The 115,046-nt window shown below is 70.6% G+C and carries 96 protein-coding genes, 1 pseudogene and 1 riboswitch (1 of these 98 running past the window's edge); of the genes and pseudogenes, 55 read left to right on the top strand and 42 right to left on the bottom strand.

The window, feature by feature from the left end:
* Both HV824_RS00485 and HV824_RS00480 read left to right on the top strand, forming a co-directional pair.
* Nucleotides 1-1,232, top strand: partial view of a DUF3526 domain-containing protein gene (locus tag HV824_RS00485; protein WP_176415035.1) — the 3' portion only. The gene continues 184 nt to the left of window position 1, outside the view; only the last 1,232 of its 1,416 coding nucleotides appear in the window; its start codon lies beyond the left edge, outside the window; the stop codon is at nt 1,230-1,232.
* Nucleotides 1,233-1,446: 214 nt separating this feature from the next.
* Nucleotides 1,447-1,929 carry a MerC domain-containing protein gene (locus HV824_RS00480; protein ID WP_176415034.1) on the top strand — a complete coding sequence of 161 codons (483 nt, stop codon included), beginning with the start codon at nt 1,447-1,449 and terminating at the stop codon, nt 1,927-1,929.
* Between the two features lie 32 nt (nt 1,930-1,961).
* Here HV824_RS00480 and HV824_RS00475 read toward each other — a convergent pair whose 3' ends face one another.
* From HV824_RS00475 to HV824_RS00460, 4 genes are all read right to left on the bottom strand, one after another.
* Nucleotides 1,962-4,220, bottom strand: a complete 2,259-nt coding sequence (locus HV824_RS00475) for a di-heme oxidoredictase family protein (RefSeq protein WP_368738000.1) — start codon at nt 4,218-4,220, stop codon at nt 1,962-1,964.
* A 102-nt stretch (nt 4,221-4,322) separates the two neighbouring features.
* Nucleotides 4,323-5,345 (bottom strand): hypothetical protein, encoded by a 1,023-nt coding sequence (locus HV824_RS00470; protein WP_176422411.1) that lies wholly within the window; start codon nt 5,343-5,345, stop codon nt 4,323-4,325.
* Entirely contained in the window at nt 5,336-5,827 is a 492-nt protein-coding gene (locus tag HV824_RS00465; RefSeq protein ID WP_176422410.1) for a hypothetical protein, read from the bottom strand. The genes HV824_RS00470 and HV824_RS00465 overlap by 10 nt, the downstream gene beginning before the upstream one ends.
* A 2-nt stretch (nt 5,828-5,829) precedes the next feature.
* Nucleotides 5,830-8,055, bottom strand: a complete 2,226-nt coding sequence (locus HV824_RS00460; protein ID WP_176415030.1) for a hypothetical protein — start codon at nt 8,053-8,055, stop codon at nt 5,830-5,832.
* A 428-nt stretch (nt 8,056-8,483) separates the two neighbouring features.
* On the opposite strand from HV824_RS00460, the gene HV824_RS00455 reads away from it, so the two are divergent.
* From HV824_RS00455 to HV824_RS00445, 3 genes are read left to right on the top strand one after another with little or no spacing between them, the layout of a single operon-like run.
* A complete protein-coding gene (locus HV824_RS00455) occupies nt 8,484-9,674 on the top strand; it encodes a sensor histidine kinase (RefSeq protein ID WP_176415029.1) in 1,191 nt (396 codons plus the stop codon).
* Nucleotides 9,649-10,362, top strand: coding sequence for a response regulator (locus tag HV824_RS00450; RefSeq protein ID WP_176415028.1), 714 nt, complete (start codon nt 9,649-9,651; stop codon nt 10,360-10,362). Before HV824_RS00455 ends, HV824_RS00450 begins: the two co-directional genes overlap by 26 nt.
* Nucleotides 10,359-11,465 (top strand): sensor histidine kinase, encoded by a 1,107-nt coding sequence (locus tag HV824_RS00445; protein WP_176415027.1) that lies wholly within the window; start codon nt 10,359-10,361, stop codon nt 11,463-11,465. The genes HV824_RS00450 and HV824_RS00445 overlap by 4 nt, the downstream gene beginning before the upstream one ends.
* Before the next feature lie 24 nt (nt 11,466-11,489).
* On the opposite strand, the gene HV824_RS00440 is transcribed toward HV824_RS00445, so the two are convergent.
* From HV824_RS00440 to HV824_RS00415, 6 genes are all read right to left on the bottom strand, one after another.
* Nucleotides 11,490-13,400, bottom strand: coding sequence for a M56 family metallopeptidase (locus tag HV824_RS00440; protein ID WP_217916976.1), 1,911 nt, complete (start codon nt 13,398-13,400; stop codon nt 11,490-11,492).
* Nucleotides 13,400-13,795 carry a BlaI/MecI/CopY family transcriptional regulator gene (locus HV824_RS00435; protein WP_176415025.1) on the bottom strand — a complete coding sequence of 132 codons (396 nt, stop codon included), beginning with the start codon at nt 13,793-13,795 and terminating at the stop codon, nt 13,400-13,402. The genes HV824_RS00440 and HV824_RS00435 overlap by 1 nt, the downstream gene beginning before the upstream one ends.
* An 84-nt stretch (nt 13,796-13,879) precedes the next feature.
* Nucleotides 13,880-15,295: a sigma-54 dependent transcriptional regulator gene (locus tag HV824_RS00430; RefSeq protein ID WP_176415024.1), complete on the bottom strand. Its 1,416-nt coding sequence runs from the start codon at nt 15,293-15,295 to the stop codon at nt 13,880-13,882.
* Between the two features lie 27 nt (nt 15,296-15,322).
* Nucleotides 15,323-15,820: an OsmC family protein gene (locus tag HV824_RS00425; RefSeq protein WP_176415023.1), complete on the bottom strand. Its 498-nt coding sequence runs from the start codon at nt 15,818-15,820 to the stop codon at nt 15,323-15,325.
* A 117-nt stretch (nt 15,821-15,937) separates the two neighbouring features.
* On the bottom strand, nt 15,938-17,329 hold the full coding sequence (locus HV824_RS00420; protein WP_176415022.1) for a DASS family sodium-coupled anion symporter: 1,392 nt from the start codon (nt 17,327-17,329) through the stop codon (nt 15,938-15,940).
* Between the two features lie 71 nt (nt 17,330-17,400).
* Nucleotides 17,401-17,829, bottom strand: coding sequence for a CBS domain-containing protein (locus HV824_RS00415; protein WP_176415021.1), 429 nt, complete (start codon nt 17,827-17,829; stop codon nt 17,401-17,403).
* Nucleotides 17,830-18,048: 219 nt separating this feature from the next.
* A riboswitch (TPP riboswitch) is annotated at nt 18,049-18,156 on the top strand.
* Nucleotides 18,157-18,205: 49 nt separating this feature from the next.
* Here HV824_RS00415 and thiC point away from each other — a divergent pair.
* Entirely contained in the window at nt 18,206-20,080 is a 1,875-nt protein-coding gene (gene thiC, locus HV824_RS00410) for a phosphomethylpyrimidine synthase ThiC (protein ID WP_176422408.1), read from the top strand.
* Between the two features lie 116 nt (nt 20,081-20,196).
* On the top strand, nt 20,197-20,586 hold the full coding sequence (locus HV824_RS00405) for a DUF4870 domain-containing protein (protein WP_020478852.1): 390 nt from the start codon (nt 20,197-20,199) through the stop codon (nt 20,584-20,586).
* Nucleotides 20,587-20,669: 83 nt separating this feature from the next.
* Here HV824_RS00405 and moaA read toward each other — a convergent pair whose 3' ends face one another.
* The 3 genes from moaA to thiO form a co-directional block, all read right to left on the bottom strand.
* Nucleotides 20,670-21,674, bottom strand: coding sequence for a GTP 3',8-cyclase MoaA (moaA, locus tag HV824_RS00400; RefSeq protein ID WP_176422407.1), 1,005 nt, complete (start codon nt 21,672-21,674; stop codon nt 20,670-20,672).
* 15 nt (nt 21,675-21,689) lie between these two features.
* On the bottom strand, nt 21,690-22,925 hold the full coding sequence (locus tag HV824_RS00395; RefSeq protein ID WP_163786561.1) for an HD-GYP domain-containing protein: 1,236 nt from the start codon (nt 22,923-22,925) through the stop codon (nt 21,690-21,692).
* 177 nt (nt 22,926-23,102) lie between these two features.
* The gene (thiO, locus tag HV824_RS00390; RefSeq protein ID WP_176415018.1) at nt 23,103-24,221 is read right to left on the bottom strand and encodes a glycine oxidase ThiO; all 1,119 of its coding nucleotides are present in this window, start codon (nt 24,219-24,221) and stop codon (nt 23,103-23,105) included.
* A 300-nt stretch (nt 24,222-24,521) separates the two neighbouring features.
* Here thiO and hisG point away from each other — a divergent pair, with 300 nt between their 5' ends.
* From hisG to HV824_RS00340, 10 genes are all read left to right on the top strand, one after another.
* A complete protein-coding gene (gene hisG / locus HV824_RS00385; protein ID WP_176422406.1) occupies nt 24,522-25,382 on the top strand; it encodes an ATP phosphoribosyltransferase in 861 nt (286 codons plus the stop codon).
* Complete coding sequence (gene hisD, locus HV824_RS00380) at nt 25,382-26,692, top strand: histidinol dehydrogenase (RefSeq protein ID WP_176415016.1); 1,311 nt, start codon at nt 25,382-25,384, stop codon at nt 26,690-26,692. Before hisG ends, hisD begins: the two co-directional genes overlap by 1 nt.
* The gene (locus HV824_RS00375) at nt 26,689-27,726 is read left to right on the top strand and encodes a histidinol-phosphate transaminase (RefSeq protein WP_176422405.1); all 1,038 of its coding nucleotides are present in this window, start codon (nt 26,689-26,691) and stop codon (nt 27,724-27,726) included. The genes hisD and HV824_RS00375 overlap by 4 nt, the downstream gene beginning before the upstream one ends.
* Nucleotides 27,723-28,316 carry an imidazole glycerol phosphate synthase subunit HisH gene (gene hisH, locus HV824_RS00370; protein WP_176415014.1) on the top strand — a complete coding sequence of 198 codons (594 nt, stop codon included), beginning with the start codon at nt 27,723-27,725 and terminating at the stop codon, nt 28,314-28,316. Before HV824_RS00375 ends, hisH begins: the two co-directional genes overlap by 4 nt.
* Complete coding sequence (locus HV824_RS00365; RefSeq protein ID WP_176415013.1) at nt 28,313-29,029, top strand: HisA/HisF-related TIM barrel protein; 717 nt, start codon at nt 28,313-28,315, stop codon at nt 29,027-29,029. Before hisH ends, HV824_RS00365 begins: the two co-directional genes overlap by 4 nt.
* Nucleotides 29,026-29,562 carry an imidazoleglycerol-phosphate dehydratase gene (locus tag HV824_RS00360; protein WP_176415012.1) on the top strand — a complete coding sequence of 179 codons (537 nt, stop codon included), beginning with the start codon at nt 29,026-29,028 and terminating at the stop codon, nt 29,560-29,562. The genes HV824_RS00365 and HV824_RS00360 overlap by 4 nt, the downstream gene beginning before the upstream one ends.
* Entirely contained in the window at nt 29,559-30,323 is a 765-nt protein-coding gene (hisF, locus tag HV824_RS00355; RefSeq protein ID WP_368737999.1) for an imidazole glycerol phosphate synthase subunit HisF, read from the top strand. The genes HV824_RS00360 and hisF overlap by 4 nt, the downstream gene beginning before the upstream one ends.
* On the top strand, nt 30,320-31,099 hold the full coding sequence (gene hisN / locus HV824_RS00350) for a histidinol-phosphatase (protein ID WP_176415010.1): 780 nt from the start codon (nt 30,320-30,322) through the stop codon (nt 31,097-31,099). Before hisF ends, hisN begins: the two co-directional genes overlap by 4 nt.
* Entirely contained in the window at nt 31,099-31,707 is a 609-nt protein-coding gene (hisIE, locus tag HV824_RS00345; RefSeq protein WP_176415009.1) for a bifunctional phosphoribosyl-AMP cyclohydrolase/phosphoribosyl-ATP diphosphatase HisIE, read from the top strand. The genes hisN and hisIE overlap by 1 nt, the downstream gene beginning before the upstream one ends.
* A 267-nt stretch (nt 31,708-31,974) precedes the next feature.
* Nucleotides 31,975-32,424 carry a DofB protein gene (locus HV824_RS00340; RefSeq protein WP_176415008.1) on the top strand — a complete coding sequence of 150 codons (450 nt, stop codon included), beginning with the start codon at nt 31,975-31,977 and terminating at the stop codon, nt 32,422-32,424.
* A 14-nt stretch (nt 32,425-32,438) separates the two neighbouring features.
* Here the strand turns inward: HV824_RS00340 and HV824_RS00335 are convergent, their stop codons facing one another.
* Nucleotides 32,439-33,575 carry a hypothetical protein gene (locus HV824_RS00335; protein WP_368737998.1) on the bottom strand — a complete coding sequence of 379 codons (1,137 nt, stop codon included), beginning with the start codon at nt 33,573-33,575 and terminating at the stop codon, nt 32,439-32,441.
* An 80-nt stretch (nt 33,576-33,655) separates the two neighbouring features.
* Here HV824_RS00335 and lpdA point away from each other — a divergent pair, with 80 nt between their 5' ends.
* The 5 genes from lpdA to lipB all read left to right on the top strand — a co-directional run bounded on the left by lpdA (nt 33,656) and on the right by lipB (nt 40,198).
* The gene (gene lpdA, locus HV824_RS00330; protein WP_176422402.1) at nt 33,656-35,053 is read left to right on the top strand and encodes a dihydrolipoyl dehydrogenase; all 1,398 of its coding nucleotides are present in this window, start codon (nt 33,656-33,658) and stop codon (nt 35,051-35,053) included.
* Between the two features lie 257 nt (nt 35,054-35,310).
* Entirely contained in the window at nt 35,311-36,240 is a 930-nt protein-coding gene (gene lipA, locus HV824_RS00325; RefSeq protein WP_176415005.1) for a lipoyl synthase, read from the top strand.
* Between the two features lie 60 nt (nt 36,241-36,300).
* A complete protein-coding gene (locus HV824_RS00320; RefSeq protein ID WP_176422401.1) occupies nt 36,301-37,557 on the top strand; it encodes a dihydrolipoamide acetyltransferase family protein in 1,257 nt (418 codons plus the stop codon).
* 137 nt (nt 37,558-37,694) lie between these two features.
* Nucleotides 37,695-39,128, top strand: coding sequence for a ClpX C4-type zinc finger protein (locus HV824_RS00315; RefSeq protein ID WP_255207627.1), 1,434 nt, complete (start codon nt 37,695-37,697; stop codon nt 39,126-39,128).
* Nucleotides 39,125-40,198, top strand: a complete 1,074-nt coding sequence (lipB, locus tag HV824_RS00310) for a lipoyl(octanoyl) transferase LipB (RefSeq protein ID WP_176415002.1) — start codon at nt 39,125-39,127, stop codon at nt 40,196-40,198. The genes HV824_RS00315 and lipB overlap by 4 nt, the downstream gene beginning before the upstream one ends.
* Here the strand turns inward: lipB and HV824_RS00305 are convergent.
* The 3 genes from HV824_RS00305 to glp all read right to left on the bottom strand — a co-directional run bounded on the left by HV824_RS00305 (nt 40,188) and on the right by glp (nt 43,095).
* Complete coding sequence (locus HV824_RS00305) at nt 40,188-41,021, bottom strand: MBL fold metallo-hydrolase (RefSeq protein WP_176415001.1); 834 nt, start codon at nt 41,019-41,021, stop codon at nt 40,188-40,190. The two genes, lipB and HV824_RS00305, sit on opposite strands and share 11 nt — an antisense overlap.
* A 49-nt stretch (nt 41,022-41,070) precedes the next feature.
* Nucleotides 41,071-41,745 carry a GTP cyclohydrolase II gene (ribA, locus tag HV824_RS00300; RefSeq protein WP_176415000.1) on the bottom strand — a complete coding sequence of 225 codons (675 nt, stop codon included), beginning with the start codon at nt 41,743-41,745 and terminating at the stop codon, nt 41,071-41,073.
* 117 nt (nt 41,746-41,862) lie between these two features.
* Nucleotides 41,863-43,095, bottom strand: coding sequence for a gephyrin-like molybdotransferase Glp (gene glp / locus HV824_RS00295; protein ID WP_176414999.1), 1,233 nt, complete (start codon nt 43,093-43,095; stop codon nt 41,863-41,865).
* Between the two features lie 195 nt (nt 43,096-43,290).
* Here glp and HV824_RS00290 point away from each other — a divergent pair, with 195 nt between their 5' ends.
* The 3 genes from HV824_RS00290 (at nt 43,291) to HV824_RS00280 (ending at nt 48,596) form a co-directional block, all read left to right on the top strand.
* Nucleotides 43,291-44,700: a protease inhibitor I42 family protein gene (locus tag HV824_RS00290; protein WP_176422400.1), complete on the top strand. Its 1,410-nt coding sequence runs from the start codon at nt 43,291-43,293 to the stop codon at nt 44,698-44,700.
* 112 nt (nt 44,701-44,812) lie between these two features.
* Nucleotides 44,813-48,328 (top strand): ribonuclease R, encoded by a 3,516-nt coding sequence (rnr, locus tag HV824_RS00285; RefSeq protein ID WP_176422399.1) that lies wholly within the window; start codon nt 44,813-44,815, stop codon nt 48,326-48,328.
* A gap of 49 nt (nt 48,329-48,377) precedes the next feature.
* Nucleotides 48,378-48,596, top strand: coding sequence for a DUF3185 family protein (locus HV824_RS00280; protein ID WP_163777026.1), 219 nt, complete (start codon nt 48,378-48,380; stop codon nt 48,594-48,596).
* Nucleotides 48,597-48,727: 131 nt separating this feature from the next.
* Here the strand turns inward: HV824_RS00280 and fghA are convergent, their stop codons facing one another.
* From fghA to HV824_RS00255, 5 genes are all read right to left on the bottom strand, one after another.
* Nucleotides 48,728-49,579: an S-formylglutathione hydrolase gene (fghA, locus tag HV824_RS00275; RefSeq protein WP_163777028.1), complete on the bottom strand. Its 852-nt coding sequence runs from the start codon at nt 49,577-49,579 to the stop codon at nt 48,728-48,730.
* Complete coding sequence (locus HV824_RS00270; protein ID WP_176414996.1) at nt 49,576-50,688, bottom strand: S-(hydroxymethyl)glutathione dehydrogenase/class III alcohol dehydrogenase; 1,113 nt, start codon at nt 50,686-50,688, stop codon at nt 49,576-49,578. The genes fghA and HV824_RS00270 overlap by 4 nt, the downstream gene beginning before the upstream one ends.
* Nucleotides 50,689-50,847: 159 nt before the next feature.
* Nucleotides 50,848-51,633 carry a tetratricopeptide repeat protein gene (locus HV824_RS00265; protein WP_176414995.1) on the bottom strand — a complete coding sequence of 262 codons (786 nt, stop codon included), beginning with the start codon at nt 51,631-51,633 and terminating at the stop codon, nt 50,848-50,850.
* Between the two features lie 148 nt (nt 51,634-51,781).
* Nucleotides 51,782-52,945, bottom strand: coding sequence for a metallophosphoesterase (locus HV824_RS00260; RefSeq protein WP_176422446.1), 1,164 nt, complete (start codon nt 52,943-52,945; stop codon nt 51,782-51,784).
* Nucleotides 52,946-53,118: 173 nt separating this feature from the next.
* Nucleotides 53,119-53,640 (bottom strand): hypothetical protein, encoded by a 522-nt coding sequence (locus tag HV824_RS00255; protein WP_176422398.1) that lies wholly within the window; start codon nt 53,638-53,640, stop codon nt 53,119-53,121.
* 159 nt (nt 53,641-53,799) lie between these two features.
* Between HV824_RS00255 and HV824_RS00250 the strand changes: the two genes are divergently transcribed.
* Nucleotides 53,800-55,119, top strand: coding sequence for a DUF4105 domain-containing protein (locus HV824_RS00250; RefSeq protein WP_176414993.1), 1,320 nt, complete (start codon nt 53,800-53,802; stop codon nt 55,117-55,119).
* Here the strand turns inward: HV824_RS00250 and HV824_RS00245 are convergent.
* Entirely contained in the window at nt 55,097-56,428 is a 1,332-nt protein-coding gene (locus HV824_RS00245; protein ID WP_176422397.1) for a sensor histidine kinase KdpD, read from the bottom strand. The two genes, HV824_RS00250 and HV824_RS00245, sit on opposite strands and share 23 nt — an antisense overlap.
* Before the next feature lie 19 nt (nt 56,429-56,447).
* Here HV824_RS00245 and HV824_RS00240 point away from each other — a divergent pair, with 19 nt between their 5' ends.
* A complete protein-coding gene (locus HV824_RS00240) occupies nt 56,448-57,002 on the top strand; it encodes a response regulator (RefSeq protein WP_368670801.1) in 555 nt (184 codons plus the stop codon).
* Between the two features lie 9 nt (nt 57,003-57,011).
* Here the strand turns inward: HV824_RS00240 and HV824_RS00235 are convergent, their stop codons facing one another.
* From HV824_RS00235 to HV824_RS00215, 5 genes are all read right to left on the bottom strand, one after another.
* A complete protein-coding gene (locus HV824_RS00235; RefSeq protein ID WP_176422396.1) occupies nt 57,012-57,569 on the bottom strand; it encodes a type 1 glutamine amidotransferase domain-containing protein in 558 nt (185 codons plus the stop codon).
* A gap of 144 nt (nt 57,570-57,713) precedes the next feature.
* Complete coding sequence (locus HV824_RS00230) at nt 57,714-58,919, bottom strand: ABC transporter permease (RefSeq protein WP_176414989.1); 1,206 nt, start codon at nt 58,917-58,919, stop codon at nt 57,714-57,716.
* Between the two features lie 27 nt (nt 58,920-58,946).
* Nucleotides 58,947-60,395, bottom strand: a complete 1,449-nt coding sequence (locus tag HV824_RS37915) for an efflux RND transporter periplasmic adaptor subunit (protein WP_176414988.1) — start codon at nt 60,393-60,395, stop codon at nt 58,947-58,949.
* Between the two features lie 45 nt (nt 60,396-60,440).
* On the bottom strand, nt 60,441-61,187 hold the full coding sequence (locus HV824_RS00220) for an ABC transporter ATP-binding protein (protein WP_368670800.1): 747 nt from the start codon (nt 61,185-61,187) through the stop codon (nt 60,441-60,443).
* Nucleotides 61,184-62,479 (bottom strand): TolC family protein, encoded by a 1,296-nt coding sequence (locus HV824_RS00215; protein WP_176415242.1) that lies wholly within the window; start codon nt 62,477-62,479, stop codon nt 61,184-61,186. The genes HV824_RS00220 and HV824_RS00215 overlap by 4 nt, the downstream gene beginning before the upstream one ends.
* Nucleotides 62,480-63,017: 538 nt before the next feature.
* On the opposite strand from HV824_RS00215, the gene HV824_RS37910 reads away from it, so the two are divergent.
* Together HV824_RS37910 and HV824_RS00205 are read left to right on the top strand one after the other, a co-directional pair.
* Nucleotides 63,018-64,259: an ATP-binding protein gene (locus HV824_RS37910; RefSeq protein ID WP_163777087.1), complete on the top strand. Its 1,242-nt coding sequence runs from the start codon at nt 63,018-63,020 to the stop codon at nt 64,257-64,259.
* A gap of 3 nt (nt 64,260-64,262) precedes the next feature.
* Nucleotides 64,263-65,615, top strand: a complete 1,353-nt coding sequence (locus HV824_RS00205) for a sigma-54 dependent transcriptional regulator (RefSeq protein WP_176422395.1) — start codon at nt 64,263-64,265, stop codon at nt 65,613-65,615.
* A 64-nt stretch (nt 65,616-65,679) separates the two neighbouring features.
* Here the strand turns inward: HV824_RS00205 and HV824_RS00200 are convergent, their stop codons facing one another.
* On the bottom strand, nt 65,680-66,273 hold the full coding sequence (locus tag HV824_RS00200) for a hypothetical protein (RefSeq protein ID WP_176414986.1): 594 nt from the start codon (nt 66,271-66,273) through the stop codon (nt 65,680-65,682).
* A 31-nt stretch (nt 66,274-66,304) separates the two neighbouring features.
* Here HV824_RS00200 and HV824_RS00195 point away from each other — a divergent pair, with 31 nt between their 5' ends.
* Nucleotides 66,305-66,841 (top strand): M48 family metallopeptidase, encoded by a 537-nt coding sequence (locus HV824_RS00195; protein ID WP_176414985.1) that lies wholly within the window; start codon nt 66,305-66,307, stop codon nt 66,839-66,841.
* A 103-nt stretch (nt 66,842-66,944) separates the two neighbouring features.
* Here the strand turns inward: HV824_RS00195 and HV824_RS00190 are convergent, their stop codons facing one another.
* Nucleotides 66,945-69,350, bottom strand: a complete 2,406-nt coding sequence (locus HV824_RS00190) for an endonuclease MutS2 (protein WP_176415241.1) — start codon at nt 69,348-69,350, stop codon at nt 66,945-66,947.
* Nucleotides 69,351-69,425: 75 nt separating this feature from the next.
* On the opposite strand from HV824_RS00190, the gene HV824_RS00185 reads away from it, so the two are divergent.
* From HV824_RS00185 to nadD, 5 genes are all read left to right on the top strand, one after another.
* Nucleotides 69,426-70,154, top strand: coding sequence for a tetratricopeptide repeat protein (locus HV824_RS00185; RefSeq protein WP_176414984.1), 729 nt, complete (start codon nt 69,426-69,428; stop codon nt 70,152-70,154).
* A gap of 68 nt (nt 70,155-70,222) precedes the next feature.
* Nucleotides 70,223-71,539 carry an adenylate/guanylate cyclase domain-containing protein gene (locus HV824_RS00180; protein WP_176422394.1) on the top strand — a complete coding sequence of 439 codons (1,317 nt, stop codon included), beginning with the start codon at nt 70,223-70,225 and terminating at the stop codon, nt 71,537-71,539.
* Nucleotides 71,539-72,759, top strand: coding sequence for an exo-beta-N-acetylmuramidase NamZ domain-containing protein (locus tag HV824_RS00175; RefSeq protein ID WP_176422393.1), 1,221 nt, complete (start codon nt 71,539-71,541; stop codon nt 72,757-72,759). Before HV824_RS00180 ends, HV824_RS00175 begins: the two co-directional genes overlap by 1 nt.
* Before the next feature lie 3 nt (nt 72,760-72,762).
* Nucleotides 72,763-73,434 (top strand): hypothetical protein, encoded by a 672-nt coding sequence (locus tag HV824_RS00170; protein ID WP_176414981.1) that lies wholly within the window; start codon nt 72,763-72,765, stop codon nt 73,432-73,434.
* A gap of 1 nt (nt 73,435) precedes the next feature.
* Nucleotides 73,436-74,008, top strand: a complete 573-nt coding sequence (gene nadD, locus HV824_RS00165) for a nicotinate (nicotinamide) nucleotide adenylyltransferase (protein WP_176414980.1) — start codon at nt 73,436-73,438, stop codon at nt 74,006-74,008.
* Between the two features lie 12 nt (nt 74,009-74,020).
* Here nadD and HV824_RS00160 read toward each other — a convergent pair whose 3' ends face one another.
* Complete coding sequence (locus HV824_RS00160) at nt 74,021-77,083, bottom strand: hypothetical protein (RefSeq protein WP_217916971.1); 3,063 nt, start codon at nt 77,081-77,083, stop codon at nt 74,021-74,023.
* 89 nt (nt 77,084-77,172) lie between these two features.
* On the opposite strand from HV824_RS00160, the gene HV824_RS00155 reads away from it, so the two are divergent.
* The gene (locus HV824_RS00155) at nt 77,173-78,498 is read left to right on the top strand and encodes a hypothetical protein (protein WP_176422391.1); all 1,326 of its coding nucleotides are present in this window, start codon (nt 77,173-77,175) and stop codon (nt 78,496-78,498) included.
* Here the strand turns inward: HV824_RS00155 and HV824_RS00150 are convergent.
* Together HV824_RS00150 and HV824_RS00145 are read right to left on the bottom strand one after the other, a co-directional pair.
* Complete coding sequence (locus tag HV824_RS00150) at nt 78,482-79,297, bottom strand: Rossmann-like and DUF2520 domain-containing protein (RefSeq protein WP_176422390.1); 816 nt, start codon at nt 79,295-79,297, stop codon at nt 78,482-78,484. The two genes, HV824_RS00155 and HV824_RS00150, sit on opposite strands and share 17 nt — an antisense overlap.
* A gap of 50 nt (nt 79,298-79,347) precedes the next feature.
* Complete coding sequence (locus tag HV824_RS00145; protein WP_176422389.1) at nt 79,348-81,852, bottom strand: AAA family ATPase; 2,505 nt, start codon at nt 81,850-81,852, stop codon at nt 79,348-79,350.
* A gap of 172 nt (nt 81,853-82,024) precedes the next feature.
* Here HV824_RS00145 and HV824_RS00140 point away from each other — a divergent pair, with 172 nt between their 5' ends.
* The 8 genes from HV824_RS00140 to HV824_RS00105 all read left to right on the top strand — a co-directional run bounded on the left by HV824_RS00140 (nt 82,025) and on the right by HV824_RS00105 (nt 91,638).
* Nucleotides 82,025-82,777 carry a YIP1 family protein gene (locus HV824_RS00140; RefSeq protein WP_255207625.1) on the top strand — a complete coding sequence of 251 codons (753 nt, stop codon included), beginning with the start codon at nt 82,025-82,027 and terminating at the stop codon, nt 82,775-82,777.
* Entirely contained in the window at nt 82,774-84,120 is a 1,347-nt protein-coding gene (locus HV824_RS00135) for a TolC family protein (protein ID WP_176422388.1), read from the top strand. Before HV824_RS00140 ends, HV824_RS00135 begins: the two co-directional genes overlap by 4 nt.
* Nucleotides 84,117-85,376, top strand: coding sequence for an efflux RND transporter periplasmic adaptor subunit (locus tag HV824_RS00130; RefSeq protein ID WP_176414973.1), 1,260 nt, complete (start codon nt 84,117-84,119; stop codon nt 85,374-85,376). Before HV824_RS00135 ends, HV824_RS00130 begins: the two co-directional genes overlap by 4 nt.
* Complete coding sequence (locus HV824_RS00125) at nt 85,373-86,125, top strand: ABC transporter ATP-binding protein (RefSeq protein ID WP_176414972.1); 753 nt, start codon at nt 85,373-85,375, stop codon at nt 86,123-86,125. The genes HV824_RS00130 and HV824_RS00125 overlap by 4 nt, the downstream gene beginning before the upstream one ends.
* Entirely contained in the window at nt 86,122-87,360 is a 1,239-nt protein-coding gene (locus tag HV824_RS00120; RefSeq protein WP_176414971.1) for an ABC transporter permease, read from the top strand. Before HV824_RS00125 ends, HV824_RS00120 begins: the two co-directional genes overlap by 4 nt.
* A gap of 4 nt (nt 87,361-87,364) precedes the next feature.
* Nucleotides 87,365-88,597 (top strand): ABC transporter permease, encoded by a 1,233-nt coding sequence (locus HV824_RS00115; RefSeq protein ID WP_176414970.1) that lies wholly within the window; start codon nt 87,365-87,367, stop codon nt 88,595-88,597.
* 50 nt (nt 88,598-88,647) lie between these two features.
* Nucleotides 88,648-89,640 carry a cysteine synthase A gene (locus tag HV824_RS00110; protein WP_176422387.1) on the top strand — a complete coding sequence of 331 codons (993 nt, stop codon included), beginning with the start codon at nt 88,648-88,650 and terminating at the stop codon, nt 89,638-89,640.
* A 222-nt stretch (nt 89,641-89,862) separates the two neighbouring features.
* Complete coding sequence (locus HV824_RS00105; RefSeq protein ID WP_255207624.1) at nt 89,863-91,638, top strand: choice-of-anchor X domain-containing protein; 1,776 nt, start codon at nt 89,863-89,865, stop codon at nt 91,636-91,638.
* 63 nt (nt 91,639-91,701) lie between these two features.
* Here the strand turns inward: HV824_RS00105 and HV824_RS00100 are convergent, their stop codons facing one another.
* Together HV824_RS00100 and HV824_RS00095 are read right to left on the bottom strand one after the other, a co-directional pair.
* A complete protein-coding gene (locus HV824_RS00100; protein WP_176414967.1) occupies nt 91,702-92,271 on the bottom strand; it encodes a DUF4123 domain-containing protein in 570 nt (189 codons plus the stop codon).
* Nucleotides 92,268-92,801 carry a hypothetical protein gene (locus tag HV824_RS00095; RefSeq protein ID WP_176422385.1) on the bottom strand — a complete coding sequence of 178 codons (534 nt, stop codon included), beginning with the start codon at nt 92,799-92,801 and terminating at the stop codon, nt 92,268-92,270. Before HV824_RS00095 ends, HV824_RS00100 begins: the two co-directional genes overlap by 4 nt.
* A 176-nt stretch (nt 92,802-92,977) precedes the next feature.
* Between HV824_RS00095 and HV824_RS00090 the strand changes: the two genes are divergently transcribed.
* Both HV824_RS00090 and HV824_RS00085 read left to right on the top strand, forming a co-directional pair.
* Nucleotides 92,978-94,303, top strand: a complete 1,326-nt coding sequence (locus tag HV824_RS00090; RefSeq protein WP_176414965.1) for a hypothetical protein — start codon at nt 92,978-92,980, stop codon at nt 94,301-94,303.
* Between the two features lie 7 nt (nt 94,304-94,310).
* Complete coding sequence (locus tag HV824_RS00085; RefSeq protein WP_176422384.1) at nt 94,311-95,489, top strand: hypothetical protein; 1,179 nt, start codon at nt 94,311-94,313, stop codon at nt 95,487-95,489.
* On the opposite strand, the gene HV824_RS00080 is transcribed toward HV824_RS00085, so the two are convergent.
* The 4 genes from HV824_RS00080 to HV824_RS00065 all read right to left on the bottom strand — a co-directional run bounded on the left by HV824_RS00080 (nt 95,477) and on the right by HV824_RS00065 (nt 99,961).
* Nucleotides 95,477-97,117, bottom strand: coding sequence for a HAMP domain-containing sensor histidine kinase (locus tag HV824_RS00080; protein ID WP_176414963.1), 1,641 nt, complete (start codon nt 97,115-97,117; stop codon nt 95,477-95,479). The genes HV824_RS00085 and HV824_RS00080 overlap by 13 nt on opposite strands.
* The gene (locus HV824_RS00075) at nt 97,086-97,784 is read right to left on the bottom strand and encodes a response regulator transcription factor (protein WP_176414962.1); all 699 of its coding nucleotides are present in this window, start codon (nt 97,782-97,784) and stop codon (nt 97,086-97,088) included. The genes HV824_RS00080 and HV824_RS00075 overlap by 32 nt, the downstream gene beginning before the upstream one ends.
* Before the next feature lie 298 nt (nt 97,785-98,082).
* The gene (locus tag HV824_RS00070; RefSeq protein WP_255207623.1) at nt 98,083-98,916 is read right to left on the bottom strand and encodes a hypothetical protein; all 834 of its coding nucleotides are present in this window, start codon (nt 98,914-98,916) and stop codon (nt 98,083-98,085) included.
* Nucleotides 98,917-99,145: 229 nt separating this feature from the next.
* Nucleotides 99,146-99,961, bottom strand: coding sequence for a GNAT family N-acetyltransferase (locus tag HV824_RS00065; RefSeq protein ID WP_176414960.1), 816 nt, complete (start codon nt 99,959-99,961; stop codon nt 99,146-99,148).
* A 116-nt stretch (nt 99,962-100,077) separates the two neighbouring features.
* Between HV824_RS00065 and HV824_RS00060 the strand changes: the two genes are divergently transcribed.
* Together HV824_RS00060 and udk are read left to right on the top strand one after the other, a co-directional pair.
* The gene (locus tag HV824_RS00060) at nt 100,078-101,730 is read left to right on the top strand and encodes a DUF692 family multinuclear iron-containing protein (RefSeq protein WP_217916969.1); all 1,653 of its coding nucleotides are present in this window, start codon (nt 100,078-100,080) and stop codon (nt 101,728-101,730) included.
* A 68-nt stretch (nt 101,731-101,798) separates the two neighbouring features.
* A complete protein-coding gene (udk, locus tag HV824_RS00055; protein WP_176414958.1) occupies nt 101,799-102,434 on the top strand; it encodes a uridine kinase in 636 nt (211 codons plus the stop codon).
* On the opposite strand, the gene HV824_RS00050 is transcribed toward udk, so the two are convergent.
* Entirely contained in the window at nt 102,435-103,466 is a 1,032-nt protein-coding gene (locus tag HV824_RS00050; RefSeq protein WP_176422382.1) for an alpha/beta fold hydrolase, read from the bottom strand. It abuts the gene before it with no gap.
* 51 nt (nt 103,467-103,517) lie between these two features.
* Here HV824_RS00050 and HV824_RS00045 point away from each other — a divergent pair, with 51 nt between their 5' ends.
* A complete protein-coding gene (locus tag HV824_RS00045) occupies nt 103,518-104,432 on the top strand; it encodes a hypothetical protein (RefSeq protein ID WP_176414956.1) in 915 nt (304 codons plus the stop codon).
* 13 nt (nt 104,433-104,445) lie between these two features.
* Here HV824_RS00045 and HV824_RS00040 read toward each other — a convergent pair whose 3' ends face one another.
* Nucleotides 104,446-106,644, bottom strand: coding sequence for a PQQ-binding-like beta-propeller repeat protein (locus HV824_RS00040; protein WP_176422381.1), 2,199 nt, complete (start codon nt 106,642-106,644; stop codon nt 104,446-104,448).
* Nucleotides 106,645-106,742: 98 nt separating this feature from the next.
* Between HV824_RS00040 and HV824_RS00035 the strand changes: the two genes are divergently transcribed.
* From HV824_RS00035 to HV824_RS00010, 6 genes are all read left to right on the top strand, one after another.
* Entirely contained in the window at nt 106,743-109,532 is a 2,790-nt protein-coding gene (locus HV824_RS00035; RefSeq protein WP_176422380.1) for an HTH domain-containing protein, read from the top strand.
* Between the two features lie 66 nt (nt 109,533-109,598).
* Nucleotides 109,599-110,516 carry a HEAT repeat domain-containing protein gene (locus HV824_RS00030; RefSeq protein WP_176422379.1) on the top strand — a complete coding sequence of 306 codons (918 nt, stop codon included), beginning with the start codon at nt 109,599-109,601 and terminating at the stop codon, nt 110,514-110,516.
* Complete coding sequence (locus HV824_RS00025; RefSeq protein WP_176422378.1) at nt 110,494-111,129, top strand: hypothetical protein; 636 nt, start codon at nt 110,494-110,496, stop codon at nt 111,127-111,129. The genes HV824_RS00030 and HV824_RS00025 overlap by 23 nt, the downstream gene beginning before the upstream one ends.
* A gap of 30 nt (nt 111,130-111,159) precedes the next feature.
* Nucleotides 111,160-112,164 carry a biotin--[acetyl-CoA-carboxylase] ligase gene (locus tag HV824_RS00020; RefSeq protein ID WP_176414951.1) on the top strand — a complete coding sequence of 335 codons (1,005 nt, stop codon included), beginning with the start codon at nt 111,160-111,162 and terminating at the stop codon, nt 112,162-112,164.
* Between the two features lie 13 nt (nt 112,165-112,177).
* A complete protein-coding gene (locus tag HV824_RS00015) occupies nt 112,178-112,948 on the top strand; it encodes a type III pantothenate kinase (protein WP_176414950.1) in 771 nt (256 codons plus the stop codon).
* Complete coding sequence (locus HV824_RS00010) at nt 112,945-114,078, top strand: hypothetical protein (protein WP_163785807.1); 1,134 nt, start codon at nt 112,945-112,947, stop codon at nt 114,076-114,078. Before HV824_RS00015 ends, HV824_RS00010 begins: the two co-directional genes overlap by 4 nt.
* Before the next feature lie 52 nt (nt 114,079-114,130).
* Here HV824_RS00010 and HV824_RS00005 read toward each other — a convergent pair.
* Nucleotides 114,131-115,046, bottom strand: a pseudogene (locus HV824_RS00005) (hypothetical protein); the annotation flags it as partial.

Here is a 115,046-nt window from a genome sequence, read left to right as displayed (position 1 = left end):
AGGCGGCGGAGGCCTTGCGCCAGGGACGTGGGCCGGCGCTGCCGCCCTGGAAGAGCCCCGCCATGCCGGTGCCGGTAGGCAACACGCTCGTCCAGCCCGAAGCCCTGCTGCCTCCGGGGCCGCTGGGGGCCTTCACCGTGGGGCAGATGGACCTGTTGCCGTCCGCCTACCAGGTGTCGCTCCAGGGGCGCCTCACGGACTTCGCGCGTGACACGCTGGAGCACCCGGTGCACCTGGCGACTGGAACGTTGGACCTGTCGTTCGTGCTGCTCTACCTGCTGCCCTTGTTCGCGCTCGCGTTCTCCTTCGACCTGGTGTCGCGTGAGCGAGAGGACGGAACGCTTCGGCTGGTGCTCGTGCAGGCCACGGGCCTTCGCGGCTGGGCGCTGCGAAGGCTCGCGGTGCGCGCGGGTGTCCTGCTGGGCCTGTGCGTGCTGGCGGGCGTCGTCGGCTACGCGCTGACGGGCGGGGCAGGGGGCGTGGGTCGGCTGGCGGGCTGGCTGACGCTGGTGGTCGGCTACGGCGCCTTCTGGTTCGCGCTGGCGCTGGCCGTGAATGCGCGGGCCCTGAGCTCCGCCACCAACGCGCTGGTGCTCGTGGGGGCGTGGCTGGTGCTGGTGGTCGTGGTGCCCGCGGTGGCGCAGCTGGGCGTCAGTGGACTGTACCCGGTGCCGTCCCGCGTGGCGCTGGTGGGGGCCACGCGCGAGGCGTCCCTGGAGGCGCAGAAGCGCGGCAGTGAGGTGCTGTCCGCCTACTTCGAGGACCATCCGGAGCTGGCGCCCAAGGGGGCCAGGGCGGAGGGGTACTGGCCCACGGCGCTGGCCGTGCAGGACGAGGCGGCTCGGGCGACCGCGCCCGTGGTGGCGGCCTTTCAGTCACAGCTGGAGCGGCAGCAGAATGCGCTGGGTGTGCTGCGCTTCCTGTCTCCCGCGCTGGCTTTCCAGCAGGCGCTCCAGGACGTGGCGGGCACGGGGGGCTCACGGCACGAGCACTTCTTGCGGCAGGTCGACCACTTCCACACCAGGTGGCGTGAGGCACTGCTTCCTCGCGTCTTCTCGGGCGCCACCTTGGGGGCCGCGGAGCATGCGCGGCTGCCGCGATTCGCATATGTCGAGCAGCCTGGCACCGACGTCGTAGCCCAGGTGGCGCTGGGGTTGCTCGCGCTCGTGCTGCCGACGCTGCTGACGTTGGGGCTGGGCCTGGCCTGGTTGGGACGGCCCCGCATCGCTTGAGCGTGTGGCGGGCGTCGTCAGGAGGTCAGCGCGGTTCGCGGCCCGCGAGGAGGGACTCCTCGCGGGCCGTTGCCGTGTGTGGGCGCTCTTCACGCCTCTTCGCTGCGGAACGTCCGCGCGCTGACCCGCCGCGCACGGGCACGTGTGTCGCGGGATTGTCGACCAACTCGGCTCCGGAATTCACCGGGGCCACCTTCTCCCTGGAATGACCGTGATGCGCTCCTCCTCTTCCTCCGTCCCTGATGCGGCCTGCGACTGCGCTCATCACCGAGGGCAAGCCGCTACCGACCCGACCGAGCCCGTGAAGGTGCCGGGAGGCCGCTGGTCGATGCTGGTGCCGTTGCTGGCGTGTGCGCTGTGCCCCACCTGCCTGGCGGCCTACGCGCAGGTGCTGTCGTTCCTCGGCGTGGGGCTGTCGCTGACGGAGTCCGCGCACCAGGTGATGCTCGTCGTGGCCGTCACCGTGTCATTGGCCGTGAGTGGCTGGCGGTCGCGGCGGCTGCGGCGGGTGGGCCCGCTGCTGGTGACTGCCGCGGGGTGCTCGCTCCTGGTGCTGGGGCATGCACTGGAAGAGGACCCGGTGCTGACTTGGAGCGGGGTGGTGGTGTTGCTCGCGGGGGGCCTGTGGGAGCGCCGTGTCTGGCGCCAGCTCTTCACCCGCGGTTCCGCTTCCGAACGCCCCGCCGTCCAGCCCTGAGCGGGCGGGACGGCGGGGCTCCGGAACGGCACTCAGAGCGTCTGGAGGAACGCGAGCAGGGCGTCTCGCTCCGGCGCCGAGAGGGCTTCGTAGGCGCGCCGTGAGGACTCCGCCTCGCCGCCATGCAGGGTGATGGCGCTGGCCACGGTGCTGGCGGCGCCGTCGTGGAGGTAGGGCGCCGTCTGGGCAAGGCCCCACAGCGGCGGGGTGCGCAGCTCGTTCACCTTGGCCTCCCCGTCCTCCACGCCCCGGCGTCCGTCGCGCATCACGTCATGCAGGAGCAGGTCGCTGAAGAGGCGGACGTCGCGGCCATCCGTCGTCGGGAAGGCGGGGACATGACACTTCGCGCAGCCCACGTCATGGAACAGCGCGAGGCCCGCGTCGTCCAGGTCCGGTCGGGCACTGGTGCGAGGCGGAGGCGCCAGCGAGGCCAGATAGAAGGTGAGGGTTTCAATGGTGGGCAGCCCCACCTCCGGGTCCGCGACGTCGTCGTCATCCCGCGCGGTGCCGAAGGTGCGCCCTGGCTCGTCGACCAGCGTCAGTCCCAGCTCGTTGCTGAGCGCGTCGCGAACGAACTCGTGCACGGTGGGCACATTGGCCTTCCAGCCGAAGCGCCCCAGCCGGCCGTCGGCCAGGCGATGGGCCCGGCCGCGAATCCCGTCGCCGTCGACGTCATCGGGGTCTTCGTTGGCGAGGATGCGCGCCGCGGGGATGAGCTCGATGAGCCCCAGGCCCAGCACAGAGGGCGTCTGACGTCGCTCGAAGAAGTTGCTGCGCGGGTCCAACGGCGGCCGAGCGTCCACCGCGCCGTGCCGGTGCGCCATGGTGCCGGCCATGGGGTAGACGAAGGTGCCGTCCACGAAGATGCCCTGGCGCGTGACATCCAGGTCCAGGCCTCCCGCGCCCCCCGGCACCGGGTCGAAGTGACAGGCACGGCATGAGTCGCCATTGAAGTGGGGGCCCACGCCTTCGCGGAGGCCGAAGTCCCGGTCGAACAGGTGCTGGCCCTGGCGGAAGCGCTCCTGGTCCCGCGCGTTGAGCGCGGCCGCGGGCCCCCCCCAGTCGCCGGTGGGAGGCACCGGCGCGTCTTGCGGCAACATGCCATCGCTGCGTTGTTCACGCCCGCCCAGGGACTCCAGGAAGTGGATGACGCGCGCCTGCTCCGCGTGGCTCAGGGCGACGTAGGCGTCCCGCGAGCGTTGGCCTTCACCCCCGTGGAGACGGATGGCCTCGTCCAGGTCATCCGCGCGGCCGTCGTGCAGGTAGGGGCCCGCGGCGGCGATGCCCCACAGCGGCTGGGTCCGGAACTCCGAGCCACCCGCCAGCTTCATCACGATGCCGTCGTCCAGCGCCGGCCCCATGTCGTGCAGGAGCAGGTCACTGTAGAGCGGGATGAGCCCACGAGGTCCCTCCAACGCGGGCACGTGGCAGGCATCGCAGCGAAGCTGGGTAAAGAGCTGCTGCCCGGCCACCGACGCTGGCGTGGGCGCGTCCGGCCGAGGCGCCGCCGTGAGCATGGAGAAGGACACCAGGTCGAACAGCTCCTGCTCGCTCATCTCCGGATCTGTCACCCCGTCATCATCCACGGTGGGCTCGTCGGGGGCCGCCGCCTGGGCCTGGCGCACCGTGCGCAGGCCGTCCGCGCGCCGACTGGCGCCAGGCAGTCCATCCAGCGCGCTGGGCACCGGAAGGCGTGCCTTGGCTTCCTCCGACAGGGGGTTGGAGGTGAGGCCCATGTGGTTGAAGACAGGGCCACGGATGAAGCCCTCGATGGACACCGTCTGCGACTTCCGGCCGAAGCGCCCGACGAAGCCGCGGTCGTAGTTGGGCCGGCCGCTGATGCCGTCGCCGTCCGAGTCGTCAGGGTCCGCGTTGCGCAGGATGACCTCGTCGGGAATCTCCGCCAGCAGGCCCACGCCAAAGAAGGGGATGGGGTTGCGGGTGGCCAGGGTGTTGGTGGCGTCGTCTGTGGGACGGCGCACGCCCTCCAGCGTGAAGTGTGGCTGCACGCCATTGACGCCGGTGGGGACGAAGGAGCCATCCGGCAGTGTCTGGCCCACCAACAAGAAGTTGCGGTACCGGCCAGCGCCGCCACCGACCACGGGCTTCTCGTGGCAGTTCACGCAGCTCGCCACGTTGAAGGAGGGGCCCAGGCCTTCCTCCGGCGTGAAGCGGCGCAGCATCACCTGGCGTCCCCGCTCGAAGCTCTCCCGTTGCTCCGGCGTCGCGAAGGGAATCACGTCCCCCAGGGCGCCGAAGATGTCTGGGGCAATCCGGGGTTCTTGGGGCACGGGTGTCTCCGAGGCCGTGGGCGAGCACCCCACGAGTCCCAGTGCGCAACCCAGCCCACGCATCCAGCGTGTCATCTTTGTCATCGTCGTTGTCTCGGGTGATTACTCGTTGGGACCCAGCGGCCGGGTCCAGGCAAGGCCCTGGTACGCATCCGCCAACGCGCCCAGATTGCCGCCCACGGCGGTCAGGTTTCCGGACGCGTCGCCGAACACACTGTGGAAGGTGAGCCGCGTGGTGGCGGGCACGGGGTGGGCGGTGAGCGTGTCCACGTCCAGCACCGCCAGCGTCCCTTCGATGCCCACCACGTGCGCCACGGAGGGCGTGCGCATCCACACCCCATTGAGGCCGGGCAGCGGTGCCAGCTCGCGGGAGGTCCAGGCCTGGCCATCCCATCGGGCCACGACGCCGTTGCTGCGTCCGCCCACGACGATGACTCGCTCCCGCCCGGCGCCCCAGACGGAGATGAGGTCGTCGCTGATGCCCACGAAGTGCTCGGTCCAGGCCGTGCCGTCCCAGTGCAGGACGGCGCCCTTCTGGCCCACGACCCAGACGTCATCGTGCGCGCTGCCCCAGACCTTGTAGAAGGCGTCCACGCGGTCACGCTGGAGCGGCGGCACCTGCACCCCCGTCCACTCGCGACCGTCGAAGTGGAGCAGGGTGGCGTCGCCCGCCTGGCGGCCGCGACCGCCGACCGCCCAGAGGTCATCCGGCGCGGCGCCCCAGATGCCCCAGAGGTCCTGGTCCGTGGGCACCGGCACGCGCCGCCACTGCACGCCATCACCGTGCAGCACCGTGCCTTCATTGCCCACCACCCAGACGTCGTCCGGGCCGAAGCCGTGGCTCCAGTTGAGCAGCGGTACCGCTTCGGTGAATGACACCAGTGCCCAGCCGTCGGCGCGCCGCTGGTACATGGCTCCCTGGTCGAAGCGCCCCCCCACGGCGAGCAGCGGGCCGCCGGGGGGCGCGGAGACGTTCATCAGCCAGCCCGCGTCCGTCGCGTCGAACGCGGGTGTCCAGCCCGCGGGCGCGTCCGGTTCCGGAGTGGGCGCGGGCTCGCCACAGCCGGTGGCGAGCGCCCACCACAAGGCGGCCCCCATGAGGCCAGACAGGCGCTTCACGGGCATGCGTCTGGCCCCCACTGAACGACGCCCTCCCGGGAGGCGGTCGCGGACTGGCCGCCCGCGTCCTCCAGCCGCGCCTCCAGGGTGACGCGCTCCCCCAGCGCCTCGGAGGGCTCCGGGACGACGAGCAGCAGGCCGGAGAGCATCGCGGGGCGCTGCTCCGTCGCGGGCTCGAACGGCAGGCGCAACTGGTAGGGCAGCGACACCCGCTGGCCATCCGACTGACGCGTGAGCGACAGCGACACCGTGGCGGTGAGGGGCTCCAGGCTCCAGGCCTGGAGCGACACGAAGACGTGCTGGCTGCCCTGACACCCGCGCTGCAGCCGCAGCGTGTCACCGGGCTGCACGGGAGCGTATTGGCCCGGCCGCCCGACGCCAACGGCCACGCGCGGAGTCCTCTCCGCAGGGGGCTCCTCGGCGGGGCCGCTCTCTCCGCCGCAGCCCGCGAGCCACGCCGCCGTGGTGACGCACAAGAGGCGCGGCATCCTCACGGCGCCGCCTGGGGCCGCGCCAGGTAGACGCCGTGGTCGGAGAGGAGCGCGATGTCCTGCTCACCCACCGCCACCGACTGCGGGAAGTAGAGCGTCGCCTCGCGGAAGGCCACCCGCTGCCCGGGGCCGATGCCCCCGCTGCGCACGGGATTGCCCAGCCACGTGGACACCGTGCCCGCCTCCAGATTCACCGACCGGATGACGTGGTTGCCGCTGTCGGCGACGTAGAGGCGCGTGCCCGCCGCGTTCAACGCGACTCCGGAAGGCCCCTTGAAGAGGGCCTCCGCCACGGTGCCGTCCACCACGCCCGTGGTCCGGTCCTGCCCGGCGACGGTCGTCACCTCGCCGGTGGCCAGGGTGATGGAGCGCAGTGTCTGGGCGGTGGCGTCGGCCACGTAGAGGCGGCCAGCCGCCGCGTCCAGCGCGAGGCCCGCCGGCTCCCGGAAGCGCGCGGCGGCGCCCACGCCGTCCACGGTGCCTTGCTCGCCCGCCGCACCGGCCAGCGTCGTCACCCCGCCCGTGGCCGTGGTGATGGCGCGCACGGTGCCGTTTCCCGAGTCCGCGACGTACAACGTGAGGCCATCCGGTGACAGCGCGAGGTGCTGCGGGCTGGAGAAGCGCGCGGCGGAACCTTCGCCGTCGGTGGCGCCGGCCTCGTCCGCCGCTCCCGCCAGCGTGCGCACGGTCCGGGTTTGCAGGTCGATGGCGCGCACGGTGTGAGCGCCCATGTCCGCGACGTAGAGCCGCTGCGTGGCCGCGTGCCAGGCGAGCCCCACCGGATAGCTCAGCGTCGCCGTCTCCCCGGGGCCGTCCACGCCGCCGGACGTCCTGGGCCTGCCCACCAGGGTCCGCGTCTCCCCAGTGGCGAACGCCACGGCGCGCACCGTGTGGTTGTACGTGTCGGCGACGAACCAGGCGCCGTCCCCCGCGACGATGGCGGAGGGGCTGTCGAAGCGGGCCTGGCTACCCGGGCCATCGGCGCTGCCGGACGGCTGCGCGGCGCCCGCGAGCGTCGTCATCTCCAGCGTGACCAGGTCCAGCCGGCGCAAGGCGTTGGCGTCGCGGTCGTTGTAATAGAGGATGCCGCGCGCGGCGTCGAGCAGCGGCGGACCGAAGGCGATGCCCAGCCGCACCGCTTCACCGATGCCATCCACCGGGCGCACGTCGTCCGCGTTGCCAAGCAGGGTGGTGGTGCTCCCATCCGCCAAGGCCACGCGCCGCAGCAGCCCGTCCCAACCGGTGATGTACAGGAAGGAGGCGTCGCCCGTCAGCGACTGGGGTGTGTCGAAGCGCGCCGCGGCCCCTACGCCGTCCTGTGCCCCAGCCTCTCCCGCGGTGCCCGCCAGGGTGGCGACGTCGAACGTCGTCAGGTCGACCCGGCGCACCGTATGGTTGAAGGTGTCCGCCACGTAGAGGTTGGTGCCCACGCGGACGATGCCGCCCAGGCCGCTGAAGCGCGCCGCCGCGCCGCGCGCATCCACGCTCTGCTCCGCGCCGGTGTAGCGGGTCCCCGCCACGGTGCTCACCCGCCGGCTGGCCAGGTCCAGTGTCCGGAGCACGCGGTTGGTGCGGTCCGCGATGTAGAGCGTGGCGCCGTCCTCGGAGATGGCCAGGCTGTGGAGGAGCGAGCCCAGTCGCGCCTCGTCACCCACGCCGTCCACGTTCCCCGGTGAGTCCGGGCTGCCGGCGAGCGTCGACACCTGCGCGTCCGGCAAGGAAATCTTGCGGAGGGTGGGGCCATCCGCCAGGTACAGGGCGCTGCCGTCCGGGGCGTAGGCCAGCGCGCGCGGACTCTTGAAGCGTGCCTCAGTGCCCGTGCCGTCCACGGCGCCCATCTGCTGCACGCGACCCGCCAGCGTCACGACGTCGCCCGTGGTGGTGTCGATACGCCGCAGCAGGTTGTTGAACGTGTCCGCCACGTAGACGAACGCGCCGTCCGGCGTCAGCACCGCTCCCGCCGGGCCGCTGAAGCGCGCCGCCGTCCCCAGGCCGTCCACGAAGCCCGTGGCCGTGTTTCCCGCCAGCAACTCCAGGGTGTCGCGTGTTTCAACCACGCCGCCGTCTGGCAGCGAGCCTGCGTCCGGTGTCGTCCCCGCGTCCGGTCGAACGCCGGCATCGGGTTCCGCGGGAGTGGACGTGTTGCTGCACGCCGAGCCCAGCAGGAGCAGGGCCGAGGTGAGCGTCCACCGGAAAAGCCACGTCCTCGTGCTTCTGAAATTCATGGTGCCTCGTGGGTGAGGCATTCTGGTTATTGTAATCGTGTTTCATTTGCAACGAAGATGGTGAACTGGAGCGGTGTCGTTCCCGCGCGGAGTCGGGCGACGCGGACAGGAGTTCTCTGTTGTCCGGATTTGCCGTGAGCTCAGGCGCGCGCAAGCCTTGCGCGGAGCGGAGCTGGACGAGGGGGGGGGGCGCGCACAGCTTGCGCGCGTCTTCATGTCTTCCCACGCGCACAGGTACTGGCCTGGGGCTTGCTGAAGAGTTCCCGCCGGGCCGGAATGGCCAGGCTCGCGGTCCAGTTCATGTCCCCGGCGGAGTCCTTGGACTCGCGGGAGGTGACCCCTGGGCGGCGTGCCGAGCCGATACGATGCGGGGGAGGAAGTTCCTGCTCTCAGGCGTTCAGCGCGGATAGGCTCGCACCCCAGGACTCATGGCGGAAACCTTGTTCGAGGAATTGAAGCGGTATGTGGGGTTCAGCTCGGTCGACGAGCAGGCTCTCGTGACCTTGCACGCCACCGCGAAGCCCCACTTCCCGCGCTTCGCTCGCGTCTTCTACGACCGCATCCTGGAGCATGAGAGGGCCCGGCAGGCGCTCGAAGGAGGAGAGAGCCAGGTGGGCCACCTGCGCGGCACCCTGCAGGTGTGGATGGACCAGCTCCTCCGCGGCCCCTGGGACGAGGCCTACTACGCGCTGCGCTGCCGCATTGGCCGCATGCACGTGCGCATCGCGTTGCCACAGCACTACATGTTCGGCGCGATGAACGTCCTGCGGCAGGAGTTCAACAGCCACATCGACGCCACCTACCTGGATCAGCCCGTGGCGCTCCGGGCGGCCCGCTCCGCGTTGGGGAAGATTCTGGACCTGGAGCTGGCCATCATGCTCCACACGTACCGGGAGGACCTGCTGGCGCAGCAGGCGCGCAGCGAGCGGCTGTCGACGTTTGGCCAGCTGGTGGGCTCCATCGGCCACGAGCTGCGCAATCCGCTGGGCGTCATCGAGACGTCGCTCTACATCCTCCGTGGCCGCCCGGGGGCCGTGGACGAGCGCACGACGAAGCACCTGGACCGCATTGGCGACCAGGTGGGCATCGCCAACCGCATCGTCTCCGACCTGCTGGACATGATTCGGGACCGACCCCTGCACTGGCAGGAGGTCTGGCTGGACGAGGTCTGGCAGGAGGCGCTCAAGGCCGTGCAGCGGCCCGACACGGTCACCGTGAGCGCGGAGGGCCTGACCTCATTGCCCGCGGTGCAGGGAGACGCGGGGCAGCTGCGCCAGGTGTTCGTGAACCTGCTCGACAATGCCGTCCAGGCCTTGGAGGAGACGGGCGGGACGGTGTCGCTGTCCGCCGCCACGAGCGAGCCGGGGATGGTGGAGCTGGTGCTGGAGGACTCCGGGCCGGGCGTCAGCGACGTCATCCGCCGCCGCCTCTTCGAGCCGCTGATGACGACGAAGGCGCGCGGCATCGGGCTCGGGCTCCCGCTGGTCAAGCGCATCCTGGAGCGGCATGGGGGGGGCATCGCGTATGCCCCCCGTCCCGGTGCGGGGGCGCGCTTCGTGATTCGGCTTTCCCTCATCGCTTCGGAGGAGACGCGTGCGCCAATACCTCCTGCTGGATGACAACCGGGCGTTCGCGGAGAACCTCGCGGAGATCCTCCGTGACGCCGGGGACGCGGCCACCGTCGTCACCAGCGGCGACGAGGCCGTGCGGCTGGCCCGCACCACGCGCTTCGACGCCCTGCTGACGGACATGCGCATGCCCGGCATGAGCGGCGCGGATGCCGTGCACCACCTCCGCCGCGTGGACCCGGGCCTGGCCGCGGTGGTCATCACCGCGTACCCACGCCAGGACGATTTGGAGACGGCCCGGCGGGAAGGACTGCTCGCGGTGCTGCCCAAGCCCGTGCCCATCCCCACGTTGGTGGAGCTGCTGTCCGGTGCTCGCCGGGATGGGCTGGTGGTGCTGGTGGAGGACGACCCGGCGCTGAGCGACAACCTCGCCGAGCTGCTGCGCGGGCGCGGCTTCTCCTGTGTGACGGCGGCCTCGGTGCTGGACGCGGACCGCATCCTCTGTGTGCGCCCCTTCGCGGCGCTGGTGGACCTGCGCGTTCCCGGTGGGCCGGATGGCGAGGCCCTGCGCCGGCTTCGCGCGCGTTATCCGCGCCTGCCCACGTTCGTCATCACCGCCTATCCCGACGCGGCCCCGCTCGATGGGGCCACAGGCGTCTTCTCCAAACCCTTCGACCCGGGCGCGCTGCTGGAGGTGCTGGAGACGGCGCACGCGGCACGCCCCACCCACGCCTCATGAGCGAGCCCACCCCTCCGTCCCTTCCGTCCGTCCTGGTGGTGGATGACAACGCGGCCTTCCTGGACAACTTGGAGGAGCTGCTCGGGGACGCGGGCTACGCCGTCCGAGGTGCGTCCAGCTGCAAGGCGGCGCACGCGCGGGCCCGCGAGGGCTTCGACGTGGCCCTGGTGGACCTGCGCCTGCCGGACGGAGATGGGACGGCGCTGGCCGCCGAGCTGAAGGCCGCCTCGCCGGACTCGGAGGTGGTGCTGCTCACGGGCTTCGCCACGCTGGAGACGGCGGTGGCCGCGGTGCGGGCGGGCGCGTGTGCATATCTGATGAAGCCGTGCGCGCCGCAGGAGCTGCTGCTGACGTTGGAGCAGGCGATGCGGCAGGTGCGTCTGCACGCGGAGAAGCGCGAGCTGGCACGGCGCGCCCAGGTGACGGAGAAGCTGGCGGCGGTGGGGACGATGACAGCGGGCCTGTCCCACGAGATCCGCAACCCACTGAACGCGGCGGCGCTCCAGCTCTCCGTGCTCGAGCGGCGGCTGCGGCGGCTGCCAGACGGACAGCAGGCGCCCTTGCTGGAGCCCCTGCTGTTGGTGCGTGATGAGATCCGCCGCCTGGACCACGTCCTGGAGGACTTCCTCCAGTTCGCGCGGCCTCGCGAGTTTCGTCCCGCCGCCGTGGATGTGAACGAGCTGCTGCGGCGGGTGGTGGACCTGCTGAGCGGACAGGCCGCGTCCCGCAAGGTGTCGCTGGAGCTCACGCCGCGCGAGGCGCCGGTGTCGTCGGTGGCGGGCGAGGAGGAGCGGCTGCGTCAGGTGCTCATCAACCTGTGCCTCAACGCGCTGGAGGCCACGCCCGCGGGGGGCCGCGTGACGCTGTCCGCGGGGCACGAGGGCGGGCGCGTGTGGCTCACCGTGGACGACAGCGGCCCGGGCGTTCCCCAGGAGGTCCGGGATCGCATCTTCGAGCCCTTCTTCACCACGAAGGCCCAGGGCTCGGGGCTGGGGCTGTCCATCGTCCATGCCATCGTCACGCAGCATGGCGGTTCGCTGGAGGTGGACACGGCGCCCGGTGGGGGCGCCCGCTTCATCCTCCGGCTGCCGCTGGCGGGGTAGGGCCCGTCAGCGGCAGGCGGGACGCTACCGCTGCGCCGTCGGGCTGTGGAACTCGAAGGCGTCGCAGTCGTCGCACGTCCGTGGGGCCGCGGCGCCCACCACGTCGGAGAGGTCGAGCCCCGCGAGCTGTCGGGACTCGCTCGTTCCGCCACCCGGATCCTTCGTGAACCAGATGTCGAAGACGTAGCGCACGGCCACGGGCTTCCCGTTGAGCGTGGCGGGCTCGTAGCGCCAGGTGGAGAGCGTGCGGATGACGCCTTCCTCCAGGCCCCGCAGACCCTGGATGGGCTGGCACTCGGTGACGGAGCCCTGCGCGGTGATGATGCAGCGGGCCACCACCGCGCCCTTGGGGAAGCCCCCGAAGTGGGACTGAATCCCGTAGGCGATGTTGGGGAGGTGGATGCGCTCGCCCGAGAGGAACCGGGGCGGGGTGATGCCGGGTCGGAGCGTCTTGACGGGGGCCGACGCCTTCATGGCCTTGTAGACGGTGTCGAACGCGGACGCCCGTGAAGGAGCGGGCGCGGAGACGACCACCCGGGGCAGCTCGGCGGCGTGTTCATCGGCGTGCGCGGAGGCGGCCTCGGCCAGGGCGGCCTCGGGTGACTCCAGGGGGGCCTCGAGCAGGACGGGCGAGGCCGGCTCCCCGTCGAGCGAGTAGGGCACGCGCGACAGCTCCGTGCGGGCAATCGTCGCCGTGTCCGGGATGAGCAGGGGCGCGGGCTTCGTGGAGCGGGCCCTCGCCGCGGGTGCTCGCTCCGCCTTCGCCGCCGCCTTCGGGCGCTCGACGGGCGCGGGGGCCTGCCGGGCCTGGGCGGAGAAGGTCGCCGGGGCCACGAGCAGGTGGTGCATGGGCAGGGGGCTGGACAGGCGCTGCCTCGTGCCGGGTGTTGCCTCCACGAGGAGGGACGGCGCGTTCACAGGCTCCGTGGCATGGGCCGTCTCCGGCAACTGCGACGACCCCAGGGCCACGGCGAGCACGGCGCTGCCCAGCCCGCTGGCGAGTCGCCAGGACCGGCGCGGCGTCATTCCCTCGGACACGGACAGCAGGCGGCGCACGCGCATCAGCAGCGAGCCGTCGCTGACGCCCAGGGCGGGGTGAGGTGAAGGGGCCAGGCGCAGCTCCTCGATGTGGGCCAGGGCGCGGGCGTAGAGCAGCGCATCTCCACAGCACTGGACGGCCAGGTCATCCGCGCAGTGCTCACGCTCCTCGCGGATGCGGTGGGACAGCCACCAGACGGCCGGGTGGTAGAAGAGGAGCGTTTCGACGAAGGACTGGAGGAGGTTGACCAGGTAGTCGTGGCGCCGGATGTGGGCCAGCTCATGGGCGAGGATGGCCTCCAGCTGCGCGGAGGACAGCCCGGTGAGGGCACCCGCCGGCACCAGGATGAGGGGGCGCCACAGGCCGATGACCATGGGCACGTCGACGCGGGCCGAGGCCAGCAGGCGCACGGTCCGGGAGAGTCGGACGTGGCGCAACGCACGCGTCAGCGCCTCGCGCCAGGGGGCGGAGGGGGCCTGCGTCTCCTGCCGGGCCAGCCGGTGGGTGATGACCCACGCGACCACGGTCCGGGCCGACAGGAGGAAAACACCGCAGCACCAAGCCGGCAGCAGCCAGGGCCGGAGCACCTCCGTCCAGTGCGTCGCCGCCAGGGACGCGGACTCCGTCGTGACCACGGTCAGCATGCTGGGCTGGGCCAGGGAGTCGAAGGCGCCGAACGTCACGGCGCGCGAGGCCTCCGCCAGCGCCTTCAGGAACGTCACCACGGGCAGCACGGCCATGGCCACCAGCCCCAGGCACGCGGTGGCGTAGCGCGTCCGCGCGGCGCGCTGCGGCGTCAGGGCCAGGATACCCGCGACGGCCAGGGCCACCGCCGCGCCCTGCCACAGGAAGCCGAGCAGGGCCTGTTCCAAGGCGTGGAGATAACGCGCGTCCATCACATCCCCCGCTTTTCGTGTGCGTCGAGCAGCCTGCGAATCTCCGCCAGCTCCTCGGCGGAAGCGCGCTTCATGGACAGCGCCTGGGCCACGACCGACGTGGCCGACCCCCCGAAGGCCCGGTCCATCAAGTCGCGCAGGAGGTCGCGCTGGGTGCGCGTCTCGCTGATGGCGGCTTCATAGACATGGGTCCGCTCGCTCTCGTCACGCTGGACGATGCCTTTCTCCGTCATGTTCTGGAGGAGCTTGAGGACCGTGGTGTAGCCGGTGTCCTTGTCCTGGGTGCCGCGGAGCAGCTCGTGCACCTGCCGGACGGTGCTGGGGCCCTGCTTCCAGAGCACACGGAGGATGGCCAGCTCGGCACGCGTCGGCTGCGGGAGGGCGTGGGTGGTCATCTCGCGGAGTATTACGACGGCCGTCGTAAGAGTCAACGACGGCCGTCGTAGATGTCCGGTCCTGGAAGGCCTTGCCCAAAGCCGCTACGACTCCGCGGCCAGGTCATCCGCCTCGTCGGCCAAGGCCTTCAGCGGCGCGCCGCCCGGCGTGCCGTACTCCTTGAGCCGGTACTGAATCTTCCGCACGCTGATGCCCAGCACCTCGGCGGCCCGTGACGTGGAGCCCTGCACCATCTCCAGCGTGCGCAGGATGGCCTCGCGTTCAATCGCCGCCAGCGTGGCGCCCGGGATGAGCGCCCCCGTGGACGTCCCGTGCGGCCGAGGCCCCCGCAGCACGGGCGGCAGGTCATCCGTGCTCAGCTCTTGCTCCTGCGCCAGCACCACCGCGCGCTCGATGGCGTTCTCCAGCTCGCGGATGTTGCCCGGCCAGTCATGGGACAGCAGCGCCTGGAGCGTCCCGGGCGCCAGGCCCCGCACCTGCTTGCCGTACGAATCGCTGTACTTCTCCAGGAAGTGGTTCACCAGCGCGGGGACGTCGCTCTTGCGGTCCCTCAGCGGCGGCAGCGTCACGCTCACCACGTTGAGCCGGTAGTAGAGGTCCTCGCGGAACCGGCCCGCCTTCACCTCGGCCACCAGGTCCCGGTGCGTGGCCGCGACGATGCGCACGTCCACCTTCAGCGTCTGGGTGCCACCCACGCGCTCGAACTCACGCTGCTGGAGCACGCGCAGCAGCTTCACCTGCACGGCGGGGGAGATTTCTCCAATCTCGTCCAGGAACAGCGTGCCGCCGTCCGCCAGCTCGAAGCGGCCCTCCTTCCGGGCCAGCGCCCCGGTGAATGAGCCCTTCTCGTGACCGAACAGCTCGCTCTCCAACAGGTTCTCCGACAGGGCCGCGCAGTGCACCCGGATGAAGGGCTTGTCCTTGCGTGGCGACTCCTGGTGCAGGGCCTGGGCAATCAACTCCTTGCCCGTGCCCGACTCTCCCAGGATGAGCACCGTGGCGCGCGTGCCCGCCGTCCGGCGGATGACGTCGTAGATGCCCTGGAGTTGGGGCGACTCACCGATGATGTCGTGGAAGCGGCGGACGCGCGAGCGCACCTGATCTCTCAGGGCCTCGGCCTCCTGGCGCAGGCTGCGCTTCTCCAGCGCCTTGCCCAGGGTGACGAGCACCTGGTCCGCGTCCAGCGGCTTGAGCAGGAAGTTGTCCGCGCCGGACTTCATGGCCTCCACGGCCGTCTCCACGCTGGCGAACGCCGTCATCATCACGAAGGTGGCGTCGCTGCCCTGCTCGCGCGCCGTCTTCAGCAGCGTGAGGCCGTCCATCTGCGGCATGCGCACGTCGGTGAGCACCACCGCGGGGGAGAACTCGCCGATGCGGACCAGGGCCTCGGCGCCGTTGGCGGCCTCGGCCACATCGTAGCCTTCCTCATTCAGGATGGTGGCAATCGCCCGGCGGGCATTGTCCTCATCGTCGACGACCAGGATGCGTTGTGGGGACATGGGGGAGGTGGAGCCTTTGCTGTCAGGTCAGGATGCGGGGGCCATCGCGGCGGGCACGCTTCGCCCGCTGCTACGAGCGTGCCACGCCTCGACCACCGGTTCGATGCGCGGAGTGATGTTGATGACGGAGCTGGGGAAGCAGTGCGCGGGGAGCTCGGTGAAGATGAGGCGGACGGCCTCCGCGTCGGCCTCGGTGGCCACGGCCACGTGGGGGCGCACGATGAGGTCGGTGAGGTGCGGCGGCCCGTCCACGCCAGACACCACGCGGGCCACCGCGGAGCTTTGGTAGAAGAGCACGCGCACGTCCGCCTCCCGCGCGTGTTCCAGGAACGCCAGCAGGGTGCGCCCCTCCACCGCGCCCACGAGCAGGGCCTCCGGGGACCAGGGGCCCACGGCCACCGCGTCCTGTCCGGTCAGCGGCTGGCCAATGGGCACGGGCGGCGCTCGGTCGCTCGTCAGCACGGCGCCGCGCGCTCCTTGCCAATAGAGGCGCGTTTCGTATTCAGTGATGGTCACGTTCGTCACGAGCTCACCTCCGCCGAAGCCTGAGCAGGCAGTGCCCCTTCAACGCGCATGCCGCGCGACTGCTTCTTCCGGGACGCCGCGTTCGTACCGTGGTGCCGGCCAGGCGGGGAGAGAAACTCATGGCAGTCCAAAGAGGCGCAACACGGCCGGTCCCGAGAGGCTCACCAGCAGACAGCCGCCCAACATCAGGGGAACCCCCAACTTCATCAGCTCTGAGGAGGCCAGGCCTTCGCCCACCGCCATCGCGTTGGGCGGGGTGCTGATGACGAAGGGCATGCCCAGCGAGCATCCCAGGGCCACGAGGACCGGCGTCGACGCGGCGGGATGCAGCTGCGTGGCCAGGGGGATGAGGAGCGCCGCGGTCCCCGTGTTGCTCATCAGCGCGGACAGCACCGCCGCCGCGGCCACCAATATCGCCAGTTGCACCGGCACCGGCCAGCCCGCGAGGTCCGCGCTGGCCAGCGCGCGAGCGATGAGCCCGGAGTGCTCCAGCAGCCGGCCCAGGGCGATGCCGCCGGCGATGAGGAGCAGCGTGGCCCAGTCCAACCGGCCCAGGTCCTCTCGCCTCAGCAGGCCGCTGCCGAAGAGCAGCGCGGTGGCGGCCAGCGCCACCACGGGCGCGGGCACGCCGTGGAGCGGCTCCGTCAGCCAGGCCACCACGCACGCCGCGCTCACCCAGAGCACGCGGCGTCCTGGGCGCGCCAGGGGCACGGGCGCCTCGGTGGGCAGCGTCAGGCTGCCGCCCACGCGGAAGCGCAGCAGCACCAGTCCGAAGCCCACCAGCAGCAGGAGCAGCGTGAGCGGCAGGGCGAAGGACATCCACTTCGCGAAGGTGACTTGCGCATGCCCGGACGCGGCGGATACGGCGAGCGCATTGGGACCGCTGCCCATGGGCGTGGCGATGCCGCCGACGTTGGCGCCCAGGGCCACGCCCAGCAGCAGCGCGGGCCGCAGCGGCGCGCCAGCGGGCATCGCCTGGAGCAGGGGACGCAGCGCGGCCAGCATCATCGCCGCCGCGGCCACGTTGGACATCCACATGGAGAGGAAGGCCACGCCCGCCATCACCCACAGCACCAGCCGCCGCGGCCGTCCACCCGACAGCCGCATCACGTGCCGCGCCACCGAGGCGTCCAGGCCGTGCCGCATGGCGGCCACTTCCAGCGTGAAGCCACCCAGGAACAGGATGAGCACCGGGTCCGCGCACCACGCGAGCACGGACGGCAATTGGTAGGCGCGGTCCAACGGCCCCAGGAGGACGGGCGTGGCGCCCAGCAGCAGCAGCGTGGGCACGAAGGACGGCACCACCTCTGTCAGCCAGAGCACCAGACACGCACCGCCGATGAGCACCGTGCGCGTGGCCACCGGCCCCTCGACGCCGAGGAGCGCCACCAGCGCCACCCCCGCGAGCCCGGCCAGCGCGAACGCATGCCGGGACGCGGAGACGCCGGGGGGAGTCGCGGAGAGGGGCGCCTCGGCGGAGGCCGCTCCGGCCAGGGGAGTGGTGGACATGGGATGGCTGGGGGAGCGCGCGCCAGGCGGAGCGGGGACGTGGGGCCGCCGCTCACGCGCTGGCAGCGACGTCAGGTGTATTCGGCGGCCAGCTCCCGGCGGTCCTGCTCTCCGATGAGGTGCTGGGCGTAGCGGACCAGGTCCGCCTCGGTGAGGAGGCCCTGGAGGACGCCGCCCTCATCCACCACGGGCAGGCAGCCGTACTTGTGATCGAGCATCAGCGTCACCGCCCGGCGCAGCGGCGTGTCCGGACGCACCGTCTGCACGTCGCGCGTCATGATGTCCGCGGCCCAGAGCGGCTGCGCGGCAGGATCCGTGGCGTGGTTTGCGGCGGCGCGCAGCAGGTCTCGGTGGGTGATGAGGCCCACCAGCTTCTCTTGCCGTACCACCGGCAGGTGCCGGATGCGGTGCAGCCGGAGCAGCTCGTCCGCCTTGGCCAGGTTCTGCGTTTCCTTGAGCGTGACGACGTCACGGGTCATCAGCTCTCCGACAATCTGCATGGCGGTGCTCCTGGCGGGTGGAAGACGTCTACCGTCCCTTCTTTACTGCATCTACTGCATCTCTGGGGCCAACCGGTCTACCCCAGGGAACGGTGTTTCCTGGCCTGGGGCCGCGCAAGGTTTGCGTGGAGGCTCGTCGCTCCGCAGACATTGCGCGGTCGACAAGCGCTTGGGCCCGCGGCCGGGTTGAAGCCGGCCTCGCTGTGCGCTAGATGCTCACCCTGTCGCTAGGGGTGCCCCGGAAGGGGCTGAGACGGCCGTGGTTCCGGCCAACCCTTGGAACCTGAACCGGTTCGTACCGGCGGAGGGAAGCGGCCCGGGAGGCTTGCCGCCCTCCGAGCGTCTGCCCGTCCGCCCTCTGAAGAGGAGATGCGTGATGAGCGGAGCGTCCAGAAGCCTGAAGGTCGACGGGAAGGTGCTGGAGGGAGTCAGCCGGGGCCCGCTGCCAGCCTCGCGCAAGGTGTACGTGTCCGGCGTGCTGCACCCGGAGCTGCGCGTGCCCCTGCGCGAAATCAGCCAGACGCCCACGCGCCACGGCCATGGGCCGGACGCGAAGGAGACGGCCAATCCGCCCGTGCACGTCTACGACTCCAGCGGGCCGTACACGGACCCGGCGGCCGAACTCGACCTGCGGCAGGGCCTGCCCGCGCTGCGCGAGTCCTGGATTCTAAGCCGCAACGACACCGAAGCGCTGTCCGGGGTGAGCTCCGAATACGGCCGCGCCCGTGAAGTGGATCCGCGCCTGGCGGGGCTGCGCTTCGCCCACCGCCGCGCGCCGCGCGTGGCGCGGTCCGGTGCCAACGTCACGCAGCTGCACTACGCGCGCAAGGGCATCATCACCCCGGAGATGGAGTACGTGGCGCTGCGGGAGAACCTCCAGGTGGAGGCCGCGCTCGCCGCCCAGCACCCGGGCCAGTCCTGGGGCGCGGCGATTCCGCGCATGATGACGCCCGAGTTCGTTCGAGACGAAATCGCGCGCGGCCGCGCCATCATCCCGGCCAACATCAATCACCCGGAGCTGGAGCCGATGATCATCGGCCGCAACTTCCTGGTGAAGATCAACGCCAACATCGGCAACTCGGCCGTCACGTCTTCCATCGAGGAGGAGGTGGAGAAGATGGTGTGGTCCATCCGCTGGGGCGCGGACACGGTGATGGACCTGTCCACGGGCCGCAACATCCATGAGACGCGCGAGTGGATTCTCCGCAACGCCCCGGTGCCCATCGGCACCGTGCCCATCTACCAGGCGCTGGAGAAGGTGGGCGGCAAGGCGGAGGACCTCACGTGGGAGCTGTACCGCGACACGCTCATCGAGCAGTGCGAGCAGGGCGTGGACTACTTCACCATCCACGCGGGCGTGCTGCTGCGCTACGTGCCGTGGACGGCGAAGCGCCTCACCGGCATCGTCAGCCGCGGCGGCTCCATCATGGCCAAGTGGTGCCTGGCCCACCACCGGGAGAACTTCCTCTACACGCACTTCGAGGAGATCTGCGAAATCATGAAGGCGTACGACGTCAGCTTCAGCCTGGGAGACGGGCTGCGGCCGGGCTCCATCGCGGACGCCAACGACGCGGCGCAGTTCGGCGAGCTGGAGACGCTGGGCGAGCTGACCAAGGTCGCCTGGAAGCACGACGTGCAGGTGATGATTGAAGGCCCGGGCCACGTGCCCATGCACCTCATCCAGGAGAACATGACGAAGCAGCTGGCCGTGTGCGGCGAGGCGCCGTTCTACACGCTGGGGCCGCTCACGACGGACATCGCGCCGGGCTACGACCACTTCACCAGCGGCATCGGCGCGGCGATGATTGGCTGGTTCGGCACGGCGATGCTCTGCTACGTGACGCCCAAGGAGCACCTGGGCCTGCCCGACCGGGACGACGTGAAGGAAGGCGTCATCACGTACAAGATCGCCGCCCACGCCGCGGACCTGGCCAAGGGACATCCAGGGGCCCAGGCCCGGGACAACGCGCTGTCCAAGGCCCGCTTCGAGTTCCGCTGGGAGGACCAGTTCAACCTGTCGCTGGACCCCGAGCGCGCCCGCGCCTTCCACGACGAGACACTGCCGGCGGAGGGCGCGAAGGTGGCCCACTTCTGCTCCATGTGCGGTCCGCAGTTCTGCTCCATGAAGATCACGCAGGAGGTGCGCGACTTCGCGGAGAAGCAGGGCATGAGCGACGACGCCGCGCTCCAGGCCTCGCTCGAGGAGAAGAGCGAGGAATTCAAGAAGGCGGGGAGCCAGTTGTACCGCTAGGCGGGCGACCCGTCAGATCACCTGTCCTGGACGTGACAATCAGCGCGGGTGCGTGTCATGGTGAACCCCAAAGGGCGCGGTGTGCGCGCCCGAGACATCTTTGGAGGGGATTTTCAATGGAGACTCCGCCGCAGGAGCAAATGGGTTCGTTCATCAGTGGCACGCCGATGCCGACCCAGGATGAGAAGACGATGGGCCTGCTCGCTCACATGGGCACCATCCTGGCCAACTTCGTGGGCCTGGGCTTCGCCGTGCCGCTGGTGTTGATGCTGACGAAGGGCAAGGAGTCCTCCTTCGTCCGCGCTCACGCCGTGGAGTCACTGAACTTCCAGATCACGGTGTTCATCGCGGCCTTCGTCAGCGCCATCACCGTGTGCATCGGCATTGGCGCCGTCCTGCTGCCCATCGTCGGCATCGTGGCCATCGTCTTCGCCATCATCGCGGGCCTGAAGGCGAACGAGGGCCAGCTCTACAAGTACCCGGTCAACATCCGACTGGTGAAGTAGCGCGCCGCTTCGGGCCCAGCGGACACGGGCCAGGAACACTCGGGCGGGCCAGGCGCGAAGGCGCGGGCCCGCCCGTCGTTTTTTCAGCCGCCGATGCCCATCATGGACAGCAGCGTGGCGCCGTTGCCGGGCTCGGTGAAGCGGTGGCCCTCCGGCTTGTCGCCCAGCGCCCGGCGGATGGCCACCGCCAGCTCCTCGTCGCTGGCGCCGCCGCGGATGAGCTGGTGCAGCGGCGCCTGCGCCCGGCCGCCCAGGCAGCTGCGCAAGTCGCCGTTGGACGCCACGCGCACGCGGTTGCAGCTGCCGCAGAAGTTCTGGGTGAGCGGGGAGATGAAGCCCACGCGGCCCCCGGGCGCGCGCCAGTAGCGGGCCGGTCCGGCGGCGTCGCCCGTGTCATCGGGCTCGGGCTCCAGCGGCAGGCCCGAGGCCTGGAGCCGCTCCACCAGCTCCGCGGTGGGCACCGGCGTGCCCTGGCCAAAAGGCATCAGCTCGATGAAGCGGGGCGTGATGCCGCGCGCGTGCGCATAGGTGACCAGGGCGGGGGCTTCCGCGTCATTCACGCCGCGCATGACGACGACGTTGAGCTTGAGGGACGCGTAGCCGGCGCCCGCCGCCGCGTCCAGGCCTCGCAGCACCGCGTCGAAATCCCCCTGCTTGGAGATGCGGCGGAACGTCTCCGCCAAGAGGGTGTCCAGGCTCAGGTTGAGCTGGGTGACGCCCGCCTCGCGCAGGGGGAGGGCGAGCCGCTCCAGGTGGCTGGCATTGCTGGTGATGGCCAGGTGCTGGATGCCGGGCACCGCGGAGATGCGCCGGGCGATGTCCAGGATGTCCGGGCGGATCAACGGCTCGCCGCCGGTGAGCCGCACGCGGCGGATGCCCATGCGGGCGAAGACGGAGGTGATGCGCTCCAGCTCCTCGGGGCCCAGCAGATCCCGCTTGCCGCCCCACGAGGCGGGCGAGCAGTAGTTGCACCGGAAGTTGCACCGGTCGGTGATGCTCAGCCGCAGGTACGTCATCCGCCGCCCCTGCGCGTCCAGCAGGGGCGGCGCCAGCACGGAAGGCGGAGGCTGGAGGGTGGGGGCGGTCATCTCATCCAGCCAGGCTCACCCCTTGTTGCCAGCCGCCGAACGAACGACGCCCGGCTTGGGCGCGTCATCGTCGCTGGCGGGGTGGCCGGGCACGGCGGCGTCCACGTCGTCGTCCAGGTCCGTGAGCCGGGCCAGCTCCGCCTCGGCGTCATGGGCGTCCTGCTCGGCCTGTGGGAGCTGGAGCTTCTTCAGCGCCATCTCCTGCTTGATGCGGATCAGCCCTTCCTCGCCAATGTCGAGGAACGCCCGGACGACCTCCGGATCGAACTGCGTGTTGGCGCAGCGTTTGATCTCCTGGATGGCGTTGGTGAACGTCGTCCCCTTGCGGTACGGCCGGTCGCTCGTCATCGCGTCCAGCGTGTCCGCCACGGCGAAGATGCGCGCGCCAATGTGGATTTCGTGCCGCTGGAGGTTGCGCGGATAGCCGGCGCCGTCCCAGCGCTCCTGGTGCGACAGGACGATGGAGGCGGGCGTGTCCAGGAACGGAATGGCCTGGATCATCTGGAAGCCGATGTCCGGGTGCTTGCGCATCTCCAGCCACTCGTCCGGCGTGAGCTTGCCGGGCTTGAGCAGCACCGCGTCCGGCACGCCAATCTTCCCGATGTCGTGCAGCAGCGCGCCGCGTCCAATCTCCTCCATCTCCTTGCCCTGGATGCCCATGCGCTGCGCGATGGCGGACGTGTAGCTGACCACGCGCTGGGAGTGGTCGCTCGTCTCGTGCTCGCGCGCGTCCAGGGCGGCCACCAGGGCCAGCAGCGTGTTCTGGTACGTGTTGGCGATGTCGCGCAGGGCGCTGCGCAGCTCCGCCGTCCTGTCCCGTACCTTGCGCTCCAGCTTCTTCTGGTAGCGCTTGCGGGCCATCTCGATGCGGCGCTTGGCCAGCGCCCGCTCGATGGCCCGGATGAGGTCCGTGAGCTTGGGCGGCTTGAGCAGGTAGTCCACCGCGCCACGGCGCAGGCAGTCCACCGCGGACTCGGTGTCACCGTAGCCCGTGAGCATGATGACAGACGTGTCGGGGAGCCGCTCGCGGAGGTTCTCCAGGAGCCAGAGGCCGTCCTTGCCCGGCATCTTCATGTCGCTGATGACGAGCGGAGTCTCCTCCTCGCCCGCCAGGTCCAGGGCCATCTCGGCCCCGTTGGCGACGACGCAGTTGTAGCCTTCCTCACGCAGCAGGACGGAGATGACGTCGCGTACGGAGTCGTCATCGTCGACGATGAGGATTCGGGGTGGGGCAGGGGGGATGGCTTCCACGGCGAGCGATTCTAGAGGTTTCCGGGTTTCATTGGCCAACGACTACGGGAATTTACCATCGGATCAGGCTCCACGGCTGAGCGAACGGGCGGCCTGGCGAGGGGACGGCCCCTGGCGGCAGGTGGGACAGGCAGTCACAGCGCCCCGTCCGCCCCCGACCCTTCACGTCGGGTGGCCTCAGGTGCGGGGCAGGGTGGGCGCGCGGTCGTACCGGAAGGGGGCCAGGTCCACCGAGGGCCGCTCACCTAGCACGGCCTGTGCGACGAGCTTCGCGGTGATGGGGGCCAGGAGGATGCCGTTGCGGAAGTGGCCCGTGGCCAGGAAGAGGCCGGGGAAGGGGCCTTCGCCCAGGAAGGGTCGCTGGTCCTCCGTCCAAGGTCGGAAGCCCGCCCACGTCTCCGTCACGGGCGCCGAGCCCAGCTCCGGGCACAGCTCCAGGGCCATGTCGAGGATGCGCGCCAGCCCCGCCGCGGTCACCTGCTTGTCGAAGCCCACCAGCTCCATGGTGCTGCCCGCGATGACCCGGCCGTCCGCGCGCGGCACCAGGTAGCCCTTCTCGGACGTGACGACGCGGTCCAGCAGGGGCAGCCGTGTCTGGAATTGAACCATCTGCCCGCGCGCGGGCCGCACCGCTCGGGCGTCCACGCCGGCGCCGTGGACCAGGGCGGACCAGGAGCCCGCGGCCAGCACCACCGCGTCGGCGCGCAGCAGCTCGCCGTCCAGGTCCACGCCCACCGCGCGGCCGCCTTCCCGCACCACGCCGCGCACGTAGCCGCCGCGGAACTCCGCGCCCACCCGGGCGGCGGCCATCGTCAGGGCGCGCACCAGGAGCCGGTTGTCCAGCTGATGGTCATCCGGGAAGTGCGCGGCGCCCACGGCCTTCGCGGACAGGCGTGGCTCCAGCTCGCGGGCCGCGGCGCCGTCGAGCAGCTCGGCCCGCAGGCCCATGCCGCGCTGCCATGCCACCGTGGCGTCCAGGGGGGGCAGGCTGGCCTCGTTGAACGCGACCTTGAGGATGCCGCAGGGCCGGTAGGCCACGTCCACGCCGGACAGCTCACGCAGCTCGGCGGCGAAGGCGGGGTAGAGGCCGCGGCTGCGGAGGCACAGCTCCAGGAAGGGGCCCGGACCGTCGGACTCCATCTGGGGCGCGAGCATCCCCGCCGCCGCGCTGGAGGCCTCCGCGCCTGGAATGGAGCGCTCCAGCACGACGACGCGAACGCCGGCCTGCCGCAGCCGCAGCGCGATGCCGCAGCCCATGATGCCCCCACCCACGATGATGACGTCCGCGACTCGCATGGGCGCTTCCTGCTCGCCCGCGAGGGTGTTTGCAAGCGTCGCGCGGGCTCCACCCCGGGCCCGGTTGACGGCGCGCCGGTTTGTCGTTACTCATACGGCGATGCTCTCCGCGTCCCTTCACCATCACCATGCGCATCATCGGCTCGGCCCCGACGGGACCGTTCGCCATGCGCATGCCTGGGTGAGACGCTAGACGCACCCACCACGGCACCTGCCGCAGCGACCGAAGGCCCGTCCCCCCCAGGACGGGCCTTTTTTCGTTTCCGCGTCGTTGTCTCCTCGCAGTCTTGAAGGTTCCCCATGCTGCTGAAGATTGCTCTGCCCAACAAAGGCCGCCTCTCGGACGAAGTACGGGAGTTGTTCAATGACGCAGGCCTGGAGGTGCGGGCCCGGGGTGAGCGCGCGCTCACCGCGTCCCTGGGCGGAGAGTTCGAGGCCATCTTCGTCCGCGCCCAGGACATCCCGGAGTTCGTGGCGGATGGCGCCGCGCACGCGGGCGTCACCGGTTGGGACCTGGTGTGCGAGTCCGGGCGCGAGCTGGACCTGCTGATGGACCTGGAGTTCGGCAGGTGCCGCCTGGTGGTGGCGGCGCGGGAGGAGGGCGGCTTCGCCTCGCCGGAGGACGTGAAGGAGGGCATGCGGGTCGCGTCCTGCTTCCCCCGGTTGACGCAGGAGTACTTCGCCCGGCGGGGGCAGCGGGTGGCGGTGGTGCCTGTGTCGGGCGCGGCGGAGATCGCGCCCCACCTGGGCATCGCGGACATCGTCGTGGACCTGACGTCCACCGGCTCCACGCTGAAGATGAATGGCCTGCGCGAGGTGGCCACGGTGCTGGAGTCCAGCGCGCGGCTGGTGGCGTGCAAGGGCAATCTGGTGGAAGCGCAGCGGAAGCTGGACGAGCTGAAGCAGGCGCTGGGCTCGGTGCTGGCGGCGCGCGGCAAGCGCTACCTGATGGCCAACGTGCCAAGGGACTCGCTCGTCCGGGTGCGCGAGGTCCTCCCGGGCCTCAACGGCCCCACCGTGGTGAACGTGCTGGACGGCGGCGACTTCGTGGCCGTGCACGCGGTGGTGCCGGCGAAGAGCATCTATCGCACCATCAACGCGCTGAAGGCCCTGGGCTGTGAGGGCATCCTCGTCACCCGCATTGAAAGGTTGATGGCGTGATGGCCGCCCTTGCTTCGTCGACCCTGAGGTACCGCGGTCCTTTGTCCTCGCTCGCTCGGGAGGACTTCCGGCGCCTGCTGGACCGGGCGAGTGGCTCCGATGCCCGCGTCGCGCTGCGCGTGCGGGAGCTCATCGCCCGCGTGCGCGCGGAGGGAGACCAGGCGCTCTTCGAACTCGCGCGGCAGCTCGACCGCGTGGAGCTGACGGCGCTGGAGGTGCCGCGAGACGTCTGTGCCGCGGCGCTCGCCGGATTGGAGCCATCGGTCAGAGACGCGCTGGCCCGGGCGGCTCGCAACATCGCCCTGGCGCACGCGCCGCAGAGGCCACAGTTGGTGGAGGTGGAAACGGAGCCTGGCGTGCTCGTGGGCCGGCGGCCGGATCCGCTGGGCCGCGTGGGGGTGTATGCCCCGGGAGGCCGCGCGGTGTACCCCAGCAGCGTCCTGATGGGCGTGGTGCCCGCGAAGGTGGCGGGCGTGGGTGAGGTCATCGTGTGCTCGCCGCCGGGGCCCGATGGCTTGCCGCACCCCAGCGTGCTGGCGGCGGCATCCCTGGCGGGCGCGGACCGCGTCTTCTCGCTGGGCGGCGCGGGTGCGGTGGCGGCCATGGCCTATGGCACGGAGAGCGTGCCGCGCGTGGACCGCATCGTGGGGCCGGGCAATGCCTACGTGGCCGAGGCCAAGCTGCAGGTGGTGGGCGCGGTGGCGATTGAAGCGCCCGCGGGCCCCAGTGAAATCCTGGTCGTGGCCGACGACACGGCGAACCCGGCCGCGGTGGCGCGAGAGATGTTGGCCCAGGCAGAGCATGATCCGGAGGCGGCCTGCGTCACGCTGGCGCTGGGCGACGCGTTGGCGGACGCCATCGCCGCGGAGGTGGAGCGACAGGCCGAGCGCGCGAGGCGGTGGGAGATTGTCACATCGGCCCTGGGCTCGCGCGGCGCGGTGTTGACGGTGGCGTCCCTGGAGGAAGCCTGGCCCTTCGTGGCGGACTTCGCGCCGGAGCACCTGCTCATCGCCACCGCGACGGCGCAGGACGACCTGGGACGGGTGCGCAACGCGGGCACCGTCTTCCTGGGAGAGCGTTCGTCAGTGGCCTACGGCGACTACATGACGGGCTCCAACCACGTGTTGCCCACGGCGGGGTTGGCGCGGGCCTACTCGGGGCTCAACCTGCTCGACTTCTACCGGTGGACCACCTACCAGCGCGTCACGGCGGCGGCGGCGGCGGCGCTGGCGGAGGACGTGGGGCGGCTGGCTGACAGTGAAGGCCTCTTCGCGCACGCGGACGCCGCGCGCGCCTGGAGGCGGCCATGATTCCCAGGCGGGCTTCGTATCGGGACATTCCGCTGTACGCGCCTTCGAAGCGGCCGTGCCGGGTGGACCTGAGTGACAACACCAACCTCTTTGGTGTGCCGCCCTCCGTGGAGCGGGTGCTTGTCTCCACCGCGTCCCGCGTCCCGCGCTATCCCCCGGGCTACGCGCCGGATCTGCGCCGGGCGCTGGCGGCGTCCATTGGCGCGGCGCCCGACGAGATAACGACGGGCTGCGGCTCGGATGACGTCATCGACTCGGCGCTGCGCGCCTTCCTGGAGCCCGGGGACACGCTGGCGTTCCAGGACCCGACCTTCGTCATGGTGCCGCTGTTCGCCAAGGTGAACGGGCTCAAGGCCGTGCCCGTCCCGCTGAAGCCGGACTTCGACGTGGACGCGGACGCGCTGCTCGCCACGGGGGCGAAGGTCATCTACCTGTGCTCGCCCAACAACCCCACAGGCACCGCGCTGTCGCGGGCGGCGGTGGAGCGTGTCGCCGAGGACGCGCCCGGCATCGTCATCATCGATGAGGCCTATGCGGACTTCGCGCCGGGGAAGGCCTTCCTCGACCTGGCGCGACGGCGGCCGAATGTGCTGGTGACGCGCACCTTCTCCAAGGCCTTTGGGCTGGCGGGGCTGCGGGGGGGGTGGGGCGCCGGCTCGCCCGAGCTGGTGTCGGAGGTCGAGAAGGCTCGCGGGCCCTACAAGCTCACCAGCGTCGCGGAGGCGGTGGCCGTCTCGGTGCTGAACGATGACGCGCAGTGGGTGCGAGCCCGTGCGGAGGAGGCCGTCGCCTGTCGCGAGCGGCTGCGCGGCGCGCTGGTGTCGCTGGGCCTGTCGCCGCTGCCATCGGAGGCCAACTTCCTGATGGTGCCGCTTCCGGGCGCGCTGGCCGTGGCGGAGCGGATGCGGGAGCGGGACGTGAATGTGCGGGCGTTCCAGTCGCTGACGGGCGTGGGCGACGCGCTCCGAGTCGGTGTGGGGCCCTGGCCGTTGATGGAGACAGCGCTGGCGGCGCTGCGGGAGGCGTTGCGATGAGAGTCACCTTGTTCGACTACGGCGCGGGCAACCTCCACTCGCTGGCCAAGGCCCTGGCCACGGTGCCGGGCGCGGAGGTGCGCGTACAGGAGGACCCCTTGCGCGCGCTGGACACCGACGTCCTGGTGCTGCCGGGGGTGGGCGCCTTCGGGGCGGCGGTGGCGCGGCTCGAGCCGGCGCGTGAAGCCATGCGAGCGGCACTGGAGCAGGGCCTGCCGTGCCTGGGCATCTGCCTGGGCATGCAGTTGCTCTTCGAAGGCAGTGACGAAGGCGCGGGCGCCGGCCTGGGCTACTTCGCGGGCCGGGTGACGCGGCTGACGGCGAAGCGCGTGCCAGAGATTGGGTGGAATCAGGTCGACGAAGAACGCACGCTGGCGGGAGCGCGGCTGGACACCGTGTACTACGCGCACAGCTTCGTCTGCCGCGCCGCGGATGCTTCGGTGGTGACGGGGTGGACGACGCACGAGCAGGACCGCTTCCCGGCGGCGGTGCGAAGGGGGAGGGTGGTGGGCGTGCAGTTCCACCCGGAGAAGTCCTCCACGGCGGGCGTGCGCTTCGTCCAGGCTTTCTTGCGGGAGGTGACGTCATGATTGCGATTCCCGCCATCGACCTGCGCGAGGGCGCGTGCGTCCAGCTCGTGGGCGGCTCGTATGCGGCGGAGAAGGTCCGGGTGGAGGACCCGCTGGAGGCGCTGAAGCAATGGCGCAGCCACGGCTTCCGCGCGTTCCATGTCGTGGACCTGGACGCGGCGCTGGGCAAGGGCTCCAACTCGGACGCCATCTTCCAGCTGACGGCCTACGAGCGCGGGCTCACCTTCTCGGTGGGCGGCGGCGTGCGTGATTCCGACCGGGTGGAGGCCGTCCTGGCAGGCGGCGCCGAGTTCGTGGTGGTGGGGACTCGTGCCATCGAAGACGCCGCCTGGCTGGCGGACATCGCGAACCGCTTTCCCGACCGAGTCGTCGTCGCCGCGGACGTGAAGGGGCGCGAGGTGGTGACGCGAGGCTGGACGGCGGGGAGCCACCGCGACATCCGCGAGGTGCTGGCGTCCTTCGAGCCCTTGCCGCTGGGGGGCCTGCTCGTGACGGCGGTCCACAAGGAGGGGCAGCTGTCGGGTGTGGACCTGCCGCTGATGCGGGAGGTGGCGAGCACCAGCCGACACCGCCTGTACGCGTCGGGTGGCGTGACGACGATGGAGGACCTGAGGGCCCTGGCGGAAGCGGGCGCCTACGGGGCCGTCATTGGCATGGCGTTGTACACCGGAAGACTGGATGCGAGCGCAGTCGCTCAGGAGTTCGCGGGATGACCACTGTCATTCGGGAGACGAAGGAGACGCAGGTTCGGGTGGAGTTGTCGCCGGGCAAGGGCGTCACGAACGTGGACACGGGGCTGAAGTTCTTCGACCACATGCTGGCCACCTTCGCGCGCTACGCGGGGTTGGACCTCACGCTGCATGCGCGGGGGGACCTCACGCACCATGTGATGGAGGATGTGGCGATAACCCTGGGCACTGCGGTGCAGCAGGTGATTCCGGCCACGGCCGCGCGCTTCGCCGAGCGCACCATTCCCATGGACGACGCGCTGGTGCAGGCCTGCCTGGATGCAGGGGGACGCTTCTATTACCAGGGCCCGTTGAAGAACCGGCTCTACGAGCACTGGATGCGCTCGTTCAGCGAGCACGCCCGGGTGACGCTGCACCTGCGGGTGCTGCGCGGAAAAGACAGCCACCACGCGACGGAGGCGGCCTTCAAGGCGCTGGGGCTGGCGCTGCGGGATGCCATGGTGGATTCGGGCACGGTGTTCAGCATGAAGGGCGCCGTGTCCCTGGAGGTGAAGTGATGCTCACGCGACGGCTCGTCGTCTGTCTGGACGTGAAGGGCGGACGCGTGGTGAAGGGCGTCCAGTTCGAGGGACTTCGCGACGTGGGTGACCCGGTGGAACTGGCCCGGCGCTACGAAGCGGAGGGCGCGGATGAGGTGACGTTCCTGGACATCTCCGCCAGCGCCGAGGAGCGGGACACGTTGTGGGAGCTGGTGCGGCGCACCGCCGAGCAGCTCTTCATCCCCCTGGCGGTCGGCGGCGGGGTTCGCACGGTGGAGGACGTGGGCCGGGCGCTGCGCGCGGGCGCGGACAAGGTGAGCATCAACTCCGCGGCGGTGGCCAATCCGGCGCTGCTCACCGCCTGCGCGGAGCGCTTCGGCGCACAGTGCGTGGTGGCCAGCATCGACGCGAAGCGAGACGGCGACCGCTGGCGCGTCTACACCCATGGCGGCAGGAGGCCCACGGACCTGGACGCGGTGGCCTGGGCGCGTGAGTGCGTGGCGCGAGGGGCCGGGGAAGTGCTCCTCACCAGCATCGACCGGGATGGCGCGCGGACGGGCTATGACCTGGCGCTGACGCGGGCCGTGTCGGAGGCCGTGGCTGTGCCAGTCATCGCCTCGGGCGGCGCGGGCAGCGCGGCGCACGTCCGGGAGGCGTTCCAGGAGGGCGGCGCTGACGCGGCCTTGGTCGCGGGCATCCTGCACGACGGCCTCACCACGGTGGGGGACATCAAGGCGCTGCTCCGCGAGGGCGGCCTTCACATTCGGAGCGTGGCATGACGGACTCGGGAACCCTGATGCAGGCCGCCGCCGAGGTGGCGCGGCTCGCGGGTGACGTGGCGTTGGGCTTCTTCCGCGGTGGCGTCGCGGTGGACACGAAGTCGGACGGCTCTCCGGTGACGGTGGCGGACCGCACGGCGGAGTCCCGTGCGCGCGAGTGGCTGGAGGCGCGCTTCCCCCAGGACGGCATCCTGGGCGAGGAGTTCGGCGAGACGCGGCCGGGCGCGAAGCGCCGGTGGATTCTGGACCCCATCGACGGGACGAAGACGTTTATCCGCGGTGTCCCGCTGTGGGGCACGCTGGTGGCGCTGGCGGAAGGCGAGCGCATCCTCGTGGGGGCCGCGTACTTCCCCGCGGTGCGTGAGCTGCTGGTGGCGGCGCCGGGGCAGGGCTGCTTCTGGAATGACCGGCGCGCGGCCGTGTCCACGCAGGCGGAGCTGTCCAAGGCGGTGGTGCTGTCCACGGATGCGCGCTTCCCGGTGTACCCGGAGCGCGGGGCCGCCTGGCGCGCGCTCGCGCGGGACGCGGCCGTGGACCGCACCTGGGGGGACTGCTACGGCTACCTGCTGGTGGCCACCGGGCGCGCGGAGGTCATGGTGGATGAGCTGCTGTCCCCCTGGGATGGCGCGGCCTTGCAGCCCATCATCGAGGAAGCTGGCGGTGTGTTCACCGACTGGACGGGCCGGCGGACCGCGTTCGGCGGAAACGGTATCGCCACCAACGCGGCCATGGCACGCGTGGTGCGGGAACGGCTCGGCGCCGTGGAGACACGTTGATGCTCGACCTGGACGCGCTCGACTTCGCGAAGGGCAACGGACTGGTGACGGTCGTCACGCAGGACGCGAGCACGGGTGACGTGTTGATGGTGGCGCATGCCGACCGGGAAGCCCTGGCGCGCACGCTGGCCACCGGAGAGATGCACTACCGGTCGCGCACGCGCGGCCTGTGGCACAAGGGCGCATCCAGTGGAAACGTCCAGCGCGTGGTGGCGCTCCGCGCCGACTGTGACGGTGACGCGGTGCTCGCGCGCGTGGAGAAGGCGGGCCCCGCATGTCACACGGGGACGGAGACCTGCTTCGGGCCTGGCCGCTGGGATGCGCTGAGCGCGTTGGATGACACCCTCGCCCGGCGCGCCGCACCCGTGGACCCGCCCGATGATGCGCCCCCGAGCTACACGCGCCGCCTGCTGGAGGACCGCAACCTGCGCTTGAAGAAGCTGGGCGAGGAGGCCGCGGAGTTGGTGACCGCGTGCGCGGACGCGGATCCATCACGCGCCGCGGAGGAAGCGGCGGACGTGCTCTACCACGTGCTCGTCGCCGTCCGGCCGCTGGGCCTCTCGCTCGACGACGTGAAGGCGGTGCTCGCCAAACGCGCTTCGCGCTGATTCACCTCTCATGTCCGCTTCACGACAATATCCGGCGAATCCTGGAGATGACGCAGGCGTATACGTGTTTTCCCTGAGTGTCGGTGTCGGTGCGGTTGAATTTGTCCGTTTCCGCTGCAGGGCAGGCCCACGGTGCCGGGCGAAATGAAGGCCGGTTCAGGTGTCGCGCACTTCAACGAATGGAGTGTTCCTGCTACAGATCCGACGGCACGGCAGCGTGGCATGCCGGGCGGGTGCCGGTCCGGCGCTCGCCTCACCGGAGGCATCGTGAACGGCCCTACCTACAAAGCGGAGATCATCGACCGAGTCATCTTCTCCCGCTGGGAGAATCCTCCGACCAAGGAGGACGTGACGCTGGTGCTGGCGCAGATGCAGGAAGCGGCGACGCGGCTCAACACGAACCTCATCTACGTGGGGTCGGTGAGCTCGAAGTCGAAGGTTCCCGACGCGAACGAGCGCGCCGTGCTCAACCAGTTCCTCATGGATGCCCGCCGCACCTGCGTGGAGCAGGCGTGGCTCGTCTACGAAGGCACGGACCTGCAGCACAACCTTCAGCGCGTCATCATCTCCGGCGTGCTCATCCTCACGCGCACCTTCGACAACTTCCTGTCGGTCGCGAAGTCGGGTGACTCCATCGTCAAGGACGTGAGCGCGGTGCTGAAGAAGGACGCCGCGCCGCTCTTCACGATGGCCAAGGAGCGCGGCCTCATCGCCTGACGTCGGCGGCGCCTTCAACGGGCGCCGTGGACCTCCAGCTCCTTCAGCTCGGTGTCCACGCGCTCGGGGAAGACGCTCACCGCGTCCACGTCGCGCAGCGGCACCTGGAGCGGGCACTGCTCCCACTGACCCGTGCCGTTGAAGCGGCACACGGTGGGGTTGACGAAGGCGAAGTCCTTCTCCGGGTCCTTCAAGCCCACGCCTTGCGGCGTCCGGACGATGGCCCGCACCGTCCCCGGCCCCGTGGCGCGGACCATCACCGACACGAGCTGCTTCAGCGTGGGCGCGTAGCTCGCGCGCAGCGCGCCGTCCGCCTCCCAGCGCTTGCTCTTGCGCGCCTGTCCTACCGGGACGCCTGTGTTCTCGTCCTGGTCGAACGCCTGGAAGCCGGGCTCGGTGCCTTCAATCCGGTCCGGCTTCATGGCGCTCGTCTCGGGAGGAGTGGGGCCCGCGGCCAGGGCGATCAGCGCGGGCGTGGGCGCCACGAGGTTCGCGGCGGCGGCGCGCAGCAGCGCGTCATCCAGGAGTCCTGCCCGTGAGCAGCGGGGCGCCAGCGCTCCGGCGAGCGCGAGCACGGGTGGCCGCACGGTGAGGCCCGACTGGGCCGCGGGCGCGATCCCCAACTGGACGAGCGAGGCACACGCCCCTCCCAGGCCTGCCCCCGCGTGCTCCAGATTCCATTTCGCGCTCGCGGTGTCGGCATGCGGACCCACCGCGGCGTTCAGCAGGGCCTGTCCCACGGCCTGGGCGCACGAGTTGGCGGCGGGCGGGCAGCGCTCACACAGGCTGGCCAGCAGGCCGCGCAGCGGTGTGGCTTCTCCTTCGGATAAGGGCGAGCGGGCGTCCAGGGCCGCGCCCAGCGCGCAGGCGCGGGCGGGCGGCTGACGGCATGCGTCGAGCTGCTGGCGGGCCTCAGCCAGGGCCCGGGGGGCCTGGGGCGTGCGGAGGGCGCTTTCGAGGGCCCGCTCCAGCGTGCGGCACTCCGGGGTGGAGGCGGGAGCGGGGGCTCCGGCCGGGACGTCACCCGCCTGGGCCGTTCGCGCTGGCCGAGGACCGGGCGCTTCCTCCTGGTGCGTCACACACCACAGGCGTCCGAAGGCGATGAGTGCCACCAACATCAAGAGGAGGGTTCGGAGCGGGAAACGGCGCACGAGCAAACTCCTTGATTCCAACCGGGACCGGGGGTTATCAGCCCCACCGGGTTCCATCCGCAATAATTACGGAGGCGTGCGTGGCTGAGACGTTCGACGTGGTGATCATCGGTTCGGGCCCCGGCGGCTACGTGGGCGCCATCCGCGCGGGTCAGCTGGGCCTGAAGACGGCCATCATCGAGAAGGACAAGCGGCTGGGTGGCACCTGCCTCCATCGCGGCTGCATCCCGACCAAGTCCCTGCTGTGGACCGCGGAGCTGTTCCACCACGTCCGCGAAGCGGCTGACTTCGGCGTTGATGTGAGCAGCCCGGCCATCAACTGGCCCAACGCGATGAAGCACAAGGACAAGATTGTCACCAAGGGTGCCAACGGCATCGACTTCTTGATGAAGAAGAACAAGGTGACGGTGGTGAAGGGCCACGGCCGCATCGCCGGCAAGGGCAAGGTGGAGGTCACCGCCGAGGACGGCTCCAAGCAGGTCCTGGAGGCGAAGAACATCATCATCGCCACGGGCTCGGTGCCCAAGTCCCTGCCCAACGTCCCCGTGGACCACAAGCGGGTGCTGAACAGCGACTCCATCCTGCAGATCGACCGCGTCCCCAAGAGCATCATCGTGCTGGGCGCTGGCGCGGTGGGCTGTGAGTTCGCCTCCGTGTTCAACCACGTGGGCAGCAAGACCGCCATCGTGGAGTACCTGCCCGCGCTGCTCCCCATCGAGGACGCGGACATCTCCAAGGAGCTGGAGAAGATCTTCAAGCGCCGCGGCATCGACGTGCACACCGGCTCCGCGGTGGAGAAGGTGGAGCACACGGCGGACGGCGTGCGCGTCACCATGAAGGTGGGCAACGAGACCAAGACGCTGGAGGCGGAGATCCTCCTGTCGGCGGTGGGCCGCTCGCCCGTCACCGAGGACGTGGGCCTGAACAAGACGAACATCCAGGCCGAGCGCGGCTACATCAAGGTCGACTCGATGCTGCGCACCTCCGAGCCGAACGTCTACGCCGTGGGAGACATCATCCCCACGCCGATGCTGGCGCACATGGCCAGCGCGGAGTGCGTGGTGGCCGTGGAGCACATCGCCGGGAAGAACCCGCAGCCCATCAACTACGACCTGACGCCGTCGGCCACGTACTGCTACCCCGAGGTCGCCTCGGTGGGCCTGACGGAGAAGAAGGCCAAGGAGCGCGGCTACGACGTGAAGGTGGGCATCGCTCCGATGGGCGCCGTGACCAAGGCCGCCATCTCCAACGAGGCCACCGGCATGATCAAGATCGTGTCGGACCGGAAGTACGACGAGGTCCTCGGCGTGCACCTCATCGGGCCGCACGCGACGGAGCTGCTGGCCGAGGCGTGTGTCGCGCTGAAGCTGGAGATCACCACCGAGGAGCTGGCCAACACCATCCACGCGCACCCGACGCTCTCGGAAATCGTGCACGAGGGTGCCGAGGCCACGCTGGGCCACCCGCGCCACTTCTAGGCGGCGGCGCCTCGCTTGAAGTCCCAGGGGCCGTCCCGGTGTGCCGCGGACGGCCCCTCGTATTTCCGGCCCACGCGGCCGCGCGAGGTGACGCTCTCCTGACTGGCCGCCCTCACGGGGGCTCCTGGCCTGTGCCCAGGCGCCGGGGGCATTAGTAGAGAGGCGACAACTGGCGGACGACTGGTGGATGCTGACGCCTTGCGTCAGTGGCTTCCGCTTGAACGTCCTCCGTCCAACCCATAGAAGGCCCGCGATCCATGGCGACTCCCGACCGGTTCCCTCTCCCCCAGGTGACTGAGACCACCCGCAAGCCGGAGTGGCTGAAGGTGCGGCTCCCGCACGGAGAGGGCTACGAGCGGGTCAAGGCCATCGTGAAGCGCACGAAGCTGGCCACGGTGTGCGAAGAGGCCCGCTGCCCGAACATCGCCGAGTGCTGGGGCGGTGGCACCGCCACGGTGATGCTGATGGGCGAGGTGTGCACGCGCGCGTGCCGCTTCTGCCACGTGAAGGTCGGCGCGCCTCCGCCGTTGGATCCAATGGAGCCCATCCATCTGGCCCAGGCGGTGAAGGAGATGGACCTGGAGTACATCGTCGTCACGTCCGTGAACCGGGATGACCGGCCGGACGGCGGCGCCAGCCACTTCGCCTCCGCCATCCGCGAGCTGCGCCGGGAGAGCCCGCGCACCATCGTCGAAGTGCTCATCCCTGACTTCAAGGGCGTGGAGCAGGACCTGACCACCGTGGCGGAGGCCAGGCCCCACGTGGTGGCGCACAACGTGGAGACGGTGGAGCGCCTCACGCCGACGGTGCGAGATCGGCGCGCGAAGTACCACCAGTCCCTGCGCGTGCTGGAGTACCTCAAGCACCGCCCCGAGGGCCTGTACACCAAGACGTCCGTCATGGTGGGCCTGGGGGAGACGGACGCGGAGCTGGAGCAGACGTTCAAGGACCTGCGCGACGTGGGTGTGGACGTGCTGACGCTGGGCCAGTACCTGCAGCCGTCGCAGTACCACCTGCGCGTGGAGCGGTTCGTGACGCCCGCGCAGTTCGAGGCGTACAAGACGCTGGCCGAGTCCTACGGCTTCCTCTACGTGGCCTCCGGTCCGCTGGTGCGGTCCAGCTACCGGGCCGCTGAGTTCTTCATGAAGGGCCTGATGGAGCGCGAGCGGATCGAGCGGCTCGGCTGAGCGGTGACGCTCCGATTCATGGCTTGACCCAACACCCCTGCTTCCCGGAAAGACGACTCCATGGCGATCTTCGAATTCAAGCTCCCCGACCTTGGTGAAGGCGTGATGGAGGGTGAGCTGGTGAAGTGGCACGTGAAGGCGGGGGATTCCGTCAAGGAAGACCAGGTGCTCGCCGAGGTGATGACGGACAAGGCCACCGTCACCGTCCCCGCGCCCAAGGCGGGCCGTGTCGTGAAGACGCACGGCAATGAAGGCGACCTGGCGAAGGTGCACCAGCTCCTCGTCACCCTGGAGGTGGAGGGCGACGCGCCGGCGCAGTCCAGTGGCCATGGCGAGGCCAGCGCGGCTCCCGTGGCCGCGGCGCCCGCGGCGGGTGGCCAGGGCGGTGGGGCGCCCGCCTCGGCGTCCAAGGTGCTGGCCACGCCGGTGACGCGGCGGATGGCCCGCGAGCACGGGCTGGACCTGGCGGCCATCTCCGGCACGGGGCCGCAGGGCCGCGTGACGAAGGCGGACGTGGTGGCGGCGCTGGAGGGGGGCGAGAAGAACGTCGTCGCGGCTCCGGCCGAGCAGAAGGCGCGTCCCGCGGCTCCGCCGGTCAGCTCGGGCGCGGCGGACGAGCGCGTTCCGCTGCGGGGCCTGCGCAAGAAGATCGCCGAGAAGATGGTGCGGTCGAAGTTCACGGCGCCGCACTTCGCCTTCGTCGAGGAAGTGGACGCCACGGAGCTGGTGGCCCTGCGCGCGCGGCTGAACGCGCAGCTGGTGGCGGCCGGTGAGAACACCAAGCTCAACTACCTGCCGTTCATCATCAAGGCGACGGTGGCGGCGCTGAAGAAGTTCCCGCACCTGAATGCGAACTTCGATGAGGCGGCGCAGGAGCTGGTGGTCCGCGGCGAGTTCAACATCGGCATGGCGGCGGCGACGCCGGACGGCCTCACCGTGGCGGTGGTGAAGAACGCGGACCGGCTGACGCTGGCTGACCTGGCGCGTGAGACGGCTCGCCTGGGCGCCGCCGCGCGTGACCGCAAGCTGAAGATGGAGGAGCTGACGGGTGGCACCTTCACCATCAGCTCGCTGGGGCAGAGCGGCGGTCTGTTCGCCACGCCCATCATCAACCACCCCGAAGTGGGCATCCTGGGCGTGCACCGCCTCAAGAAGCGCCCGGCGGTGGTGGGTGACCAGGTCGTCGTCCGCGACATGATGAACCTGTCGCTGTCGTGCGACCACCGCGTCATCGACGGCTCGGTGGCGGCGGACTTCACGTACGAGATCATCAAGTACCTGGAGAAGCCGGACCTGCTGTTCCTGGCCATGGCGTGAGGTGAGCGCCGTGGCAGGTCCACGCCCCCGACGTGAGGGGCGTGGTGGCCCTGGAGCCGGGCCGGGAAGCGCCTGACGCTGGGGCTCGCGTTCAAGGGCCGCGCGCGGGGGCTTCGAGCCGGTTAGGCTCTCTCCGTATGGCCGAGAACCCTCGCGAGCTGATCCGCGCCGCGCAGTCCGCCGAGACACAGGGGGACGTGGCCCGTGCGGTGGAGTGCCTGCAGAAAGCGGCGGAGCTGTACCGTCAGGCGGGCAATCCGTCCCGCGCGTTGCAGCTGCTTCGTCATGCGCAGCGGCTGGACGGCAGCCGCGCGGACATCGCGGATGCGGTGAACCGGCTGGAGTGGATGCCGGAGCCTGTGCTCGCACGGTCGGAAGCGGACACCGACGACGAAGAGGCCTTGCCTGGGGCCGGGCTGGTGCGTTCCCTGGAGTCGGAGTTGCTTCCGGACGTCGGCCACCGGCAGCGGCTCATCGAGGATGCGCTGCGCGAGGCGACCCTGCACGCCGGCGACGACGCGCCTGGCGACGCCGCCCAGGCCTGGGTCATCGAGACTGCGGTCGCGGAGGACGCGCAGCGGCTCGAAGCGCAGCTTGCGCGTGTCGCGGGCGCGGTCGAAGGCGCCGAGGAGTCCTCGCGCCAGACGGATGCCCCGCCTCGGCGTCGCGGAGAGGCCCGGCTCATCGAGCGCGGCCCCACGCGCGCGGATGCGGCGCTCGACGCGTGGTGCTCCTTCTGTTGCCGTCCACGCACGGACACGGGGGACCTGGTCGCGGGGCCCGCGGGCGCGTTCATCTGCAAGCGCTGCCTGAACGAGTCGCAAGCCCTGCTGGGCGACGTCACCCCGGTGCCTCCACTTACGGTGTCGCGGAGGGGCCGTCCCGCGGTGCCCAGCATGGGGCTCGTGGGGCAGGGCGCGACGCAGGCGCTGCTGACGCAGTCGCTTGAGGCCCACGCGCGGACCCTGCTGGTCGTCGGGCCCGAAGGCAGCGGCAAGAGCGCCTGGTTCCAGGAGCTCCAGCGAGAGGGCGTGGGCGTCATCACCCCCGTCGCGGACCTGGACCTGACGACTCAGTCGCGCGCCCTGCTGGTGGAGGACGTGGATCGCCTGGATGCGTCATCCCACGCGGCCCTGCGAGCCTTCCTGGCCCAGGACCGCCGGCCTGTCGTGGTGCTGAGCGCGAGGGGCGTGGGCATGGAGGCTCGGGGCCTCAGCCTTCGCGGGGCCTCACACAGCGTTCCCGTGCCCACCACCGCCGCGCTGACTCAGGCCGTGCGCGGCACCGTGCCCACGGACCTCCTGGAGCATGTGCAGGTGCTCCTGCCGCTCCAGGTGCCGACTCACGCTGAATTCATGGAGATTGCCCGCCAGCGCCTGGCCTCGCGCGAGCCCGCGGTCTCCGCCTCCGAGGACGTGCTCAAGGCGCTGGCCCTGGAGGCCAGCCGCGCGCCGCGCGCGGGCCATGAGCTGCACGCCCTCCTCAACCGGGTGCCCACGGGAGCGTGGAGCCTGACGCCCACCGTGAAGCCCGCGTCCGCGCGGAAGGCACGAAGGAAGCGAACATCATGAACACCATCACCGTCTACCGGCTGGGCCGTGTGGAGTACGAGGACGGGCTCGCGCTGATGCACCTCTTCAGCGAGTCCCGCCGCCAGGGGCTCTGCGGCGACGCGCTGCTCCTCTTGGAGCACCCGCCCATCCTCACCCTGGGCCGGGCCGCGAAGCGCGAGAACATCGTCGCCAGCGACGCGCGGCTGGCGAAGGAGGGCGCGGAGGTCTTCGAGACCAACCGTGGAGGCGACGTCACCTACCATGGCCCCGGCCAACTGGTGGGCTACCCCATCTTCCTGCTGCCGGAGGGCCGGCACGACGTGCGCCGCTACGTGCGCGACGTGGAACGCGCCGTCATGCAGGTGCTGGCCCAGTGGGGCATCACCGCGGGCCCCATCCCCAAGTGGCCCGGTGTCTGGATTGGCGAGGAGGGCGCCGCGGACGCGCGAAAAATCGCCGCCATTGGCGTGCACCTGTCGCGCTGGCTCACCACGCACGGCTTCGCGCTCAACGTGAACACGAACCTGGACCACTTCCAGCTCATCGTCCCGTGTGGCATCCGCGAAGCGGGCGTCACGTCCATGCAGCGCGAGCTGGGCCGCGCACTTCCCATGACGGAGGTGGAGGAGGCCATCGCCAGTAGCTTCTGCACCGTGTTTGACAGCGAGCGCTTGGACGCGCCGCCACCGCTGCGGACGGTGAGCATCGCGGTGGTGAAGGGCCGTGGCCCCGAAGCGCGGGTGCTGCTCGTGCGCCGGCGCCCTGAGCGGGGGGGCTTCTGGCAGGTCCTCACGGGGAGGCTCGAAGCGGGTGAATCGCCCGCGCGGGCCGCCGCGCGGGAGCTGGAGGAGGAGACAGGCCTCCGCGTGCCGCTGGTGGACCTGGACTACCGCCACGCCTTCGCCCTGGGGGAGGTGCTGCCACCTCGACTCGTGGAGGAGAACGGCTTCGCCGCCCACGTGTCGCCGGGCGCGGACGTGCGCCTGAGCGCCGAGCACGACGCCTTCGAGTGGGTCGACGTCCCCACGGCCTTGGAGCGGTTGCCCTTCCGGGGCCTGCGGGAGACGGTGAAGCGCGCTACAGCTTGATGACCAGGGACTCGCGAGCGGCGATGGCGTCGGGGCGGTGCTTGCGCACCTGACGCAGCAGCCGGTCCATGCCCGCGTCATCGCGTGACGGGTCGTGGTGGAAGAGCACCAGCTTCTTCACCTCGGCCTTGTCCGCCGCGTGCACCGCGGCCTGCCAGGTGGAGTGGCCCCAGCCGGTGCGCGCCGGCCCGGTGCGGCCGTGGTACTCGTCCTCGGTGTACATGGCGTCGTAGATGAGGACGTCCGCGTCCTGGGCGAACGCGTAGAAGGCCGCGTCCATGTCGCTGCCATGCTCCAGGTCGGTGGCGTACACCACCGAGCGGCCCTGGCACTCGACGCGGTAGCCCATGTTGCCACCCGGGTGGTTCAGCTCGATGGTGTGCACCGTCGCCGGGCCCAGCCGCAGCGTCTGCGTGGCGGCCAGGTCCGTGTACGTGAGCTGCGCCCGGAACACGCCGTCCGCCGTCACCGGGAAGTACGGCGGCACCATCTGCCCGCTGAGGAGCTGCTTCACCGACTGCCCATGCCGCGCCGGGCCGTAGACAGTCAGGGCGCTCGTGGGCAGGAACATGGGCCCGAAGAAGGGCAGGCCCTGCAGGTGGTCATAGTGGTAGTGCGAGATGAAGATGGAGCCCTTCACCGGCTTCTTCTTCGCCACCAGCGCATTCCCCAGCGCGCGCGCGCCGGTGCCCAGGTCGAAGATGAGCAGCTCGTCCCCGCAGCGGACCTCCACGCAGGGGGTGTTGCCGCCGTAGCGCTTCGTGTGCGCGCCCGGTGAAGGAATGGAGCCGCGCACACCCCAGAAGCGCACCTCGAAGGGCACGCGGGCCTGGTTGCGCGTGACGGTGTTCCGCCGCCGCGCGGGGGGCTTCTCAGCCGGCTTTGGCTTCCGTGTCGTCGTCCTCGGCGAAGAGCTCAATCAGGTGCCCCGTACGCTCGCGCTTCGTCCTCAGGTAGTCGACGTTATGCGGATTGTGCTCGGTCCGGGAAGGGATTCGACGCCGGACGGGAATGCCTTCTTCGACCATGCCCGCGATCTTCAGCGGATTGTTGGTCATCAGGTCCACCGAGCGCACATCCAGGCTCCGCAGCATCTCCGCCGCGATGTCATAGGTGCGCAGGTCGTCCGCGAACCCCAACTGCCGGTTGGCTTCGTAGGTGTCCAGTCCCTTGGACTGCAGCGCGTAGGCCTTGATCTTGTTGCCCAGGCCGATGCCGCGCCCCTCCTGCCGCAGGTACAGCACGACGCCCTGTCCCGACTGGGTGATGAAGTCGAGCGAGCGGTCCAGCTGCTGGCGGCAGTCGCACTTCAGGCTGCCGAAGACCTCGCTCGTGAGGCACTCGGAGTGGATGCGCACCGGGACACCCTCGTGTCCTGAAACCTGTCCGACGACGAGCGCGACGTGCTCCCGCCCGTTGCGCCTGTCCCGGAAGACGATGGTCCGCAGCGAGCCGCGCTCGGTGGGGATGTCCGCCTCCGAGAACCGCTCCAGGTGCTGCGTGGGCTTGCGGGTCGGAAGGACCTGAGGTGAGCGTGTGTCCGACATGTCGAGTCCTCTCCAGATGCGGGCCCCTGTTTGGAGTCCTCAGGTTCTCAAGTCAAGGCGGGCTCGAACTTTCGAACACGAGCCCCTACGAGGATGCTCCACGGCGTCCTTCGTTCCTCAGGCCACCCATGAGAGCGGAAGCAGTTCTACCGCGTCCCCATCCGTCAAGCTGCTGGCTTCCCGGGGGAAGTGCAGCAGATGGGTGGCCGCCGCGGCAGAACGCAGGGCACCGGACGTTTGTGTCGCCAGAGGACGGGCCCACAGGTTGCCTTCTCGCCAGGCAGCCGTGACGCGGACGAAATGCGCCAGACCGGAGGGCTTGGACAGCTTGCCTTCCAGGCGTCCGGCCACGCGTCCGGGCCCCACCTGCGCATGCCCCATCAGCTTGCGCAGGGCCGGGCGCACGAAGAGCTCGAACGTCACCAGGGAAGACGTGGGATTGCCCGGGAGCCCGAAGAAGAGCGTGTCGCCACGACGGCCCACCACCAGCGGCTTTCCCGGCTTGATGGCGACGCGCCAGAAGTGCTGCTCCACGCCCAGCGCGGCCAGCACTTCCTTCACGTAGTCGCGCTCGCCCACGGACACCCCCGCGCTGGTGATGACCACGTCGAACCCGTCCAGCCGGGAGAGGGCGGCCAGCACGGCGTCGCGCGTATCCCGGGCGATGCCCAGCCGCGTGGGAAGGCCGCCCGCGCGGCGGACCGCCAGCGCCAGCGACGGCGCGTTGGTGTCCACGATGCGGCCGTTGGGTGGCTCGTCCGCGTGGCACAGCTCGTCGCCAGTGGAGAGGATGGCCACTCGCGGTGCGCGCGACACGGGCACGATCTGCCGGCTCTGGGCCCAGAGGAGGCCCAGCTCGGGGATGCCCAGCGGCGTGCCGCATGCCAGCAGCAGCTGCCCCTCCCGAGCGTCCTCGCCCCGGGGCCGCACGAACTGTCCCGGCCCCACCGCTTCGAGCACGTCGACCTGATCCGCGCCGCCCTGGCCCACGGGCCGCGTCCGCTCCCGCATCACCACCGCATCCGCGCCCGCGGGGAGGGGAGCGCCCGTCATGATGCGGGCGCACACCCCGGGGAGCAGCGCCTGATGGCCCACCGCGCCCGCGTAGAGGGTCTCCCCGACGTCGAGCCGGACGGGCAGGGGACCCGCCAGGTCCGCGCTGCTCACCGCGTAGCCGTCCATGGCTGAGTTGTCCCAGGGAGGGAGCGTACGCTGCGCCGTCACGTCCTCGGCGAGCACTCGCCCCAGGGCGTCATCCAGCGGCAGCCATTCGCTGGGAAGGGGCGCGCACAGGGCCAGGATCCGCGACCGGGCTTCTTCTTCCGGCAGCAATGTGGCGGAGTCGTTCATGCCCGGCTTATAGCCATGCCGTGGCCCTGTGGCTTCGATGCGTTCGCGAACAAAGTCCGTGAGATAATCAAGTGTTAGTTTGACAGTCTACCTGATCATCGTTACAAGCAGCGGTGATCGCGAGGCTTGCCTGCCCTCTGGGTAGGTCCGCCAACCCGTTGAAAGGACACGGGAACTCTAAAGGAGACTGCGTCGATGGCCAAGCCCAAGTCCGGGGCCAAGAAGACGACTCCCGCTGGCAAGGCTGGCGCAAAGCCCGCTGCGAAGAAGGACTCCGCTGCCCGGCTGGATCTGATCAAGAACGCCTCCAAGCGGGCGGCGAAGGCGGCGACGAAATTGGCGAAAGCGGCATCGGACGTAACGAAGGGGGCCAAGAGCGCGGCGAAGAAGGCCGTGCAGGAGAAGGCCACCGCGAAGAAGGCCGCGCCCGCCGGGAAGACGGCCTCGGCCGCCAAGGCGGCGCCACCAGCCGCGAAGGCCCCGAAGGCACCTCCTGCGAAGGCACCTCCGGCGAAGGCGTCTCCCGCGAAGGCGTCTCCCGCGGCGAAGTCCGCCGCGGGTGCCAAGACGGGGAAGGCGAGCGCGGTGCCCGCCGCCCCGCCAGTGGAGAGCCCCCGTCCTCGCGCCACCAAGCTCCCACCCCCGGGCGAGCCGCTCACCAAGCGTGAGATGGAGCAGCTTCTGACGGCCGGCGAAGGCCGCGGCGTCACGGGCGAGGGCAGCCTCAAGGGTCGCTTGGTGGTCACCAACGACATGCCGCACCTGGTGGTCGTCGGGCGCGACAAGCGCGAGCTGACCTTCCTCCTCCAGGGCCCGGATCAGGAAGTGCTCCCGGCCTACCTGGACCACAAGGTCTCCGTCAGCGGGCTGATCCGCAAGACGACCAACCACGCTGGCGTGGTGGACGTGCGCAAGTACTCGGCCAAGAAGCCAGACGCGGAGGTGGTGGAAGCCACCCCGGTGGAGACGGAAGCGCGGCTGCGCTACCTGTCACCCGGCGAGGTCTCCATGGTGACGGCGGCCGGCATGGGCGCGGGCATCAAGGGCTTCGCGGGCGTGCGTGGCAACCTGGAGATGACGGGCGAGGAGTTCGTTCTCGTCGTGTCCAACGGCGGCACGCGCCAGCAGGTGTCATTCATCATCGAGGGCAAGTTCGCCACCAAGGCCCTGCGCAAGCACGTGGGGCACACGCTCCAGGTGCAGGGCGTCGTCGACAAGACGTCCGGCTGGGGTGGCCGCATCCACGCGGAGAACGTGGAGCCGCGGCCGTCCGAAGCGCGCGCCGTGTCCCGCGATGAGATGGAGCTGGTGCACATCGAGGGAGAGGTTCCCGCGTCCGTGGACGTGCGGCTCAACCACGGCCTCACCGTGCGCCTGCCCGAACATCCCGGCTTCACCTGGGCCATCGAGCCCACGGTGGCCAAGCGCGTGGGCCTGCGCGAAGCCAACTTCGAGCCCGCGCCCGAGGACGGTGCCGGCACCCGCGAGTTCTTCTTCACCCCTCGCAACCCGGGCACCTTCGAGGTGGAGTTCTTCCTGGCCAAGGCGCTGTCGCCTGGCCTGGTGGACCGCTCCTTCAAAATCAACGTCACGGTCAAGCCCTGAGGGTCGCCGCCCCGCCCGGAGCAGGTTCCGAGGGGCGGCCGGTCGCCGGGGGGTTCCCGTTCGGCCGCTTCGGGCTTACCCGTTCCCGTAGCGGCCGAGCCGCGACCCCACCGTGAGCCTTTCTCCAGAACACCTCAAGCAGCTTCTCTCTGACGCAGACCACCCGCTGGGCATCAAGGAGCTTCTCCGGCTCGCGGGCCTGCACCCTGGGCAACAGACGGAGCTCAAGCGCACCCTGCGCGAGCTCGTCCGTCAGGGCGACATCCTCAAGGACGGCAAGCGCTTCGTGCCCCGGCATCCGTCACGGCGCGAGGCCGACGTGCGTGCAAAGGAGCAAGGCGCTCCCGAGGCGTGGCGTCAGCGCGGCGCGGAAGGGCCCCGCGAAGGCGGTCCGAATCGAGGGCCACGGCAGGCAGGACCGCGTGCGGCGGGCCCTGGCGGCTTCGCGGGCCGCCGGCCTGAGCCGGGGGCGCGCGGCAAGCGCGCGGGCTGGCAGGAGCGGGGCCCGGGGAGTGAGCGCCGGGGCGCCTCGAAGCACGGAGGGGGCTTCCGGCAGGAGCGGGCGCAGGGGCCCGGCCGCCGGGGCAGCTTCAGCGAGGCCGAAGGTGATGGCCTGCTGGAAGGCATCCTCCATGTCCACCGGGATGGCTTCGGCTTCGTGCATCCGCTGTCGGCGGAGGGAGGGGACAACGTCTTCCTGCCGCCGCACGAGGCCCAGCGCGCGCTCGACAATGATCGGGTGGTGGTGGCTGTCTCGGGGCGGCCTCCGCGCCTGGAGGGCCGGATCATCCGGGTGGTGCAGCGCCGTCGCGAGCTGGCGGTGGGCACCTACGTCGTGAAGGGCCGCTACGCCGTGGTGTACCCCACGGATTCGAGCCTGCCCGGCCCCATCCGCGTGCCGCTGACGCAGATGGCGCGCGAGGGGGACCTGGTGAAGGTCCAGCTGGGCATCGGTGCCCAGATGTTGGACCCGGACCGGGGGCTGCACGGCGAGGTGGCCGGCTCCCTGGGCAAGCCCGGCACGCCGAGCGCCGAGGTGCTGGGCGTCGCCTACTCGCAGGGGTTCTCCGACGAGTTCCCGCCGGAGGTCATGGGCGAGGCGGACCGCTACGCGGTGACGGTGTCGGAGGCAGAGGCCCGCGGCGAGCACCGGCGCGACCTGCGCGCCATGCCCCTCATCACCATCGACGGTGAGGACGCGCGCGACTTCGACGACGCTGTCTACGTGGAGGACGGCGCGGACGGGTGGCGGCTGGTGGTGGCCATCGCGGACGTGACGCACTACGTGTGGGAAGGCAGCGCGCTCAACGCGGAGGCGCTGCGGCGCGCCACGTCCGTGTACCTGCCGGACCGCGTGCTGCCCATGCTGCCGGAGCGGCTGAGCAACGGCATCTGCTCCCTGCGCCCGGACGAGGACCGGCTGTGCATGGTGGCAGACCTGACGTTCGACCGCCGGGGCCACCGCCGCTCCTACGACTTGTACCCAGCGGTGATGCGCAGCGTGGCGCGGTGCACGTACAACGAGGTGCAGGACGTCCTCGACGGCAAGGACGTGCCGCACCGCAACGCGCACAAGCCCCACTTCGAGCGGCTGATGTCGCTGGCCCGCGCGCTGATGAAGATGCGCAAGGCGCGCGGCGCCATCGACTTCGACCTGCCCGAGCACAAGGTGGTGCTGGACGAGGAAGGCCTGCCCGCGCGCATGGACAAGCGCGAGCGCAAGGACAGCCACCGGCTCATCGAGGAATGCATGCTCGCCGCCAACGAGGCGGTGGCGACCTTCTTCCAGGACGAGGGCCTGCCCACGGTGTACCGGTTCCACGGAGAGCCGGACCCGGAGAAGCTGGCCACCTTCGCCGCGCTGGCGGAGGCCTATGGCTTCAAGATGCGCGTCGAGGACGGCGTGTCGTCGAAGGAGCTGGATGCCTTCGTCAGCCAGCTCCAGGGCCACCCTGAGCAGCGGGCGCTGAACCAGCTCCTGCTGCGCTCCATGATGCAGGCCGTGTACACGTCGTCGCGCGTGGGCCACTACGGCCTTGCCGCCGAGCACTACCTGCACTTCACGTCGCCCATCCGCCGCTACCCGGACCTGCTGGTGCACCGGCTGCTCAAGGCCCACTGGGCGCGGAAGGGGCGCAAGCCGACCCCGTCGATGCTGGAGCGCGAGGAGGACCAGCTCGAGGACATGTCCGCGCAGTGCTCCGAGCGCGAGCGCGCGGCGATGCAGGTCGAGCGGGAGGTGGTGTCCTTCTACGCGTGCCTGCTGATGAAGGACCGCGTGGGCGAGGAGTTCGCCGCCACCGTGGCGGCCATCACCGACTTCGGCTTCTTCGTCGAGCTGGACGAGGTGCACGTCGAAGGCCTGGTGAAGGCGGAGACGCTGGGGCCGGGGGCGAAGCTGGACAAGCTGACGCACTCCCTGGTGTACGCGAATGGCCGCCGGGTGCGCGTGGGACAGAAGCTGCGGGTGCGGCTGACGTCCGTGAACGTGACGGCGAAGAAGCTCGACTTCGAGGCGCTCCAGTTCGAGGGCGAGGCGCTGCTGCCCCGTGTCGAGGCGCGGGGCCAGCAGCCGCACCGGCGCCGGGCGTGGACGGCCGAGGCGCCGCCGCACCGCGAGCGGGATGAGCGGCGGGAGCGGGCAGGGCGCCCGGGCCGCCGCGAACGCGAAGCCTCCGAGAGCCGGGGCGCGCCCGCGTCCCATGCGCCTCGCGAGGAGACCGGCGCGGGACGTCCACGTGGGCGCTTCTCCCGCGAGGGCCGTCGTGAGGAGGCCGCACCGCACCGGAAGGAGCCTCGGTTCCCGCCCAGGGCACCGGAAGGACAGGAGCCTCCCCGTTCTGAATCGCCCGCGTGGCCCAAGCGCAGGACGTTCATCCGCCCGGAGCCACAGGCGCCGGCGCCTGTGTCCGCCGAAACGGCCGAACCGCTTCCGCCCGAAGCGCCGCCCGCGCCGTGGGAAGTGCCGACAGGGGATGACGCCGCCCGGTCTCCGCACCCGGGTTTCGACCGGATCCGCGCGTTGGCGTCCCAGCGTCAGCCTGGGTCCGAAACCCGCGGCGCCTCCCATGGACGGTCGTTCCAGAAGCAGAAGCCGCAGGGCGGACCGGGACCCCGGTTCCCCGCGCCCAAGCCCAGGAGCGAGTCCGAGGACGACATGGTCTTCTCGATGGAGCCCCCGCGCCCTGCTCAGCCCGAGCCGCCCGTCGAAGCGCCCGAGCGGGCCCACGACAAGCCCGTGACGGCGGCGCCCCTGCAGGCGACGCCGGAGCCCGTCCGGGCCGCGCCTGTGGACGTTGATGCGCCGAAGCGCAAGGCGACGCGGAAGAAGACCGTGGTGAAGGCGGCGCGGCCCCCGGCGCGGAAGAAGAGCCCGGCTGGAAGCGTCAGGAAAGCCACCGCCAAGAAGGCCAAGAAGCCCGAGAAGCCCAAGAAGGCCACGGCCAAGGCGAAGAAGGCCGTGCCCGCTCGGTCCGCGAAAGCCACCAAGGCGGCCGCGTCCAAGCCCAAGGCGAAGGCGCCGTCGAAGAAGGCCGCGAAGCCGTCCGTGGTACGTGCCACGAAGTCAGCGAAGGCTTCGGGGACCGCCGCGAAGAAGAAGGCGCCTTCGGGGCGCAAGAAGCGCTGAGAGCGACGCGGGCCTCACCTTCATGGGGCCCGCGACTTCAGGAGGCAACGTGAGCGTCGTCCGGTTGCTGGGTGTCATGCTCGCCATCGCGGGCGCCGTTTTGCTCTGGTCTGGGCTCAAGGCCCGGGACTCGCTCGCGGAGCGGGCCACGGAGTTGTTCACCGGCCGGAACACCGACCGCACCACGCTGTATCTGGCGGGTGGCGGCGCGGCGTTGGTGGGCGGAATCCTGATGGTGCTCGCGGGCGGAGGCAGACGGCGGCGCTGAGCCGGGCGTCGCGCGGCGAAGCGTCGAGCCGCCAGCGCGGTCCTCCTCGGCGACGGCGTGGGCCCCGTGGCGACAGTGGACATGCGCCGTCACCGCGCGCACGGGGCTCACGTGAAGGACTGGCGTTTCGCCTACGCGTTCAGCAGCGCGGCGTGATGCCGGAGGTGGTCCTCCATGAAGGTGGAGACGAAGTAGTAGCCATGGTCGTATCCTTCCTGGATGCGCAGCGTGAGGGGCTGGCCCACCGCGTCGCAGGCCTCGCGCAGCAGCTCCGGCCGGAGCTGTTCCGCGAGGAACTTGTCCGTCGTTCCCTGGTCCACCAGCAGCGGCGGCAGGCGGACCTTGCTGGACCGCAGCAGCTCCGTGGCGTCGTAGTCCCGCCACGCCTCCTGGTTGTCGCCCAGGTAGCCGGTGAAGGCCTTCTGGCCCCAGGGCACGCGCATGGGCGCGGCGATGGGCGCGAACGCGGACACGGAGCGGTAGCGCCCCGGGTTGCGCAGCGCCGTCACCAACGCGCCGTGGCCGCCCATGGAGTGACCGAAGATGCCCTCACGGTCCGCCTGGGCGGGGAAGTGCGCGGCGATGAGCGCCGGCAGCTCCCGGGTGATGTACGTCCCCATGCGGTAGCGCGCCGACCACGGCTGCTGCGTGGCATCCAGATAGAAGCCCGCACCCACGCCGAAGTCCCACGACGCCTCCTCGCCCGCATAGCCCGCGCCACGCGGACTGGTGTCCGGTGCCACCAGCATCAGCCCCAGCTCCGCGGCCACGCGCTGGGCGCCGCCCTTGATGAGGAAGGTCTCCTCGGTGCACGTGAGGCCGGCGAGGTAGTAGAGCACCGGCACCTTCCGCTCCCGCGCCTGGGGCGGAGCGAAGATGCCGAAGCGCATGTCGCCGCCGCACGCCTCGGAGGCATGCCGGTAGAAGCCGACGGTGCCCCCATGGGAGCGGTGCTCGCTCAGCAGGGTGGGGGCCGCCGTCATGAGTACTTCACCACGCTGCGGATGGACTCTCCGCGGTGCATCAGGTCGAAGCCCTTGTTGATGTCCTCGAGCTTCAGCGTGTGGGTGATGAGGTCGTCGACGTTGATCTTCCCGTTCATGTACCAGTCGACGATCTGCGGCACGTCCGTGCGGCCACGCGCGCCGCCGAAGGCGCTGCCCTTCCACACGCGCCCGGTGACGAGCTGGAACGGACGGGTGCGGATCTCCTGCCCCGCGCCGGCCACGCCGATGATGATGCTCTCACCCCAGCCGCGGTGGCAGCACTCCAGCGCCTGGCGCATGGTGTTCACGTTGCCAATGCACTCGAAGCTGTAGTCCGCGCCGCCGCCCGTGAGGTTGACGAGGTACGGCACCAGGTCCTCGCCAATCTCCTTCGGGTTGACGAAGTGCGTGAGGCCGAACTTCTCCGCCATCGCCTTGCGGCCGTTGTTGATGTCCACGCCGACAATCATGTCGGCGCCCACCATGCGGGCCGCCTGCACCACGTTCAGGCCGATGCCACCCAGACCGAACACCACCACCTTGGCGCCGGCCTCCACCTTCGCCGTGTACACGACGGCGCCAATGCCCGTCGTCACGCCGCAGCCGATGTAGCAGACCTTGTCGAAGGGGGCGTCCTCGCGAATCTTCGCGACGGCGATCTCCGGCAGCACCGTGAACTGCGCGAAGGTGGACGTGCCCATGTAGTGGTGCACCGGCTTGCCGTGCAGGCTGAAGCGGCTGGTGCCGTCCGGCATCAGGCCCTTGCCCTGTGTGGCGCGGATGGCCGTGCACAGGTTCGTCTTCTGGGAGAGGCACGACTTACACTGGCGGCACTCGGGCGTGTAGAGCGGGATGACGTGGTCGCCCTTCTTCACCGACGTGACGCCCGGCCCCACGTCCACGATGATGCCGGCGCCCTCGTGGCCCATGATGGCGGGGAACAGCCCCTCCGGATCCTGCCCGGACATCGTGAAGTCGTCCGTGTGGCAGAGGCCGGTGGCCTTCAGCTCGACGAGCACTTCGCCCGCCTTGGGGCCTTCGAGCTGCACCGTTTCAATGCTCAAGGGCTTGCCTGCCTCGAGCGCTACCGCTGCGCGGACGTCCATGGTTCTTCTCCTCGAATCGTTGAGGCGGCGCAGGTTAGGTCAGCGAGCCCTGGACCGCGGGCCAAAAAGTCAGCGGGCCGCCATAGGCTGAAACACGAAGGGCCCGGAACCGGCTCGCGGTCCCAGGCCCCTGTGGACTGTCCAGAAGGTCGCGGAGGGTTACGGCGCGGGCGCCGCCGCCTTCGCGGCCTTCTGTGCCTCACCGAACTTCTTCGTCATCTCCGCGAACTGCGCCTGGTACTCGTCCATGCGCTTCTGGTGCTCCTCGGCGCGGGCGGTCGCTTCGGCGACGACTTCCTTGTTCTTCGCGTTCTCAGTCACCTCGGAGAGCGCCATCTCCTTCTGCTGCCGCTCGAACTCCATCAGCCGGCCCATCACCACACGCTTGTTGAGATAGGTGTTGGCGGAGTTGGGGTTGAGGGCGAGGACCTGGTCGTAATAGCTGAGCGACTTCTCCAGGGACTCCTTGATGATGGGCGCACCCATGGAGCGGGCGCCGCCGCGCTGCGCGTAGATCTCCGCGATCCACCCGAGCGACGCCTCGTCCTTCGGCTCCAGCTTGAGGGCCTCGTTGAAGTACTTCTCGGCCTCCTCGGTGGTGCCGCCGGTCATGTGCATGCTGGCCAGCGTCCGGTAGATCTCCGCCTTCTCCGCGGGCGTCGTCTTGAACTCGCCCATCTTCAGGACGGCCTCGGAGGCCTCGTTCATCTGTCCCAGCTGCATGTGGGCGAAGGCCTTCTTCTCCCAGACCTTCTCCTGCTTGGGGTCCGCCTGGAGCGACAGCGCGTAGGCCGCGGCGGCTTCCTTGAACTCCTTCTTGCTCAGGTGGTTGCTGCCGGCGATGCGGTGCTTCTTCGCGGTGTCGTCCTCGGCCTTACACCCGACGACGGCACCACCCAGCGCGAGCGCTCCGACCAGCAGACCGACTTTTCCCAGGCGCTTCATATGTGTGCCTCTCAAGATTTTTGGAGGACCCACCCTCACGGGTCCTGATTTTGCGGGGAGCATACCCGAAGTCGAGCCGCCGGGGCCCTTCGCCCGCTGGCCTGCTCCCTGGTGAGCAGGCAGGCCGCGCACCGGATGTCCCAGTGCGTCATGCCGTCAGCACGAGCTTCACCAGCTCCGGCGGGCTGCCGACGCGCATGGGCGGTCCCCAGAAGCCGCAGCCTCGGCTGACGTAGATGTTCGAGTCACCGTGCGCGTACAGCCCCGCGGAGTGCTCCCACGCCAGACCAATCAGCATGGTCATGGGCATGAGCTGTCCACCGTGGGTGTGCCCCGAAAGCTGCAGGTCCACGCCGCGTTCAGCCGCCACCTTGAAGTTCGCCGGCTGGTGCGCCAGCAGCACCGCGGCGCGGTCGGGACTCCGCCCCGCGAGCGCCTGGTCCAGGTCGTAGCCCTTCTTGTTGCGCCGCCGGCCGCCGCTCCAGTCGTCCACGCCCACCAGGTCGAAGGAGGCGCCCTTGTCACCGATGGGGACGTGCCGGTTGCGCAGCACCTCGATGCCGAGTGACTCCAGGAACGCGGACCACTCCTCGTCGCCGGAGGAGTAGTCGTGGTTGCCGGTGACGAAGAAGCTGCCGTAGCGGGACTTCAGCGCGGCGACGTGGCCGCCGAGCGAAGCCACGCCACCGTCCACCAGGTCTCCGGTGATGGCGAACAGGTCCGGGCGCAGCGAATTGGCCTGCTGGACCAGGGCGTCCATGTAGCGGCGCTGGATGAAGTGGCCCACGTGGATGTCGGTGAGCTGCACGATGGTGAGCCCGTCCAGCGCCCTGGGCAGCTTGGGAATCTTCACGGCCAGCTCGGTGACGAGCGGCGGTGAGAAGGCACGCCAGCCGCCAAAGGTGGCCAATCCGCCGCCCGCGACGAAGGCGCTTCCCGCCACGGCCTGCCCCAGGAAGCGCCGCCGGTCTTCGTCCACGGTGGTGCTGGGCACGGGCGTGTCAGGCGCGGGCGAGGCGTGAGGCCGCAGCCGCTTTGTCAAGGCCGCGAGTCCCTGGCCCACGTCCGTCAGGAGCAGGGCGGTGACGAGGCAGAGCGCCACGCCCATCCACGTGTACACAGCCATGGTGAGCAGCCCTTGGGCGCTCTCCGGAAGCAGGTCCAGCACGGTGCGCCGGTTCCCCATCACGCCCGTCATCACGACGAGCACGGCCAGCGCCAGCCGCCGAGGCAGGCGGCCAGGCAGCAGCGGCCGGACCAGCCGACAGTACAGGTACAGATGGCCCAGCACCGCGCCGAGCCCGATGAGCATCGAAAAGGAGAAGAGTCGCACCGGTAGGGATGAAGGAGCGCGGGAGAAGCCACACGGTACCACGGCTCGGCCCACGGCAGGCGGGGCGCCTGGGTGGAGGAGCGGACGACCAGGATGTGGAGGCCTTCGAGCGGGGGACCGCTCGGCGCGACCGAGCCGTCCCCACGGCGACCTCAGAGCACCCAGGCTCGCCGGGTGTTCACGTCACTCTTGAAGCGGTAGTAGGGGTTGCCCGAGTCCTGCACGATGAGGGTCTCCGTCCCGTCGTCCAGGATGGCGGTGACCCGGATGTCGTTCAGGTTCCAGTTGTCACCGGTATCAAAGGGGTTTGACTGTCCGGACTGAAACCGGATCGCGAACTCGCGCATGTTGCTGTAGAGGACGAGCGCGGGGAGCTCGACTTCCACGGTGCGCGTCGACCCGTTGGGCCAGCTGACGCCGTTGTTCAGGTTCTGGCTGATGGAGACGTGGTTGCCATTGAGCGCCGTGTAGCTGAACTCGGCGAAGGCGTTGCTCGCCTGGCGCAGGTCGTCGCTTCCGGTGACGATGCGGACACGAAGGTGCGTCACCTGCCGGTCACCATCCACGGCGTGGGCCTTGCCAGGTGTCATGACGAGCAGGGCGACGGCCAGGGTTGCCGTGAAGGCCGCCGCGAAGCGCTTGGAGTACATGTTCGGCGTGTGGGTCGTGTTCATGTGGGACTTCTCCATGCCAATTCGGAGATGGGTGTGTGTCATTGACTCGGTGCACGAGGCCCGCGAGCCGATAGGGACCCTGCCTTGACGGGCTTCGCGTGAACACTGCCAAAGTTTTTGCACTGCCCGGACCCCGCGGCCGTGGGGCATTGCGCTGGGATGGCGAGACACGCGGTGCTCATCCTGGTCGTGGCCCTGTTCCGCGCGGCGGCGTTCGCCGCGCTCCCACCCGAGGGCTTTGGCGGGCATCCAGAGTCCCTGCGCATCCGGCTGGTGACCATTGGCCCCGGCGCGGACCTGCACCAGCGCTTCGGCCACAGCGCGCTGTGGGTCGAGGACACGCGCCTGAAGACAGGTCTCCTCTACAGCTATGGCACGACGTCCATCGCGAATGGGGGGCCGGTCCGCTTCCTCCTGGGCCAGCCGACGTTCTGGGCGGCGCGCCTGTCCGTGGAGCGGACCTTCCTGCTGTATCGCGCGCTGGCGCGGTCCATTGACGTGCAAGACCTGTCGCTCACGGTGGCGCAGCGTCAGCGGCTCCTGGCGCGGCTGGAGCGTGATGTCCAGCCCGCCTCGCGTGAATATGCCTATCACCCACTCAGGGACAACTGTGCGACGCGTGTGCGGGATGTCCTTGATGAAGCATTGGGTGGCGCGCTCCGGGATGCGCTCACGGAGCCGGCGCGCGCCACCCAGCGAGCGCTCCTCCGGCGATACGTCCAGACGCAGCCGGTTACGGAGCTGCTCCTGATGTCATGGCTGAACGACGCCGTGGACGCGCCCGCGACCCAATGGGAGGCGGCCTTCCTTCCTCGGGAGCTCGCCAGGTTGCTCATGGGGGTGTCCTATGTGGATGGCTCCGGCAGGCGCATCCCGTTGGTGAAGCGCGAGGGGGGGGCGTCCCCGTCCATTGACGGGGCCACCCCTGTCGGCGCCGGCTGGGAGGGGGCCGCCGCCTGGGGACCTGGCGTTGGCGGCGCGGCCCTGGCCGTCATCCTCGCGGTCCTGCGCGGGCGCGGCACGCACCGGGTGTTCCAGGTGCTCTTCGGCCTCTATCACGCCGTGTTCGGGCTCACGCTCGGCGCGGCGGGCGTGGCGCTGGGTGGTTTGATGCTGTTCTCCAGGCTCGACGTCATGCAGCGCAACGAGAACCTGTTGCTGGCCAATCCGCTTGCCTTCGGGTTGCTTCCGCTGGGCATCCTCATGATGTCCGGCAGCGGGCGCGCGGAGCGCTGGGCACGCGGATGCGTCTGGCTGCTCGTGGCGGGCTCGCTGCTCGCGGTGGTGCTCAAGCTCTTGCCCTCATTCGACCAGGACAACCGCGGGCCCATGGCCTTGTGGCTGGTGGCGAACCTGGGACTGGGGCTCGCTCACGTCTGGCGGTTGCGCCGGCCGTCCGTTGCGCCTGGCTGCGAGGTGGGGCCCGCCGCGGGAGAGCGGGAAGGGGCCCGCGGAGCTACCCGCTGGACGGCAGCGTGACTTCGACCCGTGCGCCTCCCTCGGGCGGGTTGCAGGCGCGCAAGGTGCCGCCGCTTGCCTCGACGAGCCCGCTCACCAGGAGCATGCCCAGCCCAGACCCCTCTGGCTTGGTCGTGCCGCCTCGGGGGCGCTCCCCCTCCAGCAGCCCTGGCTGGAAGCCCGGCCCGTCATCGCTCACGCTGAGCAGGACGCGGTGCAGCGCCGGGTTTGGCGCCACGCTGATTCGCACCGTGCGCGCGCCTTGCCGGCCATCGCCTTCACAGGCGTTCACGAACAGGTTGGTGACCACGTGCGTGAGCCCGCGCTCTCCGCCGACAACGCGGACGCAGACGTCGTTGGCGGCACGCCCCAGGCCCGCTGTTCCTTCCAGTTCGAACCGGACCCGGGAGAACCTCGTCTGGACGACCTCCATGGCGCGGCGCAGCGTGGCGCTCACGTTCACCGCCGTCGCGTCTTCAATCACGGTCAGCTCGCCCAGCGTCCGGGTCTTCACGCTCTCGATGAAGCGGGTCAGCTCACCCAGGTCCTGGACCAGGGCGCTCGCATGGCCGGGCGCGCTGGCGCCCATGGGCTCGCGGAGGAGGAGGTCGGCGCGCAGCCTCGCCGCGGACAGCAACGTGCGCACGTCATGGTGTTCGCGCAGCAGCGCGCGCAGGTTCGTGCGCGCACGCTCGATGTGGGCGCTCGCGGTCCCGGCATCGAGGACCAGCCGCCGTGCGATGCCACAAATCACCGAGGCGACGATGCCCGCGCTGCCGATGAAGATGAACAGGAGCAGCAGCTCCTTCGCCCCATAGGTGGCCTTCCCGGCATTGACGTGGAGGTCGAGCGCCGTCAGGCCCCCCATCAACAGGAGGTTGGCCGTCGTCCCAATCCACGCGGCCGCGGGCGACAGCCGCAGCGCGGTGATGAAGGCCACCGCGATGGCCGCCGCGGGGTCCGGCATTCGCAGCAGCCCGGTGTAGTGAGGGCCATGCCAGAGCACCGTGGAGAGGAGGGACGCATGGGCGAAGACGGCGTCCAGCACCGTGGAGGCCACGAGCAGCTTCGCGCCAAACATCCGCCGCCGGGCCGCCCACAGCGCCAGCGCCGACACCGCGATGCTGCCCAGCAGCAGGGGAAGCTGGAGCCAGGCCGCCGCGGCGCCGCCCTCGGCGTGGGCTCCACCCAGCGCCAGGAAGCGCGCCAGGATGAGGGCACAGAAGACCATCCGGACCCCGCTGACCAGCGCTTCGCCCACGTTCGAAGCGTCGGACAGGACCCGCTGCGCCATCTGCTCCAGCGCCGGCGGTCGAGGACTCAAAGACATTCATGGTAGGTTGCCATGGGTGGGGCGGGTCCGACATCTCCTGGTCGTCGAGGACGCCTCGCGTCTGGCGCGTGCGATCGAGGAGGCGCTGCGCGCTCGCGTCGAGCGGTGCACCCATGCGGCTTCGCTCGCCGCGGCACGTCAGGTACTCCAGCATGACGCGCCCGACGCCGTCATCCTGGATGTCAGCCTTCCGGATGGGGAGAGCATCGAGCTGCTGGCGCCGCTGTGTGGGTTGGAGCCGCTGCCGCACGTCATCGCCATCAGCGGGACGGCGACGGCGGAGCAGGCCTTCCAACTGGCGCAGGCGGGCGTGCGTGCCTTCCTTCCCAAGCCGTTGGACCTCGCGCGACTGGAGGCCGTCTGGCTGGAGACGTTGGCGCGTCCCCCCGACCTGGTCACCGCGCTCCGGGCGAGCGCGGGACGGGTGCCGCTGCACGGCTTCGAGAGCCTCGTCCGCGACACATTGGTGGACGAGGCCCTGGCGAAGTCCGACGGGAGCGTACGCGGGGCCGCGAAGCTGCTCCGAATCTCACGTCAGCTCCTCCAGCACATTCTCAGCGGCCGGAAGTAGGACGCCAGGTCAGGTGCGGGCTTCGCGCTCACCTCGGGTGGCTGCGGCCTTCAGGTCCTCGATGATGGCGCGGCTGAAGTCCTCGAGGTCGTCCGGCTTGCGGCTGGTGATCCAATTGGCGTCCCGCACCACCGCCTCGTCCTTCACCTGGACGTTGGGGATGCGGCGCAGGTCATGCTGAATCGTCGTCCACGCGGTGAGCGTCCGTCCATCCAGGATGTCCGCGGAGATGAAGAGCTGGGGCCCGTGGCACACCGCCGCGATGAGCTTGCCGCGGTCGTCGAACGCCTTCACGAACTGGACGAAGCGCTCGTCGGCCCGGAGGTTGTCGGGCGAGTGCCCGCCGGGGATGAGCAGCATGTCGAAGTCCTGCACCTGGACGTCGTCGATGCCCTGCTCCACGCGGAACTTCTCCCTGCCTTGCTTGCCCGCGACTTCCTCGCCGGCCTTCTTCCCGATGAGGACCACCTCGTGGCCCTCCTGGCGCAGCTTGTCGTAGGGAACTCGCAGCTCGGAGTCCTCGAAGCCACTGCCCACGATGCACGCGATTCGCTTGCCATCCGCCATGTCGTCCCTCCTTGAGTCAGGCCCGCAACCATGTGCACCCTGTGCAGTCCTGGCCCGGAAGGGGAGGGCTTGAAGCGGGACCGGGCGCCGTGCCCGCCGCCTCCTCGGCAGACGGACAGGCGCCCGAAACCGCCACGTCCCCGGCTACTCGTAGCGGAGCGACTCGATGGGCGCGAGGCTCGCCGCGCGCCGCGCCGGCCAGATGCCGAAGAACACGCCCACTGTCGCGGAGAAGGCGATGGCCACGATGATGGCCTCGGGCGCCACCACCACCGTCCAGCCCGCCATGCGCTGGAGCATCGCCGCGCCGCCAATGCCCAGCATGAGGCCCAGCGTCCCTCCGGCCAGGCACAGCACCAGCGACTCCACGAGGAACTGGAGCATGATGTCCATGCCGGTGGCGCCCAGCGCCTTGCGTAGACCGATCTCGCGCGTCCGCTCCGTCACCGACACCAGCATGATGTTCATGATGCCAATGCCTCCCACCAGCAGGGAGATGGCGGCGATGCCGGCCAGCAGCAGGGAGAACGTCTGCGTCGTCTCCTGCATGGTGTTGAGCAGCGAGGCCTGGTCGCGGATGTTGAAGTCCGCGGGCTGCTCCGGGCGCAGCCGGTGCTCCCGCCGGAGCTTCTGGTCTATCTCCGCCATCGCGTCGTCCATGGACGTCTCGCTCACGGCCTGCACGGCGATGGAGCGGATGCGGTCGCTGCCCATGACACGGAACTGCGCGGTCGACAGCGGGATGTAGAGGCTCTCATCCGGGTTGTTGAAGCCCTGCGCGCCTTTTTCGGCCAGCACGCCAATGACCTCGAAGGGAATGCCCCGGATGCGGATGGACTCGCCCACCAGGGACGCGGTGTCCGTCAGGCCCAGCTGCGCGCCCGCCAGCGCGCCCAGCACCACCACCCGGCGGCGGCCCTTGTCCTCCGCGTCCGTGAAGAGCCGGCCAGTCGTCATCTCCCCCTGGTTGACGCGGAAGTAGTCCGGCCAGGTGCCCACGACGGACAGGTTCGCGTTCTTCGCGCCGTGCTCCACCTGGAAGCGCGACTCGATCTCCGGCGCCACGGCCTGGATGTGGCGCGCGTTCTCCCGAAGGGCCTCCGCGTCGTCGATGGTCATCGACGCCTGGGCGCGAATCATGCCGCCCGTGAAGGCCTGACCCGGGCGCACCGTGAGGACGTTGGTGCCCAGCCCCTGGAGCCGCTGGGCCACCGAGCGCTGCGCTCCTTCGCCCAGCGCGACCATGGTGATGACGGCCGCGATGCCGATGACGATGCCCAGCATGGTCAGCAGCGACCGCAGCTTGTTGGCGAGGACCGCATCGAATGCGACCCGGATGATTTCACCCATGACGTGTCCTCCTCGTTGGCGTGGGGGTTAGGGCCGTCCGCGCGGGCCACCACCCGCGCCGGGAATCACGCCGCTCGTCCTCTGGCGCATCCGCTCGGTGCTCTGCTGCTGCTGCTGCTGGAGCTTCGCCACCGTGATGAGCACCACCTCCTCGCCCTCGTCCAGGCCACTCACCACCTCCGTGCTCTCCCAGTCGCTCAGCCCCAGGGTGACGCGCCGGGGCTGCGGGCCGGTGGGGCCCTGCACGAAGACGACGCCCTGCCGCGTGTCCGTCGCGCCCTGGACCTCCTCGCGAGCCCGGCGGCCCGCGCGGCCCTGGCCTCCGCCGCCCTGGCCTTCCCCCATGCCACCCTGGCCCCTGGCGGGCACCGCGCCCGGCCCGGTGCCGCTTCCCACCGCGGCGGTGGCGCCCACGCCGGCCTCTCCCACGGCCGACACCGTCGTCGCTCCGGACGGCGCGCCCGGGGTGCTCGGAGCTCCCGGCGGCCGCATCACCGCGCGCAGCGCTTCTTCGGAGACACCCACCGCGGCGGCCGCGGTCCGGGCATCCCGCACGCCCACCACCGCGCTGTTGGGCACGGTGAGGGCGTTGCGCCGGCGGGAGATTTCAATGGCCACCTCCGCGTTCATGCCCGGCCGCAGCAGGCCGTCCGGGTTGTCCATCCGCACCAGCACCGGGAAGAGGGTGACGTTCTGCTCCACCAGGGCCTGCGGCTCAATCTTCACCACCTCGCCGATGAAGGTGCGGCCCGGGTAGGCCTCCATGGTGACGCGCGCCCTCTGGCCGGGCTTGATCTGCCCGACGTCCGTCTCATCCACCTTGGCGCGCACCTGCATCACCGACAGGTCCGCCATCTTGAACAGCGCGGTGCCACCGGACACGTTGTTGGTGGCGGAGGCGATGATGACGCCCGGCTGGATGGTCCGCTCCAGGATGGTGCCGGGGCTGCGCGCGATGATGGTGACGTCCCGGCTGCGCTCACGCGCCAGCTGGAGGTTCGTCTCCGCCCGCACCTTGGTGGCCCGCGCCGTCGCGGACGCGTCCACGGCCGTCTCGTATTCCTGCTGCGTGACGTAGCCGTCCTTGCGCAGCGTCTCCATGCGCTGGCGCTGGGCCTCCGTCGTGTTCAGCCGCACCCGCGCGGACTCCAGGTCGGCCTGGGCCTGCGCCAGCGCGTTCTGCACGTCGCGCGGCTCGATCTCCGCCAGCAGCGTGCCCTTGGCCACGGTGTCGCCCGTGTCGTAGTGGACCTTCAGCACTTCACCGGAGGCCTGGGACTTCACCTCCACGACGCGCAGCGGCTCCACCAGGCCCGCGGACTCGGCCACCACTTCCATGTCCCTGCGCTCCACCACGGCCACCGCCGCCGAGCGCTGGTTCGTCTGGGGCTCCTCGCCGCGCTGGGTGACATACACCCCCGCGCCGAGGAGAAGCGCCGCGCTGCCTGAGATGATCCACTTCTTCGTCTTGCTCACGACGACCTCCCGTTCCCTGTCCCACGCAGCGAGCGTGGCGAAAATTCAGTCCCGATTCCGCTCGTCCCGCTCGATGACGCCGTCCTTCAGGAACAGCACCCGCCGCGCATGCGCCGCGATGTCCGCCTCGTGGGTGACGATCATCAGCGTCTGCCCCTGGCCGTGCAGCTCGCCGAAGAGGGCCATGATCTCCTCGCCCGTGCGGCTGTCCAGCGCGCCCGTGGGCTCGTCCGCCAGCAGCAGGGCGGGCTGCGTCACCAGCGCGCGGGCAATGGCCACGCGCTGACGCTGACCGCCGGACAGCTCGTTGGGCCGGTGGTCCATCCGCGCGCCCAGGCCCACCTTGTCCAGCATCGCCGCCGCGCGCTCGCGCCGCTCCTTCCTGGGCATGCGCGCGTAGATGAGCGGCAGGGCCACGTTGTCCAGCGCGGAGGCGCGGGGCAGCAGGTTGAAGCTCTGGAACACGAAGCCCAGCTCGCGGTTGCGGATGCGGGCCAGCGCGTTCTCCGACATGCCCGCCACCGGCTGGCCGTTGAGCCAGTACTGGCCGTCGCTGGGGACGTCCAGGCAGCCGATGAGGTTCATGAAGGTGGACTTGCCGGAGCCGGACGGACCCATGACGGCCACGTATTCGTTGCGGCGGATGGTGAGGTCCACGCCGCGCAGCGCGCGCACCACCTCGGAGCCCATCGTGTAGTCCTTGCGCAGGCCCTCCACGCGGATGACGACGTCGGAGATGTCCCGCGCCGGGCCCGCGCCCGCCTGCTGCTGGGTATCAGTGGACGTGCTCACAGCGGCCTCCCCGCGAGCGCTTCCAGCTCCGCGCGCGCAATCCGATAGTCGAAGCGTGAGGCCACCAGGTTGATCTCCGCCGTCACCAGGTTCTCCTGGGACGTCAGCAGCTCGATGATGGTGGTCGCGCCCAGCTTGTAGCGCTCCTGCTGCACCTTCAGGTCCTCCTGGGCCACCGCGACGGACTCGGTGGCCAGGGCGATGCGGTTCGACGCCAGCTTGAGCTGGTTCAGGGACGTGCCCACGCTCGAGCGCAGCACGCGCCGGGTATCCGACAGCGTGGCCTGGGCCACCGACGCCTGCGTCCGCGCATTCACCACGCGCTCCTCGCGAACGAAGCCATCGAAGATGGGGTAGGACAGGCCCATCCGGACCGACCAGCTCGTGCGGCCGCCGTTGAAGGCGGGCTCGTCATTGAACCAGTCATACCCGCCGGACAGCCGCACCGTGGGCAGGTAGGACGACCGGGCCACCTTCACGCTGGCTTCGGCCGCCCGCAGGTCCGCCTCCGCGGCCTGGATGGACGGCGCCTGGGCGGTGATTTCGTCCGTCAGCGCCTCGTCGGTGAGCGCGAAGGTGGACACGTCCTGGAGCTCCAGCGGCTGGGCGTCCACCGGACCGTCCTCGCCGATGAGCCGGCCCAGCGACAGGGCTGCCGCGGCGTGCTGGGTCTGCGCGGAGAGCAGCGCCTCCTGCGCGGAGGTGAGGTCGTACTTCGCTCGCAGCACGTCGGAGCGCGTCGCCGAGCCCACCGCCAGTCGACGATCCGCGGCCTCCGCGTTCTGCTTCGCGCGCTCGATGCGGGACACGGCGACCTCTTCCAGGCCCCCGGCGCGGAGGACTTCATAGTAGGAGCGCTCCACGTCGAGCACCGCGGACGCGCGCTGCGCAATCAGTCCAGCCCGGGCGGCGCTGGAGCGCGCCTGGGCCTGCTTGCTGGTGGCGCCGCGCTGGCCACCGGTGAAGACGTTCCATGAGGCCGACAAGCCGGCGCTGTACGTGTCGCTGGGCGCGTTGAACACCACGCCCGTGTTGGGGTCCAGGCGCTGGCTGCTGGCCAGCGAGCCGTTCGCGTTCGCGGACAGGTTGGGCAGGTAGGCACCAAACGCGCTGCGCTCGGCGGCCCCTGTCGTCGTGACGGCGCCGGCGGCTTGCGCCACCTGGGGGCTCGTCTTCAGCGCCCGGGCGATGGCCTCCTCCAGGGAGACCGTCGTCATCGTCGTTGTCGCCTGGGCCAGACCCACGCCGGGCGCCGTCACCAGCCCGAGGAAGCCCAGGGCCAGGGCCGTCATCCGGTAGGGTTGCCGCTTCCACCACGGTGTCTGTGCGTTTTTCATCGCAAGCCGGACCACTGCATGTGCCTTGCCATGGTCCAACCCCTGGAAATGTGGAAGGAAAGTGGCGCCGGGACTGCGGGAACCGCAGCGCGAGTGCGGATTCCGCATGCGGTGGCGGCCATTCTCGCATGCACGCCTCGGGGGCTCCCTGGGGCCCACGCGCGCGCGCCTGTACAGCGGGCCTGGGCCCCGTGCTTGCACAGGGCGAAGGCGACAGGTGGACGCGCCGAGGTTCCGCGCCTGCTCCTCCGCCCTGCCAGCGGCCACGTGGCCGCCCTCCACCCCCAGGAGAACGCCCCATGCCCCCGCTCATGCTCGGACGACCGACGGCTCCCGAGGCGCGCGGCGCCGACAGAAGAGGGTGCGGATTCCGCACTCCGCATGCAGAGTTCGCAGCCTGTGGAGGTGTGCGATGGAGTTGGAGTCCCCGCGGCGGAGGACGGCGATGAGCGGCGCTCGCTGGTGGCGTCCGCTTGGGCCTCGAGCGCCCTGGGTGGCGGCGGTGCTCATGTGCGCGGTGCTGATGTCCGCGGCGCTGTTCATCCGGAACACGGCCATGGAGTCGTCCGCCTTGGTGGCTCGGGGCATGGCCAACGTCATCATGGTGGCCGGCTTCGAGGCCTTCCGCGACGCGGAGGGACTGCCGGACCTGTCCGCGCTGAACGCCTTCCTGGCGTCCCACATGGAGGGCGGCCTGCGCTACGTGGCCGTCATGGAGGACGACCGGGTGCTGGCGTCGGCCGGGGAGGGCAAGCTGGGGCGGCTCCTGTTCCAGGAGGGCGCGCCGCTGGTGGTCGAAGGGGCGCGCGCGCGCCTGGTCCACCGCATCCGGCGTCCTCGGCCCGCGTACGGCCCCCTGACGCAGCAGGAGGTGCGGGCCTTGTCGGAGCAGGGGGCGTCGCAGGAGCCGCGCAAGCACCTGCGCATGGTCTACGAGTTCGCGCCGCTCACCGCCCTGGAGCTGGAGTCGCGCTCGCGGCGTCTGCTGGGCGTGGCGGTGGCCTCGTGCGTGGGCATCCTGGTGTTGGCCTTCGCCTTCTCCCGCTTGTTGGCGCAGCGCGAGGCGCTGTCGGAGGAGCTGGAGCGCGGCCGGCGGCTGGCGGCCCTGGGCACCATGTCCGCGGTGCTGGCGCACGAGCTGCGCAATCCCCTGGCCTCGCTCAAGGGCCACGCGCAGCTGCTCGCCGAGCGGGTGGAGCGTGACGCCGTCCTGGCGCCCAAGGCGGACCGGGTGGTGTCGGAGGCCGTCCGGCTGGAGCAGTTGATGAACGACCTGCTGGGCTTCGTGGCCAGCGGTGAGCTGCGCCGCGTGGAGGCGGACCCCAATGACGTGCTCCGCGCGGCGGTGGAGAGCACCGGCGCGACGCGCGTGGAGGCGCACTACCTGCCGGACCGCACGCCCTGGCCCCTGGACGCGGGCCGGCTGCAGCAGGCGCTGGAGAACGTGCTGCGCAACGCCGTCCAGGCCAGCCCCGAAGGCCAGCGCGTGGAGGCGACCGTGGAGCGGCGGGACACGTCCCTGGTGTTCACGGTGAAGGACCATGGGCCCGGCATCGCGGCGGGGGAGGAGGAGCGCATCTTCGAGCCCTTCATCACGGGCCGCGTTCGCGGCGTGGGCCTGGGGCTGGCCATCACCCGCCGCATCGTCGAGCTGCATGGCGGCACGGTGAGCGCGCGGAGCCATGCCGGCGGTGGCGCGGAGTTCCGCCTCACCGTGCCCGCGAGAGGAGCCTGAACCATGGCGCGAATCCTGGTGGCGGATGACGAAGAGGGCGTGCGCTCGTTCCTCGCCGAGGCGCTGGAGTACGAAGGGCACTCGGTGACGATGGCCGCCGATGGCGAAGAGGCCGCGAGGCTGATGGCGCGGCAGGGCGTGGACCTGTTGCTCACGGACCTGCGGATGCCTGGGATGGACGGGCTGACGCTGCTGCGCAAGGTGCGCGAGGAGCAGCCCGACGTGGAGGTGGTGGTGCTCACCGCCGTGGGCACGGTGGAGAGCGCCGTGGCGGCGATGAAGGCGGGCGCCTTCGACTATCTGCTCAAGCCAGTGGGCAGCCCCGCCGAGCTGCGCCTGACGGTGGCGCGGGCCCTGGAGCGGCGCGCGCTGCTCAACTGGAAGACGGAGGCGCGGCAGTCCGCGGGCGCGGTGGAGCTGAGCTGGGGCGCTCCCGCCATGCACCCGGTGGTGGAGGCATTGCGGAAGGTGTCGCCCACGCAGGCCACGGTGCTGCTGGTGGGGGAGAGCGGCACCGGCAAGGAGGTGACGGCGCGGGCCCTGCACCAGTGGAGCGAGCGCGCGGATGGGCCCTTCGTGGCCGTCAACTGCGCGGCGCTGACGGAGACGCTCCTGGAGAGCGAGCTCTTCGGCCACGAGAAGGGGGCGTTCACCGGCGCGGTGGCCCAGCGGCGCGGCCGCATCGAGCTGGCGCAGGGCGGCACCTTCTTCCTCGACGAGGTCGGCGAGCTGAAGGCCGAGCTCCAGGCCAAGCTGCTGCGCGTCCTCCAGGAGCGCCGCTTCGAGCGCGTGGGCGGCACGCGGACCCTGGAGGCCGACGTGCGCTGGGTGGCGGCCACCAACCGCGACCTCAAGGGGATGATGGCGCGCGGTGAGTTCCGTGAGGACCTCTACCACCGGCTGGCCGTGTTCCCCATCCGGCTGCCGTCCCTGCGTGAGCGGCGCGAGGACCTTCGGCCGCTGGCGGAGCTGCTGCTGCGCCGCATCGGCGACGAGCTGGGGCGCCCGGGGCTGCGCCTGTCACCCGAAGCCGTGGCGCGGCTGGAGGCGTTCACCTGGCCCGGCAATGTCCGCGAGCTGCGCAACGCGCTCGAGCGGGCCGCCATCCTCGCGGATGGGCCGGTGGTGGAGCCTGGGCACCTGTGGCTGGATCCGACGGGCGCGGCGGGGCCCGTGGTGGACGCGCCCGTCCCGGAGGGGGGCCGGCTCCCCAGCCTGACGCTGGAGGAGCTGGAGCGACGGGCCATTGAGCAGGCCATCGCGGACGAGGCGGGGAACCGCAAGCGCGCCGCTCAGCGGCTGGGGATTGGCTTGAGGACGCTGTACGACAAGCTGCGGCGCTACGAGTCGCCCTGAGCGCGTCGAGCGGCGCGGAGAAGCGTCTCCGCGCCGCGAGTGCCCCGGCAACCCTATGCGGGGTTCACGGAGGGCCGTTGCCCTGCCGCTTCGAGTTCAGCTCCACCGCGGTGGCGTAGATCTGCGCCCAGGAGCGGTACTTCACGCGGTCCAGGAAGCCTTTCTGGTCGTTCGCGTAGTCGAACATGTCCTTGCGGAAGAGGGCGTCGGCGGCCTTGCGCGCATCCGGGCCGAGCGGTGTGCCCTTCTTGTCGAAGTAGCGCAGCAGGTCGTAGCCGTAGTCGTGCGTCTTGGCCGCGGGGTCGAACTCCTTGTCCGGGCCAATCTTCAGCGGGACGGAGGCGTAGCCCAGCGGGTCCTGCATCCGCTGGCCGTGCGGCGTCTGGATGGCGTAGGGCTTGTAGCCGATGACCTTCTCGAAGTCCGCCGGAGGAGGGCGGGCGCCGGTCAGGTACTCCATCATCAGCTTGCCGTGGTCGCCTGCGGGCGCCGCGCCCACCTTCGCCGTGGCCTGGAGCGCCGTCGCCGTGTTGCTGAACGAGTCCTTCTGGTGGATGGCCGCGGGGACAGCGGCGGCGTTGGGCTTTTCCGCGGCGGGCGACTCCGAGGAGGAGTTCGCCGGGCGGCGGGCCGAGACGGGGGCGTTGCGAACGAGCATGATGTGGTCCGGGGGAAAGCTTCCTCTCGGTTTGTCGCAGTTTGTAGACTTGAAGTTGCGTGGAAATGACCGACGCACCGCGTGGTGCCAGGAGAGCTCAGTGGGAACGGACCTTTATCGCGACGGAATGGCCCGGTTGGACGCGGGGGATGTGGCCGAAGCCCGCCGTCTGCTGGAAGAGGCGCTGCGCAAGTCCCCCGGCGACGTGGCGGTGATGCACGGATTGTCTCGGGTGTTGGATCAGGCGGGCGAGCGCGCACGCTCCGTGGAGCTCCTGGAGCACGCCCATGCTCGGGCGCCTTCGGAGCCGGGCCCGGCGCATGACCTGGCCATGGCGCTGCTGGAGCGGGAGGAGGACGCACGGGCGGTGCAGGTCCTCACGCCCGTGCTGGCGGCCCACCCCGAGGACACGCGGGCGCACCTCTTCATGGCCATGGCCCTGGCGAAAACGGACGCCGCGCGGGCTCGCGTTCACACCGCGAAGGCCCTGGCGGACTCGAATCCCGACGTGAAGCTGCAGGCCCAGGCCCTGGACGACGTGCTCGCGGAGCACCAGCGCGTGTCCTGAGCGTGTCCAACGCCATGGTGACGGCCTGAAAGGCGAAGGGCCGGAGGCGGCCGTCTCCAGCCACCTCCAGCCCAGGATGCTTCAGTCCGTATCGCGGGTGCGCTCAGGCGCGAAGGGCGATCACGGTCACCCCGTCGCCGCCTTCGTGGCCCTCACCCGGCCGGTACATGCGGATGTACGGCGACGCGGACAGGTAGTCACGGATGGCCTGCTTGAGGGCCCCCGTGCCATGGCCGTGGATGACGAGCGCGGCTTCTTCGCCGCTGCGCATGCCCCGGTCCAGGAAGGACTCCAGCTCCGCCAGCGCGTCGTCCGCGCGCATGCCCCGCACGTCGCAGCGGAAGTTCGTGGCCTCCACCTCGGCGGGGGCCGCGGTGGCCGCGCGCTTGAGCGCCGCGTCCTGCTTCTGACGCTCCGGGAACTTCGCCTGCTGCGGCTTGCGCGTGCGCGCGCCTGACAGCTCCGTGGTGGGCACGCGCATCTTCAGCGCGCCACCCGCGGACACCACCGCGTGGCTGTCCGCCAGCTCCAGGATTTCCACATCGCGGCTCAGCCCCGAGTGGTGCACCCATGCGCCCACCTTCAGGTTGGCCGGGCCGGGGGCCTCCACCTGGAACAGCTCCGCCTTGGCGGCCAGGGCGCGCTTCTGCGCTTCGTCCGCGCGCTGCTGGAGCTGCTGCCGGGCCTCGGAGAGGGCCTTCTCGTTCTGCTCGGCGCGCAGCTTCGTCAGCAGCTTCTGCACCTCCGCCGCCGCGTGCTCGCTGGCCGCGTGCACGTCGTCGTTGAATTGCATCATCCGGGCGCGGCGCTCGCGCTCGAAGGTCTGCTTCTGCTTCTCCAGGTCGGCCCGGAGCGCCTCGGCCTCCTGGGCCGCCACGCGGGCGCGCTCCAGCTCTTCGTAGAGCTTGCGCCGCTCCTCCTCGGCCGCCGCCAGCGCCTTGGTGAGCGGACCGCCCGCGTTGACGGACAGCTCCCGGGCGCGCTCGCACACGCTCTGGGGCAGGCCCACGCGCGCCGCCATCTCGATGGCCGACGACTGGCCCGCGGCGCCAATCTGGAGCCGGTAGGTGGGGGCCATGCGCTTCGAGTCGAAGCCCACGCGCGCGTTGAGGAAGCGCGGGTCCATGTGCGCCAGCGCCTTGAGCTCCTCCAGGTGCGTGGTGACGAGCACCACCACGCCCTTGGACATCAGCTCCTCCAGCACGGCGATGGCGATGGCCGCGCCCTCGCGGGGGTCGGTGTCCGCGGCGATTTCGTCGATGAGGACCAGCGAGCCCTCGCCCACGGCGCCGATGATGTCGCGCAGCATCACCACGTGCGCGCTGAACGTGGACAGGCCCTGCTCCAGGTTCTGCGCGTCACCCACGGTGGAGTGGACGGAGCGGTACAGCGGCATCCGGGAGCCTTCCGCCACCGGAATCGGCAGGCCGGCGCGGAGCATCAGCGCGCAGAGGCCCACGCCTGTCAGCGTCACCGTCTTGCCGCCCGCGTTGGGGCCGGAGACGACCAGGGCCTTCGCGTCGCCCGTGAGCGTCACGTCGTTGGCCACCACCTCGGCGCCCTTGAGCACCAGGCGCGGGTGGCGCAGCTGCCGCAACTGCATGTCGGTGACGTTCTCGAAGGTCGGCGTGCTGGCGGCCAGGTCCGCGGCGAGGAGGGCCACGGCCTCGGCCTCGTCCAGCTCCGCCACGGCGTCCAGGCCCTCCAGGATGCGCTCCGACTCCCGGCCGAGCTGGTCGCTCAGGGCCTGGAGCACCTTGCGCTCCTCCTCGGTCACCTCCGACTGGGCGATGGCGAGGTCGTTGCCCAGGCCCACCATGGCCTGGGGCTCCATGAAGAGCGTCTGGCCCGTCTGGCTGGCGTTGTGGACGATGCCGTCCACCTCCGAGCGGTAGTTGGCCACCACTGGCACCACGTAACGCCCGTTGCGGAGCGTGTAGTAGTTCTCGCGCAGCTTGGGGAGGAAGGCCTCGTCGTGGAGCAGCTCGTCGAGCCGCGACTTGATGCGGCGGTGGAGCCCGCGCGCCCGGTCCCGGGCCTCGCGCAGCTCCGGGCTGGCGCGGTCGGAGATCTCACCGTCCGGTTCGAAACACTGGTCGATGCGGCGTGCCAGCGGCTCCAGCGAGGGCAGCCGGCGGGCAATCTCCACCAGCCGGGGGACGCGGGCTCTGCGTTCGTCCAGCGCCTCGCGGGTGCGGACGAAGGCGAACAGGAGCTGCGCCGAGTCGATGAGCTGGCGGGGCTCCAGCATGCCGCCCTTGGCCGCATGGCCCATGGGCGTGCGCAGGTCCGTCACGCCCCCCAGGGGGAGGGAGAACTGCTCCTGGGACAACGCGCGCGTCTCCGTGACGAGCGCGAGGGCCTCCGCCACGGCCTCGGGGGTGTCCAGGAAGGGCCGGGCGAGCACCCGCTCCCTGCCAGGCTCCGTCCTGCAGCGGTGCGCCAACGCGCGGAGCACATCCGCGAAGCCCAGGTCTTCCAGCGTTCTTTGCGATATCTGCACGGTCATGGGTTTCATGCGCGGCCGTTTGGCCGTCAAGAGGATCTATTGAGGCGCCCGGGTCGGCTCTGCTATCAGCCGCACATGAGGTGGGTCATTCTGACGGCTTTGCTGGCGGGCGCGACCGACGCAGCGGAGCCTTCCGCCCTGACACCGGCCTCGTCACGGACGGTGGTTTCGCTCCCGGAGGCCCTGGCCCTGGAAGCGGATGGGAATGACGCGGGCGCCCTGGCCGCGTTGGAGGCCCTGGTCCGGGCCCAACCCGCGTGGGAGCTGCCCCGGTTGGAGCTGGCCCGGCTCCTGTTGAAGACGGGAGGCGCGCTGGAGCAGGCGGAGTCCCACCTGAACGCCGCGCTTCAGCAGGCTCCCCATCATCCCCGCGCCTGGTACCTGCGGGGATTGTTGTGGGAAGAGCGGGATGACCGTCGGCAGGCCGTCCAGGCGTATGAGCGGGCCGTCCAACTGCGCGCGTCCTATGAGGAGGCCCGTTTCCGGCTCGGGACGCTCTGGCTGGACCTGGGCGACTTGCTCAAGTCGGAGCTGCACCTGCGCTACCTGTCACGGCTGAAGCCGGAGTGGGTGCAGGTGCGCCTCCAACTGGCGGAGGTGCTGGAGCAGCAGGAGCGCCTGCTGGACGCGGAGAAGGAGCTGCTGGCGGCGCGCGGCGTGCAACCAGCCAGCCCGCTGGTCCTCCGGCGGCTCGCCGACTTCTACACGCGCACGGGGCGGCCTCAGCTCGCGGCGCGGGTCCGCGCGTCGCTGGAGGCCCCTCCGAAGCGGCGCATGCGCGACCTCAAACCATCTCGTCGCTGACAGCGAGCAGTCATGCGGTACGCGGTTGCGATTGCACCCTCGACGGTGGCGCATACACTGCGCGGGCTTTGAAGACCGCCAACCTCGCCATCGTCTTCACCGACATCAAGGGCTTCACCGAGCGGACCAGCCGGCAGACGCTGGAGGAGAACCAGCGCCTGCTCCAGGTCCACGAAGCCCTGCTGGCGCCGCTGTTCAAGGCGTTTGGCGGGCGCATCGTGAAGTCCATCGGTGACGCGTACCTCGTCACGTTCGAATCGCCCACCCAGGCGGTGCTCAGCGGCATCGCCATCCAGGACCGGCTGTGGCACCACAACCGGACGGTGGAGGTGCTCGAGCAGCTTCACGTCCGCGTGGCCATCAACGTGGGCGAGGTGCGGCTGGACGGGAACGACATCTTCGGCGAGCCCGTCAACATCGCCGCCCGGGTGGAGGGCATCGCCGAGGCGGGCGAGGTGTACTTCACCGAGGCCGTCTACCTGTCGATGAACAAGGCGGAGGTGCCTTCGAAGGAAGTGGGCGCCTTCGAGCTGAAGGGCATCCCGGGGAAGATTCGCGTCTTCCACGTGCCCCGGGCGCCGTACCGCGTGGAGGCCCCCTCCGCCAGCGCCATCGCCGAGGCGCCAGGCGCCGAATCAGCGCCGCCCTTCGGGAACCTGGCCCTGTCCCGCGTGGCGGAGGCTTCGTCACCGGGGGCGCCGGTGGACCTGTCCGTGCTGGGCCAGCGTGCCGCGGCGGGCGCAGCGGTCATCAGTCAGCGCGCGGCCGCGGGGGCCACGGTGCTGGGGCACCAGGCAGCGGAGCTGGGACGGCAGGCGCGCACGGTGAGCGGTTCGCTCTTCTCGCGCGGCATGGCGGCGCTTCCGCCGCGGGTCTTGAAGCACCGCGCGCTGGTGGGCGTGGGCGCGGCCGTCGTGCTCGCGGGCGTGGCGATGCTGGCGTTCAGCGGCGACGAGACGGTGCGCGCCATCAAGGCGGTGGAGCGGGCGCCGGAGGAGGAGCGGACCGCGCTGGCCAAGGACGTCCGGACGCTCATCATGAAGGAGGAGGACTCCGGGCGGCGCAACTTCCTGCTGGGCCGCCTGACGGAAGCGACGGGCAAGCCGGATGACGCGCTGAAGGTCTACGCCACGGCCGTGAAGGCCGGCAGCCGCGCCGCGGAGGACCGCCTCATCGACATGCTGTCGCATGCGCGCTGCGACGTGCGCTCGGATGCAGCGTCCACGGTGGGCCGGCTCCAGTTGAAGCGGGCGGTGAGCGCGCTGGAGGACCTGCAGTCCGACGGTGGGCCCGATGACGGGTCGCGGACGGGCCTGTTCGGCTTGTCCAAGTGCGACTCGAAGCAGGCCGCGGAGAGCGCGCTCAAGGGCTTCAAGGGGCGTTGATGAGCCGGCCCTCGGGGCTGGCTGAGGAAGGGACGGCCGTGACGAAGGTGAAGACGGGACTGGACGTGTGGGTGGAGCAGGGCTTCTCCGCGTTGAAGGGCAAGCGCGTGGGCGCCATCGTGAATCCCACCAGCGTGGATGCTCGCTTCCGCCACCTGGCGGACCTGCTGTCGGGCGCGGACGGCGTCACGCTGGCGGCGCTCTTCGGTCCGGAGCACGGCATCCGCGGTGAGGCGCAGTACATGGTCGCCGTGGACGAGGCGAAGGACCGCCGCACCGGCGTGCCGGTGTACAGCCTCTACGGCTCCACCTTCGAGTCGCTGTCGCCCCGGCAGGAGTCGCTCCAGGGGCTGGACGCGCTCGTCTTCGACATCCAGGACGTGGGCAGCCGCTACTACACCTACGTCTACACCATGGCGCTGGCCATGAAGGCCGCGGCGGCGGCCCGCGTGCCCTTCTACGTGCTGGACCGGCCGAACCCGCTCAACGGCGTGGCGATGGAAGGCAACCTGGTGGGGGAGGGCTTCCGCTCCTTCGTGGGCCTGTACGCGCTGCCCAACCGCCACGGCATGACGGCGGGGGAGCTGGCCCGCCTCTTCAACGCCCAGGAGGGCTTCGGCTGTGAGCTGACGGTGGTGCCGTGCGAGGGCTGGCGCCGCGGCCAGTTCTGGTCGGAGACGGGGCTGCCCTTCCTCTCGCCGTCACCGAACATGCCCACCGCCGACACCGCGCTGGTGTACCCGGGCATGTGCCTGGGCGAGGGCACCAACGTCTCGGAGGGGCGTGGCACCTGCCGCCCCTTCGAGCAGTTCGGCGCGCCGTGGGTGGACACGGACCAGCTGCTGGCGCGGCTGGCGAAGGAGGACCTGCCCGGGGTCGCCTTCCGGGCCGTGGGCTTCACGCCCACGTTCGACAAGTACATGGGCCAGTCCTGCAACGGCGCCTTCATGCACGTGACGGACCGGCAGGCCTTCCAGCCCCTGCGCACCGGCGTCGCCATCTTCCAGGCGTTGCATGACATTGGCCCGGGCGCGTTCGGCTGGCGCGCGGACGCCTACGAGTTCGTCGAGGACGTGCCCGCCTTCGACCTGCTCTGCGGGACGGACCAGGTGCGCCGAGGCATCGAGGCGGGGTGGCCGCTGGAGCGGTTGCTGGAGGGGTTCTCCGCTCAGACGGAAACGTTCGCACGTCACAGGACGTCCTACCTGCTATACGCTTGAGGCGTGATCGGCGTCTTCTCTGACAGCCATGGGGACCTCGAAGCCTTCGACGCGGCCTACGAGCTGCTGCGCTCCAAGGGGGCGCGGCGTTTTCTCTTCGCGGGCGCGCGCTACACGGACCTGGATGAGTGGGTGCTGTGGCGGCGGCAGAAGAGCCGGGGCGGGCGTGAGTACTCGGACGCGGACTTCCTGGCGGACGTGACGAACTGGCTGGGCAGCCAGGACGCGCTGCCTCGGACGCCGTCGCGCGCGGAGGCTCCGGCGGACGTGGCCTCGGAGGACGACCGCCGGCTCGTCATGGAGCGCTTCATCCGCGTGCCCGAGCGCGAGTCGCTCCAGTACAGAGACCCCTCCATCAACAACAAGGTCATGGACCTGATGGGGGACACGCTGTGCTGCGTGGTGCACGACAAGAACGACCTGACACGGGATGACCTGCTCAACGCGCTGCTCTTCGTCCACGGCAAGGAGCCGGACCCCAAGGTGGTGCAGATTGGCCCGCGCTACTTCCTGACGCCGGGACGGCTGGTGGGCGCCGCCGAGCAGACCTGCGCGCTGCTGGAGAAGGTGGACCGGAACCTGCGCTTCTCCGCGTTCCGCCTGGACGGGCACCCGATATTGGAGCCCCAGGTCATCGTGCTGGAGAAGAAGTCTCCGAAGCTGTCCCTCAAGTGACGTGAGGCCCGCCGTGCAGGTCGCGCTCCTCGGAGGCTCGTTCAATCCGCCCCACGTGGGGCATCTCATGGCCGCCACCTACGTCCACGCCACCCAGGACGTGGACGAGGTGTGGCTGATGCCGTCCTGGCAGCACCCGTTCGGCAAGCAGATGGAGCCCTTCGAGCATCGCGTCGCCATGTGCGAGGCGCTGTGCGCGGAGACGTCCGGCTGGCTGAAGACGAGCCGGATTGAGCAGGAGCCGGGCCTCTCCGGCCGCACCGTGGACACGCTGACGCTGCTGGTGGCGCGGCATCCGGACGTCCACTGGTCCATCATCATAGGCAGCGACATCCTGCGCGACCTTCCGCATTGGAAGGACTTCCACCGCATCGAGGAGCTGTCGCGGGTGATGGTGCTCAACCGCGCGGGCTACCCGGCGCCGAACACGCTGGGGCCGCCGCTTGCGGAGGTGTCGTCGTCGCTGATTCGCGACCTGCTCGCGCGCGGCGAGGCCCCGTCGGACCTGGTGCCCGCGCGCGCCATTTCCTATGCGCGCGAGCACGGCCTCTATGGCCTGACGCGGGCGCCGTAGCGCCGCCGTCCGTCACAGGCCGAAGCCGATGAGGTGCAGGTGGTCCAGTCCCTGCTCGAACCGGTAGGCGTACTGGTAGAAGAGGGACACCGGCACGGCCTGGCCGAAGGTGAGGTTCAGGTGCGTCGACGCCCCCACGGCCGCGTGGTTGGCGCGGTTGTCGGTGCGAGCCATTGAGCCGAAGGCCTCGAAGCCGACGTCGCGCACGAAGAGCGACGGGAAGAGCCACAGCGTGGACGCCCAGCCGTAGTCGATGGGGACGCGGTACTGGTACGTCGCGGAGCCGATGAGCGCGTTGCGGGCGCGAATCTCCAGGTCCTCGTAGCCGCGGAGGTACTCGCTGAAGGCGATGCCCGGCTGCAGTTGCAAGGGCAGGGGCGCGGTCTGCTGGCTGTCGCGGTTGGTGTACCAGATTTGTCCTGCCCTCAATCCGCCGACCTGGAGGAGCCCGGACGGCGCTCCCGGGAGGAACCGGGCCACCGCGGTGAGCCGGAGGTTGTCGCGCCCCGTGAAGGGCAGGCCGCCCGTGAAGCCGTCGACGCCCAGCCGAACGTCGCCCATCGTGGACTCCCGGAGGAATGCACCGGGATACACGCCCGCGGCCAGCGTCATGCCCAGACCTCGCTGCGTGCTGCCGTAGGACGTGGAGTCGCCCGCGAAGTACGACATGGAGACCTCCGGGCCGATGATGCGCGTCAGCAGGCGGGGGAAGCGGTCCGTGGCGTCGTACTCGCGGCGCAGCGCCAGCACGCCGAACGTCACCGGCGTGGTCCAGAACGAGCGCGAAGCGAAGGCCGTGGCCTGGAGGTCCGTGCGCTGATTCTGGCGGATGTACGCGCCCGACACCTGGACGTACCAGGGCGCGAGCTGCGCGTTGCCGTAGGCCAGCGAGAGGCTGGGGGCGTCTTCTCGCGAGTCGAAGGAGAGCAGCAGCGAGTACGCGTGGAAGCCGAGCCGGTCCTGTCCCGCCAGGGCCAGCCCGCCCATCGCGTACGTGTCGTCCGTGTTGTCGGGGTCGGTCCCCGCGAGCAGGTAGGGCACGCGGAGCTCGGGGATGAAGAAGCGCTCCAGCGGTGAGTAGGGCTCGTCCGAGAGGATTTGAAGTTCCGTGCCCGGGTCCGGCGGGGCCTCGACAGGGCCGTCGAGGCCCGTGAGCGCGGTGGGCGCGTCTTCGGCCGCGGGGGATGGGGACGGGAGTGCGGTGTCCTCGGGATCAGGGAACGCGGCGAACTCGGACTCGGCAGGCGCGGCCGTGGTCGCCTGACCTGACTCCGGTGCCGGAGACTCCGTGCTCTCCACCGGCGCAATGGGCACCAGCGGAGCGCGGTCGATGGTGAAGTTCAGTCCATCCCGGTTGAGGAACACCACCTCCCCGGTCCCCATGGGATGGACGTCCATCACCAGGTGCGGCGCGTCCGTGATGCGGACCACCTCCCGCGTCGCCACCGTGAGGACGTGGGCCTGCAGCCGTCCCTCGTGCTCCCGGAGGAACACGAGGCGTTCATCATCCAGCCACCTGGGCGAGTAGTTGAAGCGCCCATCGCGCGTCAGCCAGCGAAGGCGGCCGTCCGCTTCCCGCAGCACCAGGTCCCAACCCGCGTCCCCGGAGAGGGGGAAGACGACCCGCTCACCATCCGGAGCGACCGCGGGCGGCCCCACGGAGGTGCTGGCGCTGAAGTCGGTGAGGGCCTTCCGGGTGCCCGTCTCCAAATCCAGCCGCGCCACGTTGGCCGAATCCCCGTCGACGCGGACGTAGACGTAGGCCGTCTCATCCGGGGTGATGCCGCCGCCCATCCCCATCACGTCGTCCCAGAGCCGAACGACGTCGCCGGTGCGCGCATCCACCTTCCACAGCTTCGCAGTGTAGCCCCCTTCCGTGTTCAGGTCGGCCATCACCAGGTACAGCCACGCGCCATCGCGGCTGAACGACATACCGCTGACCAGCGTCGGGGAGCCCAGCACCCAGCGGCGCCCGGGAAGCAGCTCCACCAGCGGACGTTCAAAGCGCACGCGGCCGTCCGGCTCCAGCACCGTCAACCGCGTGTAGCGCTCCCGGCCCACGCCCACCGTCGCGGTGACGCCGCTGGCCGCGTGCGAGGCCAGCCGGGAGAAATAGCCCGCGTCGGACACCCACGTCCGCTGCGTCGAGGGCCGCTCGCGCACCCGCAGGTCCTCTCGCAGCGACTGCGTGTACTCCGAGAACAGCGAGCCGATGTCCCGCCCGTACACGCGCTTGAAGCGCAGCGTCACCGCCAGCGGCGGCACCAGGGAGCCGCCCTGCTCATCCACCAGCTTCCACAGCTTCGCCTCCCCGTAGCGCGCCGCGAGGTACTCCACGAAGTGCATGCCCGTGATGTAGTTGCCGCCGAACGGGTCCAGCGCGCGCTGCTCGGGGGACAGGTAGCCGGGGTTCAGCCGTCCCCCGGTGGCCTGCACCACGGAGTCGTACCAGCCGCGCCAGATGGGGCTGTGCGGCCGTCCCGCGTCCTTGTCGAACTGGCCTTCGTAGTAGGTGGCAAGCCCTTCCAGGAACCACGACTCCGTATAGGAGTTGGGCTGGAACAGGCCGCCGGTGACGAGGTTGAGGAAGCCCCAGACGCCGTCCGTCTGCTGGAGCTGCACGTAGTGGACGGCCTCGTGGCAGGCCACGTCGCCGACGTCCACCTCGCCCAGGTTGAACAGGTGGAACAGCTCCAGCGTCAGGTGGGACGGCATCACCATCTGCTGCGGCGTGCTGGCGTAGTCTGGGACGACGTAGGCGTTGTTGAAGTTGGAGCTCGTCAGGTAGACGAGCACCCGGTCCCGCTTCTTCTTCCGCCACGTCTGCTCGTGGAGGCGGGCCACGCAGCCCTCCAGCCGCGACGCCATGCGCAGGGCCGCGCCCCGGAGCTGGGCGGGGTAGTAGAGCTCCAGGGACTCCGTCGTGAGCTTGCGCATCTCGTCCCGAGCGAACGAGGCCTGGATGTTCTGAGGGAAACGGGGTGTGACGAAGGCACACCCGCCGTTTGTCAGCAGGAGACAGGTGGCGAGGACAGCCCAGCGAAGCCACCAGCGGGAAGCGGGCATGCGGGCCATCCTACAGGCCACAAATCATAGCCACGACCGCGATTTTCACGGTAAGGGATGGCCCCGTCGCCTCCCTATTTCCGAGTCTGGATTCCGCCATGTCCGAGCCCGCCACCCAGGCGCATCCCGTTCCGCAGCACGTTCACAATGCCCAGATGCAGGTCGCCGCCGCCCTGGAGCAGGCCACCGGCAAGCCGGTCGATCTGCTCAAGGCGCCCTGGGCGGAGATTGAACCCGCCATCGCGCAGCTGACGGGCGGCCAGTTCGAGGTGAACAAGCCGGAGCATCAGACGCTCGCGCTGGGCCTGGCGGGGGCGTTCGCCCTGCGGCTCATCCAGGAGCACCAGGCCTTCTGGTTCCCCAACCGGGACTCGCCGGAGGGCGCCACGCTGGGCTTCCCGGATGCCATCATCATGCTGTCGCCGTTCGGCGCGGTGATGGACTCGCTGGGGCAGGGCAAGCTGGCTCGCCTGGAGGACCTGGCCGCGGACATCCGCCGTTCGCTGGGGCAGGCCCGCTTGGGCGGCAACCCGGCGCAGGCCCTGGGGGGCCAGGCGCCCAAGATGACGCCGGTGGACTACCAGCGCCTGTTCGACCCCGGGTTCCTCCAGTTCGTCGTCCTGGACCCGAAGAAGGCCGCCACGGCCCTGGAGACGAAGCCGGACGGGCTCGCGCGGGACGTGCGCAACGCGCTGGGCCGCACCCAGCCGCCGCTGCCCCCCGAGGCGCGCCAGCAGTTCGAGGGGCAGATTGTCCAGTCCCTGCAGCGCCTGGACACCACCAAGTCGCTCATCGACCAGGCCGAGCGCGCGCCGCGTCTGGCGGAGTTGATGGCGCACCTGTTCGGCACCGTCGGCGGGACGGGCTCGGCGCCCGAGGACTTCTGGCACGACCTGGTGCTGCCGCTGCTGTTCATCGGCACCCCGGCCAGCTTCCCGCCGCTGGACGAGGAGGAGCTGGAGATGTTCCGCCAGGGCGCGGACCCGCTGCCGCTCTTCGTGGACCTGGTGCCGCACGCGCACAAGGCTCCCGATGAGGGCCTGCTGGGCGCGTTCGAGATGAGTGACATCGGCCTGGTGCACCCGGGCTTCGGCCGCGTGGGCGCGCTCCGCCTCATCCGCATCAACGCCTCGCGCATCCAGCCGCTGCTGGAGCAGTTCGACCCCGCGAAGACGGCGGAGACGCTCCAGCGCTTCACTGAGTACGTGGCGAAGGCCGCCGGCAAGCCCGCCACCGAGTCGCCGCAGGGCAAGGAGATGCTGCAGGCCGCGCTGACGCTGCTCGCCGACCTGAAGCGCTCCGTGACGCAGGTTCACGGCGGCGAGCTGTCCCTGCGCCGGCTCACCGAGGCCGAGGCCGCGTCCGAGCAGGCCCTGGCCGTGGTGCGCAAGGCCCTGCAGGGTTCCATCATCCTGACGGCTTGAGCAGCCGCTCCAGCGCGGCGCGCGACGTGGGCTGCAGCCGGTCTCCGGTCAGCCCCAGCGCGCGCCGCGACAGCAGCCGGTAGAGGGGGGCGACCTCCGGAGGGAGCGCCTCCAGGTGCGCCGCCACCACGCCGGAGTCTCCGCGGACGATAGGGCCGGTGAGGCCCCCCGCGAGGCCCCGGATCTCCAGTCCCTTCAGCGCCGAGTGCATCAGCGGCAGCAGGGCCGCCAGCGCGTCCGCGGGAGGGATTCCCGCGGCGCCCAGGGCCGCCACCGCCGCGTCCGCCAGCGACACCAGGCCCCCGGCGCTCAGCACCGCGCCCGCGTGGTAGGCCGCTCGGTGGGCTTCTGGCACCTCGATGACACGGAGCCCCGCGTCCACCGCCATGCGGCGCAGCACATCCCGCAGCGCGCGTGACGGGGTGCTCACCGCCACCGTGCTGCCCGCCAGCGAGTCGCGCGGCGAGGACACGGCGCAGAGCGGATGGAACGAGCCGCGGCTGCGCCCCTTGGCCGTGCCCAGCGCATCGAGCGAGAGCGCGCCTGCCGTGTGCACCAGCGCGGCCGTGCGGGGGAGGGTGGCGGACAGGGCTTGGGCGGTGGAGGGGACCGCCGCGTCCGGGACACACAGGAGGATGACGCGGGCCCGCTTCAGGTCCGCGGGAGCGGCCGGCTTCAAGCCGAGCGCTTCCGCGCGCTGGCGGCCTTCCTCCGTGCGGGAGTGGATGCGCACCGGCCAGCGCTTCGCCTGGAGCGCCAGCCCGAGCGCGCCACCCAGGCGGCCCATCCCGACAACCACGACGGGTGGGCGCCGCTTCGAAGGCCCTGCGCGTCGGCGGGGCCCGGGGCTCATCGCTCGCGCTGGAACTGGAGCTGTCCGGAGCTCACCGCGATGCGCACGCGGTCACCCGTGCCGAACTCACCCGACAGGATGCGCTCCGCCAGGGGGCCCTCCACCAGCCGCTGCACCATCTGCCGCATGGGGCGCGCGCCCAGCTGCGGGTCGAAGCCGCCGGACTTCAGCAGGTGGCCCACCACGTCGTCGCCCGCCACGTATTCGATGCCGCGCTCGGTGGCCAGGCGCTTGCTGCTCTCCTCCAGCAGCAGCGTGGCGATGCGCGCCACCTCCACCTCCGCCAGGGGACGGAAGGGGAGGCGTTCGTCAATGCGGTTCCACAGCTCCGGCGGCAGCGCCTTGCGCGCCACCGAAGACGCCGTGTCCATGGCGTCCCCGGGGCCCGCGGCATCCGCGCCGAAGCCCACCGGGCGGCCCGTGCGGGAGAAGGCCTCCGCGCCCAGGTTCGTCGTCATGACGATGACAGTGTTGGAGAAGTCGATGTGGCGCCCCTTGCCGTCCGTCAGGCGGCCTTCCTCCAGGACCTGGAGGAGGAGCATCTGCACCTCGCGGTGCGCCTTCTCGATTTCGTCCAGCACCACCACCGACGACGGCCGGCGGCGCACGGGCTCCGTGAGCTGTCCGCCCTCACCGAAGCCCACGTAGCCGGCGGGCGAGCCGATGAGGCGCGAGACGCCGTGCTGCTCGGACATCTCGCTCATGTCCAGGCGCACCAGCGCGTCCCGGTTGCCGAACAGCACGTCCGCCAGCGCGCGCGCCATCTCCGTCTTGCCCACGCCCGTGGGGCCCAGGAAGAGGAAGCTGCCCATGGGGCGGCGCGACGCGAAGCCCGCGTAGTTGCGGCGGATGACCCGGGCGATGCGCGTGACTGCCTCCGAGTGCCCGATGACGCGCTCCGCCAGGTCCTGCTCCAGCCGGAGCAGCCGTGACGAGTCGTTCATCAACAGGCGCTCCTCGGGGACGCCCGCGAGCTTGGCCACCACGCGCGCCACGTCGGCGGGCTCCACCACGTCGCGGCCCTCGCGGTGGCAGCGGCTGCCCGCCAGGTCCACCACGGAGATGGCCTTGTCCGGCATGAAGCGGTCCGTCACGTAGCGGCTGGCCAGGGATGCCGCGGCCTCCAGCGCCTCGGGCGTGTAGCGCAGCCCATGGTGCTCCTCGTAGCGGCCGATGATGCCGCGGAGGATCTCCATCGTCTCCGGCACGGAGGGCTCGTTGACCACCACGGCGGTGAAGCGGCGCTCCAGGGCCGGATCGGTGCTGATGAACTTGCGGTACTCGTCGTGCGTGGTGGCGCCGATGCAGGGGAACTCGCCGCGCGCCATGGCCGTCTTCAGCTCGTTGGCCGCGTCCTGCGGACCGTCACCCGTGGAGCCCGCGCCCACCAGCGTGTGGATTTCGTCGATGAAGACCACCACGCGGCCCTCGGCGCGGCGGACCTCTTCCTTCAGCGCGTTGAGCTTCTCGGAGAACGAGCCGCGCAACTGCGTGCCGGCCACCAGCGTGGCCATGTCCAGCTCCACCAGCACCTTCTCCGACAGCGACCCACGCAGCTCGAGCAGCCGCTGCGCCACGCCTTCCACCACCGCCGTCTTGCCCACGCCGGGCTCGCCCAGCAGGCAGGGGTTGTTGGTGCGCCGCTTGCCCAGGATGTCGATGACCTCCTCGACCTCGCGCGCGCGGCCCACCACCGGGTCCAGGCGGCCCTCGTGGGCGGCCTGGCTCAGGTTACGGCCCAGCGAGGTGAGCAGCGGGTAGGCCTTGGCGTCGAGCACGGGCGACGCGGAGGTGGGCTGCGTCGGCCGGGCCGCGGGCGCCGCCGTGGGCGCCGGGGCAGCGCGTGCCACGGGCGGCGGCGCGGGCGCCTCCGGCTCTTCGTCCACGTCGATGAGGTCGCGCGGCGACAGCGCGGGCGTGCTGTAGCGCGGCGGCGGTGGCGGCGGCGCGGTGAAGGACGGGGGCGACGGCGGTGCGCCGGGCCGGGCGCGCGGCAGGCTCAGCGTGACGGCGGAGGCCGGGAGGGGAGACGGCGGCGCGCCCAGTGGACGGCTCGCGGGCCGGGGGCCAACGCTCTGTGAACGGCCCAGCTGGAGGCGGCGCGGCATGTGGCCGCTGGTGAAGTAGGACATCGCCATGCGCATGAGACCGCCCAGGTCCAGCCCGGCCTGCTGCAGCAGCTCCTGGGCCGCGCAGCGCACCCGGGCCACGGCGATGAGCAGGTGGAGGCAGTCCGCCTCCTGGGAGCCCACATTGGTGGCGATCTCCCGGGTCTTCTCGCGCAGCTCGCGGAGCAGGCCGTCCGGCTCCGCGGGAGCGGCCGTCAGCAGCTGGAGGATGGCGTCCTCGTCCACGCCTCGCTCCTTGAGCAGCAGCTGTGCACGGTTCTCCACCGTGAAGAGCGCCAGGAGCACGTGGGCGGAGGTGACCCTCTGCACCACGCTCTGTGCGATGTCATTCGCTTCGTGGAGGACCTGCGCGAGGTCCGTGCTATCGACCATTCGAACTCCGGCAAGCGGCCAGACGAGCGGAATACACCCTCTTGGGGTGTCCGGCAAAATTTCCGCTACAGGCCGCTACATGTGCCTTAAAGCACTGGAGTAGAAAGCGTCCGCCAGCGGAATTTGGCTGGCTGCCTGCCTGTTCGGCGCCTTTCTTCGGCTGGCCAGGCAATTGCCTGAGGACGAGCGACGTACCTCGCTCCGAGACCTCCACCACCATATGACTTCATTTGCTCAACCGGCCCGCGTCTTCGTCGATCCCCTCGATGGGACCCGTGCCGCCGTCGAGGCGCGCCGCTGGGTGTGGCCTCTCCTCATCCTGGCCCTGTGCGTGTCCGCTTCCGGGACGCTCTTTTCCCTCCGTTGGGACGCCTCGCCTGACGTCATCCGCCAGCTCCAGGGTTCAGGGGCGCTGATGGGGCTGTCCGAGGCGGACCTCACGGACAAGATCCAAACGGAGTCGCGCAAGGCGCTGGTGGGCGGCATCGCCAAGGGCGTCATCCTGATGCCGCTGATGGCGCTGCTCCTGGCCTGCATCCTGTGGGTGGCCAGCTGGCTCTTCGACCGGCCCGCGTCCTTCGAACAGTTGCTGTCCGCGGCCGTGCTGGCGCTGCTGCCCATCGCGCTCTACCACTTCATCCTGACCCTCTGCGTCGCGGCGCAGCACTCCATTACCGTGGCGCGGGTGATGAACCTCGTGCCGTCGAATCTGGGAGCCGTGTTGCAAGGCCTGAGTCCGAAGATGCAGCGCGTGGCGTCCACCGTGGACTTCTTCAACTTCTGGAGCACGGGCCTGCTGGGGCTGGGCTTCTCCGCCGCCACCGGGATGAGCCGTGGGCGCGCGTTGCTGCTGGCGGTGGCGCTGTATGCCATGTACGCGGGCATCTTCCTCATCGGCCTTCCCGCCCAGGCAGGTGCGCAATGAACGCCTTCGTGCTCGCGGTCGCCCTGGCCGCCGCTCCCTCGGACTCCGGTACACCCATCACCCTGGACCAGGCCCGCGCGGAGGGACGGCAGAACGTCGCCGCCATCCAGGCCCTGCTGGACGTGGCCATCGCGGACGAGGACGTGAATCTGTCGCGCTCGGTGCTGCTGCCGCAGCTCTCGCTCGATGCGTCGGCGGGGAAGATCTGGTTCGGCCGCCGGCAGGAGTTCATCACGGTTCCGGACCCGGCCAACCCGGGAGGCTTCATCCGCAACGCGGTGGAGACGCCCACCACCAGCACGCAGAACTACGACCTGGGCATGTCGCTCACGCAGATCATCTACGACCGCGCCCGCTGGAAGCAGCTGGAGCAGAGCGGCGTGGTGCGTGACGCGCAGAAGGGGCAGGCGCGGGAAGAGGCGGACACCTCCGAGCTGGAGGCCATCCGCCGCTTCTTCACCCTGTACCGCACCCAGGCCACGCTCCAGGTGCTGAAGGCCACCGTCGAGCGCAGCGAGCAGCAGGTGGCGCAGGCGCGAGCCCTCTTCCTGGCGGGCCGCGCGGGCAAGAACGAGGAGATCACCGCCACGGTGAACCTGGGGACCGACCGCATCAACTACACCGCGCTGCTCGGGCAGCTGGTCAACGACCAGTCCCAGCTCGCCGTGTGGCTGGCCCGGCCTGGCACCGAGGCGCTGACGGCCTCCGACCCGGGCGTGCTCACGACCGAGCCTCCGCCCGCGCCGTCCGTCAACGAAGCGCTTTCTTCGGCGCGCGCGTACCGGCCGCTGCTCAAGACGCTGGAGCTGCGCATCCGCGCCGCGGAGCTGCAGCAGTCCATTGCCCGCTCGGAGTATCTGCCCCGCCTGGTGGCCCAGGGCCTCTACAACCGCGGGGGGCCGGATGCCTCGCTGGTCTTCACCGAGCCGCGCCTGCAGAACCGCTTCACGGCCGCCGTCGGGTTGAGCTGGGATCTGTTCACGGGGCTGTCCACGGGGGCGCGCTCCCGTCGTGCCGAGGCGGACATTCGCAAGGCGCAGCTGACGCTGGAGCAGACGGCGCGGGAAATCGAAGGAGAGGTGCGCGCCGCGCACCGCACGCTGGAGGCCCAGCTGGAGGCCGCTCGCCTGGCCGCGCAGAACGTCGAGGCCGCTGTCCAGGGCCTCAAGATGCAGGAGGAGCGCTTCAGCGCTGGCGCGGGCTCCACCCTGGAGGTCCGCGACGCGCAGCTGAGCCTGACGCGCGCTGAGCTCGCTTTGTTGGAAAACAGGATTGATGTCGAAATCGCCCGCTATTCGTTGCTGCGGGCCATGGGCGCCCTGAGCCCGGGAGAGTCGAAATGAAGTGGTGGAAGGGTGCCATTGCTGGCGCGTTGTTCCTGGGGGCCGCGGCCATCACTGCGGGCGGGTTGAAGGACCGTCCTCCGCCGTCGCTCGAAGTCCAACTGTCGAAGGCCCGCAAGGGCACCATCACCCGCACCATCACCGGCGCGGGCAAGGTGCAGGCGGCCACGACGGTGAAGATTTCGTCCAGCCTCTCCGGTGACCTGGTGGAGCTGGCGGTGAAGGACGGCGAGCCGGTGACGAAGGGCCAGGTGCTGGGCCGCATCGACCCGCGCCTCTACCAGGCCGCGCACAAGCAGGCCCTGGCGTCGCTGAACGCGTCGCGCGCCGACGTGCAGGTGGCGGAGGTGGAGGTGGGCCGCGCGCAGCTGGAGCTTGCGCGCGTGGAGGACCTGGCGAAGAAGGGCCTGACGTCCACCGCCGAGGTGGACACGGCGCGGGCCACGAAGAACACGGCGGATGCGCGGCTCATGTCCGCCAAGCAGATGCAGGCGCGCAACATGGCCATCGTGGACCAGGCGCAGACGGACCTCACGCGCACGACGCTGGTGTCTCCCATCGACGGCAACGTCATTGAGCTGTCGCGCGAGGTGGGTGAGCGCGTGCGTGGCTCGGACCTGTCCGAGGACGTGGTGATGACCATCGCCGCGCTCAGCGCCATGGAGGTGAAGTTCGAGGTGGGCGAGCACGAGGTGGTGCACCTCAAGCCGGGCCAGCTCGCGGAGATTACCTTGGACGCGCTGGAGGGCCAGACGTACTCGGGCGCCGTGGTGGAGATTGCCCAGAAGGCGCTCATCAAGAACGAGGGCACAGAGGCCGAGGTGACGAGCTTCCCCATCACCGTCGCGCTGGACACCCGTCCGCCTGGCGTGCTGCCCGGCATGAGCTCCGAGGTGCGCATCTCCGCGGAGACGCACAATGACGTGGTGCTGGTGCCCATCCAGGCGGTGACGGTGCGCTCGGAGCGCTCGCTGCCGGACTACAAGGCGCCCATTGAAGGGGGCGGGCTGACGGCGAAGCGGACGGAGTCCCTGGCCAAGGTCGTCTTCGTGGTGGACAGCAACAACAAGGCGCAGGTGCGCCGCGTGCAGACGGGCATCGCCTCCGACACGGAGCTGGAGATCGTCACCGGGCTCAATGAGGGCGACCGGGTGATTGAAGGTCCGTACCGGACGCTGTCGAAGGAGCTGAGCGACGGCGACATCGTGCGCGAGCCCGAGCCGGGCGCGGGAATGAAGGGCGGTCGGAAGTCGTGAGTGAGGCCAGCGGCGCGGGACCGCTCATCCAGGTGGAGAACATCACCCGCGTCTTCCACGTGGGCGGGGAGGAGGTGCGCGCGCTGCGCGGCGTCTCCTTCGGCATCAACCGGGGAGAATGGGTGGCCATCATCGGCCAGTCAGGTTCTGGCAAGAGCACGATGATGAACGTGCTCGGCTGCCTGGATACACCCAGCAGCGGCCGGTACATGCTGAACGGCAAGGACGTGTCGCGCATGAGCGACGACGAGCTCGCCGTCATCCGCAACGTGGAGATCGGCTTCATCTTCCAGACCTTCCAGCTGCTGCCCAGGGAGACGGCCCTGGCCAACGTGGAGCTGCCGCTGGTGTACCGGGGCCTGGGCACGCGGGAGCGGCGCGAGCGGGCCAAGGCGGCGCTGGACAAGGTGCAGCTCACCCACCGCATGCACCACCGGCCCAACGAGCTGTCCGGTGGTCAGCGCCAGCGCGTGGCCATTGCCCGCGCGCTGGTGTCCGAGCCCTCCATGCTGCTGGCGGACGAGCCCACGGGCAACCTGGACTCGGCCACGGGTGAGGAGATCGTCCGGCTGTTCGAGCAGCTCCACCAGGCGGGCCACACGCTGGTGCTCGTCACGCACGAGCCCAAGCTGGCGGCGCGCTGCCCCCGGGCCATCCGCCTGAGCGACGGAGAGATTGTCGCGGATGGAGACGGCCGCACGGTGGCCATGGGGACGGCGACGGACGTGCTGAACACGGGGGGGGCATGAGCCAGGTGTCCGCCTTCCGGGTGGATGTGCTGGAAGGCGCACGCATCGCGGTGTTCTCCCTGAAGGCCAACCGCCTGCGCACGGTGCTGACCACCCTGGGCATTGGCATCGGCGTGGCCACGTTGCTGGCCATCGTCGGCATCATCCAGGGGCTCAACACGTCGTTCCACAATCAGTTGGCCACCTTCGGGGCGAACACGATGTACGTGTCCAAGTTCCCCTGGATGATCAAGGGCGACTGGTGGAAGTACCGCAACCGGAAGAACTTCACCCTGGAGCAGCTGCACCGGCTGCGCACGCTGGCGCCTTTCGTGACCGCCATGTCCCCGGCGGTGTCACGCATTTCGGACGTGGCGCACGGCGGCGAGCAGCTGTCCACCGTGCGCATCCAGGGCGTGACGCACGAGTACCTCAACATCTCCGGCTACGAGCTCACCGGCGGGCGCTTCCTCACCGAGGCGGACGACGCGACGACGCGGCCGGTGGCGGTGGTGGGCGCGGACGTGGTGGACGGGCTCTTCCCGGGCGTCAGTCCGGTGGGGCAGTCGATTCGCATCGACAACCGCAGCTTCCAGGTGGTGGGCACGCTCAGCCGCAAGGGGAAGATGGTGGGCCAGAGCATGGACCTGCTCGTCTTCATCCCCTTCAAGACGTTCTATTCGAGCTTCGGCAAGGGCCGCGGCTTCGAGATCGCCATGGCGGTGGAGGATGCCTCGCGGATGCGGTCGGCGGAGGACCAGCTCACCGGCATCCTCCGGCGCGTGCGCTCCACCCCGCCGGGCGCGGAGGATGACTTCTCCATCAACCGGCCGGAGGCCATGGCGCAGACGTACGAGCAGCTCACGGGCGCGCTCTATGGCGTCGCCGTGGGCGTGGGCCTCATCACGCTGCTGGTGGGCGGCATTGGCATCATGAACATCATGCTGGTGTCCGTGCGCGAGCGGACGCGGGAGATTGGCGTGCGACGCGCGCTGGGCGCCCGGAAGCGGACCATCGTCTTCCAGTTCCTGATGGAAGCGTCGAGCGTGTCCGCGGTGGGAGGCCTGCTGGGCACGACGGTGGGGTTGGGCACGGCCAAGGTGGTGTCGCTCATCACGCCGCTGGCGGCGGACGTGCAGCCGATGACGGTGGTGGCGGGGGTGGGCTTCGCCGCGCTGGTGGGCCTGCTGTTCGGCATCTGGCCGGCGGCGCGCGCGGCGAACCTGGACCCCGTGGAAGCCCTCCGTTACGAGTAGCGCGATGCGAGCCTTCCTGGACAATCTGCGGCTGGCGTTGGGCACCTTCCTGGGCAACCCGCTGCGCTCGCTGTTGACGCTGCTGGGCATCGTCATCGGCGTGGCGACGGTCATCACCATGATGGGGCTCATCGAGGGCCTGCGCATCAAGGTGAACAACGACCTGGGACGGATGGGAGCCCACACCTTCCAGGTGACGAAGTGGCCCGCGGGCGGCTTCGGGCGCGTCAACTGGGCCAAATACTCCAAGCGCAAGGACTTCGAGATGCTCGACGCGCGGGCCATCGAGGAGTCCTGCCCGTCGGTGGGGACGGTGGTGCCCACCGACGACGACGGGGGCCAGAAGCTGGTCACGGCGAGCTCGGAGACGCGGCCTTCGGTCCGCGTGTTCGGCACGCCCGCCAACTACCCGCTGGTGAGCGGCGTGTCGGTGCAGGCCGGGCGCTACTTCAACGAAGTGGAGGCGCTGGACGGCCGCCACGTGGTGCTGCTGGGGACGGACGTGTCGGACGCGCTGTTTCCCGGCATGAACCCGGTGGGCCACGAGGTGCGCATCAAGGGCCGGCCCTTCCGCGTCATTGGCCTGCTGCAGAAGCGCGGCAGCATCCTGGGCATGTTCAGCCTGGACAACCAGGTGATGATTCCGCTGAGCGTCTTCCACCAGCTCTACGGGAAGAAGCGGTCGGTGGACATCAGCGTGCAAGCGAAGTCCCCGGAGCTGTTCGCCAAGGCGCAGGATGAGGTGGCCTCGCTGATGCGCCGGCGCCGCGACGTGCCGGCGACCCTGCCCAACGACTTCGAGTTGCACACGAACGAGTCGGTGACGGCGTCGTTCAACCAGCTCTCCGGCGTCATCACCATCGCGGGCGTGGGCGTGTGCCTGCTGTCCCTGGTGGTGGGCGGCATTGGCATCCTCAACATCATGCTGGTGTCGGTGATGGAGCGGACGCGGGAGATTGGCGTGCGCAAGGCGCTGGGCGCGCGCAAGCGCCGCATCCTGGGGCAGTTCGCCACGGAGGCGGTGCTGCTGTCGCTGATGGGCGGCGCCCTGGGCCTGGCCCTGGGCTTCGGGCTGGTGTTCCTGGGGAAATGGATGATGGGCTTCCCCATGCAGGTGCCCCCGTGGGCGGTGGGCCTGGCCCTGTTCATGAGCTGCGGCGTGGGGCTCCTGTTCGGCATCTACCCGGCGGCGCGCGCGGCGAAGTTGGACCCCGTGGAGGCCATGCGGGCGGATTGAGGGCGGTGGTTCCCGGTGACGGGCGCCACCCTTCGCGTTAAGCACGGCCCATGGCGCCTCGCATTGGAACGCTCTGGGACTCCGTCGGAAACACCCCGCTGCTGCGCATCGGCTCGCTGAGTCGGCGGACGGGGTGTGAAATCCTCGCGAAGGCCGAGTTCATGAACCCCGGCGGCAGCATCAAGGACCGCGCCGCGAAGGGGATGATTCAGCGCGCGGAGTCGCAGGGCCTGCTGAAGCCGGGCGGCGCCATCTTCGAGGGCACCGCGGGCAACACCGGCATCGGCCTGGGGCTGCTCGGCCGCGAGCGCGGCTACCGCGTGGTCGTCACCATGCCGGACAACCAGGCGCGCGAGAAGTACGAGCTGCTGGAGGCCATGGGCGTGGAGGTCCTCAAGGTCCCCGCCGTGCCCTTCGCCAATCCGACTCACTTCTTCCACCAGGCCCGCGTGCTGGCGGAAGCGCAGGGCGGCTTCTGGGCGAACCAGTTCGAGAACCCGGCCAACGGCGACTTCCACTACGAGACGACGGGCCCCGAAATCTGGGAGCAGTGCGAGGGCCGCGTGGACGTGCTGGTGGCGTCCGTGGGCAGCGGGGGAACCCTGGGCGGCGTCAGCCGTTACCTGAAGGAGAAGAACCCCTCCGTGCGCGTGATGCTGGTGGATCCGCCGGGCTCGGGCCTCTTCACCTTCGTACGCGAAGGGCGCATGGAGGGGCCCGGCTCCTCCATCACCGAGGGCATTGGCATCATGCGCCTCACGGAGAACTTCCGCCGGGCCCGCGTGGACGAGGCCATGCGCCTGGGCGACCAGGAGATGGTGGAGATGCTCTACCACCTGGCCCGCGAGGACGCGCTGGTGGTGGGCACGTCGGCGGCCCTCAACGTGCGCGCCGCGTGGGAGCTGGCGCGCCGTCACCGGGGGGAGGGGCTGCGCATCGTCACCTTCCTGTGCGACCACGGCAGCCGCTATGCGTCAAAGGTGTTCAACCCGGCGTTCCTCGCGTCCAGGCAGCTGGAGGTGAGGCCGCTTCCGGTGGATTGAAAGCGCGGCGTTTCGGGTGGCCGTGCTGCAATTCAACACCCTGGGACTGCAATGACACCCTGGGCTCTGTGACGTCTGGTGTTACAGGGCGAGTCACGCTGTGGCGTGATTTGTCATTGGCGCCAGCGGCGGCGCACGTGCTGCCCATGAAGGCATTGAAAGGGGACTCTGGCCTGCGAGGTGCACAAGGCCGCGTTGCAGTCTTCCCGCGAGGAGTCCCCCATGAAGCAGTCTTCCAAGAAGTTTCCAGGCGTGTTGCGCGCCTGGTCTGGCGTCGTCGCCGCATCCCTGTTCGCAGGGTGTGGTGGCCCGGAGTCCCTCCCTTCGGAGGAGCCGGCCGCCGCGGCGCAGGAGCAGGCGCAGACGGGCGCCGCGCCCATCATCGAGTCGATGGACGCCATCGCGCTCGACAGCGCGCTGACGGCGAAGACGCGCAGCCTCATCCGCGCGAAGCTCGCGCAGGGCCAGGAGCATCAGCAGGTCCCCGTGGTGTCGGACTCGGGCCAGGCGCTCGTGCTGAACGACCAGGGCCTCAACGGTGACGAGCAGGCCGGTGACGGCGTGTTCTCCGCCGTGGGCGACGTGGACTTCGTCACGCACCGGGCCACCCAGGACCGCATTCGCGACTTCCAGGCCAGCAATCCCCAGACGCCGCTGACGTTCGCGACCTTCGACAACCGCGTCCGCGTCTCCGAGCGCGTCCTCACGCCGCTGTCGCCCGACGTCTTCCGGCCGGGGGTCCCCATCCCCATCTTCCCCGCGGGTATCTCCCACGCGGTGAAGCCGAAGAACTCGCTCATCATCACCGACTCCAACGTCGTCAATGACCCGACGCGCACGTATGACCCGTGCACCAACGCCGGCAACCCGAACGGCGTGTGGACGTTCAACCACCTGATGCGGGAGATGGCGAGCTCGTACGTGTCGCCGGCGAACCTGACGGAGCACTGGCTGCGTCAGTGGACCGTGAACCAGAACATCAACGGCTGGACGGTGCCGGCGCGCACGGCGATGACCCCGCGCATCCTCACCCCGTGGCCGCGGGTGGGTGGCGCGCTGGACCTGGCGCGGTCGCCCTTCAAGCTGGTGGCCATCGTCAACCGCCTGGACCTGGGCGGCAACGCGGGGCCGTCCGCCTACGCCTCCGGGAACGCGGGCGAGCTGCGCTTCGTCTTCGCCGCGGTGGACCGCTCGAGCGGCGCCTGTGGCGTGCGACCCTTCCTGGTCATCTTCGAGTACGGCGTCCCGCACGCCTCCTGTGACGCGGTCCGCACCTGGGCGCAGCAGTGGCTGAACCTGTCAGCGCCGTCCATGGTGCTGGGCAGCTCGGCGTACAACGCGGCGCTGGCCAACCTCACGCAGCAGGTGGTGATGCGCAACGTCGCGCCCCGCAAGCCGAACGGCAGCGCCATCAACCAGATTCGCACCAACGAGGAGTGGCTGCGCTACCCGTGGGAGCTGCGTGAGTTCCACCTGATGGGCTCGGGCCCCTCGGTGAACCGCCTGCAGGGCCAGCCGACGGTGCTGACGCCGGGGGATTCGCACAACAACACGGCGGTGCTGCGTGACTTCATCAACGCGAACACGCCCGCCATCCTCGCCAACAGCTACACCGTGCCGCCGACGTACCCCACGGCGAGTACGCCGTTCCTCGGCGCGTTCCCGTGGATTTCGTCGGTGACGGACTCGTACTGGCGCGCGTCGGGCATCTCCGTCAACGAGGCCCGGCACAAGTTCTCCTTCAACACGTGCAATGGGTGCCACGGCCGCGAGTCGCGGACCGCCTTCACGCACATCAACGAGAACGGGGTGCTGTCTCCCTTCCTCGCCACGGGCATGGTCAGTCCTTCCACGCCCTTCATCGTGCAGGACCCTGTCGTGACGACGATGTCCCGGCCGTTCTTCGAAATCCAGATGCGCACGCAGAACCTGGACAGCGTGGCGAACCAGTCCTGCCTGGCGCGCGCGTTCGACCGGCGTCTGCTCTCCGCGCACTGATGCGGGGACGCCCGACCGGGGCGCATCGCTTCAACGGTGCGCCCCGGGAGGGGGCCGGGGCCGCTACACGAGCGGCGTCGGGAGGATGGACAGCGGCGGCGCGTCCAGGGGCGCGTCCTCGGGGCGGCGCGCGTAGGTGAGCATGCTGCCGCCATCCTCCGATTCAGCGAAGAACTGCTCAATGGGGCCGAAGAGGAAGTCCAGCTCGTCGTCCGTGCACGTGGGCAGGTAGACGCGCAGCACGCGGGGGTCGTAGTAGCGGAACACCAGCGATTTACCGCTGGCGTCCTTGACCTTGAGGAAGCGCCGCAGGTGCCGCCGCAGCGCGTCCGGATGGGCCGGGCTCTGCACGAAGATGCCCCAGCTCTGGCCCCAGCCCGCGGCGAGCAGCTGCTCCGTGGCGGGCGCGCCGGGCCGCAGCTGCACCAGGTAGGGCGCCACCTCCACCAGCTCCGGCGGCAGCTTCCCCGCATAGAGGCAGCTCTGCGTCAGGCCACAGGAGAGCACCAGCCGGTGGACGTTGGGGGCCCTCGCCCCGTCCAGGATGGCGTAGAGCGCCGAGGTGGGCGCCTCCTCCGTGGCCTGGCGCACCCACCGCAGCAGGCCCGGAAGCTGGGGGACGGGGGCGCTCACGCCGCCGCCTGCTGCTGCTGCTGCTGCTTCCGCTTCTCACATTCCTCGCAGAACGGCACACCCGACGCCGCGGCCTGGCGCAGGGCTTCAGCCTGCCGTGCCGGGTCGGGGAAGAGGGTGAAGACCTCCACGGGCGGGCGTGCCAGGGGGATGGCCTCGGGCTCGGGCCGAGGGGGCGGCAGGGCCTGCTCCGGCCACGCCCAGGCGGCGGCGCGGCGTTGCACGCGCAGGGCCACCAGCTCACGGCGCTCCAGTGCCTGCGCCAGCCGCTCCCGCACGCGGGCGTCCTGCCGGGCGCGCTCCAGCGAGCTGACGTTCCACGGGAGGATGCCGCCCAGGGCCTCGTACATCTCCAGCAGGGGCCGGCGGGCGGAGGTCAGCCAGTGGTCGAGCTGCCAGGTGATGTGCTCGGCCGGGACGCACTCCCGCTCGTCGACGGCCGTCACGGCGCGCAGGACGAGCAGCTCGTATTCTTCGGCTCCAGAGCGGAGCCGCCAGGGGCCAGGGAAGCCGATTCCAGGGACGGACATGACGACCTTGTCGGGGCTTCAGGGAAAGGGCCGCGTCCAGGACGCGGCAGGGACTCCGAGTGTACCCGGGGCCGGGGGAAGCTGCATCCCAGCCTGCACGAAATCTGCACAAACATGCCTTGGCAGCCGCACAAGGGGGCCATCACCGTTGCACGGGGGGCGGACATCCTGCGCCCATGAACGCACCTCCTCCGCTGCCTCCCCGTCCGCCGCGAGCGCCCGAAGGCGCCCTTCGCCGGGCCTTGCGCTGGCTCGTGGCCCACCACGTCTTCGGCAGTCTCATCATCGTCGTCTTCGCCACGGCGGTCATCGCCGGGCAGGTGGCGGACCGGACGGACTTCGCCAACTCGGAGCTGGCCGCCGGGGTAGAGGACCGCTGGGGCGCGCCCGTCACCCAGCCCGCGCCGTCGCTGCGCTACGTGCACAGCGGCACCATCTTCACCGAGCTGAAGCCGCTGCCCTTCGACCGCCAGCACGTCGAGGTGCAGGCGAAGATGAACTACCGCAAGCGCGGGTTGCGCTACTTCTCCGGCTTCGACTTCACCCTCAACGCCGACTACGCGGTGGTCAACCGCGAGAGCACCGACATCGACGTGGCGTTCATCTTCCCCATGGAGATGGACAAGTCGCAGGTGCTGCTGTCGGAGCTCCAGTTCCTCGTCGACGGCAAGGAGTCCAGCCTGGACCTGGGCGAGTCCGGCAACCGGCTGGTGTGGACGGGCCGCATCGCCAAGGGCGCCACGTCTCGCTTCACCATCCGTTACCGCGCCCGGGGACTCAATTCGTTCGTGTACCGCCTGGACCCGGCGCTGCCCGCGCGGGACGTGCGCGTCCATGTCGCCGTCGAAGGAGGGGAGAACTACGACTACCCGGCGGGCGTGCTGGCCGCGTCGTCGGTGAACACGACGTCCGACGCGGTGACGCTGGACTGGGCCTTCCAGTCGCTGGAGTCGGGGGTGAACCTGGGCGTCATCCTCCCGTCGGAGAAGACGTTCGACGCGCTGGTGGGCACCATGGCGACCCGGGCCTGGGTGCCCTTCCTGGGGCTGCTCGCGCTGCTCGCGGCGCTGGGGTTGCGCCACCGCCGCTCGCTCGCGCTCCATGAGACGTACCTGCTGGCGGCCGTGTACGGCTTCTTCTTCGTGCTGCTGGCGTACCTGGCGGCCTTCATGAACTTCTACGCCGCCTACGTCCTCTGCGCGGTGGGCCTGGGCGCGGCGGTGGTGGTCTACGTCCGCTGGCTCTTCCCCAAGGAGCGGACGTCCGTGCTCGCGGCGCTGTGGGGCGCCACGCTGGTGGTCCCCACCGGCGCCGTCATCCTCCAGGGCTACACCGGCCTCATCTACACGCTGGAGATTCTCGCCGCGCTGCTGGGGCTGATGGTGCTCTCCACCCGCGCCGGCGTGCGGGCCTTCCTCTCCGACCTGTCCCTGCCCGGTGAGCCACCACGCGCCGCCGTGGCTCCCGCTGCCTCCACCCCTGTCACCCCGGAAGCGAGCTGATTGCGCCATGTGGACCGTACCGCTCTTCGTTGGACTCCTGCTGACCACGGCCGATGGCTCGGCCGTCAAGACGCCCTCCGGCAGCGCCACCGTGCCGCTCCAGGAGCTGATTCCCCTCTACGCGCAGCGCCAGTCGGCGCCCGCTGAAGCACCTCCGATGGAGGCCCTGGTGAAGAGCCAGCTCAAGGGCCGGCTCACGGCGGATGCCCTCTTCGTGGACGGACACTTCGACGTGGAGGTGCTCGCGGATGGGCGCTGGACGCAGGTGCGCCTGCTCCAGCTCGACGCGGACACGTTCCCGGCCGCGCTGCCCTCGCTGGAGGAAGGCACCGTGGGCGTCGTTGACGGGTACCTCTGCCTGCTGACGCGGAAGGCGGGGCGCTACGTCTTCGACGTGGGCGTCTCCATCCGCTCGCCCGGCGCGGGCCCGGAGCGCCGTGCCCAGCTTCGCTTCGGGCCCCACGCGTCCCCGGTGCCGCTGGCGCTGGAGGCGGACACGTCCGTCTTCACGCTCACCGAGCCGCTGGCCTCCATGGGCGGCGAGTCCCACGCTGTCTATCCCGTGCAAGGCGCGCTGCGCGTCGGCTGGCGCGCGTCGGTGGCGCGGGTGGCGCAGAGCCAGAAGCAGCAGGTGCGCCCGCCGCTCGAGCCGCGCATCACCGAGGCCACCGCGTCCTGGGTCTCCACGCTGGAGGGCCGCGCCACGCTGCGCGTCAGCTATGCGCTGAGCCTGGACCGCGAGCAGCCGCTGGAGCTGGTGTTGCCGGAAGGGCACCGGCTGGAGCGCGTCACTCTGAACGCCATTCCCGTCCCCGTGGAGTCGCAAGACGGCACCCTGGCGTTGAAGGTCGCCCCCGCGCGGCTGGGCGAGACGGGCGGGACGCTGGAGGTGGTGCTGTCGCGAGAGCTGGGCGTCTTCCACCTCTCCGGCCGGTTGCAGCTGGCGCTGCCGCGAGTCTCCTGGCCCGTGGCGGAGCTCCGCGCACGTGCGCACTTCCCGGCGGTGTTCAACTACCGGCGCGAGGGAGGCAGCCTGGAGCAGTATGAGTCGACGGAGGCGGTGGCCGCGGACGCGCCGGGCCTGCCCGGAAAGGCGCTGCACTTCCGCCAGTTCCTGGTGGCCGCGTCCTCGCCCACGCTGGAGCTGGGCTACTCGGTGGACATCTCCGACAGCTACTTCCGCTGAAGCCGCGTCACGGGCGCCACCACCGCGAAGGTGGTGCCCGGGGTCGAGGGAAGCAGCTCCAACCTCGCGTGGAAGGCGCGCAGCATGGACTGGGAAATCGTCAGCCCCAGGCCCGTGCCGCCGCGCTCGCGGGCGGTGGTGAAGAAGGCGTCGAAGATGCGCGCGCGGTTCGTCTCGGAGATGCCCTTGCCGTTGTCCTTCACCACCACGCGCACCAGGTCCGCCTCCGGGGCCTGCTCCACCGACAGGTCCACGCGGACGGCGTCCCCACCGTGCTGGCGGGCATTGGTGACGAGCTGCCACAGCACGTCGTCGAGCACCTCCTGCGGCAGGCTCACCTTCAGGCCCGCGGGCGGCGCCGTGACGTGGATGTCCGTGGCGCCCGCGGCGCGGGCGCGGAGGGCGAGCCCCTCCAGCAGCGGGCCCAGCTCCACCGTCGCGGGCGTGGCCGTCATGGAGTCCGCCCGGGCCAGCTCCAGCAGGCGCTGCACCAGGCGGGTGAGCCTGCGGGCATCCGCGTCCACGTTGGCGAGGAACCGCGCGCGCTGCTCGGGGGACATCGCGTCGGCGCTGTCGCGCAGCAGCTCCACCGCGCCCTGGATGGAGGCCAGCGGCGTCTTGAACTCGTGCGACACGTTGGCCGCGAAGGAGCGGATGTACTGGTTCCTGTCCCGCAGCGCGGTGGCCATGCCGGCCAGGGACTCGGAGAGCTCGGCCAGCTCCGCCACCACGGGGCGCGCCATGGGCTCGAAGCCCGCGGGGTCGCTCATGGCGATGGCGCGCGTCTGCTTCACCAGCGCGCGCACCGGCCGGCCCACCAGCGCCGCGGCGGCCAGCGACATCAGCGCCACCGCGCCGAGCAACACGAAGCCGGTGGCGGTGAGGTTCCACCGGTCCGCGTACGTCGCCTTGGCGAACGTCATGGGCGTGCGCGTCAGCACCACCGCGCCCCAGACGCGCTCGCCCTCCAGCACGGGCAGCGCCACCGTGACGCGGATGCCGGTGTCGCGGCTGAGCGACGCCAGCGGGGTGTCCTCGGGATCGGCGACGCGGCGGCGCATCACGCTGACGGGCTCGCCGCGCAGGGCCCGCTGGACCTCCGTGCGGTCCGCCAGGGTCGTCCTCAGCAGCGCGGGGCTGCTGCTGGCCACCACCACGCCCTCGGTGTCCACGACGCGGATGCCGGCCAGGGTCGCCGCGCGCACCTGTTCGAGCAGCGGCGTCAGGCGCAGGCCGGCCGCCTGTGACAGCGGCTCCGCGGGGACGCGCGAGGGCTGGGGCGTGCCGCCCGACGGCAGGGTCGCGTCCGAGGCCCTGAGCGACGGGAGGATGGGGCGCAGGCGCGTGTCGTCGGGGATGGGGAAGGGCCAGGGGGCGGTGCGCTCGCGGCCGTAGGCGCCCGCTGGCACGGTGGCGCTCAGCCGCTCGCGGAAGACCTCCGCGACCACCGCGCCCTGGGCAATCAGCTCCGACTCCGTCTGGCGGATGAGCTGGTTGTCGTAGACGCGCACGAAGGCGAGCCCCGCGAGCGTGAGGGCGAACCCCGCGACGCCCACCGCGGCGAACACCAGCCACAGGCGCGGACGCGCGCGGCGCTCAGGGGAGGGCGAGCCGATAGCCAAGGCCATGCACCGTCTCGATGACGTCTCCACCCGCGCCCGCGAACTTCTGCCGCACCCGGCGCACGTGGCTGTCGATGGTCCGGTCGCTGACCACCACGTCGTCGTAGACGCGGTTCATCAGCTCGTCCCGGGTGAAGACCTTGCCGGGGACCCGGAGCAGCGTGGCCAGGAGCTGGAACTCCGTCACCGTGAGCACCACCTCCGTGTCCTGCCACCACGCGCGCCAGCGCTCCGCGTCCATGCGCAGCGGCCCGCGGGCCTGCAGCCGCGCCGAGGCCGCTTCGACCTCCGGGGGCGGCGCGGGCCGCGCGCGCCGGAGCACCGCCTTCACGCGGGCCACGAGCTCGCGCGGACTGAAGGGCTTGGTGAGGTAGTCGTCGCCGCCCAGCTCCAGGCCGAGGATGCGGTCGACCTCGTCGTCCCGCGAGGAGAGGAAGACGATGGGCAGCTCGTGCTTGCGCCGGACCTCGCGGCACACGGCGAGCCCGTCCAGCTCCGGCATCATGATGTCCAGGACGATGAGCGCCGGGAGGGTCCGGTCGACCTGCGTCAGGGCGGCGCGGCCATCCGCGGCCTCATTCACCTGGAAGCCTCCCTGCTCCAGGGCGAAGCGGACAATCTCCCTCAGGTGGGGATCATCGTCGACGACCAGGACTGTGGGACGTTCGGCCACGGCTGCTCGGGAGGGGAGGGTTGCGACGGCTGCCGCACTCTACACCCACCCGGGCCGGGGGAGACGGCCGGGGCGCGTCCCCGGCCGTGAGCAAGACTACCGGCGTGAGCGCCGGCGGGGCCGCGGAATCACAATGGCCGCGGCGAGTAGGAGAATCACTGGAATGAACACGAGCATCGTCTGCGCCGTCACCTTCGCCCCCATCAAGGAAGTGCCGCTACTATGGCGGGGCGGTCTGACGTTCCGCTCGCGGCAATCCTGAAAACAGGGTTTGACGGGACTGTGACAGCGCCTGGCGTCAGAGCAGCTCGCGGGTGATGACCTCGGAGCGCTCCTGGTCGTTCCAGGTGACCTTCCGGGTCTCCCGGCCGTTGAAGTAGATGGCCTCCCGGTCGTTGATGAGCTTCCGGATGGTGATGCGGGCGACGGACTGCTGTTCGTCCACGCCGTGGGTCAGCTCGTACCGGGCGACGTCATGAGGGAACTCGCCCAGGTGGAGGCGCACCTCGCCCAGCATGTCCACGTAGTCCGCCAGCGCCTGCATCTGCCCCAGCGCGCGCCGCATCACCGTGCCCGTGCGCTTGCTGAGCACCCGGTCCCAGAAGAGGTAGCCCGCGCCCAGCGTGGCCGCGCTGGTGAAGAACATGAAGAAGGTGAGCGCTGGATCCAGGTACCGGTTCTGGGTGAGGCCCTGGTGCTTCGAGGCCTCCACCAGGATGTCCTTCATGGCCTCCACCGCCGTGCGGTGGGCCATCCGCGTCCACTCGCGCGCGTCCCGCTCCGCGCCCAGCAGCAGCCAGCAGAGGCCCAGGTGCAGGGCGGTGAACGACAGCCGCGCCCTGTCGCGTTCGGTGCCCATGGCCTCCGTGAAGCAGCTCCGCGCGGACATCAGCCGCTCCAGCTGTTCATCGCGGGTGGCCTGGGGGGCGCGCGCGGCCTCCAGGTGGAGCCGCCCGGCATGGAAGGGACCGTCCATCAGCGGCCGGACGTCGCGATGCAACCCGCGAAGGAGGGTGAGCTGGGTTTCGTGAAGGCCGAGGAGGGTCTCCAGCAGAGAGGCCGCGGCGGGAGCCTGAAGCCTGCCGCCCGCGTGCGGTGCAATCGCCAGGACGAGATCATCCCACTTGGCCATGTGCGGACTCCCTGTGGCTGGGCGATACAAGACGTGCGGCAAGCCCCCCACGGATCAGTCTGCCATAACCTCCACGCCATCGAAGAATCTGGACCGCGGTTCATGCGAGGGCGGCATTCTTCAATGAGGCGGAGCGGCTGGCTTTCAATCTCGGTAGAAAAAGCCAGTCACTCTCTCGAAGTGACATGAGTCTGTTTTTACTCCCCTGGGCCGAGCCCCCGCGCTTGGCTCAGCCGTGGCCCGGTGGCGGCGCCAGGTACATGCGGAAGCGCGTCACCGGCCGGTAGCCCATGCGGGTGTAGACGGGCTCGCCCGCGCTGGTGGCGTGGAGGACGGTGCGCTCGGTGCCCCAGTCCTGATGGGCCTTCGCCAGCGCATGTCGCATCACGGCCTCGGCGGCGCCTTGCCGGCGGTGTCGCGGATGGGTCGCGACCAGGGCGACGTAGGCGGCGGAGTCCACGCGCAGCACCACCGTGCTGGCCGCGGCCTCTTCGTCGCGGCACGCCACGAAGCCCTGGCAGTCCGGGGTGTAGAGCGTGTCCTCGTCGAACGCTTCACGGCCGAAGTGGCGGGGGACGTCGTAGGCGTTGGCGTTGATGTCGGCCACGGCCTGCCGGCCCCAGGCCTCCGTGACGGGGCGGACGTTGAATGGAGGCTGTGGGTGGATGGGGGGCGCCAGCCGGTCCGCCACCATGCCGGTGACGTTCATCTCCGACTTGAGCCCGTACCAGGCCAGGATGGAGGGCGCGTTGTCGCGCACGGAGGGTGCCAGCCAGTCGTCGCAGATGACGAAGCACCAGCCATGTCGACCGGCGGAGAAGTAGCGCGCCGCCGAGGCCGCCGCGGCCGCGAGCGCTTGTTCCGTTTCGACGGGCGCGCGCAGGAAGGCGGCGTTCATCATCGACCAGGCCACGTGGCAGGCGGTGATGTAGACGTCGGGGCGCTCCACCACTTCACCCGACTTGCTGCCCAGGGCGAACAGCCTCCAGGCTCCACGGTACTGCGCGTTGGATTCATCTATCTCGACGCGAGAGGGGGTGGGCATCGTGCCTCCTGGGGTGAGGGGAATCGGCGAGCATACCCGAGCCCGGATGCGGTCAGCGCGCCACTGCCCGGCGGTCGTGGGTGGCGGTGGGCGCGGGGCGCGTCTACGTTGAGAGGATGACGCATGCGGTTCCCGAGACGTGGACACTGCCCTGGCGGGGCCTGGGGCTGAGCAGCAACCTGAGCGTGGCGGACGTGCCGCAGCCCTACCGCTTGCTGGACGAGTCACCGGGCCTCTTCGACTACGTGGAGTACAGCGCGCCGCTCTCCTTGGAGGAGTCGAAGGCGCACGCCTCGCTGTTCCCGGAGATGTGGCGCCGGCGCCAGGACGTCCCGGTGCTCTTCCATCCCGTCCACCTCAACCTCTGGGGGCCCGCGCTGGAGCCCGGCCAGGCCTTGCTGGATTTGGACGCCCACGCGCGCGCCGTGGAGAGCCCCTGGGTGGGCAACGACGTCGGCTGGTGGCACGTGGACGGGCAGCCCTTCCCGGGCTACCTCTACTTCACGCCGCCCTTCAACGAAGCGGGCCTGGAGGCGTGCGTGTCCCACGCGCTCCATGTCCAGCGGCACCTGTCCAGGCCGCTCGCGCTGGAGAACCCCGCGGTGCTCGCGCGGCGCGGGCAGTGGCATGTGCTGGACTTCATGGCGAAGCTGCACGCGCGCACCGGGGCGCCGCTGCTGCTGGACCTGGGGCACCTGCTCAGCCATCAGCTCTCCGCCGGCCTGCCACTGGAGACGGGGCTGGACGGCTTTCCGCTCGACCAGGTCATCGAGCTGCACATCGCCGGGGGCGTGGTGACGCACCGGGGGCCGCGCGGCTTCTACGTGGATGACCACACGCAGCCGGTGCGCGAGGAGCTCTTCGACCTGCTTGCCTCGTTGATTCCGCGCTGCCCGTCCCTGCGCGCCGTCACCTTCGAGGGCGACGGCCACCCGCCCGAGGTCGCCCGGAGGTCCTTGCTCCGCCTGCGCCAATGGGTGCCCGCGGGAGCGCGTCCGCCGCTGACGTGGCGCGTTCCGCCGACCGTCGCGGCCGTGCCGCCGCTCACGGAGGACAGCCAGCCCTGGGCCTTGTTCGACGCGGGGTACGCGGCGGCGCCCGCGGCCTCCGTGGAGGACGAAGCGGGCACGCTGGCGGACCAGGACTTCCGACTGGCCGTGGTCGCGGAGGTCCTGGACCGCGAGTGGCCGCTCACCCGGTTGTTGCTCGCGGGCACGCGGGAGGGGCTGGCGGCCTTCACCGGCTCGAAGGAGTACCGGAGGCTCTTCGACTCCGTGGCGCGCACGCCCGGGCAGTCCTTCGCGTCCTGGGCCATGCGGCGCCTGCGCGAGTCACCGGATGAGGGGGCGTCGGCGGCGCTGGCGCTGGAGCTGCTGCTGCCGTCGCTGTTCACGCGGCGGGTGCCCGCGCCCGCGCCCGGACAGGTGGGGTTGATGGAGGATGTGCGGGCCGGGTCGCTTCCCGTGGACCTGTCCGAGCTGGTCCACTCCGCCCGAGCCGTGCGGCGGCATCTCACGGCCCGGGCATGGGCGTGTGGCACGCTGGAGCTGTCCGGCCTGGATTCGCTGAACCAGGTGGCGCGCCGGCCCGGCCCGGGGCCCTGGTCCTTCGTCGCACGGCGCAGGGCAGGGGCGCCGGAGGTGATGTCGGTGCCCCCGGCCTTGGGCAAATTCCTGAGAATGCTCGCTGTCCGGCCCATGGCCGAGGCCGAGGTGACGCCTGGGTTGCTGGAGGAGGCGAGGGGGCGTGGGCTGATTCGCAGGGGCTAGCGGGAGAAATGTCCAGGATTGGACCGAACCCTTGCGCTGGCCGTCCCGGTAAGATAGTTCGCGCCGCCATGGCGTCCCCCCTCGTCGTCGGAATCGCGGGCGGCACCGCGTCCGGCAAGACCACCGTTGCCCGCAAGGTACGCGAGGCATTGACTGATTGCCGCGTGGCCTTCATCGATCAGGATTCGTATTACCGGGACTTGAAGGACCTTCCGCTGGCGGACAGGCGTGAGGTGAACTTCGACCACCCGGATGCCTTCGACCGGGAGCTGCTGGTTCAGCACCTGCGAGCGCTGAAGTCCGGGCAGCCCATCCAGAAGCCCGTCTACGACTTCGTCACCTCGTCGCGTCAGCCGCAGACGAAGAACGTCGACCCCGGCGACATCATCCTCATCGAGGGCATCCTCGTCCTCCACATGAAGGAGGTCCGGGATGAGATGGACGTGAAGATCTACGTCGACGCGGACGACGACCTCCGCATCCTCCGGCGCCTCACCCGCGACATCAAGGACCGCGGCCGCGACTTCGACCACGTGGTGAGCCAGTACCTGCGCCACGTGCGGCCCATGCACATGGGCTTCGTGGAGCCGTCCAAGCACTTCGCGGACATCATCATCCCGCACGGCGGCAACAACGAGATCGCCATCGGCATGCTGGTGGGCGCGCTCCGCGGCAAGCTCTCCGGCGCCGTGAGGCGGGACTAGTCAGCACCGCCGCAGGAAGTCACTCAGCGGGCCATGGAGCCGCTCCGCGTCCTGGAGCAGCGCCGCGTGGTCCCCGGGCCCCGGCAGCTCGAGGAAGCGGGCGCTCACGCCCGCGGCGCTCAGCAGGTGGTAGGTGTCACGCACCCGGTTCACCGGGGCCATGACATCCGACGTCCCCGTCACCAGGAGCACCCGCGCGCGGATTCGCGAGAAGCCGTCCGACACGTCGCTGCCCGCGTACGCCGAGCACAGCGACGCCCAGGACACCGCGTCGAAGGCGTCCGCGAACGCGTCCGCTTCCGCCTCCTGCGCGGCGTGGGCCGCTTCGGGGGCCGGGTACGCGGAGGCCAGGAACTCACGCCCGCGGAGCAGCTTCTGGAAGTCCAGGCGCAGCTTGCGCATCGTCTTGCGCGGCGGCGCATCCAGCGCGTAGAGGCCGTCCCGGTAGTCGGGGTCCGCGCGCAGCACCTGCCAGGACAGGCCCAGCTTCTCGCGCACGCCTTCGGGCAGCGCGCGCGCCGCGCCGATGGCCACCACGCCCTCGGCCAGGTCCGGGAACAGCGACGCCAGCCGCAGCGCCACGTGGGCGCCCAGGCCCACCCCCACCAGCGCACGCACCTGCGTCAGCCCCCGCGCGCGCAGCGTGGCCGACACGGCGCGCGCCATGTCCTGCACGGTGAGCGGCGGCAATTCGAGCCCCCAGCGCTCACCCGACGCGGGATTCACCGTCGCGGACGACGTGCTGCCGAAAGGGCTGCCGAGCAACCCAGGGGAGAAGACGGGGGTGACGGCGGGGTCCAACGCGAGGTTCGTCCCCACCAGGGCGCGTCCCCAGCCGGAGGGCTGGTACGCCGAGTCCTCCGGCGGGCCCAACGCGAGGTGCGAGTGTGCCAGGTCGTGCAGCAACACCACCGCTTTGCCGTCTGATGGTTCTCCGTAGGCCGCCCAGGCCACCTGGGGATTGCCCAGCAGCTCTCCTTCCTCCAAGGGAAGGGGCGTGGTGAACAGGTGGGTCCCGGTGGCCTGGATCACGTTGGGGATTTTTCATATCACTGCCAGGACAAAGGCACAGGAGACTGCCGCGTGAAGCGCTACTTCGGAGTCATCGTCATCGTCGCGGGTGTGCTGCTGGCCGCCGTCATGAGCTATCGCAGCGCGAGCAGTCGCGCGCTGGAGGCCCAGCGGGATGCGGATCAGCAACGGATTCACGCGGAGTACCTCGAACGGGTGGGCTGGATGCGCGCCAACCCGGACGAGGCCAGCTACCGCGATGAGTTGAAGCCCTTCTTCAAGAACTACTTCGAGCAGGTGGACGCGCACCTGACGCGCTTCAAGGGGAACACGAAGTTCGACGACTACCTGCTGGAGCTGGAGGCGCGCGAGGAGCGTGGCGCGAAGGATGACCGCGCCAACGACCGCAAGGCCTTCTACGAGTACACGCGCAAGACGTTCGACAGCCTGCGCGAGGGCCGCTACCGCCCGGTGTGGACGGCCACGGACAAGGGCATGCGCCTGGACATCATCTCCTCCGACGTGGTGATGGTGCTGGGCAAGCCGCAGATCCGCCTGCAGTTGGCGGTGTGGGGCGCGCAGCGCGTGCTCAAGGACGACGGCAAGGTGCTGAAGATGATGACCAGCGCCACGTTCGACACGGTGTGGAAGCTCACCGACGCGAAGGGGAAGCTGCTGGGCGAGATGCGCGGCGCCGACCCGTCCATGAAGATTGACCACCCGGAGCGCTTCGTCCCGTCGTTCCCCCCGCAGATGGTGCTGGGGCACTACGACCTGGACCTGCTGCCGAACGAGGTGGCGAAGATGGAGATGACCATCAACCTGTCCTCCAGCGCGGCTTCGGGTGGCACCGCGACGTCCAGCTACGTGTGGAAGCTGGACGTGCCGTCTGACTGGAAGCTCGGCGCCGGCGAGTCGTGGGAGGGCGCCACCCAGGAAGAGCGCCCCGAGGAGGAGATCGACCCGTCGAAGGCCTCGGCGAACTAGGCCTTCGCGGGGGTTACTCCACCACCGTGAAGTGAGAGCCGAGCCGGTACGCGGACAGCGTGCCGGCGTCGTCCAGGAAGTAGAGGTTGAGGCGCACGTCGGCCTGGAGCGCGACGAGCCCCACGCCGGCCTGGACCTCCGCGAGCACCTGCCCGCCGCGGGGGTCCACCGCGCGGACGCGCTCCCCTGGCACCAGCGTGACGTCGCGCGCGGTATGCGCGGGGAGCGCGCTGATGAGGGGCTCGCCCGCGGCGCCCACGCGCCAGTCCACCGTACCGGAAGCGGCCACCCGTGCGGCGGCGCCCGAGGCGCTCGTCACCACCACCGCGCGGGGGAGGGAGGCCAGCGCATAGGGGCCAGGCCCCAGGTTCAGCGGGCGCTCCCAGAGGCGCCGGCCCTTCGCGTCCAGGCAGAGCAGCATTCCTTCGCGCTCGCGCTCGCCGGCGATGAACACCCGTGAGCCCATGGGCAGGGGCGCGGACAGGTGGGACAGGTTCGGCTCGTACGTCCACACGGATTCGCCGGTGTGCGCGTCCGCGAGCAACACGGCCCAGTGCGAGCCGCGGCCCAGCATGGCCAGGAAGCGCCGGCCCCAGGCCACCGGGGGGCCGTGGAACGGCATGGGCGCGCGCATGCGGTAGCGGACCTGACCGTCCTCCAGGTCGAGCCCATAGAGGTAGCCCGAGTCCGTGCCCACCAGCGCGCGGTGTCCTTGGGTGGCCAGCCAGCTGCGCTGGGTGCGCGGCGGCGCCAGGCGCCAGACCTCGCGGCCCGTGGCCTCCGCGAAGGCCACGACGGTGCGGTCCTCGGACAGGGTGAGCAGCAGGCCGTCCTCGCGCAGCAGCAGTGGGCCCAGGGGGATTCCGTCGTGGTCATGCAGCCAGCGCGCGCCGCCGCCCCGGCCCGTGAAGCCGTAGACGCGCGCGATGTCCGCCGCCACCGCGTGGCCATCCGCCGACGCGGCCACGCCCAGCGCCGCGGCGCGCTTCCACAGCAGCGCTCCGTCCTTTCGGGAGAACGCGGAGGCCAGCTGCGGCGCGCAGTACACCGGCCCGTGCCGGCCGAGCAGCAGCCGTGACTCCTCCGCGTCCGGAAGTCCGCGCTTCTCCCACAGCTTCTCGAAGCGCAGGCGGCGCAACCGGCCGGGGACCTTCAACGGACGTGAGGTGCCCTGGCCCGTGGCCCGGGCCTTCTTCTCGCGGGCCGCGCCCTGGGCCTCGGGGGGCTGCACGGGGCCCCGCAGGTGCGAGAGGCCCTCGCGGCAGCGCTCCGCGAGCTCCATCCGGTACGGGTTGGCCACCAGCGCGCGGTCCGCTTCCGCGAAGGCCGCGGCCAGGGACTCGCCCAGGTGGAAGAGGGCGGCGGCGGCCACGTTGCCCGCGAGCGGGAAGGGAGCCCCGGTGCGCCCTGCCTTCGCCTGGCCCGTCTTCAGGTCGACCAGCAGCGAGGGCTTCGCGCCCGCGGGGGCCAGCTCGAAGCGGTTTTCGCCCAGCTCCACCGCGCGCGCCAGCTCCACCGCCTGTCGCGACAGCTCCAGCGCCGTCAGGAACGGCGGGCCGGGGACGCGCCAGGCCTCGGGTTTTCCGGGCAGCGACAGCCAGACCTCGCCCGACGCCAGCAGGGGCGCCAGCAGTCCGCCCGTCCCCCGCGCGGCGCCGCGGCCCGTGGGGACGCTGGCGTCCCGGAGCTCGAAGCCGAAGCCCGGGACTTCCGTGGGCTCCACGCGCCGGGTGGCGGGCCGGGCCGGCGCCTCGTCGGGAGGACGGGCGGGGCGGTTCAGGCCCCTCAGCGGCTCCTTGAGGGCCTGCCCGACGGTGGTGGCGAGCCCCTTGGGCCCGGCCCGGGTGACGTCGGTGAGGAACCGCTCACCGGCCTCACGGACCGCCTCCACCAGCTCCTCCAGCTCCACCCGGACGGGCGGGCGCATCAGCCGGGCAGGGCGGGAGAGGTTGGCCACCAGCAGCTCCACCTCCGGCCCCATGCGGCGGAGCACCAGCTCCAGGTGGGCCTCGGGCAGGGAGACCTGGGCCAGTTTCTGCCGCCCACCCGCGAGCGCCGCAACTGAGCGCACCAGCGAGGGGACGACTTCTGCTAGAGACTCCTCCACGGCCCCGGACAGGAGGTCCACCCCGTCCAATTCCAGTGCGATGGAATCGAGCGGGGAAGCTGCGGGTTCGCGTTTCCAGCGCTGTCCGATGCGTATGCGGGTCATGTTGCGTTCGTTGACAAGCCAGTTTAGCGATGGCTAGCATCCGCCGCCTATACGGACCTACATTTTTGTAACCGTTCGGAATTCCTGGGGAATACTCGATGACATTCTACGAGGCCGCGCTCCGCATCCTGGAGAGCGAAGGTCGTCCCCTCCACTTCCTTGAAATTACCGAGAAGTCCATCCAGCAGAGCCTGCTTTCCCACGTGGGCAAGACGCCTGAGGTGACGATGCTGTCGCGCCTCGCAGCCATGGCGCGCCGCACGCGGGATCGCAAGGTGCTTGTGACGGCGAAGGACACCTTCGCGCTGGTCGACTGGTCGATTCCCGAGGACGTCGAGGCACTGGCTCAAACCGGCGTGGTGGAGCCGCACCCTGAAGAAGACCTGCCGCCGCTGCGTCCGGCGGAGCGTCACCCGGAGCCGCGCACGGACAACGTGCGGGTCGCGGGCCGTGGCAGCGACCGCAAGCGCCGCCGCGACGAGGACGAGGAGCGTGGCGGTCGTCGCAAGCGCTTCCCGCCGCTGCCCGAGGTGGTGTTCGAGATTCTCAGCGAGTCGGACATCGGGCTGCGCACCGAGCAGATCATCGAGCGTGCCCGGGCGAAGGAGCTGTGCGCCGAGGACACTTCGGTGGAGGCGGTGCTCACCGCGCTGCTGGAGGACAACCAGCGTCGCATCGACGCGGGCCGCCGGCCGCAGTACGCCTTCAGCAAGGACTCTGGAGAGGTGTCGCTGGAGCGCGCTGGCGCCCCGAGCGAGGCCCCGCCGCTGGAGCTCCAGGCCGCGTTCGCGCAGGCGCTGGGCATCCCGCTGGAGGCGGGCCGTCCGGTGCTGGGCAAGCCGGCTGCCGCGGGCGAGGCCCCGGAGGATGCCGCGCTGGTGGCCACGCTGCGCGCCACGCTCAAGGACGCGCGCCGCTCCGTGGCGCGTGGGCTGCGCAAGCGCCTGGGCGAGCTGGACGTCGGCACGTTCGAGAAGTCCGTCGTGAAGATGATGCACGGCCTGGGCTTCCGCGAGCTGAAGGTGGCCAAGCGGTCCAAGGAAGGGCCCTTGCTCACCGCGCGCAAGCGCGAGGGCAGCGTGGAGCTGCGCTACGCGGTGCGCATGCTGAAGGGCACGCCTGGCATCGACCGCAAGTCGGTGCAGGAGCTGCGGCGTGACCTGGGCCACTATTCGGCGCAGGTGGGCCTGCTGGTGAGCGCGGGTGACGTGCGCGGTGATGCGCGCACCGAGGCGCAGGCCAATGGTTCGTTGGTGATGCTCTGGTGCGGTGACGCGCTGGGCGAGAAGTTCCTGGAAGCGGAGACGGCCGTCTCCGTCACGCAGGTCGCGCTGTACGAGGTCGACGAGACGTTCTTCGAGGCCGCGAAGCTGGATGCCGAGGAGGCCCAGAAGCGCCGCGAGGAGCGTCAGCGCGAGAAGCAGGCCCGGGAAGGGGAGGAGCCCACCGAGGCCGCTGCCGCGCCGGAGCGCGAGCGCGAGCGCCCGCGTGAGAAGCGCCGCCGTGAGCGTGAGAAGCGCGAGGCCCGTGAGGCGCGTGAAGCCGAGGCCACCGCGGCGGCGTCCACCGAGGAGACTTCGGCTGCTCCCGCCGGGGATGCGCGAGAAGCCGCTCCCGTGCCGGCCGCGCCGGTCCTGCAGGGCCGCGAGGACGATGAGGAGGACGACGACGAGGACGGGGAGGATGACGACCTCGAGGCAGCCAGCGCTTTCGTGGGTGGTGCGCGTCCCGATGGGGCTGCAGCGGATGCCGGCGCCGAAGGGGCGCAGGGTGACCGCAAGCGCCGCCGCCGTCGTCGCCGGGGCCGTCGCGGCCGTGGCAGCCGCGCGGGTGAGGCCGGGGCCGCTGGCGAAGCGGGTGAGGCGGGTGCCTCGGCTGCGGGTGCCGCTGGTGAGGCGGGTGCCGCTGGCGAGGCCGGAGCTGCGGGTGCCGCTGGTGAGGCTGGAGCTGCGGGTGCCGCTGGTGAGGCTGGAGCTGCGGGTGCCGCTGGTGAGGCTGGAGCTGCGGGTGCCGCTGGTGAGGCGGGTGCCGTTGGTGAGGCGGGTGCCGTTGGCGAGGCCGGAGCCTCGGCTGCAGGGGCCGCGGGTGTTTCCACCGCAGGTCCTGTTGGTGCCACGGGTGAGGCGGGTGTCTCCTCCGTGGGGGCCACGGGGGCAACCGGTGAGGCGGGTGTCTCCTCCGCGGGTGCTGGCGAGGCCGGTGTCTCGGCTGCGGGTGCCGTTGGTGCTACGGGTGAGGCAGGTGTCTCTACCTCGGGTGCTGGTGTCGCTGGCGAGGCGGATGCCTCCGCTCCGGACGCTGTTGGCGTCGCTGGCGAGGCCGGTGTCTCGGCTGCGGGCACTGGTGGAGATACGGCCGCCGGGGGCGTCGCTGGAGTGACGACTGCTGTCGGTGCCGCTGGCAACGCCGGTGTGTCGACTGCCGGGAGCGGTGCGTCTGGTGCCACGGGAGGCGCGTCTCCTGACGTCAGCAGTGTCGGCGAGGCACCTTCCGTGTCCAATGCGAGCGCTGACAGTGGAGCGGGCTCGGCTGCTGTCCCAGGTGTCGTGTCGAGTGAAGCGCTTTCCTCGGCGGACAGTGGGGGCACTTCCGCGCCGGCCTCCAGCGATGCGGCGTCCGCGTCGGTGGGCGTCGCCACACAGGCGGATGCGTCCGGGACTGCTCCTTCCGAGGGGACGTCATCGGCTGCTCCGGCGGCAGGGCTGACGCAGGCGGGCGTGCCGGACGGCTCGGCGGGCGAAGTGGCCCCCGGTGCCGCGACGGAGGCGTCTTCTGGATCCGAAGATGGCGCAAAGGCCAGCGAGCCTGCTCCCTCTCCCACCGAGGGTGATCCGTCCGCGGACGCGTCCGTGCCCCCCAAGGGACCGGCCGGGGAGCGCGATAGCTGACGCGGCACGCCAGGGGGTGAGGGATTGGTCGGCGCCACCGCTCTCCAGGTGTTACCCTGGGGAGCGATGAAGCCGGTCCTGTTGCTCGCCTCCTGCGTCGTCCTGCTGCTCGGCGCCTGCCGATGGCAGGCGCCGCGCTACCCGGTGGCGCCGGTGGAACTCTCCGGGGCCACCCTGCGGGACAACGCCCTGCTGGGACTTGCTCCCGAGGGCGTGGCCACGCTCTTCACCGCCGCCCTGAAAGACTCCGGCCGTTTCGAACAGAAGGGCGCGGAGGCGCCTCGTGAGGAGCGGCCCTGGCGCCTGACGCTGGACGTGCCCTTCACCCGCGAAGTGCTGAAGGACGGTGACCCGCGCAGCTTCGCCGAGGTGGGCGCCAACCTGATCCTGGAGCGCTTCGGTGGGCGTCTGCCCCAGCGCTACGAGCTGGTCGGGCTGGGTGAGGCGCCCGTCGAGGAGGACTCGCCCGCGGGACGGCAGGAGGCCATGCGCACGGCACTGGCCAACGTGCTGCGCCAGGTGACCGAGTCCACCGTCATGCAGTTGACGGCGCTGGACCGAACCGATGAGGAGCTGGTGCTGGACCTGAAGGCCACGGACTCGCGAGTGCGGGAGTTCAGCCTCCGCACGCTGGCGGAGCGGCAGCACCCGGCCGCCGCGCCGCTGCTCATCGACCGCCTCAAGGAAGCGACCGACGCCGAGACGGTGCGCAGGACGATGGGCTCGCTCGTGGAGATGAAGGCGCGGGTCGCGGTGCCCGTGCTCATCGACCTGGCGCGTGGCCGTGACCTGGGCTTCGTGCAGGAGATTGTCTTCGCGGTGGGCGAAATCGGTGGCCCGGAGGCGGAGGCCTACCTCTACACGATGGCGCAGGGGCACGATGCGCCCACCGTCCAGGCCGCCGCGCAACAGGCGCTGGACACGCTCTACGCATCACGTAAGCACTCATCTGCGGAGGCGCGTGGCCCCAGCCGCGCGGACTGACATCGACATGAAGCGTTCATTCGGCATGGGCGGGGCCGCGGTGCTGGCGGCCCTGGTGCTGGGCACGGGCTGTTCCAAGAACGTCGACGCGGCGGCGGGCGCGAGCGCCAGCACCGACGACGTGTCCGTGTACTACCCGCTCGCGGTGGGCAATAGCTGGACCTATCGAATCAACGGCCGCGACGACAAACACGTCACCGTGGAGATCCTCAAGGAAGAGGCCGGCGTCTTCCACGACAGCCAGGGCGGTCAGCTCTCGCTGGACGGCTACGGCTTGAGAGATCCCAAGCGCTACCTGCTGCGCGGTCCGGTGCGGACCGGGCACTCGTGGACGAACGTGGTGTCCGTGTCCTCCACGGAGCGCTACCACATCGTCCAGGCGGGGGACCCCTGTGAGACGCCCGCGGGCACCTTCCCGCGCTGTGTCCAGGTGGAGGGCCGCAACCGGGTGGACGCCAAGGCCACGCTGGTGAACACGATGACGTTCGCGCCCGGCGTGGGCATGGTCCGCATCGAAATGGCCGTGGAGACCAACGGCCAGTTGATGCCGCAGACCTCCCTGGAGCTGACGGCCTGGCAGCTCCGGGACGGCGCGGCGCCGCCTTCGGGCTGATAGGGTGGAGAATCTCCACGAGGTGCCGCTGTGGCCGCCAATGCGAACGAGCAGTCCCAGGAAGCGCTCATCCTGAGCTTCCTGTCGGAAAGCGGGAGCGACTACACCTCCGGTGAGGCGCTCTCCAGCAAGCTGGGGCTGTCGCGCACGGCGGTGTGGAAGCACGTGGAGGCCCTGCGCGCGAAGGGCTACCGCATCGAGGCGGTGTCCGCGCGAGGCTACCGGCTGGTGTCGGTTCCGGACCGGCTCACCTCGCTCGAGGTGGGCCCGCTCCTGGACACCCACGACCTGGGCCGCACCATCCACCACCACGAATCGCTGCCTTCCACCAATGAGAAGGCCTTCCGTCTGGCCCAGGACGGCGCCGAGCACGGTGAGGTGGTGGTGGCCGAACAGCAGACCGCGGGCAAGGGGCGCCGGGGCCGCACCTGGGTGTCGCCGCCGGGCCTCAACCTCTACTTCTCCGCCGTCCTCCGTCCGGACCTGCCGCCCCAGCGCGCGCCGGAGCTGACGCTGGTGGCGGCCGTGGCGCTGGCGGAGTCGCTGCGCGACGCGGGCGTGGAGGCCGCCATCAAGTGGCCCAACGACGTCCACATCGACGGCCTCAAGGTCGCGGGCATCCTCACCGAGCTGTCCGCCGAGCCCGAGCGCGTGCACTTCGTCATCGTGGGCGTGGGGGTCAACCTCAACTCCCAGGCCGAGCACTTCCCGGAGGAGCTGCGGGCCACCGCCACGTCGTTGTCGCTGGCCCTGGGGCAGCCGGTGCAACGGGCCCGCTTCGCCGCGGCCCTCTGGACGCGGCTGGAGGAGTGGCTGGACCTCTACATGGACACGGGCTTCGACGCGGTGCGTGCCCGCTGGAAGGCGCTGTCCTCCACGCTGGGGCAGGACGTGCGGGTGCGCACCGACCGGCAGGAGCTGCGGGGGCGGGCCGAGGACATCGACCCGTCCGGGGCCCTGCTGGTCCGGACGGCGGAGGGCTCGCTCGAGCGCGTGTTGGCGGGCGACGTGGAGCAGCTTCGCCCACGGCGGTAGAATGCGCGGTGTGATGCTCCTGGCCATCGACGTCGGCAACACCACCACCGCGCTCGGCGTGTTCGAGGGCCGGCGCCTGATCGACCACTGGCGCGTGGAGACCAGCACGCGCCGCACCTCGGATGAGTACGGCATCCTGGTTCGCCAGCTCTTCACCCATCGCGGCATCGACCCGGCGAAGGTGACCGCCGTCGCCGTCTCCAGCGTGGTGCCGCCGCTCCAGTCCAACCTGGAGAAGATGAGCGAGCGGTACTTCCGCGTCCGCCCCATGTTCGTCGGGCCCGGCGTGAAGACGGGCATGCCCATCCTCTACGACAACCCCCGGGAGGTGGGCGCGGACCGCATCGTCAACGCGGTGTCCGCCTACGAGAAGCACCACGCCGGCGTGGTGGTGGTGGACTTCGGCACCGCGACGACGTTCGACGCGGTGTCGCCGAAGGGGGAGTACCTGGGGGGCTGCATCTGCCCCGGCATCAACATCTCCATGGAGGCGCTGTTCCAGAACGCCTCCAAGCTGCCGCGCGTGGAGTTCGCGCGTCCGCCGCATGTCATCGGGCGCAACACCGTGCACTCCATGCAGGCCGGGCTCGTCTACGGCTACGTGGGCATGGTGGACGGCATCTGCGCCCGCATGCAGGCCGAACTGGGCTTTCCGGTGAAGGTCGTCGCCACCGGAGGGCTCGCGTCGCTGGTGGCCAGCGAGTCGAAGGTCATCCACCAGGTGGATGAGCTCCTCACGCTGGAGGGCCTGCGCATCATCTACGGAAGGAATCACGCGTCATGACCCCTGCCGCTCCCAACGCCGTCCCGACGCCGCCCCCGGGCTGCCCCTTCGATGCGGAGTTCCTGCCGCCCAACCTGCGCAAACACGTGGACCCCGCGGCGCCGGTGCCGCTGCGGATGATGGCGGCGAAGTCGCTCGTCCCGCTCAGCCCGTCCGACATGGTGGGCGCGCTCTACATGCTCACGTTCGATCCGGACCCGGGCGTGCGCGAGACGGCGGCGAAGACGGCCGCGGGGCTGCCGGACAGGATTCTGGGCTCCGCGCTGCGCGACGAAGAGGTGCAGCCGCAGGTGCTCGGGTACCTCCTGGGGCTCGTGAAGGGCAACGCGGCCTACGCGGAGATGCTGGTCCTCAACGCCAGCACGCCGGATGACGCGGTGGCGGACGTGGCGAAGGACTGCGACCCGAAGCTGGCGGAGATCATCGGACAGAATCAGCTCCGGCTGCTGCGCCACGAGGACATCCTCCGCAACCTCTGCGCCAACGCGAGTGCGCCGGTGTCGCTCATCGACAGCGTCTGCGACTTCGCGGTGCGCAGCGGGCTGACGCTGATGGACGTGCCGCAGATGAAGGACGCGCGGGTGCGCGTCTTCGGCCCCGAGGCCGCGGAGGCGCCGCCGCCGCAGGGCCCCACCGCGGAGGAGGTGCTTCAAGAGTTCCAGGAGGCCGCGGACGAAGCCGCCGCGCCCATGGAGGAGGGCAAGCGCCTCACGTTGGCCCAGCGCATCATGCGCATGTCCATCGCGGAGAAGATCAAGCTGGCCACGCTGGGCAACAAGGAAGCCCGCACCGCGCTCATCCGCGAGACGAACAAGCTGGTGGCGGTGGCCGTCATCCGCAGCCCGCGCATCACCGACGGCGAGGTGCTCTCCTGCGCCACCAACCGCGCGATGATGGATGACGTGCTGCGCGTCATCTACAGCAACCGCGAGTGGACGAAGAACCACAAGGTGAAGATGGCGCTGGTGAAGAACCCCAAGGTCCCGCTCACCGTCACCATGAAGTTCCTCAACGCGTTCCGCGACGCCGAGCTGAAGGACCTCAGCCGCGACAAGAACGTGCCCGCGGCCGTGCAGGGCTTCGCGAAGAAGCTGCACGAGAAGAAGACGGCCCCGAAGAAGCAGGGGTAGGGGCGGGCGGTGCCCCGGGCGCGGGTGGCCCGGGGAGCGCGGCCCGTGCGACTCAGGCCGCCGCTTCGCTGGCGTCGTCCGCCACCGAGGAGGCGGGCTCTTCCAGGAGCTGCTGGGCGATGACGAGCGCCTTCTTCGTCTTCTCGCGCAGCTTCTCCTCGCTCTTGATGCGCGCGTAGAGGCGCGTCACGCGCTCCTCGCTGCGGGCCGTGGCGGCCTCCAACTCGGAGATGCGGCCGCGCAGCGCTTCGGCCTCCGCGCTGGCGCGGCTGCTCTGCTCGGACAGCTCCACCTGGGCCTGGCCCAACTGGACGCGCAGGTCCTCGGCCTCCTGCTGCGCGGCCTGGACGTCCGCCTCCAGCTGTCCCGCGCGAGCGCGCAGGTCCTCCAGCTCCGCGGCGTAGGCATGCGCCTGGGCCTGGTGCTGGTCCAGCTCCGTCTGCAGCGCGGTGAGCTGCGCGGACGCGCTCCGGGCCTCGTCCTTGGCGGCGGTCAGCTGCTGGTCCACGCGCTTGCGGTCCGTGGCGAGCGACTCCGCCCGGGCGCTCAGCGTCTTGAGCTGGGCGTCGCGCTGGGCGAGCTCGGACTCGGCGGTGCTGGCCTTCTGCTCCAGCTCCAGGCTCTGGTCCTTGAGCTCGATGATCTCCTGGTCCTTCTGATTCAGCTCCGTCTTGAGGCGGAGGATCTCCTTGTCCTTCTTGTTGGCCGCGTCGCGGAGGGCGAAGGTGTCCTTGTCGTTCTTCCCCGACGACGCCCGGGCCGTCTCCAGCTCCGTGGCGTGGCTCTCCACCTGCGCCTCCAGGTCTCGCACGCGCTCCTCGGCGTGGGACGCCATGCCGCGCGAGTCGTCGAGCTCGGCCTGGAGCTCCGCCACCCTCGTGCGCAGGCTGCGCAGCTCCGCGGCGTCGGCGGCCGGCGCCATCGCGACGGGCGGCGGAGCGGGGCGGGAGGCCGCGATGGGCCGGGGC

Origin of the sequence: Myxococcus sp. AM009 (genome assembly GCF_013372605.1) — a bacterium.
Classification (GTDB): Bacteria; Myxococcota; Myxococcia; order Myxococcales; family Myxococcaceae; genus Myxococcus; species Myxococcus vastator.
Note: the sequence above shows the minus strand (reverse complement) of the source record. Positions and strands in the feature narration are given on the sequence as shown.

Bases quoted from the DNA above. Each gene is read 5' to 3' on its own strand.
- HV824_RS00155 (WP_176422391.1), top strand. From the start codon at position 77,173: ATGTCCGAGCCCGCCACCCAGGCGCATCCCGTTCCGCAGCACGTTCAC.
- hisD (WP_176415016.1), top strand. From the start codon at position 25,382: ATGGCCGCCCTTGCTTCGTCGACCCTGAGGTACCGCGGTCCTTTGTCC.
- udk (WP_176414958.1), top strand. From the start codon at position 101,799: ATGGCGTCCCCCCTCGTCGTCGGAATCGCGGGCGGCACCGCGTCCGGC.
- HV824_RS00200 (WP_176414986.1), bottom strand. From the start codon at position 66,273: ATGCTCGTTCGCAACGCCCCCGTCTCGGCCCGCCGCCCGGCGAACTCC.
- HV824_RS00480 (WP_176415034.1), top strand. From the start codon at position 1,447: ATGCGCTCCTCCTCTTCCTCCGTCCCTGATGCGGCCTGCGACTGCGCT.
- HV824_RS00070 (WP_255207623.1), bottom strand. From the start codon at position 98,916: ATGGCCAAGTGGGATGATCTCGTCCTGGCGATTGCACCGCACGCGGGC.
- HV824_RS00270 (WP_176414996.1), bottom strand. From the start codon at position 50,688: ATGGACGTCCGCGCAGCGGTAGCGCTCGAGGCAGGCAAGCCCTTGAGC.
- HV824_RS00040 (WP_176422381.1), bottom strand. From the start codon at position 106,644: ATGACCCGCATACGCATCGGACAGCGCTGGAAACGCGAACCCGCAGCT.
- HV824_RS00430 (WP_176415024.1), bottom strand. From the start codon at position 15,295: ATGTCCCCACAACGCATCCTGGTCGTCGACGATGAGGACAATGCCCGC.
- HV824_RS00215 (WP_176415242.1), bottom strand. From the start codon at position 62,479: ATGACGGCCCTGGCCCTGGGCTTCCTCGGGCTGGTGACGGCGCCCGGC.
- HV824_RS00015 (WP_176414950.1), top strand. From the start codon at position 112,178: ATGCTCCTGGCCATCGACGTCGGCAACACCACCACCGCGCTCGGCGTG.
- HV824_RS00130 (WP_176414973.1), top strand. From the start codon at position 84,117: ATGAAGTGGTGGAAGGGTGCCATTGCTGGCGCGTTGTTCCTGGGGGCC.
- HV824_RS00455 (WP_176415029.1), top strand. From the start codon at position 8,484: ATGGCGGAAACCTTGTTCGAGGAATTGAAGCGGTATGTGGGGTTCAGC.
- HV824_RS00190 (WP_176415241.1), bottom strand. From the start codon at position 69,350: ATGACCGTGCAGATATCGCAAAGAACGCTGGAAGACCTGGGCTTCGCG.
- HV824_RS00085 (WP_176422384.1), top strand. From the start codon at position 94,311: ATGTGGACCGTACCGCTCTTCGTTGGACTCCTGCTGACCACGGCCGAT.
- hisN (WP_176415010.1), top strand. From the start codon at position 30,320: ATGACGGACTCGGGAACCCTGATGCAGGCCGCCGCCGAGGTGGCGCGG.
- HV824_RS00030 (WP_176422379.1), top strand. From the start codon at position 109,599: ATGAAGCCGGTCCTGTTGCTCGCCTCCTGCGTCGTCCTGCTGCTCGGC.
- HV824_RS00105 (WP_255207624.1), top strand. From the start codon at position 89,863: ATGAAGCAGTCTTCCAAGAAGTTTCCAGGCGTGTTGCGCGCCTGGTCT.
- HV824_RS00320 (WP_176422401.1), top strand. From the start codon at position 36,301: ATGGCGATCTTCGAATTCAAGCTCCCCGACCTTGGTGAAGGCGTGATG.
- HV824_RS00115 (WP_176414970.1), top strand. From the start codon at position 87,365: ATGCGAGCCTTCCTGGACAATCTGCGGCTGGCGTTGGGCACCTTCCTG.
- HV824_RS00160 (WP_217916971.1), bottom strand. From the start codon at position 77,083: ATGGCCCGCATGCCCGCTTCCCGCTGGTGGCTTCGCTGGGCTGTCCTC.
- HV824_RS00060 (WP_217916969.1), top strand. From the start codon at position 100,078: ATGACGCATGCGGTTCCCGAGACGTGGACACTGCCCTGGCGGGGCCTG.
- HV824_RS00405 (WP_020478852.1), top strand. From the start codon at position 20,197: ATGGAGACTCCGCCGCAGGAGCAAATGGGTTCGTTCATCAGTGGCACG.
- HV824_RS00415 (WP_176415021.1), bottom strand. From the start codon at position 17,829: ATGCAGATTGTCGGAGAGCTGATGACCCGTGACGTCGTCACGCTCAAG.
- lipA (WP_176415005.1), top strand. From the start codon at position 35,311: ATGGCGACTCCCGACCGGTTCCCTCTCCCCCAGGTGACTGAGACCACC.
- HV824_RS00205 (WP_176422395.1), top strand. From the start codon at position 64,263: ATGGCGCGAATCCTGGTGGCGGATGACGAAGAGGGCGTGCGCTCGTTC.
- HV824_RS00265 (WP_176414995.1), bottom strand. From the start codon at position 51,633: ATGAAGCGCCTGGGAAAAGTCGGTCTGCTGGTCGGAGCGCTCGCGCTG.
- HV824_RS00435 (WP_176415025.1), bottom strand. From the start codon at position 13,795: ATGACCACCCACGCCCTCCCGCAGCCGACGCGTGCCGAGCTGGCCATC.
- HV824_RS00470 (WP_176422411.1), bottom strand. From the start codon at position 5,345: ATGCCCGTGAAGCGCCTGTCTGGCCTCATGGGGGCCGCCTTGTGGTGG.
- HV824_RS00365 (WP_176415013.1), top strand. From the start codon at position 28,313: ATGATTGCGATTCCCGCCATCGACCTGCGCGAGGGCGCGTGCGTCCAG.
- hisG (WP_176422406.1), top strand. From the start codon at position 24,522: ATGCTGCTGAAGATTGCTCTGCCCAACAAAGGCCGCCTCTCGGACGAA.
- HV824_RS00440 (WP_217916976.1), bottom strand. From the start codon at position 13,400: ATGGACGCGCGTTATCTCCACGCCTTGGAACAGGCCCTGCTCGGCTTC.
- glp (WP_176414999.1), bottom strand. From the start codon at position 43,095: ATGAACGACTCCGCCACATTGCTGCCGGAAGAAGAAGCCCGGTCGCGG.
- HV824_RS00095 (WP_176422385.1), bottom strand. From the start codon at position 92,801: ATGTCCGTCCCTGGAATCGGCTTCCCTGGCCCCTGGCGGCTCCGCTCT.
- fghA (WP_163777028.1), bottom strand. From the start codon at position 49,579: ATGACGGCGGCCCCCACCCTGCTGAGCGAGCACCGCTCCCATGGGGGC.
- ribA (WP_176415000.1), bottom strand. From the start codon at position 41,745: ATGTCGGACACACGCTCACCTCAGGTCCTTCCGACCCGCAAGCCCACG.
- lipB (WP_176415002.1), top strand. From the start codon at position 39,125: ATGAACACCATCACCGTCTACCGGCTGGGCCGTGTGGAGTACGAGGAC.
- HV824_RS00420 (WP_176415022.1), bottom strand. From the start codon at position 17,329: ATGTCCACCACTCCCCTGGCCGGAGCGGCCTCCGCCGAGGCGCCCCTC.
- HV824_RS00245 (WP_176422397.1), bottom strand. From the start codon at position 56,428: ATGTCTTTGAGTCCTCGACCGCCGGCGCTGGAGCAGATGGCGCAGCGG.
- HV824_RS00465 (WP_176422410.1), bottom strand. From the start codon at position 5,827: ATGCCGCGCCTCTTGTGCGTCACCACGGCGGCGTGGCTCGCGGGCTGC.
- HV824_RS00260 (WP_176422446.1), bottom strand. From the start codon at position 52,945: ATGCTCATCGGGCTCGGCGCGGTGCTGGGCCATCTGTACCTGTACTGT.
- HV824_RS00010 (WP_163785807.1), top strand. From the start codon at position 112,945: ATGACCCCTGCCGCTCCCAACGCCGTCCCGACGCCGCCCCCGGGCTGC.
- HV824_RS00255 (WP_176422398.1), bottom strand. From the start codon at position 53,640: ATGAACACGACCCACACGCCGAACATGTACTCCAAGCGCTTCGCGGCG.
- HV824_RS00065 (WP_176414960.1), bottom strand. From the start codon at position 99,961: ATGCCCACCCCCTCTCGCGTCGAGATAGATGAATCCAACGCGCAGTAC.
- HV824_RS00080 (WP_176414963.1), bottom strand. From the start codon at position 97,117: ATGGCCTTGGCTATCGGCTCGCCCTCCCCTGAGCGCCGCGCGCGTCCG.
- thiC (WP_176422408.1), top strand. From the start codon at position 18,206: ATGAGCGGAGCGTCCAGAAGCCTGAAGGTCGACGGGAAGGTGCTGGAG.
- HV824_RS00250 (WP_176414993.1), top strand. From the start codon at position 53,800: ATGGCGAGACACGCGGTGCTCATCCTGGTCGTGGCCCTGTTCCGCGCG.
- HV824_RS00445 (WP_176415027.1), top strand. From the start codon at position 10,359: ATGAGCGAGCCCACCCCTCCGTCCCTTCCGTCCGTCCTGGTGGTGGAT.
- HV824_RS00110 (WP_176422387.1), top strand. From the start codon at position 88,648: ATGGCGCCTCGCATTGGAACGCTCTGGGACTCCGTCGGAAACACCCCG.
- moaA (WP_176422407.1), bottom strand. From the start codon at position 21,674: ATGACCGCCCCCACCCTCCAGCCTCCGCCTTCCGTGCTGGCGCCGCCC.
- HV824_RS00375 (WP_176422405.1), top strand. From the start codon at position 26,689: ATGATTCCCAGGCGGGCTTCGTATCGGGACATTCCGCTGTACGCGCCT.
- HV824_RS00230 (WP_176414989.1), bottom strand. From the start codon at position 58,919: ATGGGTGAAATCATCCGGGTCGCATTCGATGCGGTCCTCGCCAACAAG.
- hisH (WP_176415014.1), top strand. From the start codon at position 27,723: ATGAGAGTCACCTTGTTCGACTACGGCGCGGGCAACCTCCACTCGCTG.
- HV824_RS00120 (WP_176414971.1), top strand. From the start codon at position 86,122: ATGAGCCAGGTGTCCGCCTTCCGGGTGGATGTGCTGGAAGGCGCACGC.
- HV824_RS00315 (WP_255207627.1), top strand. From the start codon at position 37,695: ATGGCCGAGAACCCTCGCGAGCTGATCCGCGCCGCGCAGTCCGCCGAG.
- HV824_RS00135 (WP_176422388.1), top strand. From the start codon at position 82,774: ATGAACGCCTTCGTGCTCGCGGTCGCCCTGGCCGCCGCTCCCTCGGAC.
- HV824_RS00145 (WP_176422389.1), bottom strand. From the start codon at position 81,852: ATGGTCGATAGCACGGACCTCGCGCAGGTCCTCCACGAAGCGAATGAC.
- HV824_RS00235 (WP_176422396.1), bottom strand. From the start codon at position 57,569: ATGGCGGATGGCAAGCGAATCGCGTGCATCGTGGGCAGTGGCTTCGAG.
- HV824_RS00360 (WP_176415012.1), top strand. From the start codon at position 29,026: ATGACCACTGTCATTCGGGAGACGAAGGAGACGCAGGTTCGGGTGGAG.
- HV824_RS00290 (WP_176422400.1), top strand. From the start codon at position 43,291: ATGGCCAAGCCCAAGTCCGGGGCCAAGAAGACGACTCCCGCTGGCAAG.
- HV824_RS00460 (WP_176415030.1), bottom strand. From the start codon at position 8,055: ATGAATTTCAGAAGCACGAGGACGTGGCTTTTCCGGTGGACGCTCACC.
- HV824_RS00090 (WP_176414965.1), top strand. From the start codon at position 92,978: ATGAACGCACCTCCTCCGCTGCCTCCCCGTCCGCCGCGAGCGCCCGAA.
- hisIE (WP_176415009.1), top strand. From the start codon at position 31,099: ATGCTCGACCTGGACGCGCTCGACTTCGCGAAGGGCAACGGACTGGTG.
- HV824_RS00175 (WP_176422393.1), top strand. From the start codon at position 71,539: ATGAGCCGGCCCTCGGGGCTGGCTGAGGAAGGGACGGCCGTGACGAAG.
- thiO (WP_176415018.1), bottom strand. From the start codon at position 24,221: ATGCGAGTCGCGGACGTCATCATCGTGGGTGGGGGCATCATGGGCTGC.
- HV824_RS00035 (WP_176422380.1), top strand. From the start codon at position 106,743: ATGACATTCTACGAGGCCGCGCTCCGCATCCTGGAGAGCGAAGGTCGT.
- HV824_RS00185 (WP_176414984.1), top strand. From the start codon at position 69,426: ATGAGGTGGGTCATTCTGACGGCTTTGCTGGCGGGCGCGACCGACGCA.